Raw genomic sequence first — 95,928 nt, 5'->3', positions numbered from 1 at the left:
GGCCCGGTGTGTTTCACGTGAAACACACCGGGCCCCGGCCGTTCGCCGTGCGGGGGAGGAGGGGCGGGCTCAGAGGCCCAGGTCCTCCAGGGTGTAGGCGGTGACGTACGGCAGGCCCTCGGCCTCGACCGCGGCGGCGCCGCCGCGCTCGACGATCACCGCGACGCCGACCACCTCGGCGCCCGCCTCGCGCAGCGCCTCGACGGCGGTCAGCACCGAGCCGCCGGTGGTGGAGGTGTCCTCGACGGCCAGCACCCGGCGGCCCTTGACCTCCGGGCCCTCGATCCGGCGCTGCAGGCCGTGCGCCTTGCCGGCCTTGCGGACCACGAAGGCGTCCAGCTCACGGCCGCGCGCGGCGGCGGCGTGCAGCATCGCGGCGGCCACCGGGTCGGCGCCCAGGGTCAGCCCGCCGACGGCGTCGTACTCCAGGTGGGCGGTGGCGTCCAGCATCACCCGGCCGACCAGCGGAGCGGCCTGGCCGTCCAGCGTGATCCGGCGCAGGTCGACGTAGTAGTCGGCCTCCTTGCCGGAGGAAAGGGTGACCTTGCCGTGGACGACGGCCTTGTCCTTGATCTGTGCCAACAGGGCGTCGCGGTCGTTGCTCATGAGCGTCCAGTCTAGGGCCTGCACGGCCGGCTAGCGTCGCCGCAGTGCCCTGACCAGCACCACCGCGCCGCCCAGCAGGGCCACCCCGCCGCCGATCATCCACGGCACCGTGCTGCGGCCGCCGACGCCGGGCACCACGATGCCGCCGGCGTCGCCGCCCCAGCGGGAGGCCGCCCGGGCCCGGGCGCTGCGGGCCGGCAGGGCGGGCGCGTACGGGCCGCGCGGCGGGGCGTGGTCGACCTCCTCGGCGGAGCGGCCGACGATGCTGCGGCGCACCGGACCGCCGAGCACCGGCTCCTGCTCGTAGCCGAACGGCGGCTCGGCGGGCAGCTCGGCGGAGACCTCCTCCTCGGCCCCGGCGGCGGGCTCCCCGGCCCCGGCGGCCGCGGCGGGCTCGTCGACGTCGTCGGCGTCCGCGTCCGGCTCCCCGAGCGGCAGGCCGAAGCGCTCGGCGTCGGCGTCGGAGAAGGCGATGAGGTCGGACAGGTCGTCGTCGAGGTCGTCGCCGGGCTCGTCCTGGCGGTCCTCCTGGCGGTCCTCCAGGAACACCACGGTGGCGTCCTCCGCGGCCGTGCCGTCCTGGCCGGTCCCGGCGTCGCCCCCGACGGCGGTCTCGTCGTCGCCCTCGTCCTCGCCCTCGGCGCCGGCCGTGTCCTCCGGGGAGGCCAGGGCGGCGGCGAAGCGGTCCAGCAGCCGGCGGCCGGCCGCGGTCAGCGTCTCGTCGTCGAACTCGGTGAGCCGTCCGGTGGCGCTCAGGTCGCCGGTGAAGCGGACCACCGCGGTCCCCTCGGCGGCGCCCTCCGTGACGCTGATCCGCACGGTCGCGGTCGCCTCGCCGCTGCCGCGCGCCTCCTGGCCCTCGGCGAACGCGGTCAGCACGCCCTCGCGGCCCTCGATCAGCGAGAGCACGCCCTTGTACGTGATGGTGGAGGTGCCGATCCGCAGCTTCAACCGCCCGCCGATCTCCTCCGCCCCGCCACTGCCGACGGCGGCGGGTTCGGTGCTCAGCCCCGGCACGGAACGCGCCAGCAGCGCCGGATCCTGCAGGGCCTGCCGGACCTGCCCGGCCGGCATCGGGACGACAACCTCATGCTCCATGCCACGGAGCCTACCGACCGAACCCCGTCGCGGGCCCGCCCCGTCCCCCACCTGTCTCCGCGTCCCCGCCACCGTCAGTGCGGCCCGAGGAGGGTGAGGGCGGCCGGCGGGTGGAGCGGGCGCAGGGCGGTGAGGCGGGCGGCGGAGCTGCGCAGGGTGTCCGGAGTGAGGGCCCGCGGCGCCGGGGCGTCCGGGGCGAGGGTGAGCGGCGGCTGGGCGGCCGCGGCGAGCAGGAAGCTCTGGCTGCCCTCCGGCCCCGGCCGGCAGCTGGCCGTCGCACTGCCCGCGACCGCGTACGGGACGGTCCGCAGCCCGGCGGCCCGCAGCCCCGACTCCGCCTGCCACAGACCGTGCCGGCCGTGCTGCTCCTCGCCGCCGCGCACGGCGAGCCGCCCGCCGGGGGCGAGCAGCCGGGTGGTGAGGCCGTAGAACTCCTGGGAGTGGAAGGTCACCGGCCCGCCGTCGGAGGGGGCGGGCAGGTCGGCCAGGACGACGTCGAAGGACTCCCCGGGGGCGGGGCGGACGGTGCGCAGCCACTCCAGCGGGTCGGCCTGCGCGGTGCGCACCCGGGGGTCGTCCAGCGAGCGGCCGGAGAGCGCGGCGAGGCCGGGGTCGGTGCGGGCGAGCCGGGGGAGCGCCGGGTCGTGGTCGACGACCAGCACGGAGCGCACGCCGCGGTGGCGCAGCACCTCCCGCAGGGCGAGGCCGTCCCCGCCGCCCAGCAGCAGCACCCGGGCGTCCGGCCCGGCGGCCATCGCGGGGTGGACCAGGCCCTCGCTGCCCCGGTACTCGTCCGGTCCGCAGACCGCGAGCCGGCCGTCGAGGTAGAGCCGCAGCGGGCCCTCGGCGGGGCCGGTGAGCACGATCTCCTGGTGGCGGCCCTGGCTGACGCTGCGGACCTGCCCGCCGTACAGGGCCTGCCGGGCGGCGCGCTCGACCGCGCCGGACCAGGCGGCGGCCGCGGCGAGCAGGGCCAGGACGAGCCCGCAGCCGCCCCAGAGCAGCAGCCGCACCCGGGGGGCCGGCTCCTCGCGGAAGAGCCAGAGCACCACGGCGGCGCCGGCGACGGCGTTGACCGCGCCGGTGACCAGCGCGCCGCTGCCGGGGCCCAGCACGGGCAGGATGACGAACGGGAAGGCGAGCCCGCCGATCAGCGCGCCGACGTAGTCGGCGGCGAACAGGTCGGCGGCGGCGCGTCCGGCGTCCTCCCGGCGGATCCGCTGGATGAGGGTCATCAGCAGGGGGATCTCGGCGCCGATCAGGACGCCGATCAGGCAGGTCAGCCCGACCATCACGGCCTGGTGGTGGCCGATCCAGGCCCAGCAGGAGTAGACCGCCAGGACGGACAGGCCGCCGGTGAGCGCGAGGGCGCACTCGACCAGGGCGAAGGCGGTGGCCGGCCGGCAGGAGAACCGTTTGGCGAGCAGCGAGCCGAGGCCCATCGCGAACACCATCACGGAGAGCACGACCGAGGTTTGGGTGACCGAGTCCCCGAGCAGATAGTCGCCGAGGGCCACGAGTTCCAGCTCGTAGACGAGTCCGCAGGCCGCGCAGACGAACGCGGCCAGCAGGACGACCAGCCGGGCCAGTTCGGGGTGGGCGCGCAGTCGGGAACGGCGGCGGGCGGGCAGCGGGGCCAGGCTCCGCCCGGGCCGGGGCGGGCTGCCGTCGTCGAGGTCGAGGCTCGGCTGTGCGGGCGGCGGACCGGCCGGATGATTGATCACGAACAAACGCTAGGCGACGTGCGGGACGGACGGCTGCGCCCATTCGACGGACAGCGTGACATGGCAGGTTGACGAATCGTTCCTGCGTGCGAATGAAAGCCGATGGTCCGGGCTATGGGCGGCTCGTCGTCGGCGTCGCCGGTGGCCGGGGCGGCGTCGTCGGCGCTCATCGGGCCACCACCAGCGAGGACCGGGTGCAGACCAGCTGCCCCTCCTGCGGATAGGCGTGCCAGGTCCGCCAGAGCAGCCGGTCCGCGCCGCCCTGGGCGACCAGCGCGGTGAAGGCGCTGGGGTCGCCGGGGAAGACGCCGGCCAGGCCGCGCGGATGCCCCTCGACCAGGGCCAGCAACTCCTGGGCGCGGGCCGCGAAGTCGTGCGGCGGCAGCGCCTCGATCCGGGCGGCGAACTCGTACTCCCAGCCGTCCACCTGTTTGGCCACCCGGGCGGGCAGCGGCGTTCGGCGGCCGGGCAGGCAGGCGACGGTCTCCAGGCAGTGGCCCGGTCCGGCGGCGATCACCACCTGGTGGGAGGCGCCCAGCAGGCGCAGCTGGAGGGTGCCGGGCGGGCCGGGGTGGCCGGGGCCGTCGAGTCTCAGGTCGCGGACCGCGAGGGCGGGCAGCGGTTCGCCGCCGAGGCACCAGGCCAGGTCACCCGCGCGGGTGTCCGTGTAGGAGGTCTGCAAAGTGGTGAGCATGCTCGGCTCCGCGTTTCAGCTCCGTGCGCGCCCGCCGAGCAGCAGCGAGTAGGCCCAGGCAAAGGCGAGGGTGTTCGTGGCTGTGCGGTCCAGGGCGCGGCCGACCGTGGAAGGAGGGATTCCGGCTGGAGATTCAGCAGCAGAGAAGCACGAATACGCCGGGTCCGTCGGTGATTTACCCAACTTTGTCAAGCATTCACCGTTTCGAGCACATCTGCTTCCCTGCTCTGATCGACCCGGTGTGCGACTATGCACCGCGCGCGCCCCTCACCCCCGCCCGCGCGCCGTGTGCGCCGTTCGCACGCCGCCCGCAGGTCCTGCGCGCCCCGTCTCCCCCGCCCCGGGCGCACGACCCCCCGTCATCCCGTCCACGACCTGCCACTCGGGCGGCGCGGGTTGCCCCGGAGGCGGCAACGCTACGTTCGAGTTTCGGAATTGACGGAGCGTCAGGCCGCGCGAGAGGTCCCGCCGACGGAACTCACCTGGTCAGGACCAATCCGCAGCTGTAGGCGCGGCCGTGTCCGAGGCCCTGGGACAGCGTCCGCACCAGGACCTCCGGGTCGGTCACCGTGAGCGAGCCCCGGACCTCCGCGCGGACGATCCGCAACCGGCTGTGCGGGGAGGGGCTGGACACCGCGGGCAGCATCCGGATCGCCAGCCTCGCCGGATCCGCACTGGCCCCGATCCGGGTCAGCCCGGTCTCCTCGGTGGCCGGCGCTCCCGGGGGCTGCAACCGCCGGACGAACCACCGCTTGACGTGCTCCGGGCTGGTGTGGGCGATCCGGGTGCCCCGGGCCCGGTCCGCGGACGGAGCGCCGCCCGGTCTGCTCCTGGTCGGATTGACCACGGTCCGGAACTCCAGGACGTCACCCGTGCGCAGGGTCCGGTCGACCGTGAGCGTGCGCACCGGTGCCGCGAGCGCCCGGGGCGGCAGGTGCTGCCAGTCGCCCGCCACCCGGGACTGCACCACCAGCACCAGCGTGCCCGCCCGCAGGTCGACCGACCAGGTGGACAGCACCCCGAGCTGGGCCCGGGCGTCGGGACTGCCGTCCTCGACCCAGCCGCGGAAGCCGCTCATCACGGTGCGGTGCATGTCCTGGGCGTCCACCAGGGACTTCGCGGCGTACGGGTGACGGGCGTCCAGGGTGAGGACGGCATGGGTGGTGACGAACCGTGCCGTGGGCGTCGTGCCGGGCTTCACCAGATGTCTTCCCATTCGGTGGCGTTCGGGTCGATCGTGATCCGCCGGCGGACCTCCCAGCGGTGGCCGTACTCCCGGCGGTCCGGATGGAAGCCGACCGGCTGGTCGTCGACCCGGCGCGCGCCCGGCTCGTCGGCCGGTGCCTCCAGCCAGGCCCACGGCCCGCGCTGCGCGACGGTGTCGTCCGGACCGGGCAGCAGCTGTCTGCCGGCGAAGGCCTTCTCCAGGCTCCCGGTCTCCAGACCGCCGGCCAGCGGGCCGGTCGGCGGACAGGACTTGCGGCCCAGCCTTCCGGTGGGGTGGTTCATCGGTGCTGTCGGTGCTGTTGGTGCTGTCGTGCTGGAACGGCCCGGGCTCGGTGGTGCCGAGTCGCCCCTTCCGCGGAGGCTCGTAGAAGTCCACCGCCCACCCGTGGGCGACCCGCGCCCGGCGGTCGTGCCAGCGGCCGAGGTCGTGGGCCAGCCCGCTCCAGGAAGGTGGCGGTTCGTCACAGGACCGCAGCCGGGCGATCGTGTGCTGGAGGTGGCGCCACGGGATCCGCCGACCGGCGACGATCCGGTCCATCAACCGCTCGGCACCGGGGTCGTCCGGCCCGCGCAGTGCACCGGTGCCGATCCGCCGCGCGGCACTGCCGAGGCTGCCGAAACCGTAACTGGGCTGCGAGCGACCGCGGTGGTAGAGCGCGAACAGGAAGGCCACCTGCTCGAACACCTCCCGGCAGGTCCGCCGGTCCGGTCACGGCCCTCCCGGGCGGCCGGCGGTCGAAGGCGCGGCGCTCGACCGGCCCGGTGGTCCAGGAGTAGTTGAAGACGCCCGGGTCGTCCCCGGCCAGCGGGGCCAGGTTCAGCCGCAGCGTCTCGGCCACGGAGCCGCCGAGCGCGATCACCCGGATCCGCCCGCCCAGACGCCCCGCCGAGAGGTGGGTGATCGCCGGTCCCAAGGTCTCCTTGCCGGAGATCCGCGCCCTGCCGGGCAGCCCGTAGGCGTGCTGGGTGAGCAGAGCGCGGAACGCCTCGGCGGCGGGGAGCGGAGTCGGGTGTTCGAGGTGGTGGTGATCGAAGAACTGGTTGTAGTCGCCCGCATGCTCGATCACCAACTGGGCGGGACCGGTCCCGAGCCGGTCCAGGTACGGTGCGAGCAGCGCGTTCTGTCCGAGCGGCTGGGTGGGGTGGAACAGGTCCCATCTGTCGTTCGGCTCCTCGGCCAGCCACGTGGCGGCCTCGTCGAGCGGGTGGCGCCGGTCCACCCACTCCAGCCATTCCTCCGGTGTCCTCGGGTACGTCCTCGACGCGTAGCAGACCGCCAACAGGAGCTCGATCAGTGCGACTTGCTCTCCTGGCGTCCCCGCGACGACACTGACGGCCTCCTCCGCCGCCCGGAGGAGGTCCAGCAGGCCTGCCGTCCTCGACCGGCCGTCCGCCAGCACCACGTGCACACAGCCCTCATGGCGGGGGTCCCAGTGCAGCCCCCGGCCTGCTTCGGAGGCGGCGGATGGGGAGGAGTCGGCGAGCATGCCTTTCGAGTTCCGTCCGTAGTGGTGCGGCATCGGAGGAATCCCGAAGCTACCAGGAGGACTTGGCCGGCGATGAGGGTTTGGCGTAATGCCAAAAATCCTATAATCAAAGCAGCTTAATTGTTCCCGTGCATGGCATCCCCGCCGGTGCGGGGGGATCGTTCTGGCAATGATCCGGAAACCTACGACTGAGCAGCCGGCGGTGAGCTTGGCACACGGTGCGTCGCCGCGCCAAGCCGATCCGCCAGTCGGGTGATGGCATCCGGGATCTCATGAAAAATGACCCTGAATCCTACGAGTTGAGGAAAATCGGCGCCGAACCGCCGATCCGTCCGGTGGGGCTCAGAGCCGGGACAGCCGTTCGACGGCCTCCTCCAGGACGGCGGTCCGCTTGCAGAAGGTGAACCGCACCAGTGGCCGGCCGGCCTCGGGGTCGTCGTAGAAGACGGCGTTGGGGATGGCGACGACGCCGCAGCGTTCCGGGAGGGAGCGGCAGAAGGCGATGCCGTCCTTCTCGCCGAGGGGGGTGATGTCGGTGGTGATGAAGTAGGTGCCCTGCGGCTGGAAGACCCGGAAGCCGGCGGCGGTGAGGCCGTCGGCGAGCAGGTCGCGCTTGTGCCGCAGGTCCGCGCGGAAGTCGTCGAAGTACGCGTCGGGCAGGTCCAGGGCCTCGGCGACGGCGTACTGGAAGGGGCCGGCGCTGACGTAGGTGAGGTACTGCTTGGCGGTGCGGACGGCGGCGACCAGTTCGGGGGCGGCGGTCACCCAGCCGACCTTCCAGCCGGTGAAGGAGAAGGTCTTGCCGGCCGAGGAGATGGTGACGGTGCGCTCGCGCATGCCGGGCAGGGCGGCGATCGGGTGGTGGGCGCCGTCGAAGACGAGGTGCTCGTAGACCTCGTCGGTGACCACCAGCAGGTCGTGCTCGACGGCGAGTGCGGCGATGGCGGTGAGCTCGTCGGGGGTCAGGACGAGGCCGGTGGGGTTGTGCGGGGTGTTGATCAGCAGCAGCCGGGTGCGCGGGGTGATCAGCGAGCGCAGCTCGTCGAGGTCCGGGCGGAAGGACGGGGCCCGCAGGGTGAGCGGGACGCGGACGGCGCCGGCCATGGCGATGCAGGCGGCGTAGGAGTCGTAGAAGGGTTCGAGGGCGATGACCTCGTCGCCGGGCTCCAGCAGGGCGAGCAGCGAGGCGGCGATGGCCTCGGTGGCGCCGGCGGTGACCAGCACCTCGGTGTCCGGGTCGAGGCCGAGGCCGTAGCGGCGCCGCTGGTGCGCGGCGATCGCGGTGCGCAGCTCGGGGATGCCGGGGCCGGGCGGGTACTGGTTGCCCCGGCCCTCGCGCAGGGCCCGGACGGCGGCCTCGCGGACCTGCTCGGGGCCGTCGGTGTCCGGGAAGCCCTGGCCGAGGTTGATCGAGCCGGTGGCCGTGGCCAGGGCGGACATCTCGGCGAAGATCGTCGTTCCCATGCCCGCCAGCCGGCGGTTCAACAGCGGCCTCGCACCCATCACGGCTCCTCACAGATTGCGGTCGGCCCAATCCTCCGTCGGCCGTGGGGCGCGGACAAGCTCCGAGGTGCGGTCATTCCTCCGGCGCAGTGCGGAGGGCTTCGCCTTGCGGGAGCCGGCCGCACCGGTTTCTCTGACATTACGTCAATCGGAATGTCCGCTCTCGGGGGCTTTCGGGAGTCATCATGCGTTTACGAACCCTTGCCGTCGCCGCCGCGTCCGCCGCCCTCGTCATGGTCCAGCCGGGCCTGGCCGTCGCCGCGTACGACCCCAGCACCACGCTCACCTTCATCGTCACCTCCGGCGCACTGACGATGACGGTGCCGGTCAGCGCCGCCCTCGGTTCGGGCGCGCCCGGAACCACGGTCAGCGCGCCGATCGGCCCGGTGAACGTGGTCGACGCGCGCGCCCTGCTGTCGGCCTCCTGGACGGTGACGGCCTCGGTCACCGACTTCACCAACGGCCCGTCGACGGTGCCCGCCTCCCGGGCCACCTACACGCCCGGGACGGTGACGACGACCGGCACCATCACCGTCACCCCGACCAGCGTGACGCTGAGCAACTCCGCCCAGACGGTGGTCACCGGGACCTCCGGCGTCGGCGACAACACCGCGACCTGGAACCCGACGGTCGCCGTCGACCTGCCCGCCAGCGCCGTGGGCGGGATCTACACCGGAACGCTGACCCACTCCGTTGCCTGAGATGCCCGAGCCCGCCGAGCGGCCCGGGGGCGTGCGCCGCTCCTGGGCCCTGCTGCTGGTGCTGGCCGTCGTCCAGGCGCTCGGGGTGCTGCCGGCGGCGGCGGACGGAGTGCCGGGGACGCCCTCCCCGGGGCCGGACGCCGCGGGGAGGACCATCGGCATCAGGCTGCTCGACGCCCCGGAGGACCGCCGGGACGATCCCCGGGCGCAGGCCTACGTCGTCGACCACCTCGCCCCGGGCGCGGTCATCGAGCGGCGGGTGGAGGTCAGCAACGAGTCGTCGGCGCCGATGCACGTCACCCTCTACGCCGGGGCGGCCGCCGTCGCGAACGGGGAGTTCGCCTTCGCTCCCGAGCGCACCCCCAACGAGCTGACCGGCTGGACGTCGCTCGACACGACGGAGCTCGACCTGGCGCCCTCCGCGACGGCGCCGGTGCGCGCCACCGTCCGGGTGCCCGCGAACGCCTCCGCCGGGGAGCGCTACGGCGTCATCTGGGCCCAGACCGGGGCCGCCGCGGACCGCGCGCACCAGCTGGCGGTCGTGGGGCGGGTCGGGGTCCGGATGTACCTCGACGTCGGTCCCGGCGGCGAGCCGCCGACGGACTTCACGATCGGGCGGCTGTGGCCGGCCAGGGCCCGGGACGGGCGGGCGGAGGTGCACGCCCGGGTCCACAACACGGGCGGCCGCGCGCTGGACGTCGGCGGGGCGCTCTCGCTCCTCGACGGGCCGGGCGGACTGCGCGCCGGGCCGTTCCCGGTCAAGGCGGGCACCACCCTGGCCCCGGGCGACGCCGGGGAGGTGACCGTCCCGCTGGACCCGGGGCTGCCGGACGGCCCGTGGACCGTGGAGCTCACGCTCGGGAGCGGGCCGGCCGAGCACACCACGCGCGCCACCGTCACCTTCCCGAGGACTCCCGGCGGCGCCGGATCGGTGACCGCGTCGGCCGGTGCGGGGGACCTCCCGGGCCCGGTGGTCGTCGGGTTCTCGGCGCTCGTCCTCGCCGCCCTGTGCCTGCTGCTCCTGCGGCACCTCAGGCGGCACCGCCGCCGCCGGTGACGGCCGGGGCGGCCGCGGGGACGACGACGGCCCGCCACCGGGTGCCGGTGGCGGGCCGTACGGGAAGCCGGAGCGGGAAGCCGGAGCCCCCGGGCGGTCCGCGGTCGGCGGTCGGCGACCGGTGATCGGCCGCGACCGGTGATCAGCTCTCGTCGGTGCCCTCGGACGGCTTGCCCTTGCCGTCCTCGCCCTCGATCTCGTCCTGAAGGCCGAGGCGCTCGACGATCCACTGCTCGAAGCCCACGGCGGCCTGGGTCCAGTTGGCGGTGGTGGTGACGAAGTAGTCCAGGTTGACGCCGGTGCCGACGATCATCTGGGCCTCGCCGATCAGGCGGACCACGCCGTCCTCGTGGGTGTGGGTGTAGACCTTGGGCCAGAGGGTCTCGCGGTTCCACTCGTCGATCAGGTCGAGGATCTCGCCCTTCTTCTCCAGCGGGTACGGGCGGTCGTAGAACGCCCGGACGGCGAAGAGCTCCTTCTGCTCGCCGCGGAACATGTAGTAGACGCGGAAGCCCTCCCAGGGGGCGGTGAGGTCGCCCTCCTCGTCGACGCCGTGCTTGAGCTGCATCTGGTCGAGAAGCTGGCCCACCAGGTTCTGGTCCGGGACGATGATCGGCGGCGGGCCGGCCGGACGCCCGCCCTGGCCTCCGGGCTGGCCACCCTGGGGCATGCCGAACGACGGGATGGACGACGGGTCGATGCTCATGGGGTCCTCTTCCTCAGTGCACGTGGTGGTCGGCAATGAGAGGCCGCCCTTCCGAGTCCATCCTGCCTCATCCGGGGCCCGCCTCACAGGGGTGGCCGCCACCGGGCCGGGCATGGCCGGATCATGGTCCGGCCCCGGGGTCGGCCGGGGCCGGACCATGATCGTCCGGTGGTGACGGGCGGCTACTTCTCCAGCGGCCCGCGGGCACGGACGGTGAGCCGGTCGCCGTCCTCGTCCCGCTCGACCAGCACGGTGTCGCCGTCGTGCACCTGGCCCGCCAGGATCGCCCGGGCCAGCTGGTCGCCGATCGCGGACTGCACCAGCCGGCGCAGCGGCCGGGCGCCGTACGCCGGGTCGTAGCCGGTGAGCGCCAGCCAGTCCCGGGCCGCCTCGGAGACGTGCAGGCTGAGCCGGCGGTCGCGCAGCCGGTCGCCCAGCCGGGCCACCTGGAGGTCGACGATCCGGCTCAGCTCGGCGGTGCCCAGCGGGTCGAAGACCACGACGTCGTCGAGCCGGTTGAGGAACTCCGGCTTGAAGGCGGCCCGCACCGACTCCAGCACGAGGTCCTTCTTCCGCTCCTCCGGGGTGGCCGGGTCCACCAGGAACTGGCTGCCGAGGTTGGAGGTGAGGATCAGGATCGCGTTGCGGAAGTCCACCGTGCGGCCCTGGCCGTCGGTGAGCCGGCCGTCGTCGAGCACCTGGAGCAGGACGTCGAAGACCTCGGGGTGGGCCTTCTCCACCTCGTCCAGCAGCACCACGCTGTACGGGCGGCGGCGGACCGCCTCGGTGAGCTGGCCGCCCTCCTCGTAGCCGACGTACCCGGGCGGCGCGCCGACCAGGCGGGAGACCGAGTGCTTCTCGCCGTACTCGCTCATGTCGATGCGGACCATCGCCCGCTCGTCGTCGAAGAGGAAGTCGGCCAGGGCCTTGGCGAGTTCGGTCTTGCCGACGCCGGTCGGGCCGAGGAACAGGAACGAGCCGGTCGGGCGGTCCGGGTCGGCGATGCCGGAGCGGGTGCGCCGCACCGCGTCCGAGACGGCCTGCACGGCCTCCGCCTGGCCGATCAGGCGCCGGCCCAGCTCCTCCTCCATGCGCAGGAGTTTGGCGCTCTCGCCCTCCATCAGCCGGCCGGCCGGGATGCCCGTCCAGGACGCCACCACGTCGGCCACGTCGTCCGGGCCCACCTCCTCCTTGACCATCGAGGCGGAGGTGTCCTCGCCGGCGGCGCGTTCCTGGGCCTCGGCGAGTTCCTTCTCGGCCGCCGGGACCTCGGCGTACATCAGCTTGGACGCGCGCTCGAAGTCGCCGTCCCGCTGGGCGCGTTCGAGCGCGCCGTGCAGGTCGTCCAGCCGCCCCTTGAGCTCGCCGACCCGGTTCAGGCTCTTCTTCTCCTGCTCCCAGCGGGCCGTGAGCACGCTCAACTGCTCGTTCTTGTCGGCGAGATCGCGGCGCAGCTTGGCCAGCCGGTCGACCGAGGCCGGGTCCGACTCCTTCTCCAGGGCCAGCTCCTCCATCCGCAACCGGTCGACGGAGCGCTGGAGTTCGTCGATCTCGACCGGGGAGGAGTCGATCTCCATCCGCAGCCGGGAGGCCGCCTCGTCGACCAGGTCGATCGCCTTGTCGGGCAGGAAGCGGGAGGTGATGTACCGGTGGGAGAGGGTGGCCGCGGCGACCAGGGCGGCGTCCGCGATCTGCACCTTGTGGTGCGCCTCGTAGCGGCCCTTGAGACCGCGCAGGATGGCGATGGAGTCCTCGACGCTGGGCTCGCCGACCAGCACCTGCTGGAAGCGGCGCTCCAGGGCCGGGTCCTTCTCGATCCGCTCGCGGTACTCGTCCAGGGTGGTGGCGCCGACCATCCGCAGCTCGCCGCGGGCCAGCATCGGCTTGAGCATGTTGCCGGCGTCCATCGCGGAGTCGCCGCCGGCGCCCGCGCCGACCATGGTGTGCAGCTCGTCGATGAAGGTGACGACCTGGCCGTCGCTCTGCTTGATGTCGTTGAGGACGGCCTTCAGCCGCTCCTCGAACTCGCCGCGGTACTTGGCGCCGGCGACCATCGCGCCGAGGTCCAGGGAGACCAGGCGCTTGCCGCGCAGCGACTCCGGGACGTCGCCGGCCACGATCCGCTGGGCCAGGCCCTCGACCACGGCGGTCTTGCCGACGCCGGGCTCGCCGATCAGCACCGGGTTGTTCTTGGTCCGGCGGGAGAGCACCTGGACCACCCGGCGGATCTCCTGGTCCCGGCCGATCACCGGGTCGAGCTTGCCGTCGCGGGCCGCCTGGGTGAGGTCGGTGCCGTACTTCTCCAGCGCCTTGTAGGTGCCCTCCGGGTCCGGGGAGGTGACCCGGGCGCTGCCCCGGACGTCCTTGAACGCGGCGAGCAGCGCCTTCGGGGTGGCGCCCTGCTGTACCAGCAGCTCGGCGACCGCCCCGCCCTCGGCGGCCAGGCCGACGAGCAGGTGCTCGGTGGAGACGTACTGGTCGTCGAGGTCGTCGGCGCGCTTGCCGGCCTCGGTCAGCACCGCCAGGGTGTCGCGGGCCAGCTGCGGCGCGGCGACGGTGGCGCCGGAGGCGCTGGGCAGCGCGGCGGCCTGGCGGCGGGCCTCGGCGTCGATCCGGGACACGTCCGCGCCGACCGCCTCCAGCAGCGGTCTGGCGATGCCCTCGGGCTGATCCAGCAGGGCGGTCAGGATGTGCACCGGCTTGACGTCCGGGTTGCCGACGGCCCCGGCCTGCCGGATCGCGGCGGACAGGGCGTCCTGCGTCTTGGTGGTGAACTTGCTGGCGTCCACTGCTGGGGGGTCCTCCCTCGTCGTGCGTGATGTCTGCCGTGTACAGCATGCACTAAGTTGAGTCTATTCCGCTCAACTTTTGGATGAACGGTCGGGGCGGACCCGCAGCGCGGGGCGCTCGGGCGAGGCGGCGGGCTCGCGGGCCGTCCGCGGCGGCAGGGTCCGGGCCTGCGCCATCCGCGCCTGGTGGGTGCCGGCCGTCCGCCGGGTCAGCGCCAGCAGCTCCCGGGCCGGGCCGGTCGGCCGCTGCCCGGCCGGCCAGACCGCCCGCAGCGGCCGCCGCAGGTCCAGCTCCGCCACCAGCCGCACCGCCACCAGCCGCCGGGTCGCCAGCTCCTCCACCACCGCCAGCTCGCTCAGGCAGACCGGCCCGGCCCCGGTCATCGCGGCCGCCTTCAGCGCCGTCGAGGAGGCCAGCTCCAGCCGCGGCGGCGCGGTGCCCCCGTACGGCGCCAGTGCCATCTCCAGCACCTCCCGGGTGCCCGAACCCGGTTCGCGCAGCACCAGCGGGGTCTGTGCCAGCTCCCGGCCGGACAGCGGCGCGCGGCGCCGTGCCCACGGATGGTCCGGCGCCACCACGACCACTAGCCGGTCGGCCGCCACCACCGCGCCCGCCAGCCCGGCCGGGGGCAACGGCCCCTCGACGAAGCCGAGGTCCGCGTCCCCGGCCAGCACGTGGCCCGCCACGTCCGCCGAATTGGCGGTGCGCAGCGTCACCGCCGTGCCCGGGCTGGCCGCGTGCAGGGCCAGCAGCCAGCCCGGCATCAGGTACTCGGCGACGGTCAGACTGGCCACCACGGTCAGCCGGGCGTCCCGGCGCTCGCGCAGCGCGTCGATCCCGGCGTCCAGCGCCTGCGCCGCCTCCACGACCTGCCGCGCCCACTCGACCACCAGCCGGCCCGCCTCGGTGGGCCGGGAGCCGCGCGGGGAGCGCTCCAGCAGCGGGACGCCGATCTGCCGCTCCATGCCCTTGATCCGGGCGCTGGCGGTCGGCTGGCTCACCCCGAGTTCGGCGGCCGCCCGGCCGACGCTGCCGAGCCGGGCCACCGCGAGCAGCAGCTCCAGCGCACCGAGTTCGGGGACGCGCGGAGAGAGGGCCATAGACTCAGGCTATGCCCTCATAGAGCGGGCGGCGCTACCGCCGCCGCCCGGGCCGGGCGACGGTGGGTGCCATGGCCACCCTGCTCAGCCCCGCCCCCGCCCCCGCCCCCGGTCCCCGCGCATCCGTCCGCGTCCGCCGCTTCGACCTCGCCCAGCTCGGCCCGAACTGGTACGCGGTGGTCATGGGGACCGCCATCACGGCCAACGGCGCGGCCGTCCTGCCGGTCCGGTGGCCCGGGCTGACCGGCTTCGCCGAGCTGATGTGGGCGCTCGGGCTGGCCGGCCTGCTGGTGATCGGCGCCGCCCGGGCCGTCCACCTCACCCGGCACCGCTCGGCCGCCCGCGCCCACCTGCTGGACGACCCGGCCACCGCCGTCTTCTACGGCTGCCCGCCGATGGCGCTGCTCTCGGTGGGCCTCGGCACCCTGACCGTCGGCTCCCGGGTGATCGGCACCGGCCCGGCCGTGGCGCTCGACCTCGTGCTCTGGACGGCCGGCACGCTGTACGCGCTCGCCGTCGCGGCCGGCATCCCGTACCTGATGATCACCCGGCACGCCGTCTCCCCGCTCACCGCCAACCCGACCTGGCTGCTGCCCGTGGTCGCCCCGCTGGTCGCCTCCGCCACCGGCCCGGCGCTCGTCCCGCACCTGCCGGCCGGCGCGGCCCGGCAGACCCTGCTGTACGGGTGCGCGACGCTGTTCGGGATTGGCCTGCTGGCCACCCTGGCGCTGCTGCCGGTGGTGCTCACCGGCCTGGTGCACAGCAAGCTGCCCGCCCTGGCGCTCACCCCGACGCTCTTCCTGGTGCTCGGCCCGCTCGGCCAGTCCACCACCGCCGTCCACCAGCTGGCCGACGCCGCGGGCCCGGTGTTCCCCGGCCTGGCGCCCGTGGCGGTCGCCCTCGCCGAGCTGTTCGGGGTGGCGGTGCTGGGCGTCGCGATGCTCTGGCTGCTGCTCGCCGTCGCGGCCAACCTGCGCGCCCGGCGGGCCGGGATGGGGTTCGCGATGACCTGGTGGGCCTTCACCTTCCCGGTCGGCACCTGCGTCACCGGGGCGTCCGCGCTCGCCCGGCACACCGGGTTCGCCGGCTTCACCGGGCTCGCCGCCGCCCTGTTCGCCCTGCTGCTGGCCGGCTGGGCGCTCGCGGCGGGCGGCACCGCCGCCGCCCTGGCCGGCGGCCGGCTGCTGGCCCGCTGAACGCGTCCGGCGGTGCCCGGACGCGCCGGGTTCCGGAACACGCTGCTCCGCCACCGACCGGCCGGACGGTCGGAAAATCCCCGCCCCACCCGGCTGACCTGCGGGTTGGCGGAAGGCGCAAACGGGCCGCGGGAGCCCGCGCCGAACCGCCCGTGCAGGTTCCTGCAATTGCGAGAACATGAAGCAGGGTGGCACTTGTTCACCGGCCGTCACGCCTGTGAGGGTGGAGCCACGCCAGGTCGTCCGGGCAACCGCAGCCCGAGGACGGCGACTTGCTCTTCATACTGGATGCGACCGGTACGTCCGCACGTGCCTGCATATCGGGGGGGAGAGCGCCGGCCGGGACGCCATGTGTGGTGATGGCCCCCGGGACCGGAGTCGGCGAGGCGTTGCTGCTCCGCCTCGCCGGAAGCGCTGGACCGCGGCGTACACCGGCGGCCCCCGGGCCCGCGTGCGACGGCACCCGGGGCCCGGGGGACCGCCGGCTCCCAGTACCTTGATCATCACCGGCGACCGCGCGGCGCGCGGAGCACCGACACCCCAGAGCATCCGGCAGGGAGCGTTCGACGTGACGTTCGAGGCGACGGCGGACCCGGCGGACGGCCCGGACGGCTCCGGGCCGGGCCGCTCCGGGCCGGGCGCCGCCGCGTCCGCCGGCGACCCCGACGAAGCCGCCCGCCGGCTCTACCTCGCGATCCTCGCCGACGGCGGCCGGATCCGGATCGCCGACGTCCCCGACCCGGACCAGGACGCCGTCCGCCAGCTGGTCTCCATCGGCCTGCTGATGACCAATCCGATGGACGCCTGCTACACCGCCGTCAGCCCCCGTTCGGTCAGCGACCGCCTCGGCGCGGAACTGCGCAGCGAGGCCACCCGCCTGCTGGTGCGCGCCGAGAACCTGCCCGGCGCCCTGGACGCCCTCACCCGCGCCTACGACGCGATGCCCCGCCCGCCCGAGCGCTCCGGCGGCGCCGTCTACATCGAGGGCCACATCCACATCCGGCACCGGATCTCCCAGCTGGTCTCCGACTGCCGCACCGAGGTCCTCACCGCCCAGCCCGGCCACCGCCCGCCCGACGCGCTCAAGATCGCCATCCAGCAGGACGTCAAGCTCCTCCAGCGCGGCTGCTCGCTGCGCACCCTCTACCAGCCCGTCGCGATCTCCGAACCGGCCGCCCTCGCCTACGCCGAGGAGGTCACCCGGCGCGGCTCGCTGATCCGGATCCTGGACGAGCCGTTCCAGCGGCTGATGATCTTCGACCGCTCGGTCGCGGTGATCTCCGCCAGCGACGACCACAGCACCGCCGCCTTCATCAGCGACCCGGCCGCGATCGCCTTCATCGTCAACGCCTTCGAGCGCGACTGGTCCCGGGCCGACGCCACCGACTGGTCCGCCGTGCTCAGCCAGGGGCCCGCCCACAACGCGCCCGACCGGGTCGGCCGGCTGCTCGCCCGCGGCCTGACCCAGCGCGCCGTCGCCACCCGCCTCGGCCTGAGCGAGCGCACGGTGGCCGCCCACATCTCCCGGCTGCGCGACCGCTACGGCGCCCAGACCCTCTTCCAGCTCGGCTGGCTGATGCGCGGCGGCCGTGATGACGGATGAGCCCACCGCCGCGGAGCACGGCCTCTACCTGACCGCGCTGGCCAACGGCGGCCGGCTCACCGCGTCGTCCGCCGCCGACCCGGTCGCGCTGGCCGGTCTGGTCGCCCGCGGTCTGCTCGAACGCACCGCGGGCGGGTACACCGCCGTCAGCCCGCGCACGGCCGGGGACCGCCGGGCCGCCGAGCTGCGCACCGAGGCGACCAGGCTGCTGGTGCGCGCCGAGCAGCTGCCCGGCACCCTGGCGCCGCTGAGCGCCACCTTCGACGCCACCCGCCAGCCGGCCCCGCTGTCGCCCTGCGTCGAGGGCCCGGAGGCCATCCGGCACCGGCTCGCCCTGCTGGTCGCGGAGTGCCGGGAGGAGCTGCTGACGGCCCAGCCGGGGACCCGCCGGCGGGCCACCCTCGAACTGTCGGTCACCCAGGACGTCCCGCTGCTGATGACCGGGCGGCGGATCCGGACCATCTACCAGCCCGTGGTGCGCCGTCAGCCCGAGGTGATCGAGTACGCGAACGCGGTCGTCCCGCACGGCTCGCAGATCCGCCTGCTGGACGAGCCCTTCGACCGGATGATCATCGTCGACCGGACCACGGCGGTGGTCTCCGCGCGGGCCGACCACAGCGCCGCCGCGTTCATCACCGACCGGGCCACGGTGGACGCGCTGGTCGCCACCTTCGAGCGCGACTGGTGCCGCGCCACCGTCACCGACTGGTCGGCCGCCGTTCCGCACCCGGTGGCCGTCCGGATCGGGCGCCTCCTCTCCCGCGGCTTCACCCAGCGGGCCATCGCCGCCCGGATCGGCCTGAGCGAACGCTCCGTGGCCGCCCACATCTCCCGCCTGCGCGAGCGCCACGGCGCCCGGACGCTGTTCCAGCTCGGATGGCGGATGCGGGGCTGCCGCGATGACTGAGCGGCGGTCAGCCGGTGGCCGCGCCGGTGGGCCAGTAGCCGGCCGGGCCGACGGCGGGGGGCTGCTGCCGGGGGACGGTGAACTGCTCGCCGGGGGCGGTCCAGAAGCCCTCGCGCAGCGAGAGCGCCATGCCGGCCCAGTCGAGGGCGGTCTCCACGGTGTGGTGGAGGGCCTCCTGGGACCAGGTGTCGTCGAAGACCAGCGGCAGGACGGGGGCGACCTGCTCGATGGTGGCGATCAGCGGGTTGTGGGTGATGGCCTCGTCGACGAGCAGGACGATCGGCTTGCGCAGCGCCGACGCCCAGCCCAGCTCCAGGCTGACGCCGGCCGACAGCGGCGCGCCGACGTAGGCGAAGACGAGGTCCGCGGACTGCAGCGCGCGGAAGTCCGACGGCACCCGGGGCTCGGGGGCGCGCCCGGCGACGGTCCAGGCGTCACTGTGGTGGGCGCTGTACACGGCGGCGCCGCTGCGGAGGAGGGTGGTGCGAAGCGTCGTCAGCCGCGTCCGGCTGGCGAGGGTCACCACACTGTCCGCCGGCCCGGTCAACCGCATCAGCGGCGCGGCCAGGAACACGCGTGCGCGCCGGCCCTCATGGGCCTGTGCGGGGAGGTCGCGCAGATAGGGCTCGCTCATGACGACTCCGGGGAAGTGGTGGTCAGGCGAGCAGACATGGCACCGCTGCTCGGAGGTGCTGTTCCGTCCTGCCTGAACAATCAACGTTTGTTATTGCGACGGGCGGGTTGATCGTCCAATGAGACGGGTCTTGGCGTCCACAGAGTCGTGCTGGCATCTGACTGCCAGGCAGTCAGATGACACACCGCCGGGCCTGACCGGCGCGTACGTTGGTTGTGCTCACATCAGGCGAGCTTGTTCGGGGTGAGAGTAGACGTCGTCGACGTGCTCCTGCCAGCCCTCGCAACGCTCTGCGGGTGTACTGGGGCGTGACATGTCGGCCCTCCATGGGTCATCATATGGTCGCATTAGTGCGACCGTCGCCCGATGAGTCGATGCTCGCAGTAAGTTGTCGTGAAAGGAGTGATGTTGTGCTGAAGGCGCGCCGTATTGCTGTCTCTGCATTCCTCCTGGGCATCGCAATGCTCATTGGAGTGGGCTCGGCCACCGCTGATGACTCCCATTGGGGGGCCGACCGCCAGCAGGTTGCCATGCTCGACATGGACAGTCACTGGTAGGACTTTTGCCAGTCAAGGGGAAGGACCGATGCATCGGGCAGCATCGGTCCTTCTTGTTGCCGGGCGAGTTTCCAGCCGAGCTGGAAGAGCGTCTCGACCTCGTGTTCCTCGCGGAGTTCGGCGATGTGCCGGGCCAGCGTGCGCTCGCTCAGTCCGAGCCGGCGCGCGATCGTTCTGTGGCCGGCCCCCTGGAGCATCATCCGGATGATTTGCTGACGCATGCTCGAAACCACCTGGCGGGGGATCTCGTGCGAGCCGGAGAAGGGAATGGCCCGCTCCCACTGGCTGCTGAACACGTGCACGATGTAGCTGATCACCGCCTCGTCCCGGATGAAGGCCGCGCGGTCGCGATTCTCCTCGCCCCCGACGGTGACCACGGCCACCTTGCGGTCGAGCACGATGAGCTTGGCGAACGCCTCGTCGAGGGTCCTCACCTGGCAGCCGGCCTGGGTGATCTCCCGTACGTAGTCGACCGTCGGATTGGAATAGCGCGCACCCGGTTGGTAAATGGTCCGGATGGTGCCGCCGCGCTGCACGAATCTCATGTCCCGGTCGATGGCGATCCGCAATGCGTCGGCCGCCCGCCCGCCGCCGGGCTGCGCGGTCAGCATCTCGCGCGAGGCGTTCTCCAGCAGCGTTTCCAGGAGCTGGTTTATGGTGCCGCGGCCCTGGACGTACTCAATTGATCCGCCGGGTTCCGGTCCGGTGGTGTGCGCCTGGTATTCGAGGCCGAGTTCCTGCAGCGTCGCGTGCAGCGAAATCGACCGGCGGAGCAGATCGGCGGCCTCCATCTGGAGATTGTTCGAGGCCGATTCGGCGAGCTGCCGGGGGTCTTTCACCGCGAAGGTTCCCGGCGGGCCCACTTCCGGATTGAGGAGACCGAGCCGCAGCAACTCCTGGAGCGGTTCGTGGTCGGATTCGGGCGACAGCGGACAGCCCTGGTCGTCCGTCAGCGGCCCGTCGTGCCGCAGGGCCTTCTGGTACAGGCTGCGGGCCTCCGGAGACAGCACACCCTCGTGGGTGGCTCCAGACCTGTGTCCGGCACTCATCTGCGGCTCCTCGCCGTTGGCTGGACCGGGTGGACTGCGCGGACCTGGTCCGCCCTGGGCATCCTAGGCGCCGCGTGCCCCCGTGCCGACTGCTGCGTGGTGTTCGAGCCGGTTCCCCGCTTCCTGAACCTTCGCACTGGAACGATACTGCCGGTACCCGCTGTACGGCGGGTACCGGCGGTGGTGCGCGAGCGCGCGACGGCGGTCAGCGCTTGGGGCGCCAGACGACGAGCGCGCTGGAGTGCGGGGTCGGGGGCTGGTAGGGGACGAGGTCGCGCCGGTAGGAGGCGTGGATGGTGGCCTCGCGCTGCTGGAGCGCGGTGGCCGCGCCCTCCAGGGAGTCGGCCAGTTCGGCGATCCGGGACTGCAGGGCGGCGACCTGGTTCTCCAGCTCGATGATCCGCTTGATGCCGGCCAGGTTGATGCCCTCGTCCTGGGAGAGCCGCTGGACCTCGCGCAGCTGCTGGATGTCGCGCGCGGAGTAGCGGCGGCCGCGTCCGGCGGTGCGGTCGGGGCTGACCAGGCCGAGCCGGTCGTACTGGCGGAGGGTCTGCGGGTGCAGGCCGGAGAGCTCGGCGGCCACCGAGATCACGTAGACCGGGGTCTCCTCGGTGAGCACGTACTGGGGCTGCGGGGCGGTCCGGCGGGTGGTGCGGCGGGCGCCGCCGCCACCGGGAAGACCGTCGCCGAGGCCGGGGCCGATGGGGTCGTCGGGGGTCATCTGGTCGTCACGCTCCCTTCGCCGCTCGGAAGAGGGCGGCTCGCGGGTCGTCGGAGGCGGTCGCCTCGCGGTACTGCTCCAGAGCGGTCAGGGCGTCGCCGGTGACGGCCTGGGGCACCACGACCTCCATGGTGACCAGCAGGTCGCCGCGGGTGCCGTCCTTGCGGGTGGCGCCCTTGCCGCGGGCCCGCAGGGTCAGGCCGTTGGCGCTGCCCGGGGGCAGCTTGAGCTTCACCGACGGGCCGTTCAGGGTCGGCACCTCGATGGTGCCGCCGAGGGCCGCCTCGGGGAAGGTCACCGGGACGGTCACCGTCAGGTTGTCGCCCTTGCGCCCGAACACGGCGTGCGGGTCGACGTGGACGGTGACGTACAGGTCGCCGGGCTGGCCGCCGCGCTCGCCCTGGGCACCCTTGCCCTTGAGGCGGATCCGCTGGGCGTCCTGGACGCCGGCCGGGATCCGGACCTGCATGGTGCGGGCGGAGCTGGCGCGGCCGCTGCCGTGGCAGTCGGGGCAGGGGTCGTCGACGATCATGCCGCGGCCCCGGCAGTCCCGGCAGGGCTCGGAGAGCGCGAAGGCGCCCTGACCGCGGCTGACCGTGCCGGAGCCCACGCAGGTCGGACAGACCCGCGGGGTGGTGCCGGACTTGGCGCCGGTGCCGTTGCAGAGCCGGCAGGGGGCCTGGCTGGTCATCCGCAGCGGGACGGTGGCACCGTCGACGGCCTCCTCGAAGGAGAGCGTCACCTCGGTCTCGACGTCGGCGCCGCGCCGCGGCTGGGCCTGCCGGCCGCCGCGGTTGAACAGGCCGCCGAAGACGTCGCCCAGCCCGCCGCCGGCGCCGCCGCCGCCCTGGCTGCCGCTGAAGAGGTCGCCGAAGTCGAAGCTGTAGCTGCCGGTGCCGCCGGGTCCGCCCGGCCGGAAGCCGCCGTTGGCGAAGAGGCTGCGGGCCTCGTCGTACTCCTTGCGGCGCTTCTCGTCGGAGAGGACGTCGTACGCCTCGGAGATGTCCTTGAACCGCTCCTCGGCCTTGGTGTCGCCCTTGTTGGCGTCGGGGTGGAACTCGCGCGCCAGCTTGCGGTAGGTCTTCTTGATCTCCGTGGCGCTGGCGTCCTTGGGCACGCCGAGGACCTTGTAGTAGTCCTTCTCCACGTAGTCCTTGCCGCTCATGGCCGGCGCCACCTCCCGAGGTCCATCGTCACAGTGCTGTCAACGGTCCGGGCACGCTCCTGCGTGCCCGGACACGCCGACAGCGCGCTGCGGAGCCGGCCGCCGTACTGGCCGGCGTACGACTCCGCAGCGCAAGGGTTGTCAGCCGTCACCGGTGGTCAGCTGTCCGAGCCACCGTCGGCCTGGTCCTTCTTCTCCCCGCCCTTGGCGGTGTCGGCGTCCGGACCGGACGTGGTCTGGGTGCCCGGCTGGGGCTCCGCGACCGCGACCATCGCCGGGCGGATGATCCGCTCGCCGATCCGGTAGCCGGGCTGGAGGATCTGGACGCAGGTGTCCTCGGTGACGTCCGAGGAGTAGCTGTGCATCAGCGCCTCGTGCATGGTCGGGTCGAAGGGCTCGCCCTCCTTGCCGAACTGCTGCAGGCCCAGCTTGGCGACGACCGTCTCCAGCGACTCCGCGACGGACTTGAAGCCGCCCGTCACCTCGCCGTGGTCGCGGGCGCGGCCGATGTCGTCCAGCACCGGGATCAGCGACTCCAGGATGTTGGAGACGGCGATCTCGCGGACCGTCAGCCGGTCGCGCTCGACCCGCTTGCGGTAGTTCTGGTACTCGGCCTGCAGGCGCTGGAGGTCGGCGGTGCGCTCGGCCGCCTCGCGCTTGGCCGCGGCGACCTCCTCCGCGCCGGAGCCCTCGGCCCCGGCCGCGGCGGCCTCCTCGGCCGCCTTGATCACGGCCTCCTCGGCGGCGGAGTCGTCGCCGGGCTCGGCACCCTGCGGCTTCTCCGTCATGCCGCACCGCCCTTGGGCTTCTCGTCGTCCACGATCTCGGCGTCGACGACGTCGTCGTCCTTGGCACCGGCCTCGCCGGCGTCACCGGCCGCGCCCGCACCGGCCGCACCGGCGGCGTCGGCGTTGGCGTACAGCGCCTGGCCGAGCTTCTGGGCGGTGGTGGAGACCTTCTCCGAGGCCTCGCGGATCTTCGCGATGTCCTCGCCCTTCAGGGCTTCCTTCAGCTCGCCGATGGCGGTCTCGACCTCGGTCTTGACATCGGCCGGCAGCTTGTCGGCGTTGTCGGCGATGAACTTCTCGGTGGAGTAGACGAGCTGCTCGGCCTGGTTGCGGGTCTCCACGGCCTCGCGGCGCTTGTGGTCCTCCTCCGCGTACTGCTCGGCCTCGCGCATCATGCGCTCGATGTCGTCCTTCGGCAGCGCGGAGCCGCCGGTGACGGTCATCTTCTGCTCCTTGCCGGTGCCGAGGTCCTTGGCGCCGACGTGCATGATGCCGTTGGCGTCGATGTCGAAGGTGACCTCGATCTGGGGCAGGCCGCGGGGGGCCGGCGGCAGGCCGGTCAGCTCGAACATGCCGAGCTTCTTGTTGTAGGCGGCGATCTCGCGCTCGCCCTGGTAGACCTGGATCTGCACGGACGGCTGGTTGTCCTCGGCCGTGGTGAAGATCTCCGAGCGCTTGGTCGGGATCGTGGTGTTGCGCTCGATCAGCTTGGTCATGATGCCGCCCTTGGTCTCGATGCCGAGGGACAGCGGGGTGACGTCGAGCAGCAGGACGTCCTTGACCTCGCCCTTGAGGACACCGGCCTGGAGCGCGGCGCCGATGGCGACGACCTCGTCCGGGTTGACGCCCTTGTTGGCGTCCTTGCCGCCGGTCAGCTCGCGGACGAGCTCGGCGACGGCCGGCATGCGGGTGGAGCCGCCGACGAGGACCACGTGGTCGATCTCGGACAGCGCGATGCCGGCGTCCTTGATCACGTTGTGGAACGGGATCTTGCAGCGCTCCAGCAGGTCCGAGGTGAGCTGCTGGAACTGGGCGCGGGTGAGCTTCTCGTCCAGGTGCAGCGGGCCCTCGGCGGAGGCCGTGATGTAGGGCAGATTGATCGAGGTCTCGGAGGACGAGGACAGCTCGATCTTGGCCTTCTCGGCGGCCTCGCGCAGACGCTGCAGGGCCATCTTGTCCTTGGACAGGTCGACGCCGTGGCCGGCCTGGAAGACCTTGACCAGGTGGTCGACGATCTTCTGGTCCCAGTCGTCGCCGCCGAGGTGGTTGTCACCGTTGGTGGCCTTCACCTCGACGACCCCGTCGCCGATCTCCAGCAGGGAGACGTCGAAGGTGCCGCCGCCGAGGTCGAAGACCAGGATGGTCTGGTCGTCCTTGTCCAGGCCGTAGGCCAGGGCGGCCGCGGTCGGCTCGTTGACGATGCGCAGGACGTTGAGGCCCGCGATCTCACCGGCCTCCTTGGTGGCCTGGCGCTCGGAGTCGGAGAAGTACGCCGGGACGGTGATGACGGCGTCGGTGACCTGCTCGCCCAGGTAGGCCTCGGCGTCGCGCTTCAGCTTCTGCAGCACGAAGGCGCTGATCTGCTGGGGGTTGAAGTCCTTGCCGTCCAGCCCGATCTTCCAGCTGGTGCCCATGTGGCGCTTGACCGAGCGGATGGTGCGGTCGACGTTGGTGACCGCCTGGCGCTTGGCCACCTCGCCGACGAGCACCTCGCCGTTCTTCGCGAAGGCGACGACGGACGGCGTGGTCCGCGCGCCCTCGGCGTTCGTGATGACGGTGGGCTCGCCACCCTCCAGAACGCTGACGACCGAGTTCGTCGTGCCGAGGTCGATGCCGACCGCGCGTGCCATCGTAGATACCTCCAGGGAAGAGTTGAGCTTTACGGGCTCAAGGATGCCCGAGGATGCGGAGGGCGTCAACAGGGATGAGTCGGAGTCGCTCAACTTTGCTGAGCCGTTCTCCGGAGCGGCGGTGGCCGGGCCGTGCCGGACGTGCACGCGCGTGACTGCCGCCATACCTTGAGCATCTTCAGGAGAAGTGTTGGCGAACGGTAATGTCCGGGCCGTCGGCCCTGGAAGTTACCGACGAGTACACTCCCCTTGGAGAAACTGCACACCCGTAACACGCAAGCCGCAGGAGACGGAGAGCCGATGCAGCTAGCAGCGATCGTCATCTCGCTGGTCACATTCGTGGTCGGCACCGCGCTCGCCGCTCGTGCGGCGCTGTACATCTACCGGGTGGTGCGGACCGGCCAGCCGGACGCCACCCGCTTCGGGCAGCCCGCGCGGCGGGCGAAGACCGTGGCCGTGGAGTTCGTCGGCCACACCCGGATGAACCGCTGGGGGATCGTCGGCATCGCCCACTGGTTCGTCGCGGTCGGCTTCTTCACCCTGGGCCTGACCCTGCTGACCGCCTTCTTCCAGCTGTTCGACGCCGAGTTCGTGCTGCCGGTGCTCGGCGGCTGGCTGCCGTACGAGCTGTTCACCGAACTGGTCGGCACCCTCACCACGCTGGGCATCGCGACGCTGATCGTGATCCGCCTGCTGAGCCTGCCCGGCCGGGCGGGCCGCAAGTCCCGCTTCGCCGGCTCGATCGCCTGGCAGGCCTTCTACGTCGAGTACACGATCCTCGGCATCGGCCTGTGCATCATGATCCTGCGCGGCCTGGAGGGCGCGCTGGAGGGCGTCGGCTCCTACGAGGCCACGTACCTGATCTCCTACCCGCTGGTGGCGGCCTTCCGCGGGCTGTCCCACGGCACCCTGGAGAACCTGGTCTACCTCTTCGCGATGCTGAAGATCTGCATCTCCTTCGCGTGGGCGATCACCATCGGCGTCAACCCCTCGATGGGCGTCGCCTGGCACCGCTTCCTGGGCTTCTTCAACATCTACTTCAAGCGCGAGGAGGACGGCTCCACCGCGCTCGGCGAACTGCGCCCGATGACCAGCGGCGGTGAGCCGATCGACTTCGAGGACCCGGCCGAGGACGCCGTCTTCGGCGTCTCCCAGGTCGAGCACTTCTCCTGGAAGGGCATCCTCGACTTCTCCACCTGCACCGAGTGCGGCCGCTGCCAGTCCCAGTGCCCGGCCTGGAACACCGGCAAGCCGCTCTCCCCGAAGCTGCTGATCATGAGCCTGCGCGAGCACGCCTTCGGCAAGGCCCCCTACCTGCTCGCCGGCGGCGGCAAGGACATGGAGGGCACCGAGAAGGCCACCGCCGAGCAGCTGCGGGACGTCCCCGCGGCCGCCCTGGCCGAGGCCGGGCGCCCGCTGGTCGGCACCGCCGAGGAGAACGGCGTCATCGACCCCGACGTGCTGTGGTCCTGCACCACCTGCGGCGCCTGCGTCGAGCAGTGCCCCGTCGACATCGAGCACATCGACCACATCGTCGACATGCGCCGCTACCAGGTGATGATCGAGTCCTCGTTCCCCACCGAGGCCGGCACCATGCTCAAGAACCTGGAGAACAAGGGCAACCCCTGGGGCATGGCCACCAAGGCCCGCCTCGACTGGGTCAAGGAGCTCAAGAAGGAGACCGGCATCGAGGTGCCGGTGATCGGCGAGGACATCGACCCCGCCGAGGTCGAGTACCTCTACTGGGTGGGCTGCGCCGGCGCCCTGGAGGACCGCGCGAAGAAGACCACCAAGGCCTTCGCCGAACTGCTGCACACCGCCGGGGTGCGGTTCGCGATCCTCGGCAAGGAGGAGTCCTGCACCGGTGACTCCGCCCGCCGCCTGGGCAACGAGTTCCTCTTCCAGATGCTCGGCGCGCAGAACGTCGAGACCCTGAACGCGGCACTGGAGGACGCCCCGGTCAAGCGGATCGTGGCGACCTGCCCGCACTGCTTCAACACCATCGCCAACGAGTACCCGCAGCTGGGCGGCCACTTCGAGGTCATCCACCACACCCAGCTGCTGCAGCACCTCATCGACGAGGGCAAGCTCGTGCCGGTCAACCCGGTCGAGGGCCTCATCACCTACCACGACCCCTGCTACCTGGGCCGCCACAACAAGGTCTACAGCCCGCCGCGCGAGATCATGGACAAGGTCCCGGGGCTGCGCCAGCAGGAGATGCACCGCCACAAGGAGCGCGGCTTCTGCTGCGGCGCCGGCGGCGCGCGGATGTGGATGGAGGAGCGCATCGGCAAGCGGATCAACACCGAGCGCGTCGACGAGGCGCTGTCCCTCGACCCGGACATCGTCTCCACCGCCTGCCCGTTCTGCCTGGTCATGCTCTCCGACTCGGTCAACGGCAAGAAGAACGAGGGCGCGGCGAAGGAGCACCTGAAGGTCGTCGACGTCGCCCAGCTGCTGCTCGACTCGGTCAAGGCGGTCCCGCCGGCCGGGGCCGAGGAGCCGCAGACCGTCGACGCCTGACCGACCGGCCGCCGACGCCCCGGGGGAGCCCGGTAGTTCGACAGTTCTGCTACAACCGCCCGGCCCGGGCGAGGTGCCGCCGGCGCCCGCCCGGGCCGGGCTTTTCGGCTCCGCGGGGCCGTCGCGCGGGCGGTGGAGCGCAGGTCGGGCGCCGGGGCGGCGGGGGGTCCGGCCGTCGGGAGGAAATACAGTAGGCGCCGGACCGGCCGCGCGCCGGTCGATCCGTTCCGGCCCCCGGAACGGCGTACAGCAGACCGACGGAGGTATCGGCCCGCCGGGCCGGGCCGCAGAGACCACAAGGGGAACAGCGCAGACCATGACCGAGGCGATCATGCTGGTCGGTGGTAAGGGCACGCGACTGCGTCCGCTGACCACCCACACCCCCAAGCCCATGCTGCCCGTGGCAGGCGTCCCGTTCATCGCGCACCAGCTGGCCCGCGCGGCGGCGGCCGGGGTCACCCGCGTGGTGCTCGCCACCTCCTACCTCGCCGAGGTCTTCGAGGACCACTTCCAGGACGGCACGCCCTACGGCATCGAGCTGGTCTACCTGACCGAGCGCGAGCCGCTCGGCACCGGCGGCGCCATCCGCAACGCGGCCACCGGGCTCACCTGCGGCCCCGACGAGCCGGTCCTGGTGTTCAACGGCGACATCCTCTCCGGCGTCGACATCGCCGCCCTGCGCGACGGCCACGTGGCCGCCGGGGCCGACGTCACCCTGCACCTCACCCGGGTCGAGGACCCGCGCGCCTTCGGGCTCGTCCCCACCGACGCCGACGGGCGGGTGCTGGAGTTCCTGGAGAAGCCGGAGACGCCGGAGCAGATCGTCACCGACCAGATCAACGCCGGCTGCTACGTCTTCACCCGCTCGGTGATCGACCGCATCCCGGCCGGCCGCGAGGTCTCCGTCGAGCGCGAGACCTTCCCGGAGCTGCTGGCCACCGGCGCGCTGCTGCGCGGCGTCGTCGACACCTCGTACTGGCTCGACCTCGGCACCCCGGCCGCCTTCGTGCGCGGCTCGGCCGACCTGGTGCTCGGCAAGGTCGACTCGCCGGCCGTCCCCGGCCCGACCGGTGACGCCCTGCCGCTGCCCGGCTCGACCGTGCGGCACGGCGCGGTGCTCAGCGGCGGCACCGTGGTCTCCGAGGGCGCGGTGGTCGAGGCCGGCGCGATCGTCGAGGGCAGCGTGATCCTGCCCGGCGCCGTCATCGGGCCGGACACCCTGGTCAAGGACTCGATCGTGGGCGCCTTCGCGGTCATCGGCGACCGGACCGCGCTGGACGGCGCGGTGATCGGCGACGGGGCGATCGTCGAGTCCGACAACGAGCTGCCGAACGGGGTGCGGATCGCCTGCGGCACGCTGCTGCCGGTCGGCGCCGTGCGCACCTCGGCCGGGCCGGGCGGGTGCCCGGCCGGCACCAGCGCGGCGGCGGCGGTGCACGGGCCGAAGGTCGGCGTGCGGGGTTAGGGTTCGCCTTCATACCCCTGTAGGGCCTGCGCGTCGGCGTCATCCGCGTCACCGGCGTCACAGGCTCGCTGCAAAGCGGTCGCCGGCCCGCCGTGCTGCCCGCCGGGCGGGTACCTTCGGAACGTGGCTGGCAATCGATACGACAGCGGTCAGGGCGCCGATCCCCGTGGCGGGTGGTCGGCGCCCCCGCAGCAGCAGGCGGCGCCCGGGGGGTACGGGCCGACGGACGGGCCGGAGTACTTCACCGGCCCGCAGCAGGGGTCGCACCAGGACCCGTACGGCGGGTACGACCCGTACGGCCCGCGGGCCCCGTACCAGCAGGGTCCCCAGGGCCCGCACGCCCCGCAGGGCCCGCACGCCCCGCACCAGGACCCGCACGCCCCGCACCAGGACCCGTACGCGGCCGACCACCCGGGCCACACCCGGGCCTTCCCGGTCGGCGCCGACCCGTACGCGGGCGAGCCATCCTCCTACGGCCACGGCCACGGCCAGGAGCCGCCGTCCTCCGCGTACGCGGACGGCTACGGCCAGGACAACGTCGCCGTCTACCGGGCCGGCGGCCAGTCCGCGCCGCAGGTCACCGGCCCCCGGCCGACCTGGCGCGAGCTGCTGACCGGACTGTTCCGCACCCCCACCGCGATCTTCGACCGCACCCGCGACCACCAGGTCTGGCTCCCCGCCGTCACGGTCTCCCTGCTGTACGGCGCCCTGGCCGTGCTCGGCATCGGCCTGACCCGCGACGACGTGGTCAACTCGGCCTTCACGGTCGCGCTCACCGCGATGCTCGCCGCCGCGATCGGCTTCACCCTGGCCGGCGCCATGCTCGGCGCCGTCACCTACGGCCTGGCCCGGCAGTTCGGCGGCGACGGCCCGTGGCAGTCCACGGTCGGCCTGGCCGTGCTGATCGGCTGGGTCACCGACGCGCCCCGGCTGCTGCTGGCGCTCGTCCTGCCGGCCGACAACCTGCTCGTCCAGGCCGTCGGCTGGGCCACCTGGCTGCTCTGCGGCTACCTGCTGGCCCTCATGGTCCGCCGGGTGCACGACCTGCCGTGGGGCAAGGCGGCCGGCGCGGCCGCGCTGCAGCTGCTGGCCCTGCTGGTGCTGATCAAGCTGCCGACCCTGGGCTGACCGGGGGGCCTCCCGGCGGTCCCGGGACGCTCGGCGACAATGGACGACGGGCCTCGCCTCGCGGGGCCCGTCGCGTTTTCCCGACCACGTCCGACCACCCTCACCCGCACGGAGCCAGGCATGACCCTCCCCACCACCCACGTCAGCTTCCCGGCCGGGGCGGTGACCGGCGAGTCGACGGTGCTCGCGGTGCACCCGCTGGACGACGGCCGCTTCGCCGTGGTCACCGGGGCGACCCCGTTCCACCCGCTCGACCACACCTGGCCCGACCAGCCCGCCGACCTCGGCACCCTCACCGTGGACGGCGTCGAGCTGGCCGTCGTCGACTGCCTCACCGGCGCGGTGGGCCCGGACGGCGGCGCGCCGCTCGTCGGCGCCGGCATCCCGGTCCGGCGCGGCGACGAGGAGTGGTCCTGGCTGGTCCTGCACGTCCTCGCGGCCGACCCGGGCGACCTCACCGGCCGGACCGCCGTCCTCACCGTCGACGCCGGGCGCCGCGCCGCGCTCAGCGCCTCGCACAGCGGCTGCCACCTGCTCGCCCTCGCCCTCAACGAGGCGCTCGCGCCGCGCTGGCGCAAGGACCCGGGCCGCGCCGACGCCTTCGGCCACCCGGACTTCGACAGCCTCGCCATGGCGAGCTCGGTGATGGACACCGAGGCGAGCACCGACACCTACCGGCTCGGCAAGTCGCTGCGCAAGAAGGGCTTCACCGCCGAGGCCACCGAGGACCTCCCGGCGCTCGCCGACGCCCTCCCCGAGCTCACCGAGGCCGTCAACCGCCGGCTGGCCGCCTGGGTCGCCGCCGACGCCCCGGTGCGCATCGACGTCCCCGGCCCCGAGCTGACCGCCCGCCGCCAGTGGCACTGCGAGCTGCCCGAGGGCGCGGCGCAGATCTTCTGCGGCGGCACCCACCTGCACCACCTGGGCGAGCTGGCCGGGCTCCGCACCGAGCTTCGGCTCTCCGAGGACGGCAGCGAGCTGGTCGCCGTCACCCGGCCCGAGCGGGCCTGACGCACCGGCGGGCGGTCACCCCTTCCCCAGGGGTGACCGCCCGCGCCGTGTGCTCCTCGTCCTCCGCGCGCCGCTCAGACCTCGGTGCGGTGGAAGTTCAGGTAGGACCGGGACGGCGTCGGACCGCGCTGCCCCTGGTACCGCGAGCCGTACCGCTCCGAGCCGTACGGGTGCTCCGACGGCGAGGAGAGCCGGAACAGGCAGAGCTGCCCGATCTTCATCCCCGGGTAGAGCTTGATCGGCAGCGTCGCGACGTTCGACAGCTCCAGCGTGACGTGCCCGCTGAAGCCCGGGTCGATGAAGCCCGCCGTGGAGTGCGTCAGCAGCCCGAGCCGGCCCAGGCTGGACTTCCCCTCCAGCCGCGAGGCGACGTCCTCCGGCAGCGTGATGACCTCGTAGGTCGACGCCAGCACGAACTCGCCCGGGTGCAGGATGAACGCCTCGTCGCCCTCCGGCTCGACCAGCCGGGTCAGGTCCGGCTGCTCCTCGGAGGGGTCGATGTGGGGGTAGCGGTGGTTCTCGAAGACCCGGAAGAAGCGGTCCAGCCGCACGTCGATGCTCGACGGCTGGATCATCGCGGGGTCGAACGGATCGATCACCACCCGGCCGTTGTCGATCTCGGTCCGGATGTCCTTGTCAGAGAGCAGCACGCTTCGAGGTTACGTGCACGACGCGGCCCCGGACGAATCGTCCGGGGCCGCACCTGCCACTTCTCTCCCCCGTCAGCCCCCGCCCGACCCCGTCAGGCGAGGAACTCCGCGGCCTCCAGCCGCAGCGCCCGGGCCAGTTGCGGCTCGGACAGCTCCCGCACATCGGCCAGCACCGAACTCCGCAGCCGTCCGCACTGCGGACACCTGATCAGCCGGCCGGGCCCCAGCCGGCCGGGTCCGAGGTTCTGCATCGGGAACGTGGTGGTGCTGAACAGGTGCCCCTCGGCACAACGAACGACGGCGCGCTGCTCCATCGATCCCCTTCCCATCCTTACCCCAGTACTCACCCGTACTCATCGCCCCGAACGGCGGAGCCCCCGGGACCAGCGTCACATTAGGGGATGTACCGGACATCTCACACCAAGGCTCGCCGCCCCGCCCCCACCCGCCGGAGCACTCTCACGCGGCCCACACAGTACGCCCCCGCCCCCACCCCCCGCCCCTCCACCACACCCCCGCCCCACCTGTGCATCCACCGTCACGGATGGGGTACAGTGAGGGGCAGATCGAGCGGTCTCTGACGGCTCATCAGGCGGGCGTAGTTTAATGGTAGAACATGAGCTTCCCAAGCTTAGAGCGCGAGTTCGATTCTCGTCGCCCGCTCCATTGTGAAAGCCGCAGGTCATCTGACCTGCGGCTTTCGTATTGTCTGGACCAATTCGGGCTCGCCGTGCCAGAAGGCCGCCAGTGAGGCGTCGAATCCGATATTGGTCGCCGGCCACTCTCCCGGGTGCGACGGTTGTACTGACCATGGAGGTCGGTGACGGGGTTCACGGAGTGGTGATCTTGAAATGAGTGAGGGCCTTCTGGCTCGGTGTGGATTGCAACATCTGCACCGGCACCCAGAGAGGCCCTCATGCCACACCGTAACGCACCGCTGACCGAGACCGGACGCCTGCGTCCGGCCCGCTGCGTGGTCGAGGACGGTTGGCGGCTGCGGCGGGCCGCCGAGCGCTTCCAGGACTCGCCGACCACCGCGAAGCGCTGGGCCGACCGCCCCTCGCGTCCGCACCGCAGCCCGCGCAGACTGCCGGCCCGCACCGAGCGGCGGATCATCAAGGTCCGCCTACCCTGCCTGGCTCCACACCTCCAATCACCACCGCGGACACACCGCACTCGCAGGCAAGCCACCCGCCAGCCGCGTCCCCAACCTCACAGGTCAGTACACCTAGCACTGGCCGAACAGACGCCTTCGTGCCCACCGACGCCACGGCGGCATCAACATCGCCGCCTCTCCGAACATCCGGGCCGAGCTCTCCGAACATCCGGGCCGAGACGCTGACCAGGCATCAGCCGCCGGGCGCAGGAGCCTCCTACGCCCGGCGGCTGATGCCGGTTCCGGGCGGCGAACTGCTCGCTGCGGAGGTCCCTCACATGGATCTCGCCCGTGCCCGATCCGACTGCCAGCCGGGTGCCGGATGGGTCGACCGTCACTGCTCAGGCTCGCTCACACGGCGGTGCCCGGCGGCAGTCTGTTCCTAAGGTTCGAGGCGGTGCGGGCCTCGGAAGAGGAAGGTGACCTCGCGGATCGAGGGCAGGCCGAGGATGAGCATCAGCAGCCGACCGAGACCGAGACCGAGACCGCCGTGCGGCGGGGTGCCGTAGCGGAAGCAGTTGAGGTAGCCGGAGAGCGGTCCGGTGTCCATGCCCTTCGCACGAGCCTGTTCGACCAGGCGGTCGTAGCGGTGTTCGCGCTGTGCGCCGGTGGTGATCTCCACGCCCTTCCACAGGAGGTCGAAGGACTCGGTGACAGTCGGGTCGTCCTCGGGCCGCAGGTGGTAGAAGGGCCGTACCGAGGCGGGGAAGCGGGTGACGAAGACGAACTCGTGGCCGGTCTCTTCGGCGATCAGAGCGCACAGCGTTCGTTCGCCCTCGGGGTCGAGGTCGTCCTTGAGCCCTTCCAGGTCCCATCCGGTAGCGCGAAGTTTGGCCAGGGCGTCAGCCATGGTGATGCGGGGAAAGGGCAACTGCGGGACGGTGACCTGAGCGCCGAAGTGTTCGGCGATCGCCTCGCCGTGCCGTTCCGCCACGGCGGCGAGGACGCGGTGCAGCATCCGCTCCTCGAAAGCCATGACATCCTCCACGCGATCGATCCAGGCGATCTCGACGTCGACGCCGGTGAACTCCGTGGCGTGCCGGGAAGTGAAGGACGGTTCCGCGCGGAATACGGGGCCGATCTCGAAGACCTTGTCGATTCCGCCGGCGATGGCCATCTGCTTGTAGAACTGCGGGGATTGGGCGAGGTAGGCGGTGCGGTCGAAGTAACCGACCTCGAAGACCTCGGCGCCGGACTCGGAGGCGGTGCCCATGAGCTTGGGGGTGTGCAGCTCGGTGAAGCCCTCCTCGGCAGCGACCTCGCGCATGGCCTGTTCGACGGTCGTCTGGACGTCGAAGACCAGGTGCTGGGACGGGCGTCGGATGTCGAGGAAGCGCCAGTCCAGGCGCTGGTCGAGCCCGGTGTTCTCGTCGATGGGCAGCTTGGGCTCAGCGGGCGAGACGATCTCGACGCGCTCCGGGATGATCTCCAGGCCGGCGAGCTTGACCTGCGCGTTGTCGACGACCTTGCCGGTGATCTTCACGGCGGACTCGACTGTCACATGCTCGAACGCGTCCTCGATGGGGTCGTTCTCTCCGCCGCGCAGGTGGGTCACCTGTACAAGGCCGGTGTGGTCCCTGACCAGCACGAACTGGATGCGCCGCTGGAGTCGGAGCGTGTTCACCCAGCCGTAGACGGTGACCGTCTCGTCGAGGTGTGTACGGAGGTCTGCGACGAGGGTGCGCGTCATGGTTGGCAACTCCCTGGTTGCGGGCGCGTTGGTCGCGCCAAGGCGTCGGGCGGTAAACGGCCGCCCGGGGGGACCTGCTCACCATAGCGGATCAGGTCCCCCCGGGCGCTGCGATTACTCCATGCGTGATCAGGCCAGGCTGAAGACGCCTGAGAAGACAGGGAGTTGGTAGCGTTCGATGATCTGGTTGAAGGCGACGTGGACGTCGATCAGGCCGTCGAGGTCGTAGTGGAACGGAATCGCCTGCTGCTTGACGACGAAGGGTGTGAGCACCGTCGGGGAGGGGACGACGCCGAGGCCCGCGATCGTCTCCAGGCCGCGCAGGGTGTCCTCAGCGGGTTCGATGCCGGCGAGCAGGCAGCTGCCGACCTCGTGGCGGCCGAAGACATCCACGGCCTCCGCGAAGATGTCGGTGTAGTCCTGGAAGGTGAGCGTGACCTTGTAGCCGTGGATGTACCGCTGCCGGTATTCGCGGCCGACGATCTCCACCCCGCTGTTGAAACGGCTGACGCCGGCCTCGTGCAGGGCTTCGAGGTAGGCGCGGCGGCGCTCGGGTGCCTTGCGCAGGCCCGGCGGGATGACCTGTGAGACGTAGATGCCTTCGGCGAAGCCTGCCTGGCGCAGGGCAGCGGCGATGCGGCAGTGGCGGTCCAGTTCGAGCTTCTCACCGGCGATGCTGCCGGTGCACAGCCAGACGATGTCGTACTTGGTGCGGAAGTCCGCGGCGTGATCGTCGATGTACGCCAGGCAAGTCTCGAAGTTCGCGCTGTAGCTGCCAGAAGCGCCGCCCTGGACGGCGAGGACCTCCCACTCGGACTCCTTGAAGCAGAAGTCACACGAGTGCACGCAGTATGTGTGGTAGTCGAACACGAAGGAGCGCATGGCGTTCTCGCGCAGGAGACCGAAGTTGTACATCCCGGTGGGCGCGCGGCCGTCGTCGACGAACTGGGAGCACGCGACCGCGTACGGCTGGTTGTTGATGAGTGCGCTGAGCTGGCCGCCGTCGAAGATGAACGGCGAATCCTGGTTGACCCGAACGGTCACCTTCCTGAGGTAGCCCGGGCCGCTGATCTGGATCTCGATGCGGGGGATGACCTGACCGAGGATCGGGAGTCTGATGTCGGTGGTGGTGAGCTGGATCCCGTCACGGAGCACGCCGAGGCGGAAGACCTCCTCGATGCAGACCTTGTCGAGGCCGGCGAGGGCGAGGTTGAACCGGGCGGCGCGGTCACTTCGCGAGGGCACGGCTGTTCTCCTTCCGGATCCCGAGGCTGGGGGACATGCGGGCCGCGTTGGCGCCGAGCAGTCCGGAGGCAGCCGCTGCGGACAGGCTCGGCAGGACCTCGACCCAGGCAGCGGCGGGATCCTTGGGCGTTCCGGGGTGCGGGTAGTCGGTGGCCAGCGTCAGACGGGACATCAGCCAGTCGGGCATGCTGGTGAGGTCCTCGCCCAGACCGACCGAGAAGAACAGGCTGTCTCGGTCTGTCAGGTACTCGCGCGGCGGGAGAGCCGGCAACTGGGGGACGTGGTTCCCGCGGAGCGTCTCCCAGGAGTCGTCCGCACGGTCGAGCCAGGCCGGGAGCCAGCCCGCGTTGCACTCGTGGAAGGCGAAGCGCAGGCGCGGGTAGCGGTCCAGGACTCCAGAGCTGATGAGTGCGGCGAGGTGGAGCTGCCCGGGAAGCGTCTCATTGATGTGGTTGTAGAGCGCGTTCATCTCCCGTGCGCGAAGACTGGTGGAGCTCGCGGTGATGGGCAGGAAGTGCGGGATGGCGACCTTGTGGAGGTGGAGCGTCACCTCACACCCCTCCGCGGCCGTGAAGACCGCCTCGCCGCGCGACAGGTCCGCGCCGAAGCCGCCGGGGATCATCGCGTGTGCGAACCCGGCGGCTGCGAGGTGTCGCAGCCGCTGTGCGGCGTCGTCGGTGAGCGGAAGCTGTGCGACCGGGTGCAACCGCGTCCGGTCGACGCTGGCCATCTCGGTGATCCAGCGGTTGTAGGCGTCGAAGTGCGCCACCGCCCACGGGCTCGTGGGGTCGGTCTCCCTGGGCCAGATCAGCCCGAGCGACGGGAAGAGCAGGGTGGCATCGATCCCGGCCGCGTCGAGCCAGGCCAGCCGCGCCGCGCCGTCCCAGGAGGCGAAGGTGCACGACTCGCGGTAGGAGGCGAACTCCCCCTGGCGTGGCAGGGTGTTCCAGTCTCGGATCTCCCCGTCGGTCGGCGCGGGAATCCCCCCGAGACGCCGGATGAGTGCCGACGGGCGCCCCTCGATGAGCAGCTTGTCGCCGTCGGAGGCGTCCCGCAGGACACGCAACCGCTCACCGCGGAAGGCGGGGTCGAGGTACTGTCCCCAGTCCCAGAGCGGTTCCATGATGTGGCCGTCGGTGTCGACCACGGTCTGTCCGTTCCACATACGGCTCGTCCTTCAGATCGGTGCTTCGGTGTCGATCAGACGGGCAGCGCGAGGGCCTTGAGGTACTCGGTCGGGTAGTGGGCGAGGCGGGTGTCGGGCACGATCCGGCCGCTGGGAGGCAGCTGGCGCAGCATCAGCACCCGCTGGATCCAGCGGTCACTGCCGTCGTAGGTCGGATGGAATGTGGTGCGGCCGTGGACAGTGCGGCGGTTGTCGATCAGCAGCAGGTCGCCGGTTCCGAGTTCGACCGTGAGCGCGCACCGGTTCAGGGCTTCCTCCAACGCTGTGAGGGTGGACACGCCGGCGGAGCTGATGGCGGACAGCAGGGTCGAGTACTCCAGGACCGGGCCTTGTCCGCTGTCATGGAGGACCGGAACTGGTGCAGTGGTGCGCCGCCCACCGTGGGTGTGCGGACCGCGGTCGGTCGGGAACACGTAAAGCGGATCCCGGAGGATCTTGCGCTGGGCCGGCGTGAGGAGCGCCAGTGCGCGGGGGATATCGGCGACCACGGTGCGCGCCTCGCCCGCCGGGTCGCAACGCAGGCCGAGCAGGGCGAGGAAGTCGGGCGGGTACGCGGTGAAGCAGGCCTCGGTGTGGAGAACGAGGTCGCTGGCGTCGGAGGCGGTCTGGACACCGTGGTGGGCCGCGATCGGGTAGCGGTTCTGCACCAACTGCCCACCGTCCCATTCGCGGTAGGCGAAGATCTCGCCGAGCCTGGCCCCCACAGTGGCGAGCACCGCCTCCGCCCTCGTCCGCTGAGGGGCCAGGAGCAGGTGGAAGCTCGCTGCCGGAGTGCGCGGCAGGCTCTGCGGGACAGGGACACCGCGGAGGAACAGCGCCGACTGGATCTGCCCCTTGGCGAACCGGTCCAGCACGGAGGCGAGGCCGTCGTCGAGCAGTTGGGCGGCGGCGTCGGCCTGTACGGCGAAGGCATCAGTCTCCGTGTACGGATTCGCCGTGATCTGCCCAGCCGCCATCGCGAGTCGAGTGGCGGCATGGGCAGGGAGCTGGAGCGTGGTGATCGGAGTACGCATGGGCATCGTGGTGGCCCTTCCAGGCGTCGGTGAGGAGTACCCAGAGCCGGTCGGCCGGGGAGACGGAGCGAGCGGCAGACGTTCAGACGCGCTGAACTGCGGCCGGCTGTCGCCGGCGAGGCAGGTCAGAGCCTGATCCCGCTGACGAGCTCATCTGCACCGACACACAGCCGGTCACCGTGGCGGTGGGTGCCGCGAAACCGATGGTGCGAGGCAGCAGGGCTGCGTCCACATCGCAGTCCCGAGGAGCCACCAGGCGAAGGCGGTTGGCGGACGCCTGCCTCTCTGCTGCGGTCGCGCCGACTCGCAGGTCCTGACGTGCCATGAAGATCACCTCTCCGCATCGCACAATGGCCTTGCAGGCAAATCTGCGTGATGACACGTCAGAACTCTAGGAAGATCGATGAAGAGGAACCCGGAAAATCCTTCCGGGGTAAGGAGTCGAGCTTCCCCGAGGCTGGGAGCATGCGAGCGATGACGGAGACGCTGACCATCGGCGAGCGCGTCGGTTGGTACCGCCGCCGGCGTGGCATGCCGCAGGACGTCCTGGCCGGCCTGGTCGGGCGAACGGCCGACTGGCTGAGCAAGGTCGAGAATGGCCGGATCGAGCTCGACCGCCTCTCGGTCATCAAGTCACTGGCGGACGCACTCGACGTTCAGCTCGGCGACCTCCTGGCGGAACCGTCGCTCCTCGACGGGGCCACCGACACCCAGAGCGGGGTGGTCGCGAAGCTCCACGAAGCGCTCATGGACTACAAGCACATGTCGCCCCTCCTGGCCGCCGACGACGTCGAACAGCCGCCCGACCTCGACATCCTGCGCGCCGAGGTCGGCTCCGCCTGGTCCGCCTACCAGGACGCCAGGTACTCCAGGGCGACCAGACTCGTCCCCGACATCCTCGCCCAGGCCCAGCGCGCGGTTCGCATGTACGAGGGCGACCAGCAGCACCAGGCCAAGGCACTGCTCGCCATGGCCTACCAGGGCGCCGCCATGGTCCTGACGAAGATAGGCGAAGCCGACCTCGCTTGGATCGCAGCCGACCGCGGCCTCACGTCCGCCCAGGAGTCAGGCAAGATCGTCGTCGCTGGCTCACTCTTCCGCTCGGTCGCCCACTGCCTGCTCACCAACGGGCGCCTCACCGCAGCGCGCGACCTGGTCGTGAACTCCGCCGCCTACCTGGAAGCCGGCCTCGACGACGCGTCCCCGACCTACCTCTCGATCTACGGCACCCTCTTCCTCGTCGGGTCGATGGCCGCAGCGAGGACCGAGGACCGCAGCACCGTCCGCGAGTTCCTCGCCGAAGCGGACCGGGTCGCGCAGCGCGTCGGCCATGACGCCAACCACATGTGGACGGCCTTCGGCCCCACCAACGTGGCCATCCACCGGATCTCGACCGCGATAGAGCTCGGCGACGTCCAGATCGCCGCCGACCAAGGCCCCCGCGTGGACTCCTCGACCCTTCCGCTCGAACGCCGCGTCCGGCACACGCTCGAAGTCGCCCGCGCCTACAGCGCACAGAACCGCACGGACGAGGCTCTCGCCCTCGTCCTGGACGCCGAGGAACTGGCCCCCGAGCAGGTCCGCTACCACTTCATCCCCCGGCACCTGGTGACCGCCTGGGTCCGCCAACAGCGAGGCAAGCCCAGCCACTTGCTCGCCGGCGTCGCCCAGCGGCTCAGCATCGTCGCATGATCGCTGCAGACGGCTACAGTCGTCACCATGAGCGACTCCCAGCCCCAAGAGGTCGTAGCCCAGCCCCGCACCGCCGCGGGCGTGCTCTTCTTCGACGAGGACGACCGCGTCCTCCTCGTGAAGCCGACCTACAAGCCCGGCTGGGAGATCCCCGGCGGCTACCTCCACGCCGGCGAGACCCCGAGCGAGGGCGCTGCCCGGGAGGTCAAGGAGGAACTCGGCATCACCCCGCCGATCGGCCGCCTGCTCGTCGCCGACTGGGCGCCCCACCCCACCGAGGGCGACAAGCTCCTCTTCGTCTTCGACGGGGGCGTCCTCCCGGCCGACGAACTCGACCGCATCGCCATCGACCAGGTGGAGATCGGCGAGTACGCCTTCCACGCCACCGACCAGCTCAACGCACTCCTCATCCCGCGCCTCGCCCGCCGCCTCCACGCCGCTTGTGCCGCCAGGGCGAAGCCCGAGACGGTCTACTTGGAGCACGGGGCGACCCGCTCGTAGGCCGTAATACGACTCCGTGGCACACCTCGTACTTCGCGAACCGGGGGCCACCACCTCCGCCGCAGTGCCGAAATGGCGATGTACTGGGTAACGTGCGATTGCGAGGGCCTGGGCGTGCTAGTGTCCGTCCAATGGCCCGGAGGTGGGCCAGTGGCGAGCCGATTGCCCGGACGAGTGTGTGTGAAAGCCCCAAAGGTGAGATGCCTAACCTCCAGTTTCAATGACTTAATTCGCCTTGCGCTGCACTGCTCTCAAATGCGGCCGCAATCCGGGTTGTAGCCGCGGATGAGATGGCAATGCCGCACACTCACGACAGGGCTGCCTTTGAGGCTCGCCGTAGGTTCCTGAATCTTCCGAAGCAGGTGCTCCGCCACTGCTGCACTGAAGGAAAAATCTCCCTGGACGCCTCAGGTGGCGGACAGCATCAATTTCAGGCGCTCCTGTTCGAATGTTTCTTCAGCTCGGACGAAGATCACCCGTGGGATCGCATGATCGGTCGAACGTTCCGGCAGTTGATCTGCTACTTCAGCTGGGTGGCGCCGCAGCCTGATCGTCTGATTGTTCGGACCAACACCGCAGACCGCATTGCCAGCTACCTTCTGCCTCATGCTCGAGTGTTCGATGATGGTTCGTATGAACACCTCGAAGGCCCAAAGATTCCCGAGCTTAGAGCGCGAGTTCGATTCTCGTCGCCCGCTCCGGCAGGCAAGAGCCGCAGGTCATAGGACCTGCGGCTTTTGTGTTGTCCGGGGGTGGGGTCAGGGGATGCGGGGGAGGGTGCGGATGGGGCGGGTGGCGAGGAGGGCGGTGGCGGTGAGGAGGGCGACGGCGGCGCCGAGGAGGAGGACGTGGTCGGTGCCGAAGGCGTGGGTGGCGGGGCCGGCGAGGGCGCTGCCGAGGGGGTACATGCCGACGGAGCCGGCCACCTCGTAGGCGTGGACGCGGTTGAGGACCTCGCCCGGGACCTGGGTCTGGACGCTGGTGGCCCACATGACGCTCCAGATGCCGGTGCCGGTGCCGACCGCGATCTGGGCGGCGGCGAGCAGCCAGAGCGGCCAGCCGAGGACGATGCCGAGCGGGTAGAGGGGGTAGGCCAGCATCGCCACGGCGCCGGCGGCGAGCGGGCGGGCGGGTTTCCAGCGGATCGCCAGCAGGCCGCCGGCCACGGTGCCCGCGCCCAGGGCGCCGTTGAGCAGGCCGAAGGCGGTGGCGCCGTGTTCGGGGACGACGACGCCGGCGGCGACCGACAGTTGCGGGCCCCAGGAGAGCACGGCGAAGACCATCCAGATCACGATCACGCCCCAGAGCCAGCTGCGGGAGCGGAACTCCCGCCAGCCGACCGCCAGGTCGTGCCAGAGGCCGCCGCCGCGCGGCGGGGCGGGCACCGGGCCGAGCCGGAGGGTGAACAGGCAGGCGGCGCTGGTCCCGTAGGCGACGGCGGAGATCACCATCACCCAGGCGGTGTCCCCGAGTCCGACCAGGACGCCGGCCAGGGCCGGGCCGCCGAGGCCGGTGAGCGCCTCGGAGGTGCGCAGCACGCCGTTGGCGCCCTGGACGTCGCGGGAGACCAGCGGGATGGTCGAGGCGGCGCCCGGCTGGAACATCGCGTTGGCGGTGCCGGCCACCACCAGCAGCGCGTACAGCTGCCAGAGGTGGTCGATGCCGTGCAGGAACAGCAGGGCGAGCAGGATGTGGGCGACGAGGTTGGCGAGGTCGGCGCCGATCATCATCCGGCGGGCGGTGAACCGGTCGGACAGCACCCCGCCGAACAGCACCAGGGCGGCGAACGGGCCCACCAGGAAGGCCATCGCGTAGCCCGCGGTGTCCACGCCGTACCCGCCGCTGAGCAGGCCGGCCGAGACGGCGACGGGGAGCATCGCCCAGCTGAGCAGGCCCGCGCTGCGGGCGGTGAAGTAGCGGCGGAAGTTGCGGGACCAGATGTCGGGGAGCGGAGCTTCCGGGGGGCGGTGAGTCAGGAGGTCTTCCACGCCGACCACCGTAGGGAGGGGGACCGGTCGGGCTCCCGCAGCCGGACCGGAGGCGCGGAGACGCTCCGGGGGCCGGCTTCCTTCCGGGTGCACCCGCGCTGACCTGTGGTTCTGCGGCGACGCCCGGCGGCCCGGCCGGGGGACCGGCAGAACCGGGGAAACTGCCGGGCGGGCCCTTCTGCCGGGCGCGGGCAGGCGGCCGGGCGCCCGCGCCTCAGCGGGGCCGGGCGGCGCCGCCCATCGCCCGGTGCAGCCGCAGCGCCTCGCGCCAGTGGCCGAACGCCCGGCCGCGCGCGCCGAGGGCCGCCTGGGCGTGGCCGAGCGCGAGGTGGCTGCGCGCCTCCCCGGGCCGGTGCCCGGTCTCGCGGTGCACGGCGAGGGCGGCGCGTCCGCTCTCCAGGGCGGGCCGCGACTCGCCCCGGCGGACCCGGACGTCGGCCAGCGCGTCGAGCGCGCAGCCTTCGAGCATCCGGAACCGGGCCTCCCGGGTGAGCGCGACGGCCTGCTCCGCGGTGTCCAGGGCGGCCCCCGGGTCGAGGCGCGCCTGGGCGGTCGCGAGTCCGACCAGGGCGGCGGCCTGCGGGAACCGGTCGTTCACCAGCTCGGCGAGGCGCAGCGCCTGCCGGTAGCTGTCGGCCGCGTCGGCCGGCTCGTGGGCGCGCTCCTGCGCGGCGCCCAGGGCCAGGAAGGCGTTGGCCTCCAGCGCCCGGTTGCGCAGGGTGCGCGCGGCGGCGAGCGCGGTGCGGGCCAGCAGCAGGCCGGTGGTGTGGTCGCCCAGGTCGGTGTACGCGCCGGAGAGGCCGTTCAGGGCGACCGTCTCGCTGTACCGGTTGCCGCTGCGCAGATGGACCGGGAGGGTCCCGCCGAGCACCCGGATCGCGTCCCCGGGGCGTCCCAGCGCCCGGTGGACGACGCCGAGGTTGGTGTGCGAGACCGCCTCGGCGCGGGCCGCGTCGTGCTCGCGGAAGTGCCGGGCCACCTGCGAGAAGTGCGCGGCGGCCTCGTGCAGCCGGCCGAGCTTCCAGCAGACCAGGCCGAGGGTGGCGATGTCCTCGTCGGAGCCCTCCCGGCGGCCGGGCCGGGTGCGCCGCAGCCGGGCGGCGGTGGCGACCTCGAAGCAGTCGCCGGTGTACATCCCGGTGGACAGGTAGCTGTGCAGGCTCTCGGCCAGCCGCCGGGCCACGGTGGCGAAACCGGCGTCGGACGCCTCCCGGACGGCGCCGGCCAGGTTCTCCCGTTCGCGCTCCAGCCACTCCGCGGCCCGGCCGTGGTCCGGGAAGGGCGGCGGCCCGGCCGGCGCCGGTCCGGCCGGGGCGGCGGGGAAGAGCAGCAGGGCCGCCGCGTCCGTGCGGTGCAGGTACCAGGCGAAGAGCCGCTCGCGGGCGGCGTGCGCCTCCGTTCCGCCGGCCAGCTCACGGGCGTGGGAGCGCAGCAGGTCGTGCAGTCCGAACCGGCCGGCCGACCGTTCCTGCACCAGGTGGGCGTCGGCCAGGACCGCCAGCAGCCCGGCCGCCGCGGCCGGGTCCGCGCCGGCCAGCGCGGCGGCGCCGTCCGCGGTGAGATCGGGGCCGGGCATCAGGCCGAGCAGCCGGAACATCCGCCGGGCGGCGGGCGGGAGCGCGCGGTAGGAGAGGTCGAAGGCGGCCCGCACCGTGGAGCGCCGGTCACCCTCGACGTGCAGCCGGCCGAGCACGTCGCCGCCCGCCAACTCGGCGCAGTAGCCGGCGATCCCGGTGCCGCGGGAGACCAGGTTGGCGCCGGCGATCCGGATGGCCAGCGGCAGTCCGCCGCAGAGCCGGACGAGGGCGCGGGCCGCCTCCTCCTCGGCCGCGACCCGGCACTCGCCGACGACGTCGCCCAGCAGCCGGCGGGACTCCTCCGGACCGAGCACGTCCAGGCCGAGCTGGCGGGCGCCGTCGCCGGCGACCAGCCCGGCGAGCCGGCTGCGGCTGGTGATCAGCACGGCGCAGCCCGGGGCGCCCGGGATGAGCGGCCTGACCTGCTCGGCGTCGCGGGCGTTGTCCAGCACGATCAGCATCCGCCGGCCGGCGAGCAGGGTGCGGTACAGCGCGGCGGCCTCGTCCCGGTCGGCGGGCAGCCGGTCGGGCGGGGTGCCCAGGGCCCGGAGGAAGCGGTCCAGGACGTCGCCCGGGCGCAGCGCCGGGAGCCGGGAGTGGCCGCGCAGGTCGACGAACAGCTGGCCGTCCGCGAAGTGTTCGCGCCGCGCGTGCGCCCAGTGCGTGGCGAGGGCGGTCTTGCCGACGCCGGGCGCGCCGACCACCGCCACCACGTGCCGGCGGCGGGCCGGCTCGGGGGCGACGAGGGCGTCCAGCTCCTCCAGCTGCCGCCGCCGTCCGACGTAGCAGCCGGTGGCGGCGGGCAGTTGGGCCGGGAGCGGGAAGGACGGCGGGGCCGGGGCCGGGGGCTCGGGCGCAGCGGGGGGCGCGGGCGGGGCCGGGAGCGGGGCGAGCGGCAGTTGCCGGCGCAGCACCCGCAGCTGGGCGTCCTGGACCTCCGGGCCGGGGGCGATGCCCAGCTCCTCGTCGAGCCGCTCGCGCAGCCGGCCGAAGACGGCGAGTGCGGCGGCCTGCTCCCCGCAGCTCGCCAGCGCGAGGATCAGCCGGGCGTGCAGGCCCTCGTGCAGCGGCTCGGCGTCGACCAGCTCCGACAGCACCGGGACGGCCTCCGCGGAGCGGCGCAGCAGCAGCGCCGTGTCGGCGTGCGACAGCGCCGCCCTGACCCGCCGTTCGTCGGCGGCCACCGCGGCCGGGTGCCGGCGCAGCAGGGGGTCCGCGTCCGCGAGCACCGGGCCGCGCCAGGACCGCAGGGCCCGGGTGAGCGTCTCGTACGCGGTCTGCGGGTCCGGCGGCGCGGGGTGCCGGACCCGCGTCCGGTCCAGCAGGTCGTCGAAGCGGCCGAGGTCGGTGAGGTCCCGGGCCGCCTCCAGCAGGTAGCCGGTGGGGGTGCGGACGACGGCCGGCGGCGGGGCGGTCCGCGGGCCGCCGGGGTCCAGCAGTCGGCGGACCTGGCTGACGTAGCCGTGGACGAGGCTCTGGTGGGAGCCGGGCGGCCCGGCCGGCCAGAGGACGTCGGTGATCTCCCGGTGGGTGGCGGGCGCGGGGTGCTTGAGCGCCAGCAGCCCGAGCAGGCGGCGCAGCATCGGGCTGGTGACGGGGACGGGTGTCCGGCCGTGCTGGAGGACGAGCGGGCCGAGGATCAGCAGCCGCGGTCCTCCGGCGCCGCGTGCCGGTCCGGTGCGGGCGGCGGCCAGCAGGTCCGTCAGTTCGGCGCCGGTCAGCTCCAGTGCCTCGGCCAGGTGCCGCAGGGTGCCCGCCCGGGGCCGGCGGACCCGGCCGTGCTCGATGTCGCGCAGTGCCCGGGTGCTGATCCCGGCCCTGGTCGCGGCCGTCTCCTGGCTGAGCCCGGCCCGGCCGCGGAACGCCTGGAGCCGCGCGCCGAGCGCCTCCGGCCCGTCCGCCGCGGCCGCCGCCGTCTCCTCCGCCATGGCGTCCCCCTCGTCCGGTGATCAGTGTGGACCGGCCCGATCCGCCGGGCAAGGGAGGTCCTCGGGGCGGGGAGGGCGAGGAGGGCGAGGAAGGGGAACCGGGGGCGGAAAACAGGGAGGCGCGGAGCGAGTCCCCCCGGACTCGCTCCGCGCCGCGTCGACGCGCGGCTCTCCGCCGCTCCCCCCGATCGCCCCGGACTCCCGCCGTCCCCCCTGGCACAGCTCTCCGGCGAGAGCATCCGCACAGGCCCGGCAAGCCCCCTTTGACGTGGGGCGTCGTTGATCATCACGGTAACAAACCGTGTGGTTGGTTTGTCAATGCTCGGCGGCCGGAAAGACCCACCTTCGGGGACGGGGGTGCGGATGGCAAGGGGCGGCCGGGAGATCCGGGGAACGGGCTGGTGGCGGCGGTGGTTCGGGTGCCCGGCCCGGGGCGGCGGACCCCGGGAAGACGTTCGTTCGGAATGGAACAACCTGAACGGAATGCCGGTACCGGCGGGGCGGGCGGCCTTCCCCTTCAGCGGAGCAGCCGGCGCTCCTTGGCGACGGCCACCGCGCCGGCCCGGGTGTCCACGCCCAACTTGTCGTAGATCCGGCCCAGGTGGGTCTTGACCGTCGCCTCGCTGATGAACAGCGCGCGGGCGATCTCCCGGTTGCCCAGCCCCTGGGCGAGCTGCGCGAGGATGTCCGTCTCGCGCTCGGTGAGCTGCGGCGCCGGGGCCCGCATCTGCGCCATCACCCGGGAGGCGACCGGCGGCGAGAGCACCGTCCGCCCCTGTGCGGCCGAGTGCACCGCGGCGAACAGCTCCTCCGGCCGCTCGGCCTTCAGCAGGTACCCGGTCGCGCCCGCGCCGATCGCCCGGGTGATGTCGGCGTCGGTGTCGTACGTGGTCAGGACCAGGACGTGCGGGGCGTCCGGGGCCGCGGTGATCCGGCGGGTGGCCTCCACGCCGTCGATGCCGTCGCCGAGCTGGAGGTCCATCAGCACCACCTGCGGGGCCAGCCGGGCCGCCAGGTCGACGGCCTCCTCGCCGCTGCTCGCCTCGCCGACCACCTCGATGTCGCCGGCGCTGGCCAGCAGGGCGAGCAGTCCGGCCCGGACCACGGCGTGGTCGTCGCAGACCAGCAGCCGGACCGGGGACGGGACGGGGGCGGGGTTCATCGGGCGGGCTCCAGACTCTGGGGGTCAGCGGCGGTCGGGGGCGAGGGGGACGGCCGCGGAGACCACGGTGCCCTCGCCGGGGGCGCTCTCCACGGTCAGGGTGCCACCGAGCTGGCGCAGCCGGGCGCGCATGGCCGGCAGACCGTGGCCGCGCCCCGAGGGGGCGGACGAGGACGGGGCCGCGGGGGTGAAGCCGCGGCCGTCGTCGGCGATGTCCAGCACGGCCTGGTCGCCGAGGAACGACAGGGTCAGCGCGGCCGCCGAGGCCCCGGCGTGCTCGCGGACGTTGGCCAGCGCCCCCTGGGCGATCCGCAGCAGCGCGGACTGCGCGGCCGCCGGCAGCGGCACCGGCGCGCCGTCCAGGTGGAAGCGGACCGGCAGCCCGCTCTCGGCGGACTCCCGTTCGGCGAGCGAGCGCAGCGCCTGGTCCAGGGTGCGGCCGTCGGCGAGTTCGGCGGGCGCGAGGTCGTGGACGAAGCGGCGGGCCTCGGCGAGGTTCCGGGCGGCCACCTCGGCGGCGGTGCGGACGTGGCCCCGGGCGGTCGCCGGATCGCCGTCCCAGGTGCGGTCGGCGGCCTGGAGCAGCATCTGCTGGCTGGACAGGCCCTGGGCGAGGGTGTCGTGGATCTCCATCGCCAGCCGTTCGCGCTCGGCGAGCGTCCCCTCCCGCCGCTCGGTGGCGGCGAGTTCGCGCCGGGTGCGGACCAGGTCGGTGATCAGCGCGCGCTGCCGTTCGGCCTGGCGCTCCATGTACAGGAAGACGCCGGTGGCCAGCGCGGCGACGGCGGGCGGCAGCAGGACGAGGTTGGCGTCCAGCGGTCCCGGCAGCCGGATCTCGCCGACGACCACCAGCAGGGTGAGCGCCGCGACCAGCGGGATCGCCGCCGGCGTGGGCAGCGTCCGCAGGGCCGTGTAGACCAGCGGGACGGCGCACCAGGAGAAGCTCGGGGCGATCAGCACCAGGACGACCCAGAGCACCGTCACCACGGCCAGCGGCCAGGGGTGGCGGCGCTGCCCGGGGGCGGGCGGACGGCGGTGGGCGAGCCAGGAGCCGACCGGCTGGACGACGGCCAGGGCGATGCTCAGGCCGAGCACCCAGGGGATGCGCGGGTTGCCGGGGTGGTGGGTGAGGAAGCGGCTGAGCGAGGTGGCGAGCAGCAGGAGGAAGGCGGAGTCGAGCAGCACGGCGAGCCGGCCGGCGTCCGGGTCGGGGGAGGCCGGGGCGGCGGGGGCAGCGGGCCCGACGGGGGAGGGGCCGGGGTGGTGCACGGGCCGCTCCTCGCTCTGTCCGTTCCGTTCGGTCGTTCGGGCCGTCCGGTCGTCCGGTCGTCCGGTCCGTCCGGTCCGTCCGCACCGTCCCGGCTGCGGCGATCCTTCGATGGTGACCCGTCCGGTGCGGGGCCGCATCAACCGATCGGCTGACGGGTCCGTCGTCCATCATGCCCGGGCGCGGTGTCCGGACCGCCGATGTGGCGGGCCGGGCCCGGAACGGAGGATCGGATCCGTCCCCACCACCGCCATCCGACGAGGAGCCGGACCATGAAGAAGACCTCCGTTCGCGCCAAGGTGCTGACCGGTACCGTCGCCGCCGCCGCACTGGCCGCCGCCACCGTCGGTGCCGTCTCGGCCAGCGCCGAGGCCACCGACACCCCGGCCGTCGCCGCCGCGGTCAAGACCGACGCCCAGAACAAGAACCTCGCCCAGACCACCGGGCTGACCATCGAGGCCGCCACCAAGGCCGCCCAGGCCACCCTGGACGCGGCCGCCAAGGCCGGCCAGCGCGTCTCGGTGGCGGTTGTCGACCGCGACGGCGTCACCCGGGTGCTGCTCAAGGGCGACGGCGCCGGCCCGCAGTCGCCGGAGTCGGCGGTGCGCAAGGCGTTCACGGCGGTCTCCTGGAACGCGCCCACCTCGGAGCTCGCCAAGCGCCTCGCGCAGGCCCCGAACCTCAAGGACATCCCGAACACCCTGTTCCTGGCCGGCGGCGCCCCGGTGCAGTCCAAGGGCGCGCCGGTGGCGGCCATCGGCGTCGCGGGCGCGCCCAGCGGCGACCAGGACGAGCAGTTCGCGCAGGCGGGCGTCGAGGCGCTCACGAAGTAGCGCCCACCGAGGAGCGCTCGTCGAGGAGCGCCCCCGAGGAGCACCGGCCGCCGCCGAGCGCGCGGCCGGCCCCGCGCGCCGGGGCGGACCCCCGACCGCCCCGGCGCGCTCCATCACGCCGGGAGGCTCCCCGTACGGGTGAAGGTCGCGCGGGTCGCCGCAGAACACGGGGTCGCCGGCCGAAAAGCCGCTGCCGCTGTCGGTGCCGCGTGGCAGGCTTCCCGCTATGACGGCGTGGACCCTCAACGACATCGAACGTGCGATCCGCTCCTCCTGGGGTGTCGACACCTGCGCGCCCGAGGACCAGGCCCACTGGCGTCCCGACAATCCCGCCCACGGCCAGTGCCGGGCGACCGCCCTGGTGGTGCACGACCTGCTCGGCGGCGAGCTGATGATGGGCGAGGTGTTCACCGGCGCGGTCCGGACGGACCTGCACTGGTGGAACCGGTCCGCCGACGGCGCCGAGATCGACATGACCCGCTCGCGCTTCGGCCCGGACGAGCGGGTCGGTCCCGGCCGCCCGGTCGCCCGCCCGCAGCGCCCGGGCCGGCTCCAGGCCCAGTACCAGCTGCTGCGCCACCGGGTCCTCGCCCACCTGGAGGGCGGCTCGGCGGACGCGCGGCACGCCGCGGCGGCCTGACCGGCCCCGGACGGCACCGGAGGGCGCGCCCCGACCGGCCGACGGTCGGAAAACTGACGTACAGTCGGTTGATCGTGGCCGGACGACCTTTCCGGCCGCCGGGCGACAGCGGGAGTGCGCGATGAGCGGGATGACGGTCGGCTTCGTCGGACTGGGCACGATGGGCCAGGGCATGGCCGCCAACCTGGTGAAGGCCGGGCACACCGTCCGGGTCTGGAACCGCTCGCCCGGACCGGTGGCCGCCATGGTCGCCCGGGGCGCCCTGGCCGCCGACGGGCTGGCCGACGTCTTCGCGGCCGACGCGGTCGTCTCGATGCTCGCCAACGACGCCGCCGTGGAGCGCCTGCTGCTCGACCCGGCCCTGCTGGAGGGCGCCGCGGCCGGCGTGCACGTCAACATGGCCACCGTCTCGGTCGCCCTGGCCGAGCGCGCCGAGGCCCTGCACGCCGAGTACGGCATCGGGTACGTCGCCGCGCCGGTGCTCGGCCGCCCGCCGGTGGCGGAGGCGGGGGAGCTCAACATCCTGGCCGCCGGGAGCGCGGAGTCGCTGGCGGCGGTCGAGCCGCTGTTCGCCGCGATGGGCCGGCGCGTCTGGCACTTCGGCGAGCGCCCGGGCCAGGCCAACACCGCCAAGATCAGCACCAACTTCCTGCTGGCCTGCGCGATCGAGTCGATGGCCGAGGCGTGCAGCCTGGCCGAGGCCAACGGCGTCCGGCCGACCGACCTGATCGAGATGCTCGGCGGGACGCTCTTCCCGGGGCCGGTCTACTCCGGCTACGGCTCGATGGTGGCCGAACGCCGTTACGAGCCCGCCGGGTTCAAGCTGCCGCTCGGGCTCAAGGACGTCGATCTCGCGCTCTCCGCGGGCGCGGCGGCGCGCGTGCCGCTGCCGTTCGGCAGCGTGCTGCGGGACGCGTTCCTGGACGCGCTGGCGCACGGGGACGGCGAGAAGGACTGGGCCGCCGTCGCGGCCGTCGCCCGGCGGCGGGCCGGGCTCCCGGAGTAGTGGCGGGCGCAGGGGCCGACGCCCGGCGGGGCGGCCTTCCCCGCCGGTGCGCGGCCGCGTCCCGGCCACCCCCTCGCAACCTGCCAGACGGGTGCAAAACCCCTGTCCCAGGTCAGAGTTGGGCCAATCGGACGCAGTGGCCCGGCCGGCGAAGGAAACCGGTACCCGCCTTCCGGTGCGGTCGGGGGCTTCGGTAGTCTCCGACGGACTTTCAGCTTCGCGGGGGGATCGCGGCTCGGACGGCCGCCTGGTCCTTCCGCGCCCCCGGGCCGCGCCCGGACACTCTCGTGAGGTCTCCCTTGTCCATCTCCATACCTCGCAGTCTCGCCCTGGCCGGCGCCGCCGCGCTCGCCGCCTCGATGGTCCTGGCCGGAGCCCAGGGCGCGGTGGCCGCAGCCACCGCCGGATCGTCCCCCGCCGCCGCCCCGCAGGCCGACAAGGCGAGCGCCCGCGCGCTCGACCTGTCCCTGGACGGGGTGCCGCGGACCTTCGTCGCCGGTGGCGACACCAAGATGTTCAACTTCACCGTCGACAACAACACCAAGCACGACTTCGTCTACTACCCGCTGCTCAAGTTCAAGAACGAGGCGGGCAGCCTGCACGCGCAGCACCTCAAGGTCGAGTACCAGCTGCCCGAGTCGCTGGACAGGACGCGGACCTGGCTGCCGGCCACGCCCGCGCCGGGCGGCGGCGACACCGACGACGACGGTGTGCTGTTCCTGCTGGCCAAGCTCATCGACAACTCGGTGCCGGACTACAAGAACTCGCTGCTCGCCCTGAACCGGGGCAGCAGCCTCACGGTCACCGTCCGGGTCTCGGCGGCCAAGAACGCGCCGCTCGGCAAGGCCGGTGTGGTCCCGGTGGTCTTCGCCTCCAAGGTGGAGGCCAACAAGCCGGTCGGCCCGGGCGAGTTCGCGGGCGAGCAGGACTGCGGCGAGCGGTTCAGGATCGTGGCCGGGGGCGGCAAGCCGAGCCCCACCGCCACGCCGACGACCACGAAGCCGACCACCCCGAGCGCGAGCCCGACCGGCAAGCCCACCACCTCGCCGTCGGCCACCACCTCGCCGTCGGCGACCACGACGCCGTCGGCGACCACCTCGCCGTCCGCCACCGCGTCGCCGACCGGCAGCCCGAGCGCCACGGCCACGCCGAGCACCAGCACCAGCCCGTCGGCCACCACCACGCCGTCGGCCACGACCACGCCGTCGGCCACCACGACGCCGTCGGAGACCGGCACGCCGTCCGGCACGCCGAGCGCGACCACGACGCCGTCGGGCAGCGCGTCGCCCTCCGCCACGTCGAGCACCTCGCCGAGCGCCACGCCGACCTCCGGCGCGAGCACCTCGCCGAGCGCCTCCACCGCCCCGGGGACCTCGGCGCCGACGCCCGGCGACACCTCGGGCGACGACGAGACCGGCCCCCGCCAGCCGATCGACTTCCCGGTGAAGGTCCCGGCCATCGCGCCGCTGCCGATCACCCCGGAGGCCGTCGTCCAGGCGCGCGCCGACGCCGACAAGGCGCTGGCCACCACCGGTGGCGGTGACGACACCACCGGCATCGCGATCGCCGGCGGCGCCGTCCTCGCGGCCGGTGTCGGCACCCTGGTGGTGCTCCGCCGCCGCCGCGCCGCGCAGCACGGCTAGCCCGTACGGCCGGCCCCGCGGCGCACCGCGCAGCACCCGCCCGTGTCCCCGGTCCGCCGGGGGCACGGGCGGTTCCGTCCGGCCGCCCGGACGTGCCTAGGATGGCCGGTCAGGGGGCCGAAACGGGGCCGGAACGGGGCAGGCGAGGTACCGGGGTGCGGGGACGGGGCGCGGAGCGCTCGGCGAGGACGGAACGGCCGCGGCGCGCGGGGCGGGCCGGGTCGGACTACGGGGCCGGCGCCGGCCGGATCGCGGGTCTGCCGGTCCGCAGGCACCACGTGCTGCTGCTCGGCTGGACGGTCCTCTGGTTCCTGCTGGTCGAGCCGAGCGGCGGCTTCTCCTGGCACTACCTGCGCCAGGGCGAGGAACTGCTCTTCAGCGACCGGCCGGACGGCGGCCTCGCGCTCTACGCCCACCACCCCGAGCTGCAGATCGGCCCGGTCAGCCTGGCGGTGGCGCGGCTCTTCAGCCCGTTCCCGCCGCACACCGGCGCGCTGCTGGCCGAGGCGGCGATGTCCGGACTGGGCCTGGCGATGCTGGTCCTGGTCGGCCGCACCGCCGCCCGCCACTACCTGGGCACCGGCACCAACCACCGCCGGCTGCAGCAGCGGCTGCTGATCGCCGGCCTGGCGTTCATCCCGATGTGGGTCGAGGTGTCCGTGCGCTTCGCGCACCTGGACGACGTGCTGGCGCTGTTCTTCACCACCCTCGCCGCGCACGAGCTCAGCCGGGGCCGGGCCACCGCGGTCGGGGTGTACCTGGCGCTGGCGGTGGACGCCAAGCCGTGGGCGCTGGCGTTCGCGCCGCTGATCCTCGCGCTGCCCCGGGCCCGGTGGCCGCGGACGCTGCTCTGGTTCACCGCACTGGTGGCCGTCGCCTGGCTGCCGTTCTACCTGGGGGACCTGGACACCATGGCGGCCGCCAGGTTCACCATCCCCAACCAGCCCGCCTCGGCGCTGCGCTGGTTCGGCGTGACCGATCCGGCGACGCCGTGGTGGGACCGCCCGGCGCAGTTCGCCCTCGGGCTGTCCCTGGGCTGCCTGGCGGTGTGGCGCGGCCGCTGGCCGGCCGTCGTCCTGCTGGGGGCGGACGCCCGGATCCTGCTCGACCCCAGCGTCTACACGTACTACTCCGCGTCGATCCTGCTCGGCACCCTGCTCTGGGACACCGTCGGGCAGCGGCGGCTGGTGCCGTGGTGGAGCTGGATCGCGCTGGCCGCCCTCTACGGCGGCACGCTGTTCCTGCCGTCCGACGCGGCGCGCGGCTTCGTCCGGCTCGCCTTCGTGGTGGTCTCGGCGGGGTACGTGCTGCTCTGGCCCGCCCAGCGGCGGCGCGGACGCCGCGGCGGCCCCCGGTCCGGCGCCGGACCGGGGGCCGGGCAGCCCGCCGAGGGACGGCCGCCCGGCCGCGAGCCGGCCGCGGTCTGACGCGGACGCGGGGCGGGCGGACTTGACCCTCACGCAACGGGAGGACGGAGGGTCGTGGTCAGCACGGAGGGAGATCCCGGATGAACACCGGAGACGGGTACCCGGTCGGCGCGGTGGCGAAGATCGCCAAGGTGACCGTCCGCACCCTGCACCACTACGACGAGATCGGCCTGCTGTCCCCCCGGGGCCGCACGCCGGCCGGCTACCGCCGGTACGACGAGGCCGATCTCGGGCGGTTGCAGCGGATCCTGTTCTACCGCGAACTCGGGTTCTCCCTGGAACAGGTCGCGGCCGTTCTGGACGATGACTCGGTGAGTCCGAGCGAGCACCTGCGGCGCCAGCACCGGTTGCTGACCGACCGCATCGCGCATCTCCAGCAACTCGCCGCGGCCGTCGAACACGCCATGGAGGCAGAGAAGATGGGCATTCAGCTGACCCCGGAGGAGAAGTTCGAGCTCTTCGGCGAGCACTACCGCGAGGAGTGGGAGACCGAGGCCGAGCAGCGCTGGGGCGACACCGCCGCCTGGGCGGAGTCCCAGCGCCGCACCGGGGGCTACGACAAGGCCGACTGGGAGCGGATCAAGGCCGAGACGGACGGGCTCAACGCCCGCCTGGCCGAGGCCTTCACCGCCGGCGAGCCCGCCGACGGCGGCCCGGCCACGGACCTCGCCGAGGAGCACCGGCAGCACATCTGCCGGAACTTCTACGACTGCACCTTCGAGATCCACCGCGGCATCGCCGGGATGTACCTCGCCGACCCGCGCTTCACGAAGGTCTACGAGGACCTCGCCCCGGGCCTCGCCCAGTGGCTGCACGACGCCATGCTCGCCAACGCGGACCGCCGCGCCGGCGGGCAGGCGTAGCGACGGCCGTCCCGTCCGTCCCGTCCGTCCCGCCCTGTCCGTCCCGCCCTGTCCGTCCCGCCCTGTCCGGGCCGGGCCGGACGGGAGGAGGCCGATGAATGGGATCGTTCCGGCCAGTGCGAAATTTTCTTCGAACACGCCACAACCCCGGCCGGACTCGGGCGTCTGAAAGGGTGAGGGCCGATCCGGCGCGGGTCCGACCGAGCCGGTGCCGGGCCTCGCCGCACAGGCCGAGTCCGACTACCACGGGGAACCCACCATGCGCCCGTCCACTGTCCGGAGTCTCGTCGGGACCGTTCCGCTGGCGGCCGTCGTCGCCGGTGCGGCCGGCTACGCGCTGCTTCCCGCCGAGGAGGGCGCGGAGTTCCGCCGGGTCCGGGCGGCCGGGGCGGCGTCCACCGGCGCGGCACCGGACGGGGCGGCGTGGATGCGGTCGGCGCTGACCGCTCCGGTGGCCGAGGCGGGCGCACCGCAGTTCGCACCGGTCGCCATGGCCGTCCAGGCCGCGGCACCGGTGCCGACGGCGGGCCCCGGCCCCGTGCCCGGCAACTCCCCGACCTGGCCCGAGGAGATGCCCGGCGCGGTCACCGAGGCCGTCGACGTCTCGCTGCGTCCGCTCGCCGGCGCCTGGGAGATCCAGGCCGGCGGCAGCTACCTCGACTTCGAGGTCACCTGGACCAACACCACCCGGCAGCGCTACGACGAGGTCGTCCCGGTGGTGCGGGTGCTCCCGTACGACTACCCGGCCGGCCTGGCCGGCCCCGGCAGGACGTCCAAGGGGATGCTGGACCGCAAGGACCTCGATGAATGGCGCGAGGTGAAGCTGAACCAGCAGGGCGTGGGCAGCGGCCCCCAGCCGGGCGCGTTCGCGCTCGACCCCGGGGAGAGCCGGACGGTCCGCTACCGGCTGACCCTGTCCGTCGGCAGCCCGTCGGGCCGGCTGCCGGTCCAGGCCGAGGGATGGATCGGCCGCAGCGCCAAGGCGGTCCGGGCCGGCGGCGCGCAGGCCCGGGTGAACGTGAAGGTGGACCAGCCGGTCCAGCTCTCGACGACCAGGCCCACCGACGGGTCCAGGGGCCGGCAGCCCTCCGAGGTGCAGGTGGAGCTGGCCAACCTGGACGGCTACGCCCAGCACACCGTCACCCCCGCCCTGGCGGTGTCCGACCTGGGCTCCGTGAACGCCACCCACGACCTGACGCCCGCGGACCTGACCGCCGAGGTGCTGGCGGGCGGCGAGTGGCGCCGCCTCGAAGGGGCCCTCGACGCGCAGGGCCGGGTCCGGCTGGACACCACCGGGCTCACCCGGGTGCTCGGGCCGGGCGAGAACGTGCTCTACCGGTTCCGGCTCAACGTGCCGGCGGGGTGGATGCCCGACCGGAGCATCTGGATGGCCGCGGGCGCCGGCGTCGACGGCCAGGCCCTGCCCGAGCGGTCGGCGGCCGTTCCGCTGCTCGCCCGGTAGCGGGGCGAACCGATCGAACCGGGCCGGCCCGTCCACTCCGGCCGGTCCGGCCACCCGAAGACGATGTCCTGACGCACCGGCGTGGAACCGGAACGCCGTCGGGGGGAGAGCGAAGACGGATGTCCATGGCCATCGAGCCGGCCGCCCGGGGCGACCGGGGGTGGGCAGCGGCCCTGCGCGGCCTGGTGACGCTGCTGTTCGGCGCCCGGGAGGCGCCGCAGGGCGGGGGCGAGGTGCTGGACATCCCGGTCGCCGCGCAGTCGGCCGGGCGGCGCCGCGCCGGGTTCCGGCTGCTGCCCGGCGGCGGCCGGACGCAGGAGGGGCGCCCGACGCTGACCGACCTCTACCTCACCCACCGGCTCAGCCTGGTCCGCCTCGCGGTGCTGCTGGTCGACCACCAGGACCAGGCGGAGGACGTCGTGCAGGAGGCCTTCGCCAAGCTCTACCAGCGGCACGGCGAGCAACTGGACGACCTGGACAACGCGCTGGCCTATCTGCGCACCGCCGTGGTCAACGGCGCCCGGTCGGTGCTGCGCCGCCGCCGCACGGCCCGGGAGTACGTGCCGCCCCACGAGGCGGACGCGCCGTCGGCGGAGGACCACGCCGTCCTCCACGACGAGCACCGCCGGGTGCTGGTGGCCCTCCAGGAGCTGACCCCGCGCCAGCGCGAGGTGCTGGTGCTGCGCTACTGGTCCGACCTGTCGGAGTCGGAGATCGCGGAGATCCTCGCCGTGTCCCGCGGCACCGTGAAGTCCACCGCCAGCCGGGCCCTGGACGCCCTGGAGAAGAAGCTGGAGGACGCCCGATGAACGACGAGCGGCGCCCCGCGGCCGACGGGGAGCACGGCGGCGGTCCGGGCCCGAGCGGCGAGTCCCCGGTGGAGCGCCTGCTCCGCGAGGCCATGGCGGCCCGCGTCGCCCGGATCACCACCCAGGACCTGCGTCCCGCCGATCCGCCGTCCGGCCCCCGGACGCGGCGCCGGCCCGCCTACCTGGTGGGCCTGCCGCTGATGGGGCTGGCGGCGGCGACGGTCATCGGCCTGCTCTCCGTCCCCGGGGACACCCTGGCCGACAAGGGCGACGACACACCGGCGGCCACGATGAGCTCCAGCGCCGACCCGAGCCCGGGCCCGGATCCGCTGGCCCCGGCCGAACAGTCCGCCGACCCGCTCGGCCGCCCGGCCGGGGCGCCGGCCCCGGGCGTGCCGCAGGACCCGGGCAGCGCCTTCGAACCGGACGCCGCCGGTGCGCCCGGCACCACCGGCTCCCCCGGCGGCGCCGGGGCGGGGAGGGGCCGGCCGGTGACCGGCGCGGCCTCCCCGCAGCCGGGCGGCCCGGCGGCCGGAACGGCCGGGGCGGGCGATCCGACCGCGGCCGGCGGCGGGGTGGCGCGCCCGTCCCAGGGCATCGTGCTGAGCTTCGACGGCCTGGAGAAGAAGGAGGCGACGGTGGGCGCCGGCCCGGTGACCTTCGCGGTGACCTGGCACAACACCACCGAGCAGGCGTACGGGAAGGTGGCCCCCGTGGTGGCGGTCCGCTCGCTCGCCGCGGAGGGCGGCGAGGGCCGGTCGCTGCGCGGCCGCCTGCAGCGCGAGGACGACGGCGGCTCCTGGACCGACGTGCCGCTGACCGAGGCGTCGGGCAACTACCTGGCATCGGGCGACGAAGCGGCGTTCGCCCTGGCCCCCGGGGCCTCCCGGACGCTGCGCTACCGGCTGGACCCCTCGATCGACAGTGCGGAGGGGACCCTGCTGATCGAGGCCCTGGCCCTGACGCCGGCCACCCCGCAGCGCACCGTGGAGGCGTCGGTGCTGACCGCCCTGCGGCTGTCCGAGGCCCCCGCCGCCGCCCGGATGGCACCCGAGTTCACGGTCGCCCTCGCCAAGGACGACGGCGGGGCGGACCCGCAGCGCGCCACGTTCACGATGACCGTCCGCAACCCCGGTGCGGCGCCGCTGGCCTCGGTCCTCCCGACCGTCCTGCTGAGCGGGACGGAGGCGGGGAGCCAGATCACGGTCCAGGCCGGGTACGGCACCGAGGGGCGGCGCAGCCTGCCGGTCACCCGCAACCAGTCGGGGCTGAGGGTGGTCGACACCTCCCTGCTGGAGCGGCTGGTCCGGCCGCACGAGTCGACGACCTTCTCGTTCTGGCTCAGCGTGCCGGAGGGCTGGTCGCCCGACCCCGGGAGCTTCGCCGTGGTCGTGGGGGCGAAGGGGGACGGCCGGGAGGCCGCACCGGTCGTCGTCCACCCGTCCCTGGCGACGGCCGGCCGGTGAGGACGGCCGGGGGGACGGCCGGGGGGACGGCCGGGAGGACGGCTGAGAGGGCGGCCGCCGCACCGCCGCCCCCGAGAACGCCGCCGGCGGTCCGGCCCCCACTGCTCGGGGGCCGGACCGCCGGCGGCCCGGGCGGCTGCCGCGCCGCCCGTACGACGGCCCGCCGGGCGCGGGCCCGGCAGCGCCGCCCGTCGGATCAGGCCAGCGAGGCCATCCACGCCTCGACGTCCTCGGCGCGGCGCGGCAGGCCGGCCGAGAGGTTCTCGTTGCCGTCGGCGGTGACCAGGATGTCGTCCTCGATCCGGACGCCGATGCCGCGGTACTCCTCCGGGACGGTCAGGTCGTCCTGCTGGAAGTACAGGCCCGGCTCGACGGTGAGCACCATGCCGGGCACCAGCAGCGCGTCGACGTGCTCCTCGGTGCGCGAGTGGGCGCAGTCGTGGACGTCCAGGCCGAGCATGTGGCCGGTGCCGTGCAGGGTCCAGCGGCGCTGCAGGCCCAGCTCCAGGACCTTCTCGACGTCGTACACCGAGGCGTCCAGCAGGCCCCAGGCGAGCAGCCGCTCGGCGAGCACCCGCTGCGAGGCGTCGTGGAAGTCGCGGAACCGGGCACCGGGCTTCACGGCCGCGATGCCGGCCTCCTGGGCGTCGTGGACCGCGTCGTAGATCTTCCGCTGGAGCGCGTCGAAGCGGCCGTTGATCGGCAGGGTGCGGGTGACGTCGGCGGTGTAGAGGGTGCTGGTCTCCACGCCGGCGTCCAGCAGCAGCAGCTCGCCGGGGCGGACCTCGCCGTCGTTGCGCACCCAGTGCAGGGTGGTGGCGTGCGCGCCGGCGGCGCAGATGGAGCCGTAGCCGACGTCGTTGCCCTCGACCCGGGCGCGGCGCCAGAAGGTGCCCTCGATCCAGCGCTCGGAGGTGGCGACGGCCTGGCCGAGCTCGCGCACGCAGTCGGTGAAGCCCTTGACGGTGGCCTCGCAGGCGGCGCGCAGTTCGCCGATCTCCCACGCGTCCTTGACCAGCCGCAGGCCGCTCAGGAACTCCTTGAGCCCGGCGTCCCGGCCGGCGTCCAGCACACCGTCGAGCGCGGCCTCCAGACCGGCGTCGTAGCCGCGCACGATGCGGGTCGGCACGCCGTCCGCGGCCCGGGCGGCCAGCTCGTCGGCGGCCTTGCGGACGTCGCGCACCGGCAGGCCGAGCAGCTGCTCCTGCTCGGTGAGGCTGTGCCGGCGGCCGACCCACAGCTCGCCGTGGCCGTCCAGCCAGAACTCGCCGTTCCCGCGGTCGGAGCGGGGCAGCAGGTAGAGGTCGAAGGTGTGGCCGGTGGGGCCCGCGGGCTCGGCGACCAGCACGGCGTCCTCGGTCTGGTCGCCGGTGAGGTGCACGTACTCGCTGGCCGCGCGGAAGGCGTAGTCGCAGTCGTTGGACCGGACCTTGAGGGTGCCCGCCGGGACGACCAGGCGCTCGCCGGGGAAGGCGGCGGACAGCTTGGCGCGGCGCTCGGCGGCGTACGGGGCCTGCGGGACCGGGGTCAGACCGTGCAGCTCGGTGTCCGCCCAGCCGGACTTCATCGAGGCGGCCAGTTCGTCGGAGACCTCGGAGTAGAGGCCGTTCTTGCGGCCCTTGAACTGCTGCGGCTCCTCGTCGCCGCCGACGGCCTCGGGGTTCTCGGCCACCGCGGGGGTGCGGTCCTCGGTCACGTACGTCGCCTCCTTGCGCGTGGTGCCGCCCGGGGCGCGTCGGATCGCGACACAGGTGGGCGGCCGTGCGTCCATGGTACGGACGCCCGGCCGCTCACCCGTTCGGGCCTTCGCCCGGCCCGTTCGGAGCGGCCGGGCGGGCCGGGCGAAGGCCCGAACGGGCCCCGCTACTCGAAGCGCGCGGCGAGCAGCATCAGGTCGTCGGTGTCCGGACCGTCCCAGGTGCCGGTGGTGTCCTGCTCGGCCGCGGCCGCCACCAGGTGGGCGCAGAGCCGGTCGGGGTCGGTCCGCACGTCGCGCGGGGCGTCGGCGGCGGCCCGGCGCAGGTTGGCCTGCCCGGCGTGCAGGGTCGGGCCGAAGCGGCGGGCGAGCCCCTCGGTGTAGAGCACGAGCGTGTCGCCGCGCTCGGCGGTGAACTCGACCCCGGGCGCCTCCCAGCAGGAGAGCACGCCGAGCGGCGCGGAGAGCGAGGTTTCCACGAACTCGGCGCCGTAGCGGGTGACCAGCACCGGCGGGCAGTGGCCTGCCCCGGCCAGCGTGATCCGGCGGCCCTCCGGCTCCACCCAGGCGTAGACGGCGGTGGCGGTGCGGGACGGCTCGGTGGTCTTCAGCAGCAGTTCGAGGTCGCCCAGGACGGACACCGGGTCCTCGCCCTCCAGCACCGCGTACGCCCGCAGCGCGGCCCGCACCCGGCCCATCGCGGCGGCCGCGCCGGGGGCGGAGCCCGGTCCGGCGCCCGGCCCGTCGCCGGAGACGGAGCCGACGGTGAGGCCGACGGTGCCGTCCGGCAGCGGGATGGCGTCGTACCAGTCGCTGCCGCAGGAGCGGTCCAGGCCGGCCGCGACCAGCCGGGCGGCCAGCCGCAGGCCGGCGGGCCGGGGGAGGCGGTCGGGCAGCAGACCGCGGCGCAGTGCCTCGGTGGTGCGCCGGACCTTCTCCGCGTCGAGCTGCTTGGCCAGCAGCGGGGCGGCCACCGCGCAGTAGCGGCGGGCCAGCTCGCGCTGGCGGCCGGTCGGGCCGGCGGGCCGGTCGTAGAACCAGAGCACGGCGGCCAGCGGGCCGTCCTCCTCGGTGGCGAGCGGCAGCCCGTAGCAGCCGCCGATGCCGAGGTGGCCGGCGAGTTCGCGCAGCCGGGCGCCGATCGCCGGGTCGCCGGCGAGGTCGTGCGAGGCGAGCTCGGCGGGCCGGTCGTGCGTGCGCAGCAGCCGGGCGAGCAGGCTCTGGTCGGGCGGAACGGTCTCCAGCGAGCCGAGGCTGGCGCGGTCCATGCCGAGGCCGACCGGCTGGCTGGGGCCGCCGCCGGGGAGCGCGGTGACCAGCAGGGCGCGGTCGGCGCCGAGCAGCGCGGCGCCGGAGGCGAGCACGGTGTCCAGGGTGGCGGACAGGCCGCGGGCGCGGGCGAGCCGTTCGGTGTGCTCGTGCAGGCTGGTGAAATCGGACAGGCGTCCGGCCAAACGGTCCTGCACTCCGGTGGCGGAGGCGTCGGGACGCGCGCCGTCGGGCGCGCCGGGGGCGGACGCGGCACGGTCCGCGCCCTCGCCGGCACCCGGCAGCTCGCCGGGCGTCCGGGCGTCCGGCCGTCCGGACGGCTCCGCGTCCGGCTCTCCGCCGGGCTCCCCGTCCGGCTGTCCGTCCGGCCGCGCGGCGGGCGCGGCCGGATCGTGGAAGCCGGGCGGGTCCAGCACGGAGAGCCCGCTGGCACCGCCGGGCTCGGCGGGCTCGGAGGACGTCGACGGTGGGTGGGACTCGGTCATGCCGCCACTCCTGACGCGGTGGTGCGTGTCACGCGGATCATGCGGAACCCCCAGGTACGGCCGTTTGGAGCGAGCACGGCCAAAAGGGCGCGTTTCGCCTCGATTCGCTACTACTCGTCATTGATCGACAGCAATGCCACCACTTCTACACAGGCCATTCGGGGCATGTCCAGAGCAATGACAAGGCTGGTGGCCGCCGTCGCGCCGTCGCGGGCCCGGTCAGGGGGCGCGTTCCGTTCCGCGCGCGCCGGTCGAGTGCACCGCGGTCCGGCGGGACGGGGCGCCTCCGCCCGCCGGGCATGGAGCAGCCGGTGAGCGGGCAGAACCGGGGGGACGGCTCCGGCGGCCGTCCGGATCGTATGCCCATGGCGCCGGCCGGCCGGGTCGGCCGGAAGCGACTCACTCGTACGGTGGAACCAACCGCGGCCGGGCGGCGTCCATCCGGTCGCATACGGGATTCTCGTTCCAAGGGCTGTTCTATTCCGCAGTCCTTTCACATCGTGCTCCACCGCGTGCTCCAGGCCCGCGCCGTTGTCCGCACCGCCGTCCGTACCGCCGCCCCGCCCGCCGCCCGGCTCCGGCCCGGCCCCCGGTCCGTTCCGACCCGGCTCCCGGCCGGATCCCTCCGTCCGGCTTCGCGGGCCGGTCCGGCGTCCCCGGACGCGCGGCGGCGGCCGGTCCGGCGGCCGCGGGGCGGAGCCACCGAGCGGTCACGGAAAGGAACGGGTGCCAATGCGCGACAACCCACTGCGCGACGACCCGAGGAGCCGGCCGGCGGCCCGGGCGGCCAGGGCGGCCCGGCTGGCCGGCGCCCTGACGGCGGCCACCGGCCACCGCTGGCCCGTCGTCCCCGGAACCGTCCTGCTCGCCGGCGGACACTGCTCCTGCGGCGATCCGGACTGCCCGGTGCCGGGCGCCCACCCGCACGACCCGCCGCTGCTCGCGGCCACCACCGACGCCCGGATGGTGCGCTGGTGGTGGGAGCGGCGCTGCCCGGACGCCCCGGTGCTGACCGCGACCGGCCGCACGGTGTGCGCGGTCAGCCTCCCCGCGGCGGCCGGCGCCCGCGCGCTCGCCTACCTGGCCGCCCTGCGGCTGCGGCTCGGACCGGTCCTGGCGATGCCCGACCGGTACGCGATGCTGGTCGCCCCCTGGTCGCTCGACGCGCTCGGCGAGGTGCTCGTCCAACTCCCCTGGGTGCCCGGATCGTTGCGCTACCACGGGAGCGGCGGCTTCCTGCCGCTGCCGCCCGGCGGCGGGGACGGCGACCGGGTGCGCTGGGTGCTGCCGCCCCGCCAGGGGGCCGACGGCGGTGTCTGGCTGCCGCAGGTCGAGCCACTGCTGGGAGAGCTGGTGGCGGCGGCGGTCCAGCTGGACAGCGGCCGCTCGGCGTACTGACGATCCGTCGTCCGCGTACTGATCGGGCACGGCCGACCGGCCCCGGCGTGGGGCGTTCGGAAAACAAAAGATCCGGCCGCTGGCGACGGGGGATGCACCAGCGACCGGACTCTTTAGACAGTAACAAGGATCCGCGCCCGCGCCAATTTCCAAGACGCCCTCGCAGCCCGGAAATTGCGGGTCGCGGGCGCCAATGTGACGCGTATCACGCCGATCCGCCGGGCGCGCCCCGGCGTTGCGTCCCGCCTTTAGTTCAGGGTGACCTGACGGTTCACCAGGTTGGCGCGGGCCCGTCGCTCGTCGGCGGTGAGCGGGGCCGGGTCGGCGAGCGTCGTGGCGAGCCGCTCGGCGAACTCCGCGGCCGGCTTCTCGCAGTCGGCCGCGGTCATCGCGAGCGGCAGGTCCCAGACCGGAACGGTCAGGCCGTGCGCCCGGAACGAGCCCACCAGGCGGGTGTCCGGGCCGAGCGAGGACTCCTCGGCGGCGGTCAGCCGGGCCAGCGCGTCCAGCAGCTTCTCCTCCGGCACCGTCATCACCCAGCGCAGGTGGTTCTTGTCCGGGGTGCCGCACCAGTAGGCGGCGTCGACGCCGGCGAGCTTCTCGGTGGGGATCGCGGAGGCGTTGGCGCGCTCCAGCGAGGCGGCCACCTCGCCGGTGGCGGTCTCGGCGTCCTCCAGCCAGAACTCGAAGCCGGTGTGCACGGCCGGCTCGAAGGCGGCGGTGCCGTCCAGCAGGTCCTGCAGACGGCGGCCGCCCGGCACGGTCCGGCGGGCCGGCACCGGGGTGCCCGGGGCGGTGGCCAGGGCCAGCTCCAGGGCGTCCGCGAGGTCGCGGCTCAGGTCGCCGGAGGACGACTGGGTCTGCAGGCCGAGCAGGATCGAGCCGTCCTGGCGGCGCAGCGCGGGCCAGGCCAGCGGCAGCACGGTGGCCAGGGTGACCGACGGCACCTCGCCCTCGGCGGTCCCGGCCACCCCGGCGGCCAGCGTCAGCGGCACGGTGGCGGCGGGCACCAGCTCGCGCAGCGCGACCCAGTCCGCCTCGCCCGGCAGGCCCTCGAACGGGCGGTGCACCAGCTCCTGGACGGCGTGCGAGGCCTCGCGGCCGTGGCAGGCCTTGTAGCGGCGGCCCGAGCCGCAGGGGCAGTTCTCACGGGCCCCGACCACGGGGATCTCGCCCGTGGCGGCGGGGGTGGACTGGCTGCGCTGCGGCGCCTTCTTGGCGGCCTTCTTGCCCATGGTGCGGCTCTCCCGGGAACGGTGGTGTGGTGCTCCCGTCAGCCTACTGACGTTCCCCGGGCGCGTGGGCGTGCGCCGGGGCGCGGACGGGCCCGCCGGGCCCGCTGCCGGGGCGCCGCGCCGCGCGGCCGCTCAGCCGCCGGCGTGCCCGCCGTCGTGGCCGTGGTGTCCACCGCCGTGGCCGGGATGCCCGCCGTCGTGGCGCCCGCCGTCGTGGTGCCCGCCGCCGGTGCGCCGGGCGTGCCGGGCCCGGGCCGGCAGGGCCGCCCAGACGGTCACCTCGCCGGGGGCGTCGCGCACGCCCCAGTCGCTCGCCAGCTGGTCCACGATGCTCAGCCCGCGGCCGCCGTGCGAGGTCAGCGAGGGGCTGGACGGCGACGGCCGGGTCTGCGCCCCGCCGTCGGTGACCTCCAGGGTGAGCACGCCGTCGGCGTGCATCTGCCAGCGGACCAGGACACCGCCGGTGTCCTCGCCGCCGTCGCCCGGTGCGGCGGGCGGCCCGCCCGTCCGGCCGGTCTGCGCCGGGCCGCCGACCAGCAGCGGCTGGACGGCCCCGGCGCGGGCGCCCCGGCCGAGCGCGGGCATCGGCCCGAGTGGCCGGGCGTAACGACAGGCGTTGCTCAAAAGTTCGGAAAGGATCAGAACGGCATCATCAATGACCGGTTCCGGTATCTCGCGGTCTCCCAGATCTCGACGCAGTCGGCGCCGCGCGACCCCGACACTCGCTGGGCCGTGCGGCACTGCCATGGTCGATGAAGTCGGCACTTCACGCGCCACCATCAACGCCACCCCCGGACCTCCTTCAGCGTATGCCGAGGGATGGATGCCCCTTGGCAATACGTCGGAAACGACCGCGCGGCGATCCCGCGCGGACATTTCAGGCCCGTCCACCGTCGGTGCGCGACAGGTGATTCGGTGCTCACCCTCCGTCGTGAAACTGTATGAATTGCGGCAGAAATCGTCGCCGAAAGGTTTGAGTCCCTACCAAGACGATCAACGGCCGACGGTGGTTGAACGGTTCACCACGTCCCGGCCCCGCGCGCCGGGGCGGCCGGGGTCAGCGGCCGAGCTGGGCCAGCACCTCCGCCGGGCGGTTGGTGATGATCGCCGACACTCCGAGCTCCAGGCAGAGCTCGACGTCGGCCGGCTCGTCGACGGTCCACACGTGCACCTGGTGGCCCAGCTCGCGCAGCCTGGTCACCAGCCCCGGCCTGGCCCGCACCAGCTCGATCCCCGGCCCGGCGATCCGCGCCCCGCCCGGCAGCGGCGCGCCCGGGCGAAGCCGCCCGCGCAGCACCAGACCGCGCTCGAACAGGAACACCCGCGGGTACTGCGGCGCGGCCGCCGCCACCCGGGCCAGCGCGACGGAGGAGAAGCTCATGATCCGGGCGTTCACGCCGTGCGCGCCACCGCGTTCCGCACCGGTGCCGGCCACGCCGCCGTGCGCGCCGCCGATCCCGAACCGGTCCAGCATCCGCAGCAGCTCGGACTCCACCCGGCCGCGGAACCGCACCGGGTGCTTGGTCTCGATCGCGAGGTCCACCGGCCGCCCGCGGTCCACGACCAGTTCCAGCAGGCTCTCCAGCCGCAGCACCCCGCGCAGCTCCGGGTCCTCGCTCGGCCGGCCGGTCTTCCAGGCGCCGAAGTCGTGCGCCTCCAGCTCCGCCAGCGTCATCGCGGAGACCGTGCCCCGGCCGTCCGAGACCCGCCCGATCCGCCGGTCGTGCACGCAGACCAGGTGCCCGTCGGCGGTCACCCGCACGTCGCACTCCAGGGCGTCCGCCCCCTCGTCGAGCGCCCGGCGGTAGGCGGCGAGGGTGTGCTCGGGCAGGGCGAACGAGGAACCGCGGTGGGCGATCACCTGGACGGGCGGCGTGGTGCGGGTCGTCGTGGGCGAGACATCGGGGCTGGTCACGCCCTACACGATAGGCCGCGGACATGGCGAGGAGGCGAAGACCGCCCCAACCCGGGGGGCCGTCTTCGCCTCCGTGCCGGTGGCCCGGCGGGCGTCAGCGCGCGGCGGCGGCCCGGCCCCGGGTGAGCGGGGTGAGCGCCCAGGTGGCCAGGGCCGGCACCAGGAAGCCGAACAGTGAGGCCGAGGTCCACTCCTGCGGCGTGAAGTGCAGCGCCTCCTGCACGGACGTCCAGAGGTCCGTCCACCAGCCGGCCACCGCGGTCGGCGCGATCAGCTGGTAGGTGGCGAAGCCCAGCGCCCACGGCAGCAGCATCAGCCAGCGGGACGGCGCGTCGGCGGAGAGGTCCCAGCCGCGCCGCCCGGCGCCGAGGAAGTAGTCCACCGCCAGCACCGCGAACATCGGGACGAAGACCGAGCCGATCAGCCCCAGGAAGGCGTAGTACGAGTCGGTGAACTCGGTGATCTGCAGCGCGAGCACGGTGATCAGCACGCCGGTCGCGCCGGTCAGCACCCGGCGGTCGGCCTTCGGCAGCAGGTTGTGGATCGACATCGCGGTCGAGTACACGTTGGCGAAGGACTGGTCGGTCTCGCGCAGCACCAGCACCAGCAGGAACAGCCAGCCGGCCCAGACGCCCAGGAAGGAGTCGAAGATCCGCTCCGGGTCCCCGTCCGCCTGCAGCAGCGCCATCAGCCCGAGCACGTAGCACCAGACCTGCGCCACCGTGTAGCCGGAGAAGCTGCCCCAGAACGCCGAGCGCGGGGTGCGCGAGTGCCGGGTGTAGTCGGCGGCGAGCGGCACGAAGGAGATCGACACCGCGATCATCGCGTCCGTCGCCGGCAGGAAGCCGTGCCAGTTGCCCGCGCCCGGGTCCGGGACGCCGTTGCGGCCGAGCTGGACGGTGAAGTACACCATCGCGACGGCCACCGCGGCCGCGACGAAGCGGCGCAGCACCGCGATCGCGCCGAGCGGCCAGATGGTCAGCGCGGTGGTCAGCGCGCCGGCCAGCACGACGAAGGCCCAGCGGTAGCCCTCGGTGCCGGTGACGGTCTGCGCGCCGAGCGCGATCGTCAGCAGCTCGTAGACGCCCCAGCCGATGCACTGGACGATGTTGAGCACCGTCGGCACGTAGGACAGCCGGGTGCCGAACAGACCGCGCAGGTTCGCCATGGCGGGTGCGCCGGTGCGCGCGCCGATCAGCGCGGCCACGCCGAGCATCGCGGTGCCGACCACGGTGCCGGTCACGATCGCGGTGACGGCGGCGGCCAGCGACAGCTCGCTGCCCTTGGCGCCGAGCACGGTCGCGGCGGTGGTGAAGCCGATCAGCGAGACGCCGAGGTTCATCCAGAGCGCGAAGTGGTCGCGGAAGCCCAGCGTGCGGGGCGGTTCGGTGTCCAGCACCAGCGGCGCCTCGGCCCGGGCCGGGGGCTCCAGGACGGCGGTGGCCGACGCGGCGGCGCCGCCCGGGGAACCGGGGGCGGTGCCCGCGGCGTCCCGGGAGGGGGGGACGCCCGGGGACGAGGGCGCGCCGGAGGACGAGGATGGCGAAGCAGGCGGCATGGCCGATATCTCCCTACGCCGGCATTACCCGGACAGGTTCCGGCGGTCTGCGCCCCCTCGACGGCCGTCCACGGGGTCCGTGGCGTACGGTCGACCGGCGCACTCTCAGCCTGGTGGGTCCAAGCTCCCGCGTGTCAGTTCGGAGCGACAGGCTAGTCGGCGCGGGGGAGAACGCCAAGGCGGTGGGTTCGTGCGCGGCGCTGCGCCGGCCGTCGGGACCGGCTAAGGATTCTTATGAGTTCTTCAGAAGGGTCCTTACGGCAATCGAATCGGGTGTGCGAAAAACTATGGTTGTTGGTCCTGTCAGCTATGGAGGTCGTCCGTGAGCACCGAGCGCGAGGTTGGGTCCACCGGGCCGCAGGGGGAGCAGCCCTCCGTCGGCCAGGGGGTGGCGGGTTCCGCTTCTGACGGTCCGGCGCAGCAGCCTGCGGCCGGTCCCGCCCCCGCAACGACGCCCGCGGCCGACCAGCCGTCCCAGCCGGCCGAGGGGGGCTCCGGCGGGTTCACGCCCACGCTGGCGTTCGGCAAGCTCCCGGCCCCGGAGCCGGCCGACGCCCCCGAGCCCGCGGCCCCGGCCGCCGAGGCCGGTTACCTCGACGCCCCGCCGCCGGTCCTGCCGCCCGCCGCGCCCGCGGCCCCGGCCCCGGCCGCACCGGCCGCCGCCCCGTACGGCGGCAACCCGTACGCCACCCCGGCCCCGGGCACCCCGGTGCCCCCGGCGCTCGTCGCGCACGACCCGTACGCCGCGCCGGGCGCCCCGCAGGGCCCGGGCGCGACCGGCCAGCACCACCACCCGTTCGGCGCCGGCCAGCCGCTCGGCGGCTGGGGCGCCCCGCACGACATCACCCCCGGCGCCCCCGGTGCGCCCGGTGCGCCCGGCGGTCCCGGCGGGCCGCTCGGCTACCCGGGCGAGTACCCCGGCGCGCCCGTCCCCGGCGGCCCGCGCAAGAAGCGCGGCGGCCTGATCGCCCTGGTCGCGGCCGTCGCCCTGGTGGCCGGCGTGGCCGGCGGCGCGGTCGGCGTGGCCGTCGCGGACCGCGACGGTTCCACCGTCAGCGCCAAGAACGACCGCAGCTCCACCACGGTCCAGGCCAACAACACCCAGAAGAACGAGCCCGCCCCGGGCTCGGTCGCCGGCATCGCCCAGAAGGCGCTGCCCAGCGTCGTCACCATCAAGGCCCAGGGCAACGGCGAGTCCGGCACCGGTACCGGCTTCGTCTTCGATACCGAGGGCCACATCCTCACCAACAACCACGTGGTCGCCCCGGCCTCCGCGGGCGGCAAACTGACCGTCAAGTTCGCCGACGGCTCCTCCTACAACGCCTCCGTGCTGGGCCGCGCCGAGGGCTACGACGTGGCCGTCATCAAGCTCGACAGCCCGCCCAAGGGCAAGCTGACGCCGCTTCCGCTGGCCGACTCCGACAAGGTCAACGTCGGCGACTCCACCATCGCCATCGGTGCCCCGTACGGCCTGGAGTCCACCGTCACCACCGGCATCATCAGCGCCAAGGACCGCCCGGTCGCCTCCGGCGACGAGACCGGCGCGCAGGCCTCCTACATGAACGCGCTGCAGACCGACGCCTCGATCAACCCCGGCAACTCGGGCGGTCCGCTGCTGGACTCCGGCGGCGGCGTGATCGGCATCAACTCGGCGATCCAGTCCAACACCTCCAGCAACGGCCGGGCCGGCTCCATCGGCCTGGGCTTCGCGATCCCGATCAACCAGGCCAAGTGGGTGGCCGACACCCTGATCAAGACCGGCAAGCCGGTCTACGCCAAGCTCGACGTCCTGCGCAACGACGACTACAAGGGCGACGGCGCGCAGATCCAGACCCGCGACGTCCAGGGCCAGCCGGCCGTCACCCCCGGCGGCGCCGCCGACCAGGCGGGCCTCAAGCCCGGCGACGTCATCACCAAGCTCGGCGGCAGCCCGATCGAGAACGGCCCCGCTCTGGTCAGCAAGATCTGGACGCACAAGCCCGGCGAGACCGTCGACGTCGAGTACACCCGCAACGGCCAGACCGCCACCACCAAGGTCACCCTCGGCACCCGCGTCGGGGACAACTGACCCCGGCCCGCCCCGGAAACCCTGTGCACCGAACCCCGCCGGACCCGTTAGGCTGACCTCCGCCTGGAGAGCTGCCCGAGCGGCCTAAGGGAACAGTCTTGAAAACTGTCGTGCGGTGACCCCGTACCGTGGGTTCGAATCCCACGCTCTCCGCAGTTGGAGAAAGCCCAGATCAGGGCGGGTATCGGCTACATGCCGATACCCGCCCTTTTCGATTCCGTCCCGGGGTGTCCCACCCGGATGCCCCTCCGGACCACCCTGTGTGGAACACCTGTGGAACGGATCCGGGCCCTACGAGGTGGGCTCCTCGCCGTCGAGGAACCGCTCGATCAGGCCATTCGCGCGCTCCTGCCGCCCGTTGATGACCTTCGCGTAGAACCGCAGCAGGACCGCCACGCTGTGCCCCGCCCGCCGGGCCACCTCGGTCTGGTCCACCCCGGCCGCCAGCCAGCCGGAGACGGCGGTGTGGCGGCAGGAGTACGGCACCTCGGCGAGCTTGGTCTTCAGCTCCTTCGGGGTGAGGGCGATCTCCCGGGCCCGCTTCCAGACGGCCGCAGTCTCCTTGGTCAGCAGCCGCCCGCCCCGCGCCGCCCGGAACAGCCGGCCGTCCGGCGCCACCCCGTAGACGTCGACGTGCTCGCGGAGCAACTGGACCAGCACTGGCGGGATCGGCACCTCCCGGGTGGCGTTCCGGGCCCGCCGCTTGAGGCCGCGCTCCTCGTGTGACTGGCCGTCGTTCGTCCAGCGCGACCCGACCCGGGGCGAGCTGCTGCCGAGCACCAGCTCTCCCCACCCGCTCTCCGGCAGGGTGCAGTCGACCAGTCGCAGATTCGTCGCCTCGGCGGGCCGCGTGGCGGCGTACAGGATGCACCCGTAGAACGCCCGCAGGTGCCGCCCCCGGGCCGAGACCTGCCCGGCGGCGTCCAGCAGCGCGCGGCCCTGCGCCGGGCTGGGCACCCACCGGAAGTCGATCTCGTCGCTCGTGGCCGGCGGCGTCCAGTCGACGAACTGGAGGGGGTTGCTGGGCAGTCGCCGGCGCTCGACCGCGTACCGCAGGGCGTTGTTGAAGACCATCCGCTTGCGGGTGAGCGTGGTGTCCGCGGCGACGCTCCCGTCCATCAACCGGGCGATGGCGTCCAGGCCGAGACGCACGTTCTCGGAGTCCTCCAGCTGGTCCAGGGGGATGGACTTCTTGGTCACCCAGGCCAGGGCGGAGCTGATCTCCTCGGGCGGCTCGGCCAGGTGCTCGGCGAAGTTGAACGCCCAGCAGGAGAGCGCGCGGCGGAGAACCTTCCGGTCAGGCCGGCCACGACGGTCCGTCACCAGGGCCTCGGTGAGCGTCGCCAGGGCGTCCGCCCGGGTGGCGCGATTCTTCGCCGACGAGCGTAGCCACTTCGCTTCGGCGTACTGCTTGGCGTGGGCGAACCACGTCACCTGGTTGAGCTTCCGGAACTCGGAGGCGGGCAGGCCGGTCTCGGTCTCGAACTGCTCGCCCTTGCGCATGGCGGTCAGCAGTTCCGCCCGCCGGCCGTCGGCGAGCGGGAAGGTGGTGAAGGTCGCGGAGTGGGGGTTCTTCCCCACCCGCCAACGGAGTTGGTGCGGCCGTCGACCGCGTCCGAGATCGCGGATGGCGTGGATCTGGACATCGTAGGTGAGCAATCGGGCTCCAGAAAGAGAGCCGCCCCCGGCCGATCGGCCGGGGGCGGCGAGGGAAGGGCGGGGCGTGGGTCAGGCGGCGCTCTGCTCCTGCGCGGCCCACCAGGCGTCGAGGTCGCTGCGGCGGACGCGGATCTGGTGGTTGGGGAGCTTGATGAGCTTCGGGGCCTTCCCGCGGGCGACCATGCGGTAGAAGGCGGAGCGGGACATCTCCAGCTCTTCGAGGACGGCGGCGAGCTTGAGCTTCGGGTCCTGCGTGGGCATGGCGGCGACTCCATCGGCGAGTGCGAATGGTGGTTGCGGAGTGTTGCGGGCCCTCTCGCGGACGGGCGCGGAGGGCGGAAAGTGTCAGGGATGTCAGGACAAACCGCTGGCCTGCGGCTTTGGCTCCTGGCAGGGCGTCAGGGATTGTCAGGGATGTCAGGGAAAGTCGCGGTTTCCCTGACATCCCTGACAATCCCTGACGTCGTGTCCGGGGTTGTTTTGGCTGGTCAGGGGTTTGCCCTGACATCCCTGACGGTTACGGGGCTTCGGCCCCGTCCGTGGGGGTGCTCACGGCCGGGTGGACACGGTAAGTGAGGGCCTGGGGTCGGCCGCGCTGGCCGGTGGGCCCGTGCTGGTCGGTGCGGAGCCAGCCGTGCTGTTCGAGGAGGGCGAGGGCGGGTTCGACGTCGGCGACCTTCTTGAAGCGGCGGCTGCTGGCGACGGCGTCGTGGGCCTTGATGTGGGTGCGGTGGGTGCCGTCCTTCTTCGGGCGCCGGAGCCACTGGAGGAGGGCGTGGGCGTCCTCGGTGGCGGGGTCGGCGGCGATGAGGTCGAACACGGCGAGGGTGTGCGCGGTGTAGTACTCCGCGATCTCGGCCGCCCGGTCGACGGTGGCGGCCTGGACGGGCGCACGCCAGTCGCCGCTGACGTGGTCGCCGAGGTGGAGCAGGACGGCGATGCGGGCGATGTGGCCGACGAGCTTGCCGGCCCAGTCCTTGATGTGGGCGAGTGGCTCGTCCGGGCGGAGCTGGACCTCGAACTTCTCCTGCAGCTTCTCCACGGCGAGGTCGGCGGCCTCGGTCATCCTGACGGTGACGGGCTCGTCCAGGGCGACGAGTTCGCGCAGGAGGGTGGTGAGGCGCAGGTCGTAGGCGGTGGCGACCTGTTCGGGGACGGGGGTGGTGCGGATCTTGCGGTAGCCCAGGTTGGACGGCGGCAGGGAGTACAGGAAGCGGGCGAGCAGGCCCCGGTCCCGGGCGCCGGGGGCGGCCCCGAGCTCCTGGAGGACGGCGGGCTGCGGGGTGACCCCGATGGTGAGCGCGGGCTTGTCGACGGTGGGCTGCTCGCGGGTGATCCGGTCGGCCTGCAGCCGCTCGCCCTTGTGGGCTTGCAGGAACACGCCGAGGTTGGGCTTGCTGCTGTAGCGGCCGACGATGCTGTCGAACAGGTCGCCCTCGGGCGAGAGCGCGGCCAGGCAGCGGTGCACGCCGAGCTGATGGGTGACGGTCTCGGGAGTGATGTCCCCGGACAGCGTGAGACGCGGGCTGGGCGGGACGACGATCTCGTCGGCCAGCATCCGGGCGGCGGAGATCTCGGCGACCAGGTGGGCGCGGTCGAGGTCGGGGTTCTTGCGGGCCTTGGCCATGAGCGCGTCGACCTCGGCGAGCGCGGTCTCCTTGGCGGTCTCGGCCTCGATGATCCGGGCCCGGGCGTCGGCGCGCAGCTCGTCCTCGACCCGGTAGACCGGTGCGGTCATGAACGCGAAGACGTCGGACTTGCGGCTGGCCGGCGGCATCGCGCACACGAGGTAGAGGTTGGACTGCTCGCGCCAGCCGGGCCGGATCTCCACGCCGACCCGTCCGCCGGCGGCCGTCGACAGCGCGGCCAGGCCCATGGTGGCGGCCATGTCGGGCGGGGTCTGCGTGAACTCCGCCACCGCCTCCACGTACCCGCCCACCCAGGCAGGGAGGGCGTGGACGGGGAAGGTCGGCAGGGTGGTGTGGGAGCCGAGGGGGACGGGGTCGAGCCAGCTCTCGCCGGTGGCGAGGTCGGCGAGCGCGGCCAGGGCGGCGGCGCGCACGTCGTCCAGGTCGACCTGGCCGTCACCGGCCATGTGGGCCAGGCGGCTGGTGGCGGTGTTGATCCGGCGGCGCTCGGCGGCCACACGCACGATCTCGGCGTAGTAGTCGCCGTTCGCGGCGGTGGGGGTGGCCTCGATACAGGTGTGCAGGTAGCCGGGCCCACCGACGCGCCCGAGGTCGCCCTGCGCGCGCAGGACACCGGTCAGCAGCAGCGGGTCCACCGGCCGCTCACCCCCGGCCATGCGCGTGATGGCCCGCCAGATCGTCTCGTGTGCTGGGTGGTAGAACGCGCCGGGGTCGCCGAGCTGGGCGGCCAGCGCGGGAATCTGGACGGGGTCGAGCAGGGCTGCGCCGATGACGGCCTGTTCGGCGGCCTTGATCTCGGCGGGTTCGGGCCGGAACGGGATCACGTTCGGGTGGGCGTGCTCGGTGCTCAACGCGGCTCCTTTCGTACGGAGCAGGGCGGCCCGCACCCGGGCGATGCCGGGCGCGGGCCGAAGGGGAGGTTCAGGCGGCGGTGGTGCGGCCGACGATGATCGTCCGGGCCGGGTTGTCGGGGTCGGTCTGCATGACGAACCCCTCTCGTGTGGACCACTTCCGGGCGTTGTTGGCGTTGGCGTTGGCACTCTGACCTGGGCCAACGTTGGCAACAACGGGGGTCTCGGGAGGGGAGGGGAGCGGGGGCACGTCCTGGTGGTGGACGCCGGGCCCGTTGCCGTCCGGGGTGCGCACCCCCTCTCGGACCGGGACGCCGGCCTCCGAGAGGAGCGCGCGGACGGCCTTGGTGGAGCCCGTCCAGGAGGGGTGGGCGGTGCCCAGATCGGCGGCCAGCCGGGTCAGCAGAACAGAGCTGCCGGAGGCCGTCAGGGAAGCGGTCAGGGAGTGGGCCTCGACGGCGGTCGGGACGGTCGCCCGGGGGCCCTCGACGGGGTCCTCCCCGGCGGGCTCCTCCTCGACCGCGCGCACCGGCTGCTCCGGGTCCTCCTGGCCCTCGGCCGGGACGGCCTTGCCGTGGGCGGGAGCGTGGATCAGGGCGGCGATCCACCAGACCCCGAGGAGAACGCCGATCCCGGGCTGTACCCACGGGCGGGCGAGGGACCAGACCAGCGGGCCGCCGACGATCAGCAGCAGGGCCGCCGCGCCGGCGGCGTCGCCGAGCTTGCTGCGCTTGGCCTTGCGGTCGGCCTTGGCACGCTCCAGCTCGACCTGGCGAGCCGTGACCTGCGCGGCCTCCCGGGCCTGGAGCATCGCGGCGCGCTTGACCGGGTCTGCCTCGGTCAGGAGCTTCTGGGTGAAGGCGGCCTCGGCGGCTTCGGCGGCCTGGGCGGTGATCTCGTCTCGCTTGGCCTTGAGTGCGGCGGCCTCGGCCTGGCGCTCGCGCTGGGGCGCCGTCAGCTTGCGGACGAGGATGGGAGTGCCCGCGGCGAGGCCGGTGAACGGATACAGCAGGGTCGGGATCAGCTTCTCGGTGGGGAAGATCTTCTCGGCCATGGCGGTCAGCCGATGAACGAGGTGATGAGCCCGCTGAGGATGCTGGCCGGGAGGGCCCAGAGTCCGCCGGCGGCGGCGAACAGGGACGGGGCGACGGCGCCGCACAGCGCGTCCTTCCACGGCTTGGGCTTGAGGCCGAACACGGCGATCGTCAGGACGGCGGCGGTGGCGCCGGTCTGCCACTCGCCGAGGGCGGCGTTCCCCTGGAACGAGTTGCTCAGCTGCTGGCCGATGCCCGCCAGCTGCTGGAACGCGGTGCCCGCGTTGGCCGACAGCAGGCCGATCCCGAACGCCCAGTAGGGGACGTGCTCGTCGGCGACGTTGATCTTGTTCTTGCCGCGCACGCCGACGTACAGGTACATCGTGGTGACGGTGGCGGCGCCGCCCGTGCCGAGTGCGATGAGGCTGCTCATTGTGGGTCTCCTTGGCTCAGTTGAGGGGGAGGGCGGCGAAGAGGCGGTCGAGGCCGGCGGCCACAGCCAGGCCGGAGGCGACCGGAACGCGCAGGGCGACGAGGGTGATGAGGGGCCAGGGGCCGGTGACCTCGGAGACGCGCTGGCGGCCGCGGTCGCGGACCTGGAGGTCCAGGGTCCAGCCGAAGGCGGCGACCAGCAGGCCGACGAAGGGCCCGCCCGGGGCGATCAGCGAGACCAGGCCGGTCGCGTAGCCGCCGGTGGCGCTGATCGCGGTGAGCACGCACCAGCGGCGGAAGCGTCGGGTGCGCTCGGACGGACCGGCAGTGCGGGCGGCCCGGCGGCGCTGGCGGCGGGCCTGAGTACGGGCCTCGCGCCGGTCGGCGAGCTGCTGCTCGCGGTGGCGCCGGGTGCGCTGCTCGGGCGTCTCCCCTGCGGCGGCGCGCTCGGCATCCTCCCGGGCGCGGGCCCGCTGCCGGTCCAGCTCGCGTTCGGCCTGGCGCCGGGCGGCCCGCTCGTCGGGGGTCTCGGTGATCCGCTCGGCGAGCAGGTCGACCATGCCGACGAGGTCGTCCCGGTGCCAGCCGGGCGCGAGCAGCTGCTCGACGCGGTGGCGCTCGGCTCGTTGCTCGGCGGTTTCGCCGGCGGTGGCGAACGCGGCGTCGCGCTCGGCGCGCTGCTGGGCGATCAGGGTCTCGTACTGGACCTGCTCGCGGGCGGCGCGTTGGGCCTCGGTCTCGGTCAGGAGCAGGTTCACCTGCTGCCCGACCTGCGAGGCGATCGTCGGGACCTGCTCGGACAGGATCCGGCCGACCGGTGCCCAGAACGCCTGCGCGGCGGCCTCGAAGGACGGCCGGGCGGGCTGGTCGCCGCCGAGCGGGACGGGGGTGTGCACGACGGGGCCGGACTTGCGCCACCACTCGTCGACCACCGGCCCGGTGCCGGCCGCGGCGGGCGGGGTCTGGGGCGGGACCGTCGGCGGTGTGGACGGCATCGGCGGAACGGACGGGGCCGACGGGCCGGAGGTAGGAGGGGCGAGGGTGACGAGCCTCTGCAGGATGTCGGCGAGGTCGTCGTCCCAGTCGCCGTTGTGAGGGGTGGTCATCGGTTCGGCCCCCGGCGGATCAGCTCGCGGACGGCGACGCCGGCGATCGCGGCGTCCAGGAGCACGAGGAACAGGCTCAGCAAGTAGCCCATGGAAACTCCCAGGTCAGAGAAGGTGCGCGCCCCGCACACCAAGGGGTGTGCGGGGCGCGCATCGGGGAGAGGGGGTCAGGGGGAGCGCCACCAGGCGCGGGGGGACTCGGCGCGGTGCCAGGCGGTGGTGGACCGGCTGGAGCGGCGGGAGTCGATCTGGCGCTGCCCGGCGCGGTCGGCCTCGCGGACGGCCTTCGCGCGTCGCTGCTGGCCGGACTTGGGCGGCTTCGGGTCGCGGCCGAACATCAGCACTGCCTGATGCGGCCGACGAGGACGAACGGCTCGCCGTCGACCACGCACATCGCGGTGAACTCGCCGGGGCAGGCGCCGCCGCTCCTGGCGTCGGTGACGACCAGGCGCGAGCACCACGGCTCGCGGATCAGGCCGCTGACCACGTCCAGTGGCACGGGGTCAGCGACGCGATAGGCGATGCCGTCGCGGCGGACGGTGCCGACCAGCGGCAGGGAAGTGATCGCCTTCACTTCGCACCGCCGTCCTCGCCGACCGGCATGCCGGGGTCGACGTGCAGGTCGCGGCGGGCGCGGGTGTAGTAGCCGGTCAGTGTCAACGGGACACCGGCGTAGGTGGTGGCGGCGCTCAGCCAGGCGTGGGGACCGGTGCTGCCGTGCTCGACGGCGGAGGGGGCGACCACGAGGGCCTGGCGCCACTGCTCGAAGTCGCTCAGCGCGGTGTCGCGGTGGAAGCCGAAGCCCAGGCCCCAGACGACGACCAGGTTGCCGGAGGCGTCGCGTTCGGCGGACACGACCTGCTCGCTGGTGACCCTGGGAGCGGGCAGGTCGGCGTGGGCGCTGAGCGCGGCCATCAGCGCCCCGGCCGCGTTAATCAGCCCGGAAGCGGTGTGGTTGGTGGTCACGATGCCTGCTCCTCAGCGGTCGTGGTGGGGACGGCGTGCAGGGCGGGCCGGGCGGCGGGGTGTTCCTTGTAGCGGGCGGCGATCCAGCCGACGGACCAGCCGGTCAGCTCCACCGCCTGGCGCTGCGGCAACCCGGCCTCGATGGCGGCCTTGACCACCTCGCGGGCGCGCTCCTCCGGCAGGCGCTCGGCGGCGGGGCCGGCGGACAGCAGCTCGGCGCGGGCGCGCTCGGCGGCCTCTCGCTCGCGTCGTTCGGCGTCGGCCCGGGCGGCGCGCTCACGATCGCTCGCCTCGCGCTCATGGCGCTCACGCTCACGCCGGTCGTGCTCACGGCGCTCACGGTCGGCCCGCTCGGCGGCCTCCCGCCGGGCCTTCTCCTCGCGCTCCGCCGCCTCGCGGTGCGCGGTCTCCGCGCGCTCCTCGCGGGCGAGCCGGGCTTCGTGCTCACGCTGCTCGCGGGCCATGCTCGCCTCGTGCTCACGGCGTTCACGCTCGGCCCGCTCGGCGGCCTCGAACCGGGCGAGCCGTTCTGCCCGCTCCTCCTGGCGCCGGGCCTCGGCCCGCTGTTCGCGCAGGTCGCGCTCGGCCCGCTCAGCGACCTCTCGGGCCGCGAGGGCACCGGCGATCGCCCGCCGGTAGGCGAGGGACGTCTCGGCCGTGACGATCAGCAGCAGCGGCGCGACGGAGTGGACCGCGACCCCGACCCCGTCCCGGTCGAGGGCGGAGAGACCGATGTTGAGCAGCACCGTCATGAGGCCGGTCATCCAGCGCAGGACTACCGGCCAGCGCCCGCCGTCGCCGTTCAGGCGGGCGAGCGTGGCGTCCATGCGCACCACGATCACCACCGCCGCGTCGACCACGAGCGGCAGGATCGGCGCCGTCCACTTCCACCCGGGCGGGGTGTGGCCGGCCATGAGGGGGGTCACCGTGAGCACGCTGTAGAGGACCGCGCCGAACGTGATCGCCCACGTCCCGGCGGTCAGCGCGCGTTCGGCCGAGCGGATCTGAGCGGGACTCATCGCCGTCTTCATCGCGGCCCCCGGACCGGGCGCCGTGAGCGGGCGGTGAGCGCGCTCACGGCGACCGTGAGCGCGGTGAACTTGTTGTCGTTCACGCCGCCACCCGGTCGGTGCTCGCGGTGTGGCGGATGACGGCCGGCCGCCGCAGCGGCACCGGCGCCCACCGCAGCAGGCGCTCGGCGAAGGCGGCCAGCTCCGGGTCCTCCCGGCGCAGGTCCGCCAGCATCGCGTGCGCCGCGTCCATCCGGGCCTCGCGCTCGATCTTGCCCTCGCCGGGCACCCCGGCGAACAACTGCTCGTCCACGCCGAGCGCCAACTCCGCGAACTCGTCCTCGTCCGCGGCCGTCTGGCCCGCGATAATCAGCCTCATGGGCCTACCTCTTCTCTGGGGTGTGGGCCCGTGAGGGGCCGCCGCGCTCCGGCCAAGGAAGGCGCGGCGGCCCCGTTCTCACAGGCCCGACCAACGTGCGATCAACAGCACTGGCTGCCCCGGTTGCCCAGGGCGGCCAGCAGGTCTGCGCCCTTGAAGGCGGGCGCGGCCTTTTTGATCTAGGTCTCCGATCTGACAAGGCGCCGGGATGCCTCGGCCCGATCTGTCCCGGGCCCCTTCGCCCTGGGCACGGCGGAAGGCCGGCCATCCACGGGCGCGTTCGTACAGGTCAGAGCAGCCCAAAGAAGGCCCCTCTGTGTCACCCCTGTCTCACTCGGTGCGACACTCACAACATAGAGAACCTGCCTAGGCAGGTCAAGAGAGTCGGGTTTCTCGCGCCTGTTGGGCACCTGCCCTAGCATTGGTCCATGGCCTTGGACCCGGACGACTCGCGCCCCCCGTATCAGCAGGTCAGCAGCTCTCTGCGGGCCTCGATCCTCACCAAGAAGCCGGGCTTCGAGACCGGCGACAAGCTCCCCTCAGGCCCCGAGCTGGCGAAGCACTTCGGCGTGGCGCGCGGCACGGTAGACAAGGCACTCGACCTGCTCCGCACCGAGGGGCTGATCGTGACGCGGCAGGGGAGCGGCTCCTTCGTCCGGGAGCGGACGTCCCGGCCGGTCGGACTGCGGCCTCACCTCGAAGCGGCCTTCGAGCAGCAGCAGGTGACCCTCGACTTCGCCGGCTTCTCCAGCGAGACGCTGCACAACGCGCTCCAGGAGCCGCTGGACAAGGTCCGCTCCGGCCGGCTGGCGCCGGAGTCCATCACCATCCGGCTGCTGCTGCCGGACACCACTGCGCCCATGGCCGTGCCGGTGCTCGTCGACGGGCTCCAGGACGAAGCCGCCCTCCGGCAGCGCGCGCGCAACATCGCCCTGACGAACGCCGGCGGGATCGCTCACTCGGTGGAGATGCTGGCCGAGCTCGGCCTGGTCCAGAAGGCCAGCGTCCAGGTCAAGGTCCACCGGGCGTCCAGCCTGTTCAAGCTGTACATCCTGAACCGGCAGGAGGCGTTCTTCGGCTTCTACCCGCTCCGCGAGCGCACCGTGGCGATCGACGACACCGACCACACCTTCTACGACGTGACCGGCAAGGACACCACCCTGTTCCACCACGCCGCCGGCCCGGACGACGCCTCGCTCGGCTCGCAGTACGTCCAGCAGGCCCAGATGTGGTTCGACAGCGTGTGGAGCACGATCGCATACGAGCGGCAGTCATGATCGCCACCCCCCAGCAACTCGCTGACGTGATGCGGCCGGTGAAGCACGTACTCCTCGACTTCGACGGCCCGGTTTGTTCAGTTTTTGCTGGCCTTCCAGCGTCGGAAGTAGCTCAGCGTCTGCATACAGGAATTCTTGCTGCTGATGAAGAAGCCCGATTCGAAGGCGCGGTCCAAGATGACCCGCTAGCGCTCTACCGGCTAATTGCAGAAACGCGACCAGAGCTCGCGGTAGTAGCGGACAAAGCGCTGACGGTTCTGGAAACCGAAGCTGTTCTGACCGGTAAGTCCAACCCTGGTGGCGAATCGGTGTTGCGAGCTTGCATGAGGTCGGGACGCTCGGTCTCAGTGGTAAGCAACAATGCGGCCTTGGCAATCGAGACATACCTGGCAAAAAAGAGGCTTAGGAGGTACGTGGCGGGTGTATTCGGGCGAGTTTCAGGGGACCCAGCGTCCATGAAGCCCAGTCCAAGGCTCCTCCTAGAAGCAATCGAAGCCGCCAAGGCCAAACCCGAAGAGTGCATATTCATCGGTGATGCGGTGAGAGATGTCGAAGCTGGATACGCCGCTGGCGTGGCGACCGTCGGCTACGCAAACAAGCCGGGAAAGGAGACTAAATTGATTACGGCTGGCGCAGTGGCTGTCGTGACTTCGATGCACGAAATAGCGGCGGTACTTGAATGACAGCGCTTAACTTCCCGTAAACCTCTTTGCAGGATTTTACTGATCCTTCCGTTGCGAAGAGCGCGCGACTGAGTGAACTAGAATTCTCGAAACAATTGCGACACCTTGTGCAACTTCGTCGTCTCCGGGTGGAACGGCAGCCCTTCCATGTACAACGAGGTTCCTTACGCGCCTGAGTTGCGATAGGAGATCGATCTCATCCCGGCCGATGGGGACTCCGTCTACTGCGAGCCGGTGGAGTAGGCGAACAAACAAAGGCGGATTGTTCAGGCCCGCGACAGCTTGCTCAATTCTATTATCTTTTGCCTGTTCGCCAAACTTGGGAATCGAGCGTCTGATCTTTCGCATTTCTGCTTTAGAGAAGATGTTAGGAACTTCAGTTTTCCCAACATAGAACTCAATAGCTTCCCAAATCGCGGTGATCCGCGTGATGCTATCGACTCCCTGTGCCGCCCGGGAGCATGCGAGTAGCGCTTGCTGGATGTTTTGCGGTGTTGAATCCGGAAGAACGGGCTCGGCGGCTGCCTGCTGAGTCGCGGCAGATGTGAGTGTGACCGGGATGATGGAGAAATCTGGATCTCGCAGCCAGGACCTATTAGTTCGTACTCCCCGCACAGAAACCAAGGCTTCTCTCTTCGGCGCCGTCAGCGAGTTCCCGCGGACCCACTCAGGTGTCGAACCTCCCGGGAGAGAAGGAAGAGAATAGCGGGTTCTGACAGTAATCCAGGACAGCGCCAACTCGATCTCTTTAATTCCTTCCGACTCTGCCGAAATAAGAAGGTTCGACGTGACATAAACTACGCCGAAAGCCTGGGTGCTTAGAAAATCCGCACGAAGCGGCGAGCTTTCAAAGGCGGGGATCGAAGCTGCAATGTTATCTATTGGATGGAACGTTACTCTCCCCGACTTGAAAGGGGAGTCGATTTCCATTCCTGACACGGGGCAAATAATTTCGAATACTTCTATGGGGAGGCTGGAAACTCCATGCGGCCCCTCCACCTTAATCTGGTCATCCCGCAGGCCGGCGCCTCGAGCGAGAGTATAAATCATCTCAACTCCAGGGATTCCCCTTGTTGCGGTGGGCCTCATTTTTCGCTCTGAAAATGAAGGCATGGCGCTACAGGAAATTTCTATCCCTGAACCCTGCGGAACGGCGCGCATAACGGACCCCATGAAGACTGGGCGCTCTACAAGGCCGCTAACTTGTGAAATTGTGACCGTGCTAGAGAAGTCTACGCGTTCGACCAAGGCCGATCGAAGGTCTAGAGTGAACTCTGCTTCCGCGATGGAGTTTATAGAGTTAGTGAATTTGGCCCCGATAACGGCCGATCCGACCTCAAGCTGGCCAAACTTTACCGAGAGACGAGGATAGACCCTGCCGTCAGACAGGTTGAACGGATCCTCATAGTTAGCCCTGCTCATTCGCTTGCCCCTCTGGAGAGATCGGCATTGAATTTAGCCCTCGCCAGTTCCCCCAGCTTGGGCACCCAGTAGTGTGCCAGCAGAGCGATCTTTGCATAATCGACCTTCTCGCCAGAAGCCATAAGGTCGTTGAATTGCACAGCAAGTGCGGCCGCATGCCCCTGATTCTGATCGTCAGTCAACTCAGAGACGTAGATGGCAATCTCTTCCTCGTTCAGCGTCTGCGAAAGGATTCGAAAGGCTGCCGCACAGTAAAAAAGACTGGCTTCCACCAGGCCGTTGTTCAGCGCACGCTGGGAGCGGAGAATATTTTCAATGAGAGAATCTAGCGCCAGCAGATCATTTTGAGCGGTAGAACTTTTCACTTCAGCGCCCGTCGATTGTCGCGCTGAATTTACGCGACCTTCGACTTGAACGAGTTCATTGGCGGCTGAGTGTACGAGCGAGAACGCGCCTGAAGCCCACCACGAAGTCTCTTCGCCAGTTGCCAAGTTGAGTCGCGCATTCACAGGAGCCTTGAGTCCCTGCATTGCGTTGATCAGGCTCGTTAGGCTGTAGAGCTCTGCAGTAAGTAGGCCGGTAAGAGATGATTCGAAATCTGTTGAGCGAACCAGTTCAACCAATGTCTCGGAATCCAGCGGAAATTTGGGCAGGATTCGCTGATCGACGGTAGTTGACTTAGATCGATGTTCCAGCACTTCTTTGAAGCCGCTAAGGAAAGAGTTCCAGTTCCCCAGGATTTCGGCCCGACTTTCAGTGGCAAGAGAGGCAGACCATGCTATTTCAGTTTCATCGGCAAGTTTTGCTACGTGACTGAGCAGTGATCCGAGATCTGCGACTGGGTGGTTTACATCACCGTCAGAACTGCTCTGCGACCCTCGAGAAGTTTCGTCTGACGGTCCATGGCTGGCCGCCGGTGATGGAACTTCCAGCAGCGATTGTGTCGTCCCTGCGTTAGGAACGCTGACCATCTTGCGTGCTGTTTCGAGTGCGCGAACTAGCGGTTCGACGCCAGCGTTGTCTACGAACTCCAAGCTAATTTGAGTGGCTGATTTCAGGTTCTCGGGGGTGAATTGTTCGGCGGGAGCAAGATTTACTGAGCCGTAGATAGCTTCGGCGTATAGGCTGAGAATTTTGCGTGCAGAATCCTGAATTGCACCACCGTGGGCATCGAGGTCGCGCGCCGCCAGGAGTTCTAGGCCCTGAAGCGCTGCCCTGAGCAGTGGGATTGCGAGCCAGTCCCTGGAGGTTTCGATTCCTGCCGATTCAAGGGCTTCTTTTCGAAGAGTCAGCCTTTCCGAACTTCCGGCTACGGTGACGATTTCCACTAGATCGCTGGGGTTCTTTTCGGCGATCTTGAGTAGGTGAGATCCTGGTTGTCCCGATGCCAGGAGAGACTTCGCGTGGGTAACTGCGGCAGTCCACGACACGCTATTCACGCTGACAGGAATATCTGTCGAGTCGGCAATGGTATTTACCCAGTCGCAGATTTGCTTCGCGCATTTTACGTAAGCTAGTCGCAGGGATTCGCGGTCGCTGGAATTGAGCGTTCCGCTGGCTTTCTCTGTAGCGGCAATGCATCTTTGCAGTTCTTCGCCAACGGTTTGAAATCCCAGAAGAATCCTGTTCCATCCCCAGCCTCCGCCGAACGACCTAATTGTACTTTGTGCCGCCTTAATGCTCGTGTACTCCGCCTGGCTCACCTCCCGGACGACGGCCATTTGCGCCCCGTCGTGATCAGTCGCGGGCGTAGTTCGAATGAGAAACCAAGGTTCCACGGAAATTTCTCCGATGCGTTTCGGGCGCACAAGGGGGATATTCAGACCTACTGTTTGGCGGAGGAGCGGAAGGGTGTGGGCATTGTACTTGAGAGGTGCCTCCTCACTGTCAGGCTCAGCAGTGACTCATGTCAAAGGGTTTGGGCGGCGCCCCGGGAGGTGTTCGGTCTCGGCAGTGCGAGAAGATGTGCATGACATCCATGCGGTGGGCGCGGGTCCTGAAGGGTATAGGCCGTCCGTTTGTTGCTTCCGGCCTTGAGAAGAAGAGACCTGTCAAGGAAGCCCAGAGCAGGGCCCGGCACAGACGTGGAACGTGCGACCCGCTGGTGATCATTGGTGATCCGCCGTCGCAGCTCAGGTCTGTTCGTCCATCGAGGTCGCAGGCGTTCTTGAAAACTGTCGTGCGGTGACCCCGTACCGTGGGTTCGAATCCCACGCTCTCCGCCGGTAGGAGAAGAACCACCTGCTCAAGGCGGGTGCCGACCTGAGGTCGGCACCCGCCTTCGTGCGTTCGGCCGGGTTCACCTGAACGGGGGGTTTGGGGGTGGGGCGTCCTCGTGCGGGGGTGTGGGGTCCGTCTACCCGGGCGTAGGGGGCGAACTGCCCTGGGCCCGGCAAGGAGAGACGGATGGCCTGGTACCCCGGTGCGGAGAAGATGGAGCTCCAACCCGAGTCGGACGAGCAGCCGGCGATCACGCCGACGCAGGTGATCTTCCACAGTGTGGCGGCGCCGTGGACGCCGCGGCGGATGTACGAGTACTGGCGGGACTCCACCAACCTGGAGTCGCACTTCGGGGTCGGCTACGACGGCAGCGTGGGGCAGTTCATCGGCACCGAGACCCGGGCCGACGCCAACATGCGGGCCAACCGCCGGGCCGACGGCACCGGCGCGGTGAGTGTGGAGTCGGCCAGCGACGACCAGAGCACCGATCCCTGGACGGACCCCCAGGTCAACGCGCTCGTCGCGCTCGGGGTGTGGCTGCACCGGCGGCACGGCATCCCGCTGCAGATCTGCCAGGAGTGGGACGCGCCCGGCTTCGGCGTGCACCGGATGTTCCCCGAGTGGTCGGACGGCGGGACGGCCTGCCCGGGCAACGCCCGCGCCCGGCAGTTCCGCGAGGTGGTGATGCCCGGCATCGTCGCGGTGGCCGGCGGCGCGCCGCTGCCCCCGCCGGGCGGCGGGTCCGGGCCCGCCCGGTACCGGGTGACCATCAACGGGCTGGAGTACGGCTACGGCGCGCACGGGCCGCAGGTCGAGGAGGTGGGCCGGGCGCTCGTCCAGCAGGGCTTCGGCCGGCACTACCAGTCCGGTCCCGACCAGGACTGGCGGGACGCCGACACCCTCAACTACCAGGACTTCCAGCACAGTCTGGGGTACTCGGGAGCGGACGCCGACGGGGTGCCGGGCGAGGGGTCGCTGCGCCGGCTGCTGGGCCGGCTGCCCTCGCCGCAGCGGGTCTCGCTCGCCCACGTGGTCGCGGCGGCGCGCACCGACCCGGGGGCCGAGCAGGGCCACCAGACGTACGGCGGCGAGGTGCGGATCGTCGAACAGGCCCTGGCGGACGAGGGGTTCCTGGAGCAGCGCTGGGTGGACGGCTCGCTCGGCACCCGCACCGTGCAGGCGTACGCCGCCTTCCAGCGCAGCCTCGGCTACTCGGGCGAGGACGCCAACGGCATTCCCGGCCAGCGCAGCCTCCAGGTGCTGGGCCTGCGAAGGGGGTTCGACGTGACGGACTGAGCGGGCCCCCCGGGGGGCGGAGAACGGGTGGCGAACCCGGTGCTTGACCGTGACACCGTGTGAGGGTCTGCACTGGAGGGACCATGTTGAACATCGGAGACTTCGCCAAACACGGCCGGGTGTCGGTCCGCATGCTGCGTCACTACGACGCCATCGGGCTGCTCCGGCCGGCCCGGGTCGACCCGGTCAGCGGCTACCGCTGCTACGAGGCGGCCCAGCTGGCCCGGCTCAACCGGGTCATCGCCCTCAAGGACCTCGGCTTCACGCTGCACCAGGTGCGGGCCGTCCTGGACGAGGAGGTGGACACGGCCGAGCTGCGCGGGATGCTGCGGCTGCGGCGGGCCGAGCTCGCCGCGGCGATGGCGGCGGACGCCGAACGGCTGGCCCGGGTCGAGGCGAGGCTCCGGACGATCGAGAGCGAGGGGACCATGTCCACCCAGGATGTCGTGGTGAAGCGGGTACCGCCGGTGCGGGCGGCCGAGCTGACGGGGGTCGCGGCGAGCTACGAGCCGCAGGACATCGGGCCGGTGATCGGCCCGCTGTTCGAGGAGCTCTGCGGCCGGCTGGCGGCGGCCGGCCTCGCGCACACCGGCCCGTCCGTCGCCCGGTACGAGGACACCGGGGACGGGGACGGCTCGGTGCTGATCCGGGTCGCGGTGCCGGTCTCCGCCGCGGTCGGCCCGGCCGGGGAGCGCGGCTTCGCGGTGGTCGACCTGCCGGCCGTCGAGGAGGCGGCGACCGTGGTGCACCGCGGCTCGATGGACGGCTCGCTGGTCGCGGTCCAGGCGCTGGCGCGGTTCGTCGAGGAGAACGGCTACCGCTCGACGGGCTACGCCCGGGAGGTGTACCTGGCCTGCCCGGAGGACCAGGCGGACTGGGTGACGGAACTCCAGGAGCCGGTGGTGCGGGCGTAGCCGGACGGGCTCCCCGGAGCGGCGCGAGGGTCCCGGCGCGGCCGGGACCCTCGCGGCGCCTCGCCCGACCCTCGCGCCGCCTCGTCCCGGCCGCGCGGGGCAGGCGTACTTGCCGGGCGGGCGGGCGGCGGGCAGAGTGCGAGGTCCGGGCGGCGTCGGTCGGACCCCCGCCCGGGCGGTGCGAGCGGAGGCGGCGATGAGTGACCTGACGGACCGGCTGGCCGAGGGCCTCCCGCCCGGCGCCCTGGTGGTGGACCCGGACGTGACGGCCGCCTACCGGCACGACATGGCGGGCTTCTGCCCGGCCGGCACCCCCGCGGTGGTGGTCTTCCCGGAGACGGTCGAGCAGGTGCAGCACGTCCTGCGGACCGCCTCCGAGCTGCGCGTGCCGGTGGTCCCGCAGGGCGCCCGGACCGGGCTGTCCGGCGCGGCCAACGCCGTCGACGGCTGCATCGTGCTGTCGATGGTGAAGATGAACCGGATCCTGGAGCTCGACCCGGTGAACCGGATCGCGGTGGTCGAGCCGGGCGTGGTCAACGCCGAGCTGTCCCGGGCCGCGGCCGCCGCCGGGCTCGCCTACCCGCCCGACCCGTCGAGCTGGGAGTCCTGCACGATCGGCGGCAACATCGGCACCGGCGCGGGCGGCCTCTGCTGCGTCAAGTACGGGGTGACGAGCGAGTACGTGCTCGGCCTCGACGTGGTGCTGGCCGACGGGCGGCTGCTGTCCACCGGCCGCCGGACGGCGAAGGGCGTCGCCGGCTACGACCTGACCCGGCTGCTGGTGGGCTCCGAGGGCACCCTGGGCGTGGTGGTCCGCGCGGTGATGGCGCTGCGGCCGGCCCCGGCGCCGCAGCTGGCGCTGGCGGCGGAGTTCCCGGGCGCGGACGCGGCGGGCGCGGCGGTCTGCGAGGTGATGGCGCGCGGTTTCACGCCCTCGCTGATGGAGCTGATGGACGCGGTGAGCGTGCGCGCGGTCAACGCGCTGGGCCGGATGGGGCTGCCGGAGTCCACCCGGGCGCTGCTGCTGGTTGCCTTCGACGGTCCGGACCGGGTGGCCGAGCTGGCCGCGGTCGGCGAGCTGTGCCGGGCGGCCGGGGCGACGGAGGTGGTGCCCGCCGAGACCCGGGCCGAGTCCGAGCTGCTGCTGGAGGCGCGCCGGCTGGCACTGCCCGCGATGGAGCGGCTGGGCACCACGATGATCGACGACGTGGCGGTGCCGCGCTCGCGGCTGGCCGAGATGCTGGACGGCGTCGCGGCGATCGCCGAGCGGCACGCGCTGACCATCGGGGTGGTGAGTCACGCGGGCGACGGCAACACCCACCCGATCGTCGTCTTCGACGCGGCGGACGCCGGGCAGTCGGCGCGGGCGCAGCGCTCCTTCGACGAGATCATGGCGCTGGGGCTGGAGTTGGGCGGCACGATCACCGGTGAGCACGGGGTGGGGCTGCTCAAGCGGGAGTGGCTGGCGCGGGAGCTCGGTCCGGTGGCGATGGACCTGCAGCGGCAGCTGAAGGCGGTCTTCGACCCGCTCGGCATCCTCAATCCCGGGAAGGCGCTCTGACCCGTCCGGGCCGGCGGGGCCGCCCGGGTGCGGCGGAGGACGCGGCGCATGGTGCTGCGTTCTGCCGATTTCCGGACTGTCGCATAATCGCGGACACGGTCGGTGCGGTAGGGCGACCGCACCGAAAAGGGGCGTGTTCGGCATCGACGCGCGCCGTGGTGGTGCGCCGGGTTGTCCGGGTGATTTCTCCACGCTGCTCCGGACGCATCGGACCGTGACCGGTCGACCCCCTTGCGTCGCAGGTGGGAGGCGGTGCGACGGTCCCGCTCCCCGGGGCCGGGACGGTTATGCACCGGGCCGCCGGATATCACGCTAAAGGGCGAAAAGGCCGCCGGGAGGTGGTGCTTTGTCGATTTGTTGCGGAAGTCTGTCTCCCGACGTCGCAGACCGCGGGTGTTCGTTTGGTCGGCGAACTCCCGCACATCTTGCACGATTACCGTTTCTTGGAGGCGCTTCTTGGAGGCTCTGATGGCTCGCATCCGGACCCGCGGGGCGGCCGGCCTACTACTGGCGGCCCCGCTCGCCGCCGGCCTGCTGATCGCCGGTGCCGGCTCGGCCGCCGCCGACGACGACGGCACGCTCGTCTCGAACGCCGGCACGGGCAACGTCTTCGGGTCGGTCGACGGCAACCACATCTCCACCCAGCAGACGGCCACCGGCGCCGGTGCCTCGAACCAGTCCGACACCCTCGCGGTGAAGGACAACGCGGGCACCGTCCAGGCCGGCCAGGCCAACAAGAACTACACCATCGTCTTCGCGCCGGTCTTCTCCTGAGCACGGCCCGGGGCCGTCGACGGCGGGGGCGCCGTCGGAGGACCACCGGGGCGGACCGGGGCAGGCCGCGAGGCCGGAGGACCGCGAGACCGAACGGATCGCACCGCACGCATCACGCACCACGCACATCACGCACCACGCACCGCACATCACGCAACCGGGCAGCGGAAAGGGTCACCGCGCACCGGCCCCGTGGGCGGCACCGCACGGCGGTGCCGCCCACGGGCGCGTCCGGGGCGCGTCCGGGGCCCGGAAGGGGTCCGGTCCAGGGCCCGCGCCCGGCGCCGTCACCGTACGGCGGTACGGTTGCGCTCCGACAGCGCACCCCCGCGCCCGGCCCGCCCAGCGGCGCCCGGTCCGCCGCGGGGCTGCGGCCGCGGCAACCGGAAGGAAGGGCGCGATGGCAGCGGAGGAGGAGGGCCTGACCGGCCCCGGCGAGACCAGGCCCGCACCGGGCCCCGGACCCGGCGGGGAGCCGGCCGCGGCCGCGCCCCGGTCCGTGCCCGAGCTGATGCTCGGCCGTCCGCCGATGGCCCGCCCGTTGCCGACGTTCGACACCGAGGCGGCCCCGGCCGAGCCCGGCCCGCTCTTCGTGGACTGGCTCGCCACCGCCCTGCACGCCGGGGTGCTGGACCCGCAGGTGTTCACCCTCTCCACGGTCGACGCCGACGGCACGCCGGACGCCCGGGTGCTGGTGCTGCGCGACGTGGACGCCGCCGGCACCGGCTGGGTCTTCTCGACCGCCGCGGACAGCCCCAAGGGCCGTCAGCTCGCCGACCACCCGGCCGCCGCGCTCACCGTCTACTGGCCGCAGCTCGGCCGCCAGGTGCGGGTGCGCGGCACCGTCGAGCGGGCCGCCGACCAGGTGGCGGGGGCCGAGTTCGCCACCCGCTCCCCGGCCGCCCGGATCGGTGCGCTGGTCGGGCGGCAGAGCGAGCCGCTGGCCTCGCCCGCCGAGTACGAGGAGGCGGTGGCGGTGGCCCGCCGCCGGCTGGAGGCCACCCCGGACGCGGTCGCCGCCGGGCACGCCGTCTACACGCTCTGGGCCAACGAGGTGGAGTTCTGGCAGGGCGACGCGGAACGCCACCACGTCCGGCTCCGTTACACCCGGACCGGTCCGGTCCGCACCCCGGAGTGGTCGCGCACCCTGCTCTGGCCGTGACACGGCGGGGGCGCGCATCGCTGGGATGCGCGCCCCCGATTCACCAGGCCCCGATTCACCAGGCCCCGGTTCACCAGGCCCCGGTTCACCAGGCCCCGGTTCACCAGGCCCCGGTTCACCGGGCCCCGGTGCGTCGGGCCCCGGCGCGTCAGCGCCGCCCGGTCAGCGTGGCCCCGACGCTCGCCGCCACCACGCAGCCGATGCCGGCCAGCTGTGCGGCGCCCAGCAGCTGGCCCAGCACCACCAGGCCGACCAGCGCGCTGACCGCCGGCTCCAGGCTGACCAGCACGCTGAACACCCGCTGCGGCATCCGCCGCAGCGCCGTCATCTCCAGCGCGTACGGGATCACCGGCAGCAGCAGCGACACCCCGGCCACCGCGAGCAGCAGCATCAGCGGCGAGGCACCGGGCTCGGTCAGCCCGTCCCAGGCCTGGCCGAGCCCGAACGGAGCCACCGTCAGCGCGCCGACCGTCATCGACACCGCCAGCCCCTGGAAGCCCTGGAACGCCGCCCCGACCTTGTCGGTGAACAGGATGTAGGCGGCGTAGCAGGCGGCCGCCCCGAAGGCGTACAGCAGGCCGACCGGGTCGAGCCCGCCGCCCTCCCCGCCCTCGCCGAGCAGGGTGAGCAGCGCCACACCGCCGGCCGCGAGCAGCGCCCAGAGCAGGTGGCTGGCGCGGCGGGCGAAGACCAGGGCCACGGCGAGCGGGCCGAGGAACTCGATGGTGGCGGCGGTGCCCATCGGCAGCCGGTCGATCGCCCCGGCGAACAGCAGGGTCATCCCGGCCGAGGCCATGCCGAGCAGGGCGGCGGCGGCCAGGTCACGCGGCCGGCGCCCGCGCAGGTTCGGCCGGGTGACGGCCAGCAGGATGACCGCCGCGAAGCCCAGCCGCAGGAAGGTGGTGCCGCTCACCCCGAGCGGTCCGAAGAGCGGCTTGGAGAACGCGATCCCGGTCTGCACCAGGAACATCGCCGTGACACAGAGAAGCGGCGCCGGAATCCGATCCGGGCGCCGCAGGAGGCTGGTGAACCGTCGGCCGGTGGTCCGGCCGGGGCCCGCGTCCGGTGGCAGCCCCTCTCCGGGCGCCCCGCCTCGTCGCCAGCTGCCCCGCTCGCCGGCGGGCTCGCCCTTGGGGGCGGGCGGCATGGCAAGCGCCTCGGCGACGGCGGCGGCCGGCGTCGGGGCGGAGGTTTCGCTGGGATGGGAGGTGGGCATGGGGCGAGTTTGCCGTAAGGAGCCACTGGGCAGCAAGCTCGTTACAAGAATCGGGACGGATCCGGACGGGTGCGTCCGAAAGGGTGAGCTTTCCCGCCGCGCCCGGCGCGGCGCCGGGCATCGCCCGACGCTCCGTCAGTATCAAGGCGGGGTGCGCCATCTCCGCTCCGCAGCCCTCGCCGCCGCCTCGCTCGTCCTCCTGCTGGCCGCCGGCGGCCCGCCCGCGAGCGCCGACGACGCCGTTCCGGCGGCCGCCGCCGCTCCCCGCATCCGGGCGGCCGTCCTGCCCGACCGGCTCGGCCCGCCCACCGCCCGCCCGCGCGACCAGTACGCCGGCGCGGCCTTCGACGCCTGCACCGCGCCCCCGCTGGAGACCCTGCGGGCCTGGCGCGACGCCTCGCCGTACGGGGCGCTCGGCGTCTACACCAGCGGCCGCCAGCGCGGCTGCGCCCAGCCCGCGCTCACCGCCGACTGGGTGCGGCAGGCCCGGGCGATGGGCTGGCGGTTCCTGCCCGTGCACGTCGGCCTCCAGGCGCCGTGCAGCGAGCTGAAGCGCAAGCCCGAGCGGATCGACCCGGCGCGCGCCGCCCGGCAGGGGCGCCAGGAGGCGGCCGAGGCGGTCGCCGGCCTGCGGGCGGTCGGGTTCGGCCCGGGCAGCCCGGTCTTCGTGGACATCGAGGCCTACCCGCTGCGCGACCCGGCCTGCGGGCAGGCGGTCGTCGACTTCGCCGTCGGCTGGACCCAGGCGCTGCACGCGGCCGGGTACCGCTCCGGCTTCTACTCCAGCCTCGACTCCGGCATCGCCGACCTCGCCGCGGCCGCCCGGGCCGGCAGCTCACCGCTGCCCGACGTCCTCTGGTACGCCCGCTGGGACGACCGCGCCGACACCACCGGGGGCGGGCCGCTCACCCCGGACCTCTGGAGCCGGCACCGGCGCGTCCACCAGTACCGCGGCAACGTCGAGGAGACCTACGGCGGGGCGACGCTCACCGTCGACCGCAACCAGGTCGACGCCCCGCTGGCCCGCTGACGGCCGCCGCCGGCCGGGAGCCGGCCCGTCACTCGCGCAGCGCGAGCCCCAGCCAGCCCCGGCCCTGGCAGTGGCGGCAGGTCTCCGGGACGTACCCGGTGCCGGTGCGCCCCGCCCGCAGGCCCAGCCGCGCCTGGGTGCGCACCCCGCCGGAACAACACGGGCACGGCAGCCGGAACCCGGTCAGACCCTGCCCCACCCGCCGTTCGCCGCGTCCGTCGCCCATGCGCCCAGTATCCCGGCCGCCGGCCCGCGCGTCCGGGGCGCCCCCGCCCGACCGGGGAGAACGTGGCCCGACCGTGGCCGGGTCGTGATCGGCACAACGCGGCCGAGATGCTGACATCCGGGACCCGGCGCGGCAGAATCGGGCCCTACTGCCCGTATTACCGCCCAGTAGCCGACGTTCGGCCAGGCCGGGGCAGGAGCCGCCGCAGTGCCGCCCAGGTCGAGGAGGACCCGTGTTCAGCACGATGCAGGACGTACCGCTCACCGTCGCCCGGATCCTTGAGCACGGGTCCACGATCCACGGCCGCTCGACCGTCACCACCTGGGACGGCACCGGCCCGGTGGTCCGGACGTACGCGGAGGTCGGCGCCCGTGCGGCACAGCTCGCCTGGGCCCTGCGGGACGAACTCGGGGTGACGGCCGACGACCGGGTCGCCACCCTGATGTGGAACAACGCCGAGCACCTGGAGGCCTACCTCGCGGTGCCGGCGATGGGCGCGGTGCTGCACACCCTCAACCTGCGGCTCCCGGCCGGCCAGCTGTCCTTCATCGTCGACCACGCCGCCGACCGCGTGATCATCGTCAATGGCACCGTCCTCCCGCTGCTGGCGGCGGTCCTCCCCGAGCTCGCGCCGACCCTCAAGCACATCGTGGTCAGCGGCCCCGGCGACCGGTCGGTGCTGGCCGGCTTCGCGGGCGGCGTGCACGACTACGAGGAGCTGATAGCGGACCGGCCCACCGCCTACCCCTGGCAGTCCGACATCGACGAGCGGCAGGCCGCGGTGCTCTGCTACACCTCCGGCACCACCGGCGACCCCAAGGGCGTGCTCTACAGCCACCGCTCGGTCTACCTGCACTGCCTCCAGGTCAACACCGGCGACAACTTCGCCTTCACCCCGCGCGACACCGCGCTGCCGGTCGTGCCGATGTTCCACGTCAACGCCTGGGGCATCCCGCACGCCGCCTTCATGTCCGGCGCCAACCTGCTGATGCCGGACCGCTTCCTGCAGCCCAGGCCGATGGCCGAGATGATCGCCACCGTGCGGCCCACCGTCAGCGCGGCCGTGCCGACCATCTGGAGCGGCCTGCTGGACGAGCTGGACGCCGGTGACTACGACACCTCCAGCCTGCGCATGGTGGTGATCGGCGGCTCGGCCTGTCCGCCGTCGCTGATGAAGGACTTCGACGAGCGCCACGGCATCCGGGTCATCCACGCCTGGGGCATGACCGAGACCTCGCCGCTCGGCTCCTTCGCCCAGCCCCCGGGCGGCCTGAGCCCCGAGGAGGAGTGGCCGTACCGGATCACCCAGGGCATCTTCCCGGCCTCCGTCGAGGCCCGGCTGATCGGCCCCGGCGGCGAGCGGATGCCGCACGACGGGGTGTCGGCGGGCGAGCTGGAGGTGCGCGGCCCGTGGATCGCCGGGGCGTACTACGGGGGCGCGGGCCAGGACCCGGTGCGTCCGGAGGACAAGTTCTCCGAGGACGGCTGGCTGCGCACCGGCGACGTCGGCACGATCACCCCGGACGGCTACCTGACCCTCACCGACCGGGCCAAGGACGTCATCAAGTCCGGCGGCGAGTGGATCTCCTCGGTGGACCTGGAGAACCACCTGATGGCCCACCCGGAGGTCGCCGAGGCGGCCGTGGTGGCCGTCCCGGACGAGAAGTGGGGCGAGCGGCCGCTGGCCACCGTCGTGCTGCGGCCCGGCGCCACCACCGGCCTGCCGGAGCTGCGGGCGTTCCTGGCCGGGCGGATCGCCTCCTGGCAGCTGCCGGAGCGCTGGGCGCTCGTCGAGTCGGTGCCGAAGACCTCGGTCGGCAAGTTCGACAAGAAGGTGATCCGCGCCGACTACGCCGCGCAGAAGCTGGACGTCACCCGTCTCGGCAAGGAGTAGCAGCGGGACGGCGAGGGCCGGCCACCCCGGGAGGGGGCGGCCGGCCCTCGGCGCGTGCGGGCTCAGCCGGCGGCGGCGACGCCCGCCTCGCCCATGGCGCCGATCCGCCCGAGCAGGTCGACTATCCGGGACTGCACGTCGTCGCTGGTCGAGCGCTCGGCGAGGAAGAGCACCGTCTCGCCGGTGCGCAGCCGTGGCAGTTCGCGCGGGTCGAGGTCCACCGAGGTGTAGACGACCAGCGGGGTGCGGTGCAGCCGGTCGTTGGCGCGCAGCCAGTCCAGCAGGCCGACCCGGCGGCGGCGGATCTGCAGCAGGTCCATCACCACCAGGTTGGGCTGCACGCTGCTGGCCCGGGCGACGGCGTCGTTCTCGTCCACCGCGTGCTCGACGTGCATGCCGCGCCGTTCCAGGCTGCCGATCATCGCGGCGGCGATGTCCGGGTCGCCCTCGACCAGCAGGACCCGCGGGGCGTGGTTCTCGCCGTCGCGCGGGGCGAGGGCGCGCAGCAGGACGGCCGGGTCGGCGCCGTACGCGGCGTCCCGGGTGGCCTGCCCGAGACCCGCGGTGACCAGCACCGGGACCCGGCTGTTCAGCGCCGCCGTGCGCAGCGACTGCAGCGCGGTGCGGGTGATCGGGCCGGTCAGCGGGTCGACGAAGAGCGCGGCGGGGAAACCGGCGACCTGTGCGTCCACCTCCTCGCGGGAGCGGACGATCACCGGGCGGTAGCCGCGGTCCTGGAGCGCCTGGCGGGTGGCCGGGTCGGGCTCGGGCCAGACCAGCAGCCGGCGCGGACCGCCGTCGGGGGCCGGGGCGGGCACCGCGCCGTGCTCGCCGGTGTCGGGGCGGCCGCCCGGCAGCGCGATCGGGGCGTTGGCCTGCGGGGCACCGGGAGCCGCCGGGGCGGCGGCGCCGGACGCGGCGGGCAGCTCGGCCATCGGGCGCGGCACCGGACGGGCGTCGGCGGCGGGCGGCAGCGGGGTCACCGGCACCACGGCGCCGGCCGGGCCGGGCGCGCCGAGCGGACGCGGCGGGGCCAGCTCGCCCAGCCC

77 protein-coding genes, 2 tRNA genes, 6 pseudogenes and 1 riboswitch are annotated in these 95,928 nt (G+C 72.9%); of the genes and pseudogenes, 35 read left to right on the top strand and 50 right to left on the bottom strand.

Annotation, left to right across the window (positions count from 1 at the left end; all coding sequences use genetic code 11):
* Nucleotides 1-69: 69 nt before the first annotated feature.
* The 9 genes and pseudogenes from pyrE to ACFVVL_RS30065 all read right to left on the bottom strand — a co-directional run bounded on the left by pyrE (nucleotide 70) and on the right by ACFVVL_RS30065 (nucleotide 8,339).
* A complete protein-coding gene (pyrE, locus tag ACFVVL_RS30105) occupies nucleotides 70-606 on the bottom strand; it encodes an orotate phosphoribosyltransferase (RefSeq protein WP_030304482.1) in 537 nt (178 codons plus the stop codon).
* Between the two features lie 30 nt (nucleotides 607-636).
* Nucleotides 637-1,704: a hypothetical protein gene (locus ACFVVL_RS30100; RefSeq protein ID WP_387680754.1), complete on the bottom strand. Its 1,068-nt coding sequence runs from the start codon at nucleotides 1,702-1,704 to the stop codon at nucleotides 637-639.
* 74 nt (nucleotides 1,705-1,778) lie between these two features.
* Nucleotides 1,779-3,428, bottom strand: coding sequence for a polyamine aminopropyltransferase (locus tag ACFVVL_RS30095; RefSeq protein ID WP_387680751.1), 1,650 nt, complete (start codon nucleotides 3,426-3,428; stop codon nucleotides 1,779-1,781).
* Nucleotides 3,429-3,594: 166 nt separating this feature from the next.
* Nucleotides 3,595-4,122 (bottom strand): DUF2617 family protein, encoded by a 528-nt coding sequence (locus tag ACFVVL_RS30090; protein ID WP_380290037.1) that lies wholly within the window; start codon nucleotides 4,120-4,122, stop codon nucleotides 3,595-3,597.
* A 478-nt stretch (nucleotides 4,123-4,600) separates the two neighbouring features.
* Nucleotides 4,601-5,338 carry a type I-E CRISPR-associated protein Cas6/Cse3/CasE gene (locus ACFVVL_RS30085; protein ID WP_380290035.1) on the bottom strand — a complete coding sequence of 246 codons (738 nt, stop codon included), beginning with the start codon at nucleotides 5,336-5,338 and terminating at the stop codon, nucleotides 4,601-4,603.
* A complete protein-coding gene (locus ACFVVL_RS30080) occupies nucleotides 5,320-5,631 on the bottom strand; it encodes a hypothetical protein (RefSeq protein ID WP_387680761.1) in 312 nt (103 codons plus the stop codon). The genes ACFVVL_RS30085 and ACFVVL_RS30080 overlap by 19 nt, the downstream gene beginning before the upstream one ends.
* Before the next feature lie 139 nt (nucleotides 5,632-5,770).
* A pseudogene (locus ACFVVL_RS30075) lies at nucleotides 5,771-6,022 on the bottom strand (type I-E CRISPR-associated protein Cse2/CasB); the annotation flags it as partial.
* Nucleotides 6,023-6,056: 34 nt separating this feature from the next.
* Nucleotides 6,057-6,836: pseudogene (locus tag ACFVVL_RS30070) on the bottom strand (type I-E CRISPR-associated protein Cse1/CasA); the annotation flags it as partial.
* Between the two features lie 342 nt (nucleotides 6,837-7,178).
* A complete protein-coding gene (locus ACFVVL_RS30065) occupies nucleotides 7,179-8,339 on the bottom strand; it encodes a pyridoxal phosphate-dependent aminotransferase (protein WP_387680748.1) in 1,161 nt (386 codons plus the stop codon).
* Between the two features lie 185 nt (nucleotides 8,340-8,524).
* Between ACFVVL_RS30065 and ACFVVL_RS30060 the strand changes: the two genes are divergently transcribed.
* Nucleotides 8,525-9,040, top strand: a complete 516-nt coding sequence (locus ACFVVL_RS30060) for a hypothetical protein (protein WP_380290020.1) — start codon at nucleotides 8,525-8,527, stop codon at nucleotides 9,038-9,040.
* A gap of 1 nt (nucleotide 9,041) precedes the next feature.
* Nucleotides 9,042-10,097 carry a peptidase gene (locus tag ACFVVL_RS30055; protein ID WP_387680745.1) on the top strand — a complete coding sequence of 352 codons (1,056 nt, stop codon included), beginning with the start codon at nucleotides 9,042-9,044 and terminating at the stop codon, nucleotides 10,095-10,097.
* A gap of 142 nt (nucleotides 10,098-10,239) precedes the next feature.
* Here the strand turns inward: ACFVVL_RS30055 and ACFVVL_RS30050 are convergent, their stop codons facing one another.
* From ACFVVL_RS30050 to ACFVVL_RS30040, 3 genes are all read right to left on the bottom strand, one after another.
* Nucleotides 10,240-10,803 (bottom strand): YbjN domain-containing protein, encoded by a 564-nt coding sequence (locus ACFVVL_RS30050; protein ID WP_380290016.1) that lies wholly within the window; start codon nucleotides 10,801-10,803, stop codon nucleotides 10,240-10,242.
* A 182-nt stretch (nucleotides 10,804-10,985) separates the two neighbouring features.
* A complete protein-coding gene (clpB, locus tag ACFVVL_RS30045) occupies nucleotides 10,986-13,592 on the bottom strand; it encodes an ATP-dependent chaperone ClpB (protein WP_387680741.1) in 2,607 nt (868 codons plus the stop codon).
* Between the two features lie 72 nt (nucleotides 13,593-13,664).
* Complete coding sequence (locus tag ACFVVL_RS30040) at nucleotides 13,665-14,693, bottom strand: LysR family transcriptional regulator (RefSeq protein WP_380290012.1); 1,029 nt, start codon at nucleotides 14,691-14,693, stop codon at nucleotides 13,665-13,667.
* 71 nt (nucleotides 14,694-14,764) lie between these two features.
* Here ACFVVL_RS30040 and ACFVVL_RS30035 point away from each other — a divergent pair, with 71 nt between their 5' ends.
* The 3 genes from ACFVVL_RS30035 (at nucleotide 14,765) to ACFVVL_RS30025 (ending at nucleotide 18,399) form a co-directional block, all read left to right on the top strand.
* Nucleotides 14,765-15,889, top strand: coding sequence for a TDT family transporter (locus ACFVVL_RS30035; RefSeq protein WP_387680737.1), 1,125 nt, complete (start codon nucleotides 14,765-14,767; stop codon nucleotides 15,887-15,889).
* 568 nt (nucleotides 15,890-16,457) lie between these two features.
* Nucleotides 16,458-17,492, top strand: a complete 1,035-nt coding sequence (locus ACFVVL_RS30030; protein ID WP_380290009.1) for a LuxR C-terminal-related transcriptional regulator — start codon at nucleotides 16,458-16,460, stop codon at nucleotides 17,490-17,492.
* Complete coding sequence (locus ACFVVL_RS30025; protein ID WP_380290007.1) at nucleotides 17,482-18,399, top strand: LuxR family transcriptional regulator; 918 nt, start codon at nucleotides 17,482-17,484, stop codon at nucleotides 18,397-18,399. The genes ACFVVL_RS30030 and ACFVVL_RS30025 overlap by 11 nt, the downstream gene beginning before the upstream one ends.
* Before the next feature lie 7 nt (nucleotides 18,400-18,406).
* Here the strand turns inward: ACFVVL_RS30025 and ACFVVL_RS30020 are convergent, their stop codons facing one another.
* The 6 genes from ACFVVL_RS30020 to dnaK form a co-directional block, all read right to left on the bottom strand.
* Entirely contained in the window at nucleotides 18,407-19,033 is a 627-nt protein-coding gene (locus ACFVVL_RS30020) for a hypothetical protein (RefSeq protein ID WP_380290005.1), read from the bottom strand.
* A gap of 547 nt (nucleotides 19,034-19,580) precedes the next feature.
* Nucleotides 19,581-20,639, bottom strand: a complete 1,059-nt coding sequence (locus ACFVVL_RS30015; RefSeq protein ID WP_380290001.1) for a helix-turn-helix domain-containing protein — start codon at nucleotides 20,637-20,639, stop codon at nucleotides 19,581-19,583.
* A 205-nt stretch (nucleotides 20,640-20,844) separates the two neighbouring features.
* Nucleotides 20,845-21,360, bottom strand: a complete 516-nt coding sequence (locus ACFVVL_RS30010) for a heat shock protein transcriptional repressor HspR (protein WP_380289999.1) — start codon at nucleotides 21,358-21,360, stop codon at nucleotides 20,845-20,847.
* A gap of 7 nt (nucleotides 21,361-21,367) precedes the next feature.
* Nucleotides 21,368-22,525 (bottom strand): molecular chaperone DnaJ, encoded by a 1,158-nt coding sequence (dnaJ, locus tag ACFVVL_RS30005; RefSeq protein WP_380289997.1) that lies wholly within the window; start codon nucleotides 22,523-22,525, stop codon nucleotides 21,368-21,370.
* A gap of 158 nt (nucleotides 22,526-22,683) precedes the next feature.
* The gene (grpE, locus tag ACFVVL_RS30000; protein WP_380289995.1) at nucleotides 22,684-23,313 is read right to left on the bottom strand and encodes a nucleotide exchange factor GrpE; all 630 of its coding nucleotides are present in this window, start codon (nucleotides 23,311-23,313) and stop codon (nucleotides 22,684-22,686) included.
* On the bottom strand, nucleotides 23,310-25,163 hold the full coding sequence (gene dnaK, locus ACFVVL_RS29995) for a molecular chaperone DnaK (RefSeq protein ID WP_387680729.1): 1,854 nt from the start codon (nucleotides 25,161-25,163) through the stop codon (nucleotides 23,310-23,312). Before dnaK ends, grpE begins: the two co-directional genes overlap by 4 nt.
* A gap of 300 nt (nucleotides 25,164-25,463) precedes the next feature.
* Here dnaK and ACFVVL_RS29990 point away from each other — a divergent pair, with 300 nt between their 5' ends.
* From ACFVVL_RS29990 to ACFVVL_RS29975, 4 genes and pseudogenes are all read left to right on the top strand, one after another.
* Entirely contained in the window at nucleotides 25,464-27,686 is a 2,223-nt protein-coding gene (locus ACFVVL_RS29990) for a (Fe-S)-binding protein (protein WP_387680726.1), read from the top strand.
* Nucleotides 27,687-28,002: 316 nt separating this feature from the next.
* Nucleotides 28,003-29,076: pseudogene (locus tag ACFVVL_RS29985) on the top strand (sugar phosphate nucleotidyltransferase); the annotation flags it as partial.
* Nucleotides 29,077-29,274: 198 nt separating this feature from the next.
* The gene (locus ACFVVL_RS29980; protein ID WP_387680723.1) at nucleotides 29,275-30,279 is read left to right on the top strand and encodes a YIP1 family protein; all 1,005 of its coding nucleotides are present in this window, start codon (nucleotides 29,275-29,277) and stop codon (nucleotides 30,277-30,279) included.
* A gap of 120 nt (nucleotides 30,280-30,399) precedes the next feature.
* Nucleotides 30,400-31,290, top strand: a complete 891-nt coding sequence (locus tag ACFVVL_RS29975) for a metal-dependent hydrolase (RefSeq protein WP_387680721.1) — start codon at nucleotides 30,400-30,402, stop codon at nucleotides 31,288-31,290.
* Between the two features lie 74 nt (nucleotides 31,291-31,364).
* Here ACFVVL_RS29975 and dcd read toward each other — a convergent pair whose 3' ends face one another.
* Together dcd and ACFVVL_RS29965 are read right to left on the bottom strand one after the other, a co-directional pair.
* Nucleotides 31,365-31,940 carry a dCTP deaminase gene (dcd, locus tag ACFVVL_RS29970; protein WP_380289985.1) on the bottom strand — a complete coding sequence of 192 codons (576 nt, stop codon included), beginning with the start codon at nucleotides 31,938-31,940 and terminating at the stop codon, nucleotides 31,365-31,367.
* A 92-nt stretch (nucleotides 31,941-32,032) separates the two neighbouring features.
* Nucleotides 32,033-32,269, bottom strand: a complete 237-nt coding sequence (locus ACFVVL_RS29965; RefSeq protein ID WP_045938839.1) for a hypothetical protein — start codon at nucleotides 32,267-32,269, stop codon at nucleotides 32,033-32,035.
* A 263-nt stretch (nucleotides 32,270-32,532) separates the two neighbouring features.
* Here ACFVVL_RS29965 and ACFVVL_RS29960 point away from each other — a divergent pair.
* The 3 genes and pseudogenes from ACFVVL_RS29960 to ACFVVL_RS29950 all read left to right on the top strand — a co-directional run.
* Nucleotides 32,533-32,606: transfer RNA gene (locus tag ACFVVL_RS29960), tRNA-Gly, on the top strand.
* 250 nt (nucleotides 32,607-32,856) lie between these two features.
* Nucleotides 32,857-33,069 (top strand): annotated as a pseudogene (locus ACFVVL_RS29955) (IS481 family transposase); the annotation flags it as partial.
* Nucleotides 33,059-33,172: pseudogene (locus ACFVVL_RS29950) on the top strand (IS481 family transposase); the annotation flags it as partial. The pseudogenes ACFVVL_RS29955 and ACFVVL_RS29950, both read left to right, overlap by 11 nt.
* A 306-nt stretch (nucleotides 33,173-33,478) precedes the next feature.
* Here the strand turns inward: ACFVVL_RS29950 and aspS are convergent.
* The 4 genes from aspS to ACFVVL_RS29930 all read right to left on the bottom strand — a co-directional run bounded on the left by aspS (nucleotide 33,479) and on the right by ACFVVL_RS29930 (nucleotide 38,230).
* Complete coding sequence (gene aspS / locus ACFVVL_RS29945) at nucleotides 33,479-34,786, bottom strand: aspartate--tRNA(Asn) ligase (protein ID WP_387680716.1); 1,308 nt, start codon at nucleotides 34,784-34,786, stop codon at nucleotides 33,479-33,481.
* Nucleotides 34,787-34,915: 129 nt separating this feature from the next.
* Nucleotides 34,916-36,031 carry a hypothetical protein gene (locus ACFVVL_RS29940; RefSeq protein ID WP_387680713.1) on the bottom strand — a complete coding sequence of 372 codons (1,116 nt, stop codon included), beginning with the start codon at nucleotides 36,029-36,031 and terminating at the stop codon, nucleotides 34,916-34,918.
* Nucleotides 36,015-37,196, bottom strand: coding sequence for an amidohydrolase family protein (locus ACFVVL_RS29935; RefSeq protein ID WP_387680710.1), 1,182 nt, complete (start codon nucleotides 37,194-37,196; stop codon nucleotides 36,015-36,017). The genes ACFVVL_RS29940 and ACFVVL_RS29935 overlap by 17 nt, the downstream gene beginning before the upstream one ends.
* 35 nt (nucleotides 37,197-37,231) lie before the next feature.
* Complete coding sequence (locus ACFVVL_RS29930) at nucleotides 37,232-38,230, bottom strand: TauD/TfdA family dioxygenase (protein WP_387680707.1); 999 nt, start codon at nucleotides 38,228-38,230, stop codon at nucleotides 37,232-37,234.
* A 474-nt stretch (nucleotides 38,231-38,704) separates the two neighbouring features.
* On the opposite strand from ACFVVL_RS29930, the gene ACFVVL_RS29925 reads away from it, so the two are divergent.
* Together ACFVVL_RS29925 and ACFVVL_RS29920 are read left to right on the top strand one after the other, a co-directional pair.
* Nucleotides 38,705-39,922 carry a helix-turn-helix domain-containing protein gene (locus ACFVVL_RS29925; protein ID WP_387680704.1) on the top strand — a complete coding sequence of 406 codons (1,218 nt, stop codon included), beginning with the start codon at nucleotides 38,705-38,707 and terminating at the stop codon, nucleotides 39,920-39,922.
* A gap of 27 nt (nucleotides 39,923-39,949) precedes the next feature.
* The gene (locus tag ACFVVL_RS29920; RefSeq protein ID WP_387680701.1) at nucleotides 39,950-40,423 is read left to right on the top strand and encodes an NUDIX domain-containing protein; all 474 of its coding nucleotides are present in this window, start codon (nucleotides 39,950-39,952) and stop codon (nucleotides 40,421-40,423) included.
* Nucleotides 40,424-40,830: 407 nt separating this feature from the next.
* On the opposite strand, the gene ACFVVL_RS29915 is transcribed toward ACFVVL_RS29920, so the two are convergent.
* From ACFVVL_RS29915 to ACFVVL_RS29895, 5 genes are all read right to left on the bottom strand, one after another.
* The gene (locus ACFVVL_RS29915) at nucleotides 40,831-41,031 is read right to left on the bottom strand and encodes a hypothetical protein (protein ID WP_380289963.1); all 201 of its coding nucleotides are present in this window, start codon (nucleotides 41,029-41,031) and stop codon (nucleotides 40,831-40,833) included.
* A 150-nt stretch (nucleotides 41,032-41,181) separates the two neighbouring features.
* Nucleotides 41,182-42,411, bottom strand: coding sequence for an MFS transporter (locus ACFVVL_RS29910; RefSeq protein WP_387680698.1), 1,230 nt, complete (start codon nucleotides 42,409-42,411; stop codon nucleotides 41,182-41,184).
* Between the two features lie 214 nt (nucleotides 42,412-42,625).
* Nucleotides 42,626-45,916 carry a BTAD domain-containing putative transcriptional regulator gene (locus ACFVVL_RS29905; RefSeq protein WP_387680695.1) on the bottom strand — a complete coding sequence of 1,097 codons (3,291 nt, stop codon included), beginning with the start codon at nucleotides 45,914-45,916 and terminating at the stop codon, nucleotides 42,626-42,628.
* Nucleotides 45,917-46,433: 517 nt separating this feature from the next.
* On the bottom strand, nucleotides 46,434-47,078 hold the full coding sequence (locus tag ACFVVL_RS29900; protein WP_380289957.1) for a response regulator: 645 nt from the start codon (nucleotides 47,076-47,078) through the stop codon (nucleotides 46,434-46,436).
* Between the two features lie 24 nt (nucleotides 47,079-47,102).
* Complete coding sequence (locus ACFVVL_RS29895) at nucleotides 47,103-48,347, bottom strand: sensor histidine kinase (protein WP_387680691.1); 1,245 nt, start codon at nucleotides 48,345-48,347, stop codon at nucleotides 47,103-47,105.
* A 270-nt stretch (nucleotides 48,348-48,617) separates the two neighbouring features.
* Between ACFVVL_RS29895 and ACFVVL_RS29890 the strand changes: the two genes are divergently transcribed.
* From ACFVVL_RS29890 to ACFVVL_RS29850, 9 genes are all read left to right on the top strand, one after another.
* Nucleotides 48,618-49,178 carry a heme-binding protein gene (locus ACFVVL_RS29890; protein ID WP_387680688.1) on the top strand — a complete coding sequence of 187 codons (561 nt, stop codon included), beginning with the start codon at nucleotides 48,618-48,620 and terminating at the stop codon, nucleotides 49,176-49,178.
* A 226-nt stretch (nucleotides 49,179-49,404) separates the two neighbouring features.
* Nucleotides 49,405-49,818, top strand: coding sequence for a hypothetical protein (locus ACFVVL_RS29885; protein WP_380297864.1), 414 nt, complete (start codon nucleotides 49,405-49,407; stop codon nucleotides 49,816-49,818).
* A 121-nt stretch (nucleotides 49,819-49,939) separates the two neighbouring features.
* A complete protein-coding gene (locus tag ACFVVL_RS29880; protein ID WP_380297865.1) occupies nucleotides 49,940-50,824 on the top strand; it encodes an NAD(P)-dependent oxidoreductase in 885 nt (294 codons plus the stop codon).
* A gap of 299 nt (nucleotides 50,825-51,123) precedes the next feature.
* The gene (locus ACFVVL_RS29875; protein ID WP_387680684.1) at nucleotides 51,124-52,467 is read left to right on the top strand and encodes an LPXTG cell wall anchor domain-containing protein; all 1,344 of its coding nucleotides are present in this window, start codon (nucleotides 51,124-51,126) and stop codon (nucleotides 52,465-52,467) included.
* A 257-nt stretch (nucleotides 52,468-52,724) separates the two neighbouring features.
* Entirely contained in the window at nucleotides 52,725-53,894 is a 1,170-nt protein-coding gene (locus ACFVVL_RS29870; RefSeq protein ID WP_387680758.1) for a hypothetical protein, read from the top strand.
* Nucleotides 53,895-53,974: 80 nt separating this feature from the next.
* Entirely contained in the window at nucleotides 53,975-54,757 is a 783-nt protein-coding gene (locus tag ACFVVL_RS29865; protein WP_380297869.1) for a MerR family transcriptional regulator, read from the top strand.
* Between the two features lie 259 nt (nucleotides 54,758-55,016).
* Nucleotides 55,017-56,219 carry a hypothetical protein gene (locus ACFVVL_RS29860; protein WP_387680681.1) on the top strand — a complete coding sequence of 401 codons (1,203 nt, stop codon included), beginning with the start codon at nucleotides 55,017-55,019 and terminating at the stop codon, nucleotides 56,217-56,219.
* 119 nt (nucleotides 56,220-56,338) lie between these two features.
* Nucleotides 56,339-57,028, top strand: a complete 690-nt coding sequence (locus tag ACFVVL_RS29855) for an RNA polymerase sigma factor (RefSeq protein ID WP_380297873.1) — start codon at nucleotides 56,339-56,341, stop codon at nucleotides 57,026-57,028.
* A complete protein-coding gene (locus ACFVVL_RS29850; protein WP_380422832.1) occupies nucleotides 57,025-58,494 on the top strand; it encodes a hypothetical protein in 1,470 nt (489 codons plus the stop codon). Before ACFVVL_RS29855 ends, ACFVVL_RS29850 begins: the two co-directional genes overlap by 4 nt.
* 196 nt (nucleotides 58,495-58,690) lie before the next feature.
* On the opposite strand, the gene ACFVVL_RS29845 is transcribed toward ACFVVL_RS29850, so the two are convergent.
* Entirely contained in the window at nucleotides 58,691-60,190 is a 1,500-nt protein-coding gene (locus ACFVVL_RS29845; RefSeq protein ID WP_380296819.1) for an aminopeptidase P family protein, read from the bottom strand.
* Between the two features lie 167 nt (nucleotides 60,191-60,357).
* The gene (locus ACFVVL_RS29840) at nucleotides 60,358-61,944 is read right to left on the bottom strand and encodes a PP2C family protein-serine/threonine phosphatase (protein ID WP_387680676.1); all 1,587 of its coding nucleotides are present in this window, start codon (nucleotides 61,942-61,944) and stop codon (nucleotides 60,358-60,360) included.
* Nucleotides 61,945-62,676: 732 nt separating this feature from the next.
* Here ACFVVL_RS29840 and ACFVVL_RS29835 point away from each other — a divergent pair.
* Entirely contained in the window at nucleotides 62,677-63,342 is a 666-nt protein-coding gene (locus ACFVVL_RS29835; RefSeq protein ID WP_380296815.1) for a bifunctional DNA primase/polymerase, read from the top strand.
* Nucleotides 63,343-63,590: 248 nt separating this feature from the next.
* Here the strand turns inward: ACFVVL_RS29835 and ACFVVL_RS29830 are convergent, their stop codons facing one another.
* From ACFVVL_RS29830 to ACFVVL_RS29815, 4 genes are all read right to left on the bottom strand, one after another.
* The gene (locus ACFVVL_RS29830) at nucleotides 63,591-64,577 is read right to left on the bottom strand and encodes a DUF5926 family protein (protein WP_387680673.1); all 987 of its coding nucleotides are present in this window, start codon (nucleotides 64,575-64,577) and stop codon (nucleotides 63,591-63,593) included.
* 132 nt (nucleotides 64,578-64,709) lie between these two features.
* Nucleotides 64,710-65,366: an ATP-binding protein gene (locus ACFVVL_RS29825; protein WP_387680670.1), complete on the bottom strand. Its 657-nt coding sequence runs from the start codon at nucleotides 65,364-65,366 to the stop codon at nucleotides 64,710-64,712.
* Nucleotides 65,367-65,634: 268 nt separating this feature from the next.
* Nucleotides 65,635-66,492, bottom strand: a complete 858-nt coding sequence (locus ACFVVL_RS29820) for a glycerophosphodiester phosphodiesterase family protein (protein ID WP_387680667.1) — start codon at nucleotides 66,490-66,492, stop codon at nucleotides 65,635-65,637.
* 94 nt (nucleotides 66,493-66,586) lie between these two features.
* Nucleotides 66,587-68,050: a purine-cytosine permease family protein gene (locus tag ACFVVL_RS29815; RefSeq protein WP_380296808.1), complete on the bottom strand. Its 1,464-nt coding sequence runs from the start codon at nucleotides 68,048-68,050 to the stop codon at nucleotides 66,587-66,589.
* Nucleotides 68,043-68,191: riboswitch (TPP riboswitch) on the bottom strand. It overlaps the preceding gene by 8 nt.
* Before the next feature lie 181 nt (nucleotides 68,192-68,372).
* On the opposite strand from ACFVVL_RS29815, the gene ACFVVL_RS29810 reads away from it, so the two are divergent.
* Nucleotides 68,373-70,118, top strand: coding sequence for a trypsin-like peptidase domain-containing protein (locus ACFVVL_RS29810; RefSeq protein ID WP_387680663.1), 1,746 nt, complete (start codon nucleotides 68,373-68,375; stop codon nucleotides 70,116-70,118).
* Nucleotides 70,119-70,183: 65 nt separating this feature from the next.
* Nucleotides 70,184-70,271, top strand: a tRNA-Ser gene (locus ACFVVL_RS29805).
* A 138-nt stretch (nucleotides 70,272-70,409) separates the two neighbouring features.
* Here ACFVVL_RS29805 and ACFVVL_RS29800 read toward each other — a convergent pair.
* The 11 genes from ACFVVL_RS29800 to ACFVVL_RS29750 all read right to left on the bottom strand — a co-directional run bounded on the left by ACFVVL_RS29800 (nucleotide 70,410) and on the right by ACFVVL_RS29750 (nucleotide 79,204).
* On the bottom strand, nucleotides 70,410-71,699 hold the full coding sequence (locus ACFVVL_RS29800) for a tyrosine-type recombinase/integrase (RefSeq protein WP_387680660.1): 1,290 nt from the start codon (nucleotides 71,697-71,699) through the stop codon (nucleotides 70,410-70,412).
* 147 nt (nucleotides 71,700-71,846) lie between these two features.
* Nucleotides 71,847-72,038, bottom strand: coding sequence for a helix-turn-helix transcriptional regulator (locus ACFVVL_RS29795; RefSeq protein WP_387680657.1), 192 nt, complete (start codon nucleotides 72,036-72,038; stop codon nucleotides 71,847-71,849).
* A gap of 256 nt (nucleotides 72,039-72,294) precedes the next feature.
* Nucleotides 72,295-74,277 carry a DUF3987 domain-containing protein gene (locus ACFVVL_RS29790; RefSeq protein WP_387680654.1) on the bottom strand — a complete coding sequence of 661 codons (1,983 nt, stop codon included), beginning with the start codon at nucleotides 74,275-74,277 and terminating at the stop codon, nucleotides 72,295-72,297.
* A gap of 70 nt (nucleotides 74,278-74,347) precedes the next feature.
* Nucleotides 74,348-75,331, bottom strand: a complete 984-nt coding sequence (locus ACFVVL_RS29785; RefSeq protein WP_387680651.1) for a hypothetical protein — start codon at nucleotides 75,329-75,331, stop codon at nucleotides 74,348-74,350.
* 5 nt (nucleotides 75,332-75,336) lie between these two features.
* Complete coding sequence (locus ACFVVL_RS29780) at nucleotides 75,337-75,744, bottom strand: hypothetical protein (protein WP_387680648.1); 408 nt, start codon at nucleotides 75,742-75,744, stop codon at nucleotides 75,337-75,339.
* A gap of 16 nt (nucleotides 75,745-75,760) precedes the next feature.
* The gene (locus tag ACFVVL_RS29775) at nucleotides 75,761-76,849 is read right to left on the bottom strand and encodes a hypothetical protein (RefSeq protein WP_387680645.1); all 1,089 of its coding nucleotides are present in this window, start codon (nucleotides 76,847-76,849) and stop codon (nucleotides 75,761-75,763) included.
* 167 nt (nucleotides 76,850-77,016) lie between these two features.
* Nucleotides 77,017-77,187, bottom strand: a complete 171-nt coding sequence (locus ACFVVL_RS29770) for a hypothetical protein (RefSeq protein WP_387680642.1) — start codon at nucleotides 77,185-77,187, stop codon at nucleotides 77,017-77,019.
* Entirely contained in the window at nucleotides 77,187-77,423 is a 237-nt protein-coding gene (locus ACFVVL_RS29765; RefSeq protein WP_387680639.1) for a hypothetical protein, read from the bottom strand. Before ACFVVL_RS29765 ends, ACFVVL_RS29770 begins: the two co-directional genes overlap by 1 nt.
* The gene (locus ACFVVL_RS29760) at nucleotides 77,420-77,815 is read right to left on the bottom strand and encodes a hypothetical protein (RefSeq protein WP_387680636.1); all 396 of its coding nucleotides are present in this window, start codon (nucleotides 77,813-77,815) and stop codon (nucleotides 77,420-77,422) included. Before ACFVVL_RS29760 ends, ACFVVL_RS29765 begins: the two co-directional genes overlap by 4 nt.
* Nucleotides 77,812-78,834, bottom strand: coding sequence for a DUF2637 domain-containing protein (locus tag ACFVVL_RS29755; RefSeq protein ID WP_387680633.1), 1,023 nt, complete (start codon nucleotides 78,832-78,834; stop codon nucleotides 77,812-77,814). The genes ACFVVL_RS29760 and ACFVVL_RS29755 overlap by 4 nt, the downstream gene beginning before the upstream one ends.
* A 91-nt stretch (nucleotides 78,835-78,925) precedes the next feature.
* Nucleotides 78,926-79,204 carry a hypothetical protein gene (locus ACFVVL_RS29750; RefSeq protein ID WP_387680630.1) on the bottom strand — a complete coding sequence of 93 codons (279 nt, stop codon included), beginning with the start codon at nucleotides 79,202-79,204 and terminating at the stop codon, nucleotides 78,926-78,928.
* Between the two features lie 428 nt (nucleotides 79,205-79,632).
* Between ACFVVL_RS29750 and ACFVVL_RS29745 the strand changes: the two genes are divergently transcribed.
* Nucleotides 79,633-80,481: a GntR family transcriptional regulator gene (locus ACFVVL_RS29745; RefSeq protein WP_387680627.1), complete on the top strand. Its 849-nt coding sequence runs from the start codon at nucleotides 79,633-79,635 to the stop codon at nucleotides 80,479-80,481.
* Entirely contained in the window at nucleotides 80,478-81,164 is a 687-nt protein-coding gene (locus ACFVVL_RS29740; RefSeq protein ID WP_387680625.1) for an HAD family hydrolase, read from the top strand. The genes ACFVVL_RS29745 and ACFVVL_RS29740 overlap by 4 nt, the downstream gene beginning before the upstream one ends.
* Nucleotides 81,165-81,200: 36 nt before the next feature.
* On the opposite strand, the gene ACFVVL_RS29735 is transcribed toward ACFVVL_RS29740, so the two are convergent.
* Together ACFVVL_RS29735 and ACFVVL_RS29730 are read right to left on the bottom strand one after the other, a co-directional pair.
* Nucleotides 81,201-82,586: a hypothetical protein gene (locus ACFVVL_RS29735; protein WP_387680622.1), complete on the bottom strand. Its 1,386-nt coding sequence runs from the start codon at nucleotides 82,584-82,586 to the stop codon at nucleotides 81,201-81,203.
* Nucleotides 82,583-84,289, bottom strand: coding sequence for a hypothetical protein (locus tag ACFVVL_RS29730; RefSeq protein WP_387680619.1), 1,707 nt, complete (start codon nucleotides 84,287-84,289; stop codon nucleotides 82,583-82,585). Before ACFVVL_RS29730 ends, ACFVVL_RS29735 begins: the two co-directional genes overlap by 4 nt.
* A gap of 703 nt (nucleotides 84,290-84,992) precedes the next feature.
* Between ACFVVL_RS29730 and ACFVVL_RS29725 the strand changes: the two genes are divergently transcribed.
* From ACFVVL_RS29725 to ACFVVL_RS29705, 5 genes are all read left to right on the top strand, one after another.
* The gene (locus ACFVVL_RS29725) at nucleotides 84,993-86,102 is read left to right on the top strand and encodes a peptidoglycan-binding protein (protein WP_380296805.1); all 1,110 of its coding nucleotides are present in this window, start codon (nucleotides 84,993-84,995) and stop codon (nucleotides 86,100-86,102) included.
* A gap of 83 nt (nucleotides 86,103-86,185) precedes the next feature.
* A complete protein-coding gene (locus ACFVVL_RS29720; RefSeq protein ID WP_380296803.1) occupies nucleotides 86,186-87,016 on the top strand; it encodes a MerR family transcriptional regulator in 831 nt (276 codons plus the stop codon).
* A gap of 196 nt (nucleotides 87,017-87,212) precedes the next feature.
* Complete coding sequence (locus ACFVVL_RS29715) at nucleotides 87,213-88,577, top strand: FAD-binding oxidoreductase (RefSeq protein WP_387680615.1); 1,365 nt, start codon at nucleotides 87,213-87,215, stop codon at nucleotides 88,575-88,577.
* A gap of 468 nt (nucleotides 88,578-89,045) precedes the next feature.
* A complete protein-coding gene (locus ACFVVL_RS29710; protein WP_380297802.1) occupies nucleotides 89,046-89,351 on the top strand; it encodes a hypothetical protein in 306 nt (101 codons plus the stop codon).
* Between the two features lie 400 nt (nucleotides 89,352-89,751).
* A complete protein-coding gene (locus ACFVVL_RS29705) occupies nucleotides 89,752-90,513 on the top strand; it encodes a pyridoxal 5'-phosphate synthase (protein ID WP_380297801.1) in 762 nt (253 codons plus the stop codon).
* Nucleotides 90,514-90,661: 148 nt separating this feature from the next.
* Here the strand turns inward: ACFVVL_RS29705 and ACFVVL_RS29700 are convergent, their stop codons facing one another.
* On the bottom strand, nucleotides 90,662-91,729 hold the full coding sequence (locus ACFVVL_RS29700; RefSeq protein ID WP_387680611.1) for a DMT family transporter: 1,068 nt from the start codon (nucleotides 91,727-91,729) through the stop codon (nucleotides 90,662-90,664).
* A 151-nt stretch (nucleotides 91,730-91,880) separates the two neighbouring features.
* Here ACFVVL_RS29700 and ACFVVL_RS29695 point away from each other — a divergent pair, with 151 nt between their 5' ends.
* Together ACFVVL_RS29695 and ACFVVL_RS29690 are read left to right on the top strand one after the other, a co-directional pair.
* On the top strand, nucleotides 91,881-92,759 hold the full coding sequence (locus ACFVVL_RS29695) for a DUF1906 domain-containing protein (protein ID WP_380297798.1): 879 nt from the start codon (nucleotides 91,881-91,883) through the stop codon (nucleotides 92,757-92,759).
* Between the two features lie 458 nt (nucleotides 92,760-93,217).
* Nucleotides 93,218-94,879, top strand: a complete 1,662-nt coding sequence (locus ACFVVL_RS29690; RefSeq protein ID WP_387680608.1) for a long-chain fatty acid--CoA ligase — start codon at nucleotides 93,218-93,220, stop codon at nucleotides 94,877-94,879.
* 62 nt (nucleotides 94,880-94,941) lie between these two features.
* Here the strand turns inward: ACFVVL_RS29690 and ACFVVL_RS29685 are convergent.
* Nucleotides 94,942-95,928 (bottom strand): annotated as a pseudogene (locus tag ACFVVL_RS29685) (hypothetical protein); the annotation flags it as partial.

The organism is Kitasatospora sp. NPDC058115, from assembly GCF_042884635.1.
Classification (GTDB): domain Bacteria; phylum Actinomycetota; class Actinomycetes; order Streptomycetales; family Streptomycetaceae; genus Kitasatospora.
The sequence above is the reverse complement of the archived record's forward strand: the minus strand, read 5'-3'. Positions and strand labels throughout refer to the sequence as shown.

What these genes read in the sequence shown, in the direction of transcription:
- ACFVVL_RS30020 (WP_380290005.1), bottom strand. Translation starts at nt 19,033, where the DNA reads ATGAGCGAGCCCTATCTGCGCGACCTCCCCGCACAGGCCCATGAGGGC.
- ACFVVL_RS30055 (WP_387680745.1), top strand. Translation starts at nt 9,042, where the DNA reads ATGCCCGAGCCCGCCGAGCGGCCCGGGGGCGTGCGCCGCTCCTGGGCC.
- ACFVVL_RS29745 (WP_387680627.1), top strand. Translation starts at nt 79,633, where the DNA reads ATGGCCTTGGACCCGGACGACTCGCGCCCCCCGTATCAGCAGGTCAGC.
- ACFVVL_RS29705 (WP_380297801.1), top strand. Translation starts at nt 89,752, where the DNA reads ATGGCAGCGGAGGAGGAGGGCCTGACCGGCCCCGGCGAGACCAGGCCC.
- ACFVVL_RS29750 (WP_387680630.1), bottom strand. Translation starts at nt 79,204, where the DNA reads ATGAGGCTGATTATCGCGGGCCAGACGGCCGCGGACGAGGACGAGTTC.
- ACFVVL_RS30100 (WP_387680754.1), bottom strand. Translation starts at nt 1,704, where the DNA reads ATGGAGCATGAGGTTGTCGTCCCGATGCCGGCCGGGCAGGTCCGGCAG.
- ACFVVL_RS29770 (WP_387680642.1), bottom strand. Translation starts at nt 77,187, where the DNA reads ATGTTCGGCCGCGACCCGAAGCCGCCCAAGTCCGGCCAGCAGCGACGC.
- grpE (WP_380289995.1), bottom strand. Translation starts at nt 23,313, where the DNA reads ATGACGGAGAAGCCGCAGGGTGCCGAGCCCGGCGACGACTCCGCCGCC.
- ACFVVL_RS29740 (WP_387680625.1), top strand. Translation starts at nt 80,478, where the DNA reads ATGATCGCCACCCCCCAGCAACTCGCTGACGTGATGCGGCCGGTGAAG.
- ACFVVL_RS29900 (WP_380289957.1), bottom strand. Translation starts at nt 47,078, where the DNA reads ATGAACCCCGCCCCCGTCCCGTCCCCGGTCCGGCTGCTGGTCTGCGAC.
- ACFVVL_RS29915 (WP_380289963.1), bottom strand. Translation starts at nt 41,031, where the DNA reads ATGAGGCAGAAGGTAGCTGGCAATGCGGTCTGCGGTGTTGGTCCGAAC.
- ACFVVL_RS29965 (WP_045938839.1), bottom strand. Translation starts at nt 32,269, where the DNA reads ATGGGAAGGGGATCGATGGAGCAGCGCGCCGTCGTTCGTTGTGCCGAG.
- ACFVVL_RS29880 (WP_380297865.1), top strand. Translation starts at nt 49,940, where the DNA reads ATGAGCGGGATGACGGTCGGCTTCGTCGGACTGGGCACGATGGGCCAG.
- ACFVVL_RS29930 (WP_387680707.1), bottom strand. Translation starts at nt 38,230, where the DNA reads ATGCGTACTCCGATCACCACGCTCCAGCTCCCTGCCCATGCCGCCACT.
- pyrE (WP_030304482.1), bottom strand. Translation starts at nt 606, where the DNA reads ATGAGCAACGACCGCGACGCCCTGTTGGCACAGATCAAGGACAAGGCC.
- ACFVVL_RS30060 (WP_380290020.1), top strand. Translation starts at nt 8,525, where the DNA reads ATGCGTTTACGAACCCTTGCCGTCGCCGCCGCGTCCGCCGCCCTCGTC.
- ACFVVL_RS30015 (WP_380290001.1), bottom strand. Translation starts at nt 20,639, where the DNA reads ATGAGTGCCGGACACAGGTCTGGAGCCACCCACGAGGGTGTGCTGTCT.
- ACFVVL_RS29755 (WP_387680633.1), bottom strand. Translation starts at nt 78,834, where the DNA reads ATGAGTCCCGCTCAGATCCGCTCGGCCGAACGCGCGCTGACCGCCGGG.
- ACFVVL_RS29725 (WP_380296805.1), top strand. Translation starts at nt 84,993, where the DNA reads ATGGCCTGGTACCCCGGTGCGGAGAAGATGGAGCTCCAACCCGAGTCG.
- dnaJ (WP_380289997.1), bottom strand. Translation starts at nt 22,525, where the DNA reads ATGAGCGGCAAGGACTACGTGGAGAAGGACTACTACAAGGTCCTCGGC.
- dnaK (WP_387680729.1), bottom strand. Translation starts at nt 25,163, where the DNA reads ATGGCACGCGCGGTCGGCATCGACCTCGGCACGACGAACTCGGTCGTC.
- ACFVVL_RS29815 (WP_380296808.1), bottom strand. Translation starts at nt 68,050, where the DNA reads ATGCCGCCTGCTTCGCCATCCTCGTCCTCCGGCGCGCCCTCGTCCCCG.
- ACFVVL_RS29925 (WP_387680704.1), top strand. Translation starts at nt 38,705, where the DNA reads ATGACGGAGACGCTGACCATCGGCGAGCGCGTCGGTTGGTACCGCCGC.
- ACFVVL_RS29710 (WP_380297802.1), top strand. Translation starts at nt 89,046, where the DNA reads ATGGCTCGCATCCGGACCCGCGGGGCGGCCGGCCTACTACTGGCGGCC.
- ACFVVL_RS30065 (WP_387680748.1), bottom strand. Translation starts at nt 8,339, where the DNA reads ATGGGTGCGAGGCCGCTGTTGAACCGCCGGCTGGCGGGCATGGGAACG.
- ACFVVL_RS29860 (WP_387680681.1), top strand. Translation starts at nt 55,017, where the DNA reads ATGCGCCCGTCCACTGTCCGGAGTCTCGTCGGGACCGTTCCGCTGGCG.
- ACFVVL_RS30085 (WP_380290035.1), bottom strand. Translation starts at nt 5,338, where the DNA reads ATGGGAAGACATCTGGTGAAGCCCGGCACGACGCCCACGGCACGGTTC.
- ACFVVL_RS30025 (WP_380290007.1), top strand. Translation starts at nt 17,482, where the DNA reads ATGACGGATGAGCCCACCGCCGCGGAGCACGGCCTCTACCTGACCGCG.
- ACFVVL_RS29785 (WP_387680651.1), bottom strand. Translation starts at nt 75,331, where the DNA reads ATGGCCGAGAAGATCTTCCCCACCGAGAAGCTGATCCCGACCCTGCTG.
- ACFVVL_RS30090 (WP_380290037.1), bottom strand. Translation starts at nt 4,122, where the DNA reads ATGCTCACCACTTTGCAGACCTCCTACACGGACACCCGCGCGGGTGAC.
- ACFVVL_RS29700 (WP_387680611.1), bottom strand. Translation starts at nt 91,729, where the DNA reads ATGCCCACCTCCCATCCCAGCGAAACCTCCGCCCCGACGCCGGCCGCC.
- ACFVVL_RS29840 (WP_387680676.1), bottom strand. Translation starts at nt 61,944, where the DNA reads ATGACCGAGTCCCACCCACCGTCGACGTCCTCCGAGCCCGCCGAGCCC.
- ACFVVL_RS30080 (WP_387680761.1), bottom strand. Translation starts at nt 5,631, where the DNA reads ATGAACCACCCCACCGGAAGGCTGGGCCGCAAGTCCTGTCCGCCGACC.
- ACFVVL_RS29795 (WP_387680657.1), bottom strand. Translation starts at nt 72,038, where the DNA reads ATGCCCACGCAGGACCCGAAGCTCAAGCTCGCCGCCGTCCTCGAAGAG.
- ACFVVL_RS29890 (WP_387680688.1), top strand. Translation starts at nt 48,618, where the DNA reads ATGAAGAAGACCTCCGTTCGCGCCAAGGTGCTGACCGGTACCGTCGCC.
- ACFVVL_RS29975 (WP_387680721.1), top strand. Translation starts at nt 30,400, where the DNA reads ATGACCCTCCCCACCACCCACGTCAGCTTCCCGGCCGGGGCGGTGACC.
- aspS (WP_387680716.1), bottom strand. Translation starts at nt 34,786, where the DNA reads ATGACGCGCACCCTCGTCGCAGACCTCCGTACACACCTCGACGAGACG.
- ACFVVL_RS29935 (WP_387680710.1), bottom strand. Translation starts at nt 37,196, where the DNA reads ATGTGGAACGGACAGACCGTGGTCGACACCGACGGCCACATCATGGAA.
- ACFVVL_RS29830 (WP_387680673.1), bottom strand. Translation starts at nt 64,577, where the DNA reads ATGGGCAAGAAGGCCGCCAAGAAGGCGCCGCAGCGCAGCCAGTCCACC.
- ACFVVL_RS29720 (WP_380296803.1), top strand. Translation starts at nt 86,186, where the DNA reads ATGTTGAACATCGGAGACTTCGCCAAACACGGCCGGGTGTCGGTCCGC.
- ACFVVL_RS29920 (WP_387680701.1), top strand. Translation starts at nt 39,950, where the DNA reads ATGAGCGACTCCCAGCCCCAAGAGGTCGTAGCCCAGCCCCGCACCGCC.
- ACFVVL_RS29775 (WP_387680645.1), bottom strand. Translation starts at nt 76,849, where the DNA reads ATGACCACCCCTCACAACGGCGACTGGGACGACGACCTCGCCGACATC.
- ACFVVL_RS29850 (WP_380422832.1), top strand. Translation starts at nt 57,025, where the DNA reads ATGAACGACGAGCGGCGCCCCGCGGCCGACGGGGAGCACGGCGGCGGT.
- ACFVVL_RS29905 (WP_387680695.1), bottom strand. Translation starts at nt 45,916, where the DNA reads ATGGCGGAGGAGACGGCGGCGGCCGCGGCGGACGGGCCGGAGGCGCTC.
- ACFVVL_RS29735 (WP_387680622.1), bottom strand. Translation starts at nt 82,586, where the DNA reads ATGAGCAGGGCTAACTATGAGGATCCGTTCAACCTGTCTGACGGCAGG.
- ACFVVL_RS29780 (WP_387680648.1), bottom strand. Translation starts at nt 75,744, where the DNA reads ATGAGCAGCCTCATCGCACTCGGCACGGGCGGCGCCGCCACCGTCACC.
- ACFVVL_RS29885 (WP_380297864.1), top strand. Translation starts at nt 49,405, where the DNA reads ATGACGGCGTGGACCCTCAACGACATCGAACGTGCGATCCGCTCCTCC.
- ACFVVL_RS30035 (WP_387680737.1), top strand. Translation starts at nt 14,765, where the DNA reads ATGGCCACCCTGCTCAGCCCCGCCCCCGCCCCCGCCCCCGGTCCCCGC.
- ACFVVL_RS29855 (WP_380297873.1), top strand. Translation starts at nt 56,339, where the DNA reads ATGTCCATGGCCATCGAGCCGGCCGCCCGGGGCGACCGGGGGTGGGCA.
- ACFVVL_RS30040 (WP_380290012.1), bottom strand. Translation starts at nt 14,693, where the DNA reads ATGGCCCTCTCTCCGCGCGTCCCCGAACTCGGTGCGCTGGAGCTGCTG.
- ACFVVL_RS29715 (WP_387680615.1), top strand. Translation starts at nt 87,213, where the DNA reads ATGAGTGACCTGACGGACCGGCTGGCCGAGGGCCTCCCGCCCGGCGCC.
- ACFVVL_RS29835 (WP_380296815.1), top strand. Translation starts at nt 62,677, where the DNA reads ATGCGCGACAACCCACTGCGCGACGACCCGAGGAGCCGGCCGGCGGCC.
- ACFVVL_RS30050 (WP_380290016.1), bottom strand. Translation starts at nt 10,803, where the DNA reads ATGAGCATCGACCCGTCGTCCATCCCGTCGTTCGGCATGCCCCAGGGT.
- ACFVVL_RS29990 (WP_387680726.1), top strand. Translation starts at nt 25,464, where the DNA reads ATGCAGCTAGCAGCGATCGTCATCTCGCTGGTCACATTCGTGGTCGGC.
- ACFVVL_RS29865 (WP_380297869.1), top strand. Translation starts at nt 53,975, where the DNA reads ATGAACACCGGAGACGGGTACCCGGTCGGCGCGGTGGCGAAGATCGCC.
- ACFVVL_RS30010 (WP_380289999.1), bottom strand. Translation starts at nt 21,360, where the DNA reads ATGACCCCCGACGACCCCATCGGCCCCGGCCTCGGCGACGGTCTTCCC.